Below are 115,343 nucleotides of genomic sequence, written 5' to 3' on the forward strand. Positions count from 1 at the left end.
CTTACCTGATCGTTCTGGTATTTCAGATTTAGGGCTCATGGAATTATCCTTCACGTCAACTTCCGTCCGATCTTTACCCACTTGTTGCCTAATGTTCTGTATAATACCTTGGGTCTTATCATCAAGGCCAACGGTGGACAGCATAGCTTGCGATGCGCTCTTAGCAACTTGACCAACACTGCCAGCAACCCCAAAACCAGAGCTGAATAGTGCTTGTGCCATAGCTTCCGATATAGAAACAAAAGCTTCCATTGCACAGGCAATAATGATGTATATAAACGCCTGGATTAGGTCTATAGGTAATGCTGCAAAGTGCCCACCAGCTCTTTCTCCGGTACTTAATGCAACATCAACATTAGTGCCAGGACTGTATCCAAGAGGCAGTATTGATTTCATCAGGCATAGATCATACGATAAGAAATTTACGCTAATTAAACATTGATAGCATGCAGAAAAATTTGTGAGATTGTATAGAACTGAATACATCAACTGATTTAAAAGAGATAAAGATGAAAATAAAATAACTGGTTGTACTGCAACGTGAGCCAGCGTTTTTATCCAGTTATCAAACAAGGATTTAGTCTGTTGGAATAGAATAAATACAATAAACAAAGGTGTTAACGACAATAAAAACGCTACTAAAACAGTAGATATTACATATTTAAACGTAGCGCTAATAATGCATTTTAAGAACATAAAAGTAGCGTAGAGTATTGCCAAAAATGCAATAAAGCCAAAAGGACCAGAGAGCATCAATGATAAAAACTTTAACCAAGTTTCTGCTGTGAATAATACTCCTGCTGTCAAGTCTAAGAATGCAAATTTTCTCCCCCCTTCCCCTATATAGCCAGAAAAGCTATCAACTAAATAAGTGCTACCATCTATAAAAAGTCTGGATAAAGTTGTACCAAAAAGTTCCCAGCTTCTATCGCTAAAGGCAAAAGCTATAAATGCTATCTTGAACATTCTTACAATGAAATCAAATTTACTTAGCTGTATTGTTCCAAGCATATAGCCAACGACAGTAAATATAACGTATAGAGTAAGCAAAGCTCTTACCCCTTGAAGAAGACCTCTTGCATATCCTTTGTATGAATCTTTAACGCTGTCCCCAATTACTTCTTCTTTTATAAGTTTAAATACCCCGTTTACATTCGATGAAATAAAATCATTAATTTTTCTTTTAACAAATAAAGTTACTGTGTACTTATTATTTTCATAATATTTGCCATTTTTATCTGTAATGTCATCTCTCTCTACGTTGCTTACATTGATGCCGAAATATATCTTCTTAGATTCTTCGTTCTGAAAGTGTTCTCCGCTTATTACATCTAATATGGTGTACTCATCTTTTCCGTTTACTCTTTCTCTCACTCCTACCACTTTAAAATCATTAGTTCCCACACCATGCAAATCTTTAGGTGGCTCATCACCTAAATATACATATAATTTTTCGCCATTAATATATTCACATGATCTAGTCACTTTAACATGGTACCCTCCTCTATTATAGTAATAATGACCATAATCTGCGATAGCGAGCATCACACTACTACCGGGCGTTACCTCGTCATTTACTGGATAATCATTGTTCAATTCCAGAGAAAAATCCTCGAATTTATTGTTACCGCCAATTTGCGAACACATATTATCCCCTTTTGCACCCTCTTTCTTTGGAAGACATTGAATGCCTTTAGTAGTATCTTGATCATCAGGCTTGCCAATTTTTGCAACAAGCGCTTCAGCCCAAGAGTCATCATCTTTAGTGTTTAATGTAAGATCAATGTTACTCCCTGTGTTTTCTTCAATCTTCTTAAGTTTGTCTTCAACCTCTTTGAGGTGAGAGTAAATGTCACATTTATTTTCTCTTTTGTTTTCTTTATTTTTTTTATCATACTTATCGTATCTTATAGAAGAGACACAGTTCCGTTCTCCTGCTTGACCTGAACCATAGCTCCATATACCTTTTCTAGTATAGCATATATTCTGATAGTAACAATTAAGCTCATAAGAACTGTACTTTTTTTTCTCATCCAAACTACAGTTTTTTCCATCACATAACTCATTCAATCCTATTTTAGCTCGGCGTAAATCGAACAGCGAGCCATGTATCCATGGTTCGTTGTTTTTAACATAACCTTTATTAAAATGTACCTTATTATCATATGGAGTGTACCCATTGCCAACTAGCACTTTGCTTTCCTTTGCTTTTGTTTTATCAAGAGGTAAAAATTTTATTTTATTTCTCTTTCCATCCTTGCCCTCACAAAAAAATTCCTCTCCCTCTTGCTTGCTAACATTCAATATTTCACTTGCTGACACTTTTTCACCTCCTTCTTCAGCTCTATAACAATTGTCATCAAAGCTGATACCTTTCCCTCCTGGATTGTCATAATCAATTGTTATTTTTCTGGGAACTAAGCTGAAGCTTAACTTATCACCAGGATTTACTTTAATTCCAGTATCCACATAACGTCTATTGCTGCCAAATCCTTTACCACCGCACAATTCGTTTTCATTTACGCCTTTTTCCTCAACGCCATAATTATTAGGCACATCGTTAATATTTGCAGCTTTACTATAATTTGGTTCTGAGCCATCAGTACAAAATACAGCAGGCACAAGTACTTCCCTTGGATTTTTGTCTTCTTTAAGAGGGCAAAAATTTACTGATCCATCGAGGGTGAATTTGATTTTCTCACCCTGACTAATTACCTGACCAGAATCAACCCAATGAATTTTATCGGCTTTATGAACTGGAACATCCACATTAACGCTGGTGTTTCTGCTCTGCAACCCAGGTTCGACACAATCCATGTTACAACCAGTGATTGCAAGACACAGTATCAATAATAGTGATCTTTTACTTATCATAATGGGCCTCCTCTAGGCCCTTGAGCTGCTTGCTCAGTCCTTTGCTGCGGTATTTGAGGTCTTCGGCTTGACGTACCTGACTGTTGAGAAACACCTCCTCTTTCTCTGTTTTGAACGCTTTCCTTATCTAACCCTACTGTTCCCATTAAGCTTTGTTGATATTGTCTCCCAGGTTCGTTTTGCACATAAACACCAAACAACGAGTCAGATATTGTCGAAGAAGCTTCAACTAAAGCTTTCATAGCGTGTCCCAAAATAACAAAAGCCATCATAGCGGTAATATTAGGTGTATATTTGGAAGCATAACCATAGAAGATACAAGGGTTAAAAATCTTTAGGTTAATACTAAGTATACACGTAGAGCAGACTTCAAAATCAAATACTGAATATATGATATAATCCATAACCTGACTTATCAGAGATATAAAAATTAAAAGCACTACCGGATGAATCGCAAATCTTGCTAAATTTTTAACCCAGTTGTGAAACATCTGCCTAGTATACGTAAATAAAAGACAAATAATAAAAATAGGTGCTAAAGAAAGTAATAACGCAACTATTGCTATAGATGTAATAAAAGAAAATAAGGCATTAAAAATAGATAAGCTCACTGTGATTAAACCCCAGATCACCAAGCAAAAAGATACAATGCCTAAAGGGCCAGAAAATATAAGAGATACTATTAACAATACTGAATGCGATGACAAGAACCTATTGAGCGGCAAATCAAGGAATTCAAAAACATTTGATGTCGTACCTCTAAAATTTGCTATTTCTATTAGTTGTTTTGGAGTGTTAATAAGCATAGAGAATGCATTGTTATAAAAAAAGTTCCAGCTATTATCCTGCAACAACTGGACGATGATTCCTATCTTTACGCATATAATTAAAAACTCATATATAGAAATATGAGTTAAACCAAAAAAGTAGTAAAGGGTATATAAGGTTATGTATAATACTAACAGCGATATTATCGTGGATCTAATGGTATTTGTTCTGCGTGATTTTATAAAACTTTCGTAAAGAGACTTTACAGGACTAGTATCAGAGTGAATTGCGTTAGAGTCTTTATAACTAGAGCCGAAAAATGCAGTTTTCACTTTCTCATCAAAAAAGTTGTATATCGCACTAAAAGTTCTTGTAGGTGGCTCTTTAGTTGTGAGGTTAATGCTAAACTGACCTTCATTTTTGTAATCGCAGCCATGGTCTCTTATTCCATAATATATGGTACCGCTTTTGTTTTTTAATTTTCCTTTCAAATTTTCCATATATTGGATGTCATGAACTTTGCTGATATCTACAGATATATCCGCTTGGTTTTCACCAGGCTTATGCTCAGGAAGTTTGTCAGAGACGCTTATATACAAGTTATTTTTTAGGCTATGGTTCTTTGTTACTCTTATGTTAAAACCACCTTTGTCATTTCTATTGTAGCAGTGCTCGTCATTTCTACTACATAAACTAAAAGTTAAACTTGGTGTTCGATGGTCATTCTCCATCTTATGATCACAACTAGTACATAAACCACCACCTGGAATGTGTTCAAGAGTTTCATTATCCATATCAACTTTTAGAAATGTAATGTCAGTTTTTACCTGCTTTTTTTTCAGTATGTTTCTAATAGCGTTAACATCAGACCGGGATACCTCACCCTCTATACTATTGTATTCAATATACACGCAATCTTTGTTTCCGCTGCCAGAAGAAAATTTACATATACGTTTACAGAGTAAATTTAAAATGCGCGTATCTATCTTACTTGCACTGTTCTCTGAAAGCTTGCTGCAATCTATATTTTCTCCTTGTTTTATAGAGTTAATAATATTTTCAATTTCCTTTTTTCTTTCATCTTGATCTAACTTTGAAAACCAGTACTCTTTTCCATTCAACCATTGCGCATCGCCTATTATATATTTATTAGGACATATCCCATCCTTGCCACCTTGGCATTTCTCTTGATTTAAAACATGTGCAAAATGTTCCGTTTCTTGCTCACTACACTTTTCGTCGATTTTCACATACCTGATTTTTGTCTCACTCTCTTTATCTTTACACACTTTACTTCCAATCACACTAAAGCTTATCGAATCACCGGCTTCAAGTGCAAATGGTAATGTAACATCATTTCTCCCAGGCCCAATTGCAAAATCTGCATACTGCTTAGGACAAAAATTAACCTTACTAGACACTATGTCAATCTCTGTTACTCTTATTCTATCTGAGATATTAACACCGGAATCAACCCACTTCTGCTCTGTTGACACTATATCTAGTTTTTCACGCAAACCTGATAAATTTTCTGGCTTAATACAGTGATCCTCCCCGCATCCAGACAATAAAAAAAGCACCACAAAACTTATGCATAACTTACCCAAGTTTTGGTTACTTAAACGTTTAAGCATCTGTTATTTACCTTAACTAGCATCACCGCCACCTTAGTTAATCTTTTCGCTGGAACCTTTACCACTATTCCCACCTCCTCCACCAGTACCTCTTGCCTTCTTGACAGCCGCAGCAGCCGCTTGACCAACAGCACCAGTAGCAGCTTTGGCAGCAGATAAAGCTTTACCCACCATTTGTCCAGGTGTATGACCTGAGCCAAGTGCTGCTCTATGGTTACCAGCAAGTTCAGCAGCCATGTTAGGCAGAATGTTTAAAAAGTGGTAAAAGAGGAATAACACTAGACACAATTTTAATAATTCTCCGATGAGAGAGCTGCCAAACTCCATGTATGTAAAGTCGAATAGACCAAGTATGCTGCTCTTTTTAAAGCTATAGTTTTGCATCATACATGCTAGAGTAGTTTCATTGTTATTACATTCTCCATCTTTCAATTTAAACCATTGTTTTTTGCTACCACCCGAGGCTTTTATTTTATCCTCATATTCCTTGTCCGACTTAAAGTTCAAATTTTTAAAATAAATTTTATCACATGCTATGAACATAAAGGACAAAAACGCAAAAAGGATAACCGGGTATAAGCTATAGGTGATTAATTCTCTTACCCAGCCATCAAAATATCCTTTGGTGTGTTGGAATAAAACCATAGGAATGAACAAAGGTGATAAAATGATGATTACACTTAAAGCAACTAGAGATAAAATAAACACATAGCACAGCCACAAAATAACCATCATCATCAGAATGGCCATAAATATACAGACAAGAGCTACTAAAATTTGTCCACCAGCGAAAATAATACCAATTATCGAACCTGCAACTAACAAGACAGGGGCAGCACCAAGCAAGACTGCTAACGTTGCAACACCTCCAGTACCAATTTTGCCACCAATCCCTTCTAAAGGTGCTCCTAAATAGAATATAATCCTACAATCAAGCCTATCCCAAGGAGCAAGGTAGCTATAATTTCTTGTACTATATTTATAATCATTAGCTTCATAATTACATATTCCTTTGCTTTCAGATGAAGCTTTCAGCACTATTTCTGACAAACCATTTGAGAGACGAGTTAATTCTCCATAATAATGAGACATGGTACTGCCTGTTGTGAAGTAAATCACTAAAGCGAATTTAATAATCAACATGTACATTTCTTGTGGGCTGCGCACTCCACCAGACATGGCTTTTATAGAGAACAGTATTAAAGCTAAAACCAAAACAGCAGTGACAGCGTTTTTCAACCTCTTTTGTGCTACAGACAAGAAACTGCCCTTGTTATGTCCATTTTGATCCTTAAGTGGGCTGCCACTTGAATCAATACCTGCAACTAAATTATCTAACGATTCCTTAATGCATTGCACTATCATAGAAGTTACGGGAATAGGAGCTAATGATTTACTCCCTGCCTGATTGTAACAAGCTTCAGAGACATACGAGCTAAAACAGCCTTTATTGTCGTAACCTACAAAAATTTTTCCTTCTTTTTCCCTATTTCTTATATTAGTTTTATAGTCATTATCACTACCAATAGAAACTTCTTCTTTCCCTGTGCCATCTTTATTTTTGAATATCATCACAGATTTTTCACACATAGGAGCAAGTGGGTCAGGTGGCAATTCTGTGCATCCCATATCAACCCCTTGCGGCCAAGGAGTCATTTCGATACCAAGCATGCTAACACTGGCTAACTCCACACATAATCTACCCATTTTTTTCACTGCTTTGAATGTTGATCCATGTATTGTTGCAGGCTCACCCCCAGCTTTGATCGTTTTACACTCTAGCTTACCATCAACTCTTGGTGACCATGACCCATCTACATATCCAGTATCTTTCTCTCTAACATTAAAGTCTATATCACCAAAAAGATTACCAAACGTTAAAGGATTTCTATGGCATACTTCTATATATTCACTGTATTGCACACCATTTTTTGGCCAGTAATAACTACCAGCATTTTGATCAGGTATGGAGTTTAAAATGCCCTTCTCTATTTTTTTACCTACTTCTATTGATCCATTTTCCTTATCAAAACATTTAAAATATTCATCTTCCTTTTGGTAATTCTTATTTATACACTCTGAATATTTTGAGTATTCTGGTTTTGAGAATCCGAAATCTTTATACTTTCCATCATGACCACGTGCAACTGGGTGTTTAACAAAACTATGTTCACAAACAACAAGCCCTCCTATCGCTTTCCAGACTCCAACAATTGCAGCTATCATTCCAATGACAACAAGAACAGTAAATAAACCAGCAGAAGAAACGATCAAAACAATGCCAGTAAATATTGCACCAACAGCAATCGCTATTCCAGCAAGTGCTGCAGCTGTTTTAAACGCTCCACAATCAGGGTTAGAAGCTCGGCTAAAGCTGCTAGTAGAATTAAATCTACTAACAAATTCCGTCTTGTCAGTACCACTTACTCCATCTGCAAGCACTGGATATGAGAGTAAGAAATCTATATTTAGTAAAAATATTGCAATTAATAGCAATGACAGCTTAGTCTTAAACATTTTTTACCTTCTGATAAAATATAGGCAACCATACTTTTGGGTTATCTCCAACTTCTTTTAATATATCATGTAACAGTATGACACTTTCTGCACGTCCAGATAATACGTTGATTATATCATCTAAGTCTTTTAAGTCTATTCTAGCTACCACAGCATTGACTCCTTGTTTCACCAAAAAGAATCTAGTACTTGGATCTGTGTGTTTAATTAATATATATTCACGTTCAGTTAACATAAAAACATCCCGATAGACACTAGTAGCTTTCAGATTTGGTAAAAAAATCTGTGTCGCTGTTTGTTGTACAAGCGTATCGCTAATAGCACTTTTACTTGCATCCTCAACACTCTGAGTAGCAAAAATTACAAAAGCATTTAGTTTTCTCAGTACCTTCAACCAGTCTTTTATCTTGGGTGCAAAAACTGGATTATCTATTAATGCCCATGCCTCATCAAGAACGATAATAGATGGAGTGCCATCAAGAGATATGCTAATTCTATGGAATAAATAAATCAATACTGGTCCAAGGGCAACAGGATCTTTGAGCAAGCTAGCCATCTCAAAACCAAACACTCTTGCTCGTGAAAAATCTAGTAAATCTTCTTTATTGTCAAATATTGCAGCATGAGAACCATTATCATGCCACATAGATATTGCTCCAGCTAGAGTATCAGGACCTGCAAGTCCTAAAAACGGTACAAGGTTTCTCAAGAACCTGTCTTCTTTTCTTAATTTAAAATTTCCTTCAATTGCATCATTAATTCGTGCAATATCTTCTGAAGTAAATTTATCATTATATACCGAAATTAAAGACTTTATCCACTCCATTAAAAATGTTCTATTATCAGAGGTATCATCAAGTTGTAAAGGATTAAAATTTGTTTTAGTTCTTGGTTCTATTACAGTATAGATACCACTAAGTGCTCTTAAGAAAATCTCTGCACCGCGATCTTTATCAAAAAAGAATATCCTTGGAGAAAACTTCATCGCTTGGGCACACAGGAAATTCATTAAAACAGTTTTACCAGCACCAGTTGGGCCAATTATCATAGTGTGTCCAACATCCCTTATATGAAAGTTGAAAAAAAATGGAGTACCAGATGTCGTGTCAAAAACTGTAACAGCGTCTCCCCAGTGGTTATTGAATTTATTGCCAGTAGGATAATTATGTTGAGATGCAAATCCAGCCAAATTAAGACTACTTATTGTAGCTTTTCTCACTATATAATCAAAATTACCAGGAATTTGCGCCCAAAATGCTGGTTCAAGGTTAACTCTCTCACGTATAGGGTAAACACCGCAATTAGAAAGCTCTGATTCTACCAACGACAGAGCGTTATCCAATGATTTAGGACTTTTTTCTATACATAAAATAGTCAGGTGATGTTGACCAAAGGCAATCTTACCACTCATTGCGTCATCAAGCGCTTGAGAAATTTCTGCTATTTGAGAAATAGCTTTATCTGCAGACTGTATCATTCGATTTTGCTGTATCTGCATTTTTCCAATCGCCATTTGCCTGTTTATAAATTGAAAAGATTGCGTAATTATAAACTCGTAAGGAAGTTGTAAAAACGAATCAAGCATTCCTGCAGAAGTATGATTTCCATATTCTTTGATACTAACTATTCCAGCATATTTACTCTCATTATGAGTCACAACCTGTATCATCTTACGGCCAAAGAATAACCTATGTACTGGTAAGTACCTTGATATTTCAGTTCTTAGCGGAAAAAGCGTATTTGTAACGAATCCACAATTTACGATTCTAGATAGAAACTCCATTATTTCGCAGAACAAACCATCTGGAGTTTCTTTTACTTCAAGAATTTTAGGCGAATAATTTCTAAGGCTTGTCACTACACGATTTGTCGTTTCCTCTAAATCTTCATACGTGGCACGTATATCACTTTCCCAAGCATGTTTTGAAGTTACATGTCCGAATTTTTTTAGTAGATGTGACAAAAATTCTACTCCTTTTGTGTCCGCTCTACGGATAATCGTAATGTATAGGTCATTAATAAATGATTGCCTTGTTGCGTGTTTTTCTCTCCATTTTAGATTTACGTGATTAGCGAAAAAATTCGGCAAACCTTGATTTGCAAATTCATCAGAAAAAATATTTTTCTTACGTCTGATAGTATGAAAATACAAACTAAATGCCGGAGACGAAATGCTTCTTAGCATCTGGTTCCTGATATTATTTTGTATTACTAAATCCTCGTCATCGGCGGTTTCAAATGCAAAGCCACTTAATTTTATAACCTTAACCAACCAATTTTCTTTTGTCATCAAGGTTGTGCTATTCCAATAGCAAGAATAAGGAATAAATTCAGCAGCGTGAACTTCCCTGCTCAGAGTAGATTTATTCTTTGATTGAACAGCCCCAAACCTCAGCATCACACAACATTAAGCAATATCATAAGAATTGGCTCCATGATAAAAACGATTTAAACATTTCGAGCACTTCCCTAATTTTACCATAAATAATTCAATAAACAACGGTTCTTTTGCAGAAGCTATATAACCAAGTCCATGTATACCTGGTAACATTAAGAGAATCACTCTCAAATCATTTGAATTAATGAAAATTAGCATGCAAATCAGGACGTTTAATATTGCAAACATATAACTCACACCAAAAAGCATTGCAGGTCTTGTAAGACCTTTGAATAATTGATCTGTTTGTATACTACCTGTGGACATATCTTTAACCTTCTAATAATAACTAATACTATATCATTATATTAAAAATCCATTGAAACTAGTAGCACTTTAAGTTAAGATACATTATTTAATCCAGATAATGACAAGTTGGCCGTTTCAAGAAGCAGAAAAAATATTGCAAGAATTTCCGAATAGAAAAGAAATAATATTTGAAACTGGTTATGGACCCTCTGGTTTACCCCACATAGGAACCTTTGGAGAGGTTTTCCGCACTACAGTTATTGTAAATGCATTAAAAAAAATAGCTCCTGGTATAAAAACCAAAATCATTGCAGTTTCAGATGATATGGATGGTTTGCGAAAAATACCAGATAATGTGCCAAATCAAGAGATGCTAAGAGAGCACTTAAATAAACCACTAACTATGATACCTGATCCATTTGCCACTCATCAGAGTTATGGTCATCATATGAATTCATTGTTGTGTAAATTTCTTGATATGTTTGAATTTGAATACGAGTTCAGGAGTGCAACAGAGTGTTATAAATCTGGCGTTTACGATGAAAAACTTTTACTCTTGCTGAAAAATTATGATAAAGTGATGAACGTAATGCTTCCATCATTTCGGGAAGAAAGACAGCAGACTTATAGTCCATTCTTGCCAATATGCCCAAAAACTTCTCAAGTTTTACAAGTTCCAGTAATTGAAACAAATACAGATAAAGGAACAATCACATATGAAGACCCAAACGGGGGAAAAATAAAAATTTCGGTGACAAAAGGAAAATGTAAATTGCAGTGGAAACCTGATTGGGGAATGAGGTGGGCCGCATTTGGAGTAAATTACGAAGCTCACGGAAAAGATTTAACTCCATCTGCTGTGTTTTCAAGTCAAATATGTGAAATACTTGGAGAAAAGCCACCACTTCTGTTTTGCTACGAGTTTTTCCTTGATAAAGAAGGAAAGAAAATATCAAAATCAAAAGGAAATGGCATTTCAATTGAAGAGTGGCTAACTTACGCACCAACAGAGAGCTTAGCATTGTACATTTTTCAGAGTCCTAAAAAAGCTAAACGTTTATATTTTGATGTGATACCAAAATCAACTGATGAATATTTAGGATTTGTAAAGCGTTATCATGAGAACAAAGAAAAGGATATAAATAATCCTGCTTGGCACATTCACCAGGGCAATGTTCCCAGTATAGAAACTTCAGGCATAAATTTCTCACTACTTTTAAACCTAGCAGCAGCTTGTAATGCTGAAAACAAAGAGATCCTATGGGGTTTTATATCCTCTTATGCACCGAACGTTACACCAGAAAATAATAAAATGCTTGATAGACTTTCAGACTTTGCAGTAAAGTATTATCACGATTTTATCAAGCCAACAAAATCATATAAAACTCCAAATGAAAAAGAGAAAGAAGCGTTACTAGATTTGAAGGACACTTTACATTCTCTATCTATAACTGCTACTGCTGAAGAAATTCAATCTCAGGTATTTTCTATTGGAAAAAAATATGATTACACTAACTTACGTGACTGGTTTCAGCTATTATATGAAACGTTACTTGGCCAAAAAACCGGTCCAAGAATGGGATCTTTCATAAAGCTTTATGGAATGGATAATACGATTTCTCTCATAGAAAGCGCTATTAAATGTATACTTTAAAGTTTACCTTCTTTCATTTGAGCTCTTTAGTTTTAATAAGAATTCCTTGACACCCTCAGCCAGCCCTCTTATCATAAGGATGAAGCTATTTATTTATCTTCGCAATCTGCAGATTAAAACGACAAAGGGAACTTTGTATTTGGCGTAAATCATGCTTAATTTTTTGCACTATGTGCACCTCATGTCTTTATAAAACTTTTAGGTTTCTACCTATACAAGCAGAAACGCGCTTATAAAGCGTTCAAGACATCAAAAGACGTCAAATAGAACAAGGGAGAATTTGAATGCTAGCTACCCTAGGGTTTCTTTGCCTTTTTTTTCCACTCAGTAAATTTCTTAACGTTTATAATTTAGGTTAGTCGCATTTAAAAGCGGCTGAATCGTAGCGTTTAGAATAAAAAACGCCAATATTTTGAAGTACATATAAATAACTAGTTAACCATGGGGCTTCTTTTGCCTTTTTTTCGTTTGGTAAATTTCTTAATGTTTATGGCTAAAGCAATTTAAGAGACCGAAAATGGTGTCATTCCAGTGCCCCTGTGATGTATTCCAGTGCTCCTTTTTTGTCATCCAAGTAGCTTGACACTGGGATCTATTTGCATGTAACTCCAATTGTGTTTTGGTATGAAACGCGACGCGTATTAGACTTATTTGCAAGCAAAGCTTGCTAGATCCGAGTGTCTGGGCACTGGGATGACATCATAGGGGTGCTGGGCATAAGTGTTGAAAGTATCAAAAATAACGTGATATGAGATGATCAACGGCATGTAAATTACCTCCCGACAGTAAAACAATCGAACGTATAAAAGAGTCATTTAGATCCAATGTGAATTGCAGTAATGCTATTTTGAACCCATGTAGATTATTTTTGATTTTATAAACAAGAAATAACAAAGCCGTAATAATAATCATGTAAATATACACCTTCATGCCATTCATAGTATGGCTTAAAAAGTGCTTATATCCAAGATTTTGCTTTATAAATTTAAAGAACACTTCTATATCCATCTGCGCCTATATAGCTCTGTTACTTCATAAGCTGGCATTTCAAACAAGTTTGTCAAAAACCATATTTCATCTCCAATTTTATTTCTGATTTTTATTAGCCGTAGATCATGCTTTTCTGCCACTTTACCTCGTGCACGATAAAGATTAACTATTATATCTTCTAAAATCTCTGATCCATCCGATTTTTGTTCTCTTATAAACGCGAATTCTGGATTAAGGAAGGAAGTATAGGAAATAGAAGGCTTTTTGGATTTGATGGAATAGGAGATGAGAGTAGAAAAGATATGAACCAAGAAATCAACAGGGGATCTATGGCGAGTGTGTTCAATTTCTAGTCTATTTTTTAGGTAACCAAAAACAGTCTCAATGATAGACCTTTTTCTCAGTAAAATCTTCTCATTTAGCGAAATTAATGTATTTTTCATACCTTTTTTCACCTTGGTAACAAGTTTCAAACCTCGGTCAAACAGCTTCTGAAAAAGCTCTTTTGCAATATAACCTTTGTCACCAAACAAAAGGCCGGTTAATTTTTCCGTCAAATTTGGCACAGGTATCCTATCATCAACATTGCCTTTTGTTAGCGTAAGTGCATGAATTTCACCATTTTCATTGATTACCATATGTAATTTGAAACCAAAAAACCAGCCGTAAGTACTCTTGCTTAATTTTGCAATTCCAGCAAAAACTTTGTTTTTGGATATTCTTTTTGCATGACAAACTGCAATGGGAGTTGTGTCTATATATGAAATTCCAGTGTTTTCTGACTGTCCACAAAGCCAATGCAACAACATTGCTAAATGCCACAAAACCCTAGGCTTTAGAGCAACAAACCTGGTATATGAAGGCAACTTTGGAAACTCTGATTTGTAGAGCAACGTTAGGTAATGTAGATAGAAAGTTTTGAAATTTTTACACGGAGATTGTTGATATAGCAGGATTATTGTCATGATTTCAGAGTGCTCAATTTCCGTTGTTCTTGTGGGTTTTTTACCATTTGGCAGTAGTTTGCCTGCAAAATTTTTCTCTATATCTCTGCAAAAATCATCGACCAAACAAAACAGTTTTGTTATGTCTTCCATGGGTAACCTCATCTATTTTTTTATAATTGCTGAGTTTACCCTGTTTTCTGCCTTTTCTATTCTCCTTTAATCCAGAATTCGCGTCTAAAAAATAGACTAGAAATTGAACACACTCGCCATAGATCCCCTGTTGATTTCTTGGTTCATATCTTTTCTACTCTCATCTCCTATTCCATCAAATCCAAAAAGCCTTCTATTTCCTATACTTCCTTCCTTAATCCAGAATTCGCGTTTATAAGAGAACAAAAATCGGATGGATCAGAGATTTTAGAAGATATAATAGTTAATCTTTATCGTGCACGAGGTAAAGTGGCAGAAAAGCATGATCTACGGCTAATAAAAATCAGAAATAAAATTGGAGATGAAATATGGTTTTTGACAAACTTGTTTGAAATGCCAGCTTATGAAGTAACAGAGCTATATAGGCGCAGATGGATATAGAAGTGTTCTTTAAATTTATAAAGCAAAATCTTGGATATAAGCACTTTTTAAGCCATACTATGAATGGCATGAAGGTGTATATTTACATGATTATTATTACGGCTTTGTTATTTCTTGTTTATAAAATCAAAAATAATCTACATGGGTTCAAAATAGCATTACTGCAATTCACATTGGATCTAAATGACTCTTTTATACGTTCGATTGTTTTACTGTCGGGAGGTAATTTACATGCCGTTGATCATCTCATATCACGTTATTTTTGATACTTTCAACACTTATGCCCAGCACCCCTATGATGTCATCCCAGTGCCCAGACACTCGGATCTAGCAAGCTTTGCTTGCAAATAAGTCTAATACGCGTCGCGTTTCATACCAAAACACAATTGGAGTTACATGCAAATAGATCCCAGTGTCAAGCTACTTGGATGACAAAAAAGGAGCACTGGAATACATCACAGGGGCACTGGAATGACACCATTTTCGGTCTCTTAAATTGCTTTAGCCATAAACATTAAGAAATTTACCAAGCGAAAAAAAAGGCAAAAGAAGCCCCGTGGTGGTTGGCTATTTACTATGTACTAAAATATCGGCGTTTTTTTTATTCTAAAACGCTTGATTAAGAGCGATTTAGCTGCTTTTAACTTGCAACTAACCTACACCGCAAGTGTTTAGGAAATTTACTAAGCAGGAAAAAAGGCAAAGAAACCCCGTAGTAGCTAGCATTCAAATTCTCCCTTGTCAATTTGACGTTTTTTGCTGTCTTAAACGCTTTGTAAGCGCGTTTCGGCTTATATAGGTAAAAACCCAGAAATTTTTAAAGACATGCGATGCACGTAGTGCGAAAAATTAAACATGAGACGCCAAATACCCTAAGTTTTTTGTCATTAACCTGCACAGATTGCGAAGATAAATAAATAGCTTCAGTTTCATGATAAGGGGACTGGCGAAGGGTGTCAAGCAAGTTTTTCGTTTCTGTGAACCACCTGCTAACCGACAGCTAACATTAACTACCGATATCGTATCTGAAGAAGCCCCCTGGCCATTCTAAAAAATTTAATACTGAGTACACCTTACTTTTGGCTTCCTCTATAGTGCTCCCTTCTGCTACTATATTTAGCACTCTTCCGCCATCGGAAACTAAGTTACCACTTTCATCCAATTTAGTACCAGCATGAAACACCAACACACCAGGAATGCTTTCAATCTTATCTAATCCTTTAATTACTTCTCCCTTTTGATAATTACCCGGATAGCCTTTACTTGCAACAACTACACAAACTGTAGATTTGTTGTTAAGTTCCACCATTTTGACATTTAACTTTCCTTCTGCAATTGACAACATCAATTTTAACAAATCGCAATTTGAATCAAATCTAGGTAATATAGATTGCGTTTCTGGATCACCGAATCTAACGTTATACTCGAGAAGTTTTGGGCTATCTTTGCAAATCATTAAACCAGCAAAGAGTACTCCTTTATAAGGCGTACCCATGTTAACCAATGCTTGAGCTGTAGGGTATATTATTTTTTGGATAATTTTTTGCTCCATGTCCTTACTTATAATTGAAGGTGATGAGTACGACCCCATACCTCCAGTATTTTGGCCTTCATTATTTTCATTCACTCTCTTATAATCTTTTGCACACCCAAGAGTTACTACTTTCAACCCATCAATAAGAGCAAAAAAACTTACTTCTTCTCCAATTAAAAACTCTTCTATGATTATTTCTTCACCTGATTCACCAAATTTCTTCTCCACTAGCATTGAATTTATTGCTGAAAAAGCTTCGCTTTCTGTATTACATATAACCACCCCTTTTCCTGCTGCAATTCCATTTGCTTTCACTACAAGTGGAAACTTTATTTTATTGCTACGTACAAAATCTTTAGCTAACCCTTCATCAACAAAACACTCATATTTGGCAGTTGGTATACCATATCGTTTACATAGCCCCTTGGTAAAAGACTTCGATCCCTCAAGTTTTGCAGTTGCTTGACTTGGAGCAAAAACATTTATTCCCTCTGCAACTAAATCATCAGCAAGCCCATCAATTATTGGTTGTTCTGGACCAATAACAACCAACTCTATATTTTCTCTCTTGCAAAATTGTGTAACATCCACTGAATTTTGAATATTTACATCCACAAGAGCCCCAAGATCTTTCATAGCTTGGCGACCAGGAGTTACATATAACTCAGTCAAGATAGGAGATTTTTTTAGAGCCCAAAGTAGAGCGTGCTCACGCCCACCAGAACCTATAACCAGAACCTTCATCTTTATTTCCTCGCTTTTCTATATGTCAAAATTATTATTTGCTTATAACAGTATCATTACTCATGTATTTTTGCAACACGTTTGGTATTGCAATCGACCCGTCAGAATTTTGATAATTCTCCATTATGGCAATAATCGTTCTTCCTATAGCTAAAGCTGAGCCGTTTAAAGTGTGAACATATTTTTTTATCTTTTTATCAGTTTCTGAAGAGTATTTAGCGTTCATCCTTCTTGCTTGAAATGCACCACAATTTGAGCAGCTTGATATTTCTCTATATTTATTTTGCCCAGGTAACCATACCTCTATGTCATAAGTCCTTTGTGCAGCAAAACCCATATCGCCACTGCACAGCAGCATTACTCTATACGGTAACTCCAGTTTTTTTAATATCTCTTCAGCAACATTCGTCATGCGCTCAAGTTCATCATTTGATTGGTCTTCAGTTGTAATACTCACCAATTCCACTTTACCAAATTGGTGTTGCCTTATCATGCCTCTCGTGTCTCGTCCTGCGCTGCCTGCTTCTTTACGAAAACACTCTGAATACGCAGTAAAACGAATAGGCAGTTCTTTTTCCTCTACTATTTTATCAGCAACCAAATTTGTTAAAAACACTTCACTTGTGGGAATCAACCTCAATTCGTCGGTAGTTAAATACGAATCGTCAGAAAATTTCGGTAGCTGACCAACATTATACATAGCTTCGTTTTTCACCAAAGCCGGGTGGTACACCTCAGTATAGCCAAATTCATTAACATGCATTTCAAGCATAAAATTTATTAGCGCTCGTCCAAGCTTAGCTAACTGTCCTTTTAATATCGCAAATCTTGATCCGGAAATTCTCGCCGCTTGTTCGAAGTCCATTAAACCTAACTTTTCTCCGAGTTCATAATGAGATTTTGCTGTAAAATCAAATTGCCTTTTTTCTCCGTATTTTCTAACTTCTAAGTTAGAACTCTCATCTGCACCTATTGGCACATCTTGCGCAGAAATATTCGGCAAGTTAGATAAAACATTCACTAACTTATCCTTTTCTGCTTGTTCTTTTAAGCTAATTGCCTCTATCTCATTTGTGATGTTTTTTGATGATTTTATTTGCTCTTCACAGGGGTTCTTGCTCATTTTTAGCTTTTTTATTTCCTCTGTGATTTCATTGCGCTGCCTATTTAAATCTTGCAATTTAGTGGTTAATGACCTTTTCCCGTGATCAATTTCTAATATCTCTTTTGCAGTAAACTCTCTTATCCCCCTGCTTTTCATTGCCTTTTCAAATCCTTCAGGGTTTTTGCGTATATATTCTATATCGTGCATATATTGTGCTATTACTAACATTGTTACTGTACTTTAAAAGCTCTTAATATTCAATATTTTCTCATACTACTAAAATTATTATGGTTGATTTTTTTGTTAGAATTTGTTAAAATTTAATTAACTTAGCATTCATAGGATGTAGCATGTTGAACATCACAAAAAAATATAATCAATTTAAAAAGAGCACTTACTTTGCTGGTGGGAAATTCGTTATCTACGCTACTTGTGTATGCCTAGCAGCCACATTTGCTGTTGGCTGTTTGGAGTTGATAATAGGATTCCTCTATTGACCTTTCCACTTGCTATGCTCATCTCTAACCCCGTGGTTTGGGTCTTAATGGGAATAATTCTTACAGTAGCATACAAATTAGCAAAGAACTATATTAATGGAAAAAGAGCAAGTCAAGGTGAGCAAAAAACTCAAGATGGAGATAGTGGTATTGTACCAGGAAGTGAACCCAATTCAAGGAACAGTAGTCGTAGAAGCTCTTTGGATAGTGGTTTGGGTGGTAAAGAGTTTCACGAAGATTTGGACACTCTTGTGCATCAGACAAACAGAAAAAACTATAGTTACTGGTTAGATGATAATGACATTACACATATTGCAAGAGTTGTATATGGGTACTCACAAAGTGAATATAGTAATAATAATGTCTATTTTCTTGCCCCTAGCTATTCTAATGGTTGGGACGAACTCACAAAAGAATTTCTTCAGAATTATAGAGGTGAATTCAAACAAAATTCTAAATTGATATTTACTTCTGTTCTTCATATTAACAATAATCATTGGGTAACTTTAGTTATTAAACCTGATGCAGGTGATAAAAAATTTAGAGCTTATTACTGTGACTCATTTGGTAATCAATTGCCAGATAATGTGCTAAATATTGTTAAAAGAGAACTGCAAAAAGAGGAATGGGTATTAGACATAAGAATTTCCCCAACTAAGCAGCAAAGTGACGGGTATAACTGTGGAATATTTGCGTTAGAAAATGCTCATAAAATTACACAAATGCTTAACGAAGACAAATCATTTGACGGAATTGACAAAAAGTTATCAGAATATAAATTTGATTTGAATGAGAAAAGAGAAGAATTTACAAGAGCGCTTATGGAAGATGAGAAATGTAAGAAAGATCTAAGAAATCGTAAGCGTCCGCCAAGGACGGAAACATCTCAGTCTTCTATTTCAAGGGAGAATGCAAGTTTGTGTTGCATTATGTAATCAATGAAAAATTACCATTGACCTTATGCCCCTCCAAATAGGAAATTTGACGATTGATTCTCCGGTAATTTTAGCGCCAATGTCTGGGGTGACTGATTATCCGTTTAGAAGTATTGTGAAGAAACTTGGTGCAAGTTTGTTAGTTTCAGAAATGATTGCAAGCAGAGCTATGATTATGCAAACTCGTCAGAGTCTGCAAAAAGCAAAAGTCGATGCATTAACTGCTGTGCAGCTTGCTGGGTGTGAGCCAGATGTTATGGCGGAGGCTGCAAAATTAAACGAGGACATGGGAGCAAAAATTATAGACATAAACTTTGGTTGCCCTGTTAAAAAAGTCGTAAACGGTTATGCAGGATCAGCGCTAATGCGTGATGAGAAAAAAGCCGCTGAGATAATTGAAGCTGTGGTCAAGGCAGTGAATGTGCCAGTTACAGTGAAAATGCGCACCGGGTGGAACGATGAAAATCGCAATGCACCAAGACTTGCGAAAATTGCCGAAGACTTAGGAGCAAAGATGATTACTGTACATGGAAGAACAAGGGCACAGCTTTATAACGGTCAAGCAGATTGGAAATTCGTTAGAAATGTTAAAGAGCAAGTAAAAATCCCAGTTATAGTAAATGGCGATATTAAAAATTTAAATGATATTCAGAATGCTCTCAAAGAATCTGGAGCAGACGGAGTGATGATAGGTCGTGGTGCCTACGGTAAACCTTGGCTGATTAATCAAGCAATGAACTTTCTCAGTGGAAGTGAAACTTCTGAGCCAACAGCTTCAGAGAGATTAAGCATCATACTCGAGCATTACGACAATATTCTTGAGTACTATGGAAATGACACAGGAATAAAGATGGCCCGCAAACACATAGGTTGGTACAGTAGCGGGCTTCAAGGCTCATCTGAATTTCGTGTGAGAGTAAATAACATGACAGATAGCACAGAAGTGAAAGAAAATATTATTGGCTTTTTTGGTCAAGAGACACACTAGCTGTACTCAATTCGACTGATCGTATGCCACTACGCTCTCTTCCTCACCAGAGTGTAAATGACAACCATTATCCATCAACCATTCCTCGTCATAAGTTTCAATATCAAAATATTTTTCATATTTATCCACATTATCACAAAGTGAAAGTGCTCTGATCTTATTCATAATCAAACCTGTACCAGCAGGAATTAATCTTCCTACTATAACATTTTCTTTTAATCCACTTAAAGGATCACTCTTCCCGCAGAATGCTGCTTCTGTAAGTACTTTTGTTGTCTCTTGGAAAGAGGCAGCAGAAATAAAGGAGCTAGTTTCAAGACTTGCCCTAGTAATCCCCTGCAGAATAGGAAGATAATGAGTAGGCCGTTTGCCAGAGTTACTCATAGCATCATTTTCCCTATCAACTTCCAGCTTGTCAATGCTTTCACCAACCAAGTACATAGTATCACCAGGATCAGTAATTTCCACTTTTTGTAGCATTTGTTTTAAGATCACCTCTAAATGCTTATTGTCTATACGAACACCCTGCAATCTATAAACTTGCTGTATTTCAGAAATCATATAGTGCGCTAAAGCTTCTAACCCAAGCACACGTAAAATATCATGGAGATCAGGGTCACCATCCATCAATAGATCACCTTTACGTACAAAATCACCTTCATTGACTATTACATGCTTACTTCTTGATACCAAATATTCAACTGGAGAAATTTGTTCATCTACAGGTTTAATTAATATACTGCGTTTTCCTCTACGGTCTTTTTCAGAAAACGCTACATAGCCATCTATCTCACTAACAATAGCATGCTCTTTAGGACGACGTGCTTCAAATAACTCTATAACCCTCGGTAAACCACCAGTAATATCACGAGTTTTAACTGACTCTCTTGGTGTTCTTGTAATAACATCACCTGCATGAACCTTCTGGCCATCTTGTACATTGAGCACTGCACCGATTGGTATAAAATAACATGCTTCAACGCCACTTGCGAGTGTCATTACTTTACCATTATCGTCAAGCAGCACAATACGAGGACGTAAATTAGCTCCACCAGAATGCAATTTCCAGTCTTTTACTACTTTGCTTGATATTCCTGTAGATTCATCCATCACTTCAGTGATCGAAATTCCATCTTTTAAGTCCTGATAAGACACTGTACCAGTCTTCTCCGTGATAATAGGCAATGTATAAGGATCCCATTCCGCAACTTTATCGCCAATTTTTACTGACCCACTCTCATCTACATAAAGCTTAGCGCCGTAAGGTACACTGTGCTTCAATTTCTCACTACCAAGGCTATCAATCAACACGACTTCACAGGAACGGCTTATCACAATTTTATTTCCGTTTCTATCTATAATTATATTACTATTGTTTAACTTTATTTTAGCATTAATAGAAGCTATAATATTCGAGGATTCAACGCCTCTAGTCATTACTCCACCTATATGAAAAGTACGCATCGTTAACTGAGTACCTGGCTCTCCAACAGATTGAGCAGCTATAACACCAACCGCTTCACCTATTGAAACAATTTTACCAGTTGCAAGGTCTCTTCCATAACATAAAGAACATACACCAGGACTTATTTCACAAGTTAAAGGCGATCTAATTTTTACAACATCAAGACCTGCAATGCTGATTTGCTTTACTTTATCCTCATCAATTAATTCCCCTGCTTTTACTAATAATTCTTTTGTCACTGGGTTATATATATCATTTGCAGCTGTTCTACCCAGCACAACACTCTCTAGAGATGCAACTATAGTACTTCCTTCAACTGTAGCTCTCACAACAAGACCATTTTTTGTTTTACAGTCATGCTTTGTAACTATGCAATTTTGAGATACATCAACTAAACGACGAGTTAAGTATCCAGAGTTTGCAGTTTTAAGTGCAGTGTCAGCTAAACCTTTACGCGCACCGTGAGTAGAATTAAAGTATTCAAATACGTTCAATCCTTCACGGAAATTAGAAATTATAGGTGTTTCTATAATCTCACCAGAAGGTTTGGTCATGAGCCCTCGCATTCCTGCTAGCTGTTTCATCTGTGAAGTAGAACCCCTTGCACCAGAGTTAACCATCATATACACTGAGTTGTACTTACTATTTCCATCATATATAGATATTGCTTTTAACATATCATTAGCTATCATATCCGTACACTTAGACCATTCATCTATAACCTTGTTATACCTCTCACTTCTAGTTATTAGCCCATCTTGATATTGCATAGAGAATTTCTTAATTTCACCCCTCGCGTGATCAACATGTGTAGCTTTAGTTTCAGGTATAACCATATCACAACGACCAAAAGAGACACCAGAAAATGTGGCATACTCAAAGCCAAGTACCATTAATTTATCAGAAAATGCCACTGTAGCACTTTGACCACAGTTACGATATACCAAATCAACTATACCAGTTATTTCCTTGACTGTTAATATCTGATTTATTAGATCGAAGCCTAGATTCTCATGCTTAGGAAAAATTTGCCATAATATTAAACGACCAAGAGTTGTACAAACAGTTTTATAGTGAGTTTCACCGCTGCTATTAATATACTCCATCCTATACTTTATACTAGAATGAATATGTAAAGTACCATCACTCAAGGAATGCTCAACTTCACAAAAAGCACCAAAAGATGGTAAATTATCTTCCTTAGGTTCTTGTAAAGTCAGATAATATATACCAAGTACTATATCTTTACTAGGAACTATAATCGGTCTGCCATTAGAAGGACTTAAAACGTTATTAGTGGACATCATCAACACCCTAGCTTCAAGCTGAGCTTCCAATGAAATTGGCACATGCACTGCCATTTGATCACCATCAAAATCAGCATTAAACGCCGTACAGACAAGCGGATGAAGCTGTATTGCTTTGCCTTCAATAAGGATTGGCTCAAAAGCCTGAATACCAAGTCTATGTAGCGTAGGCGCTCTATTCAACAAAACAGGATGCTCTTTTATTACCTCTTCAAGCATATCCCAAACTTCTGGTTTTTCTGCTCTTATCAACTTACTAGCAAACTTAATAGTTGGAGCCATACCATACATCTTAAGCTTTGAGTAAACAAAAGGTTTGAATAGTTCAAGAGCCATTCTTTTTGGTAATCCACACTGATTTAGTTTCAAAGTTGGACCAACAACTATTACAGAACGTCCAGAGTAGTCTACCCTTTTTCCTAAGAGGTTCTGGCGAAAACGACCCTGTTTTCCTTTTAACATATCACTAATGGACTTTTTATATCCAACAGCACCAGCTTTATTTACCAAAGTATTACGACGACTATTATCAAAAAGAGAATCAACTGCTTCTTGTAACATCCTTTTTTCATTACGAATCATAATCTCAGGAGGATTTAAGCTCAACAATTTCCTCAACCTGTTATTTCTATTAATAATAGTCCTATAATGATGATTCAGATCAGAAACTGCAGGACGACCACTCTCAAGCGATACCAAAGGACGCAAATCAGGTGGTAAAATAGGTATAGTTGTAAGTATCATCCACTCAGGCCTATTTCCAGATTTAATGAAGTTTTCAACAATACGCAATCTCTTTATAATTTTCTTTCTTCTTATCTCAGAAGCAACAGATTCTAATTCTAGTCTTAAATCCTTCCTAATTTCATGTAAATCAAGGCGCGTTAGCAACTCTCTTATAGCTTCAACACCTTGCATAGCTACAAAACTATCGATCCCATGGCTATCTTTAGCTTCATTATAAGCTTTTTCACTAATAATCTCATCTTTTTCAAAAGGCGAAACAAGAGGATCTATTACGATATAATTATCGCTATATAAAATATTCTCAATATCTCTGAGAGACATATCCAATAATGCTCCAATTCTTGAAGGAAGCGATTTCAAAAACCATATATGAGCAACAGAAGATGCAAGCTCTATATGACCCATCCTTTCTCTTCTTACTTTAGAAGATGTAACTTCTACTCCGCATTTTTCGCATATGCGACCTCTGTGTCTTCTTTTTTTGTATTTTCCACATAAACATTCATCGTCATTGACAGGGCCAAAAACCTTAGGACAAAATAATCCACCTTTCTCAACTTTGAACGTACGATAATTTGCAGTTGAAACATCTTCTATCTCACCACAAGATATACGCTTAATACTTTCAGGGCTAGCAATCGATATGCTAACCTCATTAAAAGGTTGTGCAATGTTAGTGTGAGATATATCTTCAATCACTACATCATTTTGCTTTAAATCTACATTTAAACATAAAGAACGTAGTTCTTTTATCATCACATTAAAGGATTCAGGAATTCCACATTCAAAATTACTGTCACCTTTTATTATCGATTCATAAATCTTAACTCTACCATTAATATCATCAGACTTCACAGTTAACATTTCCTGCAAAGTATAAGCAGCACCATAGGCTTGTAATGCCCAACATTCCATTTCACCAAAACGCTGACCACCAAAATGAGATTTTCCTCCAAGAGGTTGTTGAGTAACCAAACTATAAGGCCCTACTGAACGCGCATGAATTTTACCATCAACCAAGTGGTGCAACTTAAGTATGTACATGTAACCAACTGTAACCTTGCGGTCGAATTTTTCACCACTGCAACCGTCATATAATACAGCTTGTCCAGAGTTATCTAAACCAGCAAGTTCAAATAATTTTGCTATTTGTTCATCTTTTGGACCCTCAAATACAGGTGCAGCAACAGGAACGCCATCACGTAATTTGCGTGCAAATTCAATGAGATTATTATCACTAATATTACGAATATCATTACAGATAGATACGTTACTGCCATAGCTATAAACCTCAATCAGGAAGTTACGTAAATTGCTGTATGAACTTTTACAAGAGTTCAAATAGTTCTCTACTAACTCATTCAACTCGTCATTTAGTGCATTCTTATTAGGTGTATTTAAAACAGAAGCAGTTATTTCATCATCATCAATATTTTCAATTTTTTTATTATCAAGGTATGCTACTGCAAATTGTGTAAAATTATCATCGTTAAGGGACCTAATTCCCTTGCAAAAAGCACTTTTGATCTTATTGATCTCATCGAGAATATTACTTACCTTTTCCCCTAATTTTCTACAAGCCCAACCTACATGCGTTTCCAGTATTTGCCCTACATTCATTCGTGAAGGAACACCAAGAGGGTTAAGAATAATATCAACAGGAGTACCATCTTCCAGATAAGGCATATCTTCCACTGGCACAACTCGAGAAATCACACCTTTATTTCCATGTCTACCAGCCATTTTATCCCCTGGTTGCAGACTATGTTTCACAGCAATGAAAACTTTTACTGACATCGACACACCTTGAGGCAAGTCATAACCTTCATGTAATTTTTCTACTTTTCGCTTAAACTGTGCTATTGCATGTGATACTTTTTCATCAAAATCTTTTTTTAAGCTCTTAACTTGCTCAGAAATGGATTGGTTTTTTAATCCTATACCCCACCATTGCTCACGTTCAATAGAGTCAAATTTTTCTCGATCTTGAGAACCAGAATTAATAAGAAGTTTCTTCAGTTCATCATAGAAATATTCACTAGTAACATTGATTATATAATCTCGCTCTTCCTCAAAGTCATTTATCTCTTTTTGTTTGATGAGTAATGCCCTTTCATTTTCTTCAACCCCCCTGCGTGTAAAGACTTGTACATCAATTACTGTCCCTTCAACATCTGGAGATGTATATAAAGAGGAATCCGCACAATCGAATGACTTTTCACCAAAAATTGTCATTAATAACTTCGTTTCAGGAGGCAATGAAAGAGAAGGTTTAGGTGTAACTTTACCTACCAGAATATAGCCTGGACCAACTCTTGTACCAATTTTCACTATACCACTATCATCCAAGTGATATAGATTTTCTTCATTAACACCAGGTATAGCACGAGTTATTTTTTCTGATCCTAAAGGGGTATCATGTACAACACAGTCAAATTCTTCTATATGAATAGAAGTAAAGAGATCTTTTTTAACAACTTCACTAGAAATAATAATAGAGTCTTCAAAATTATAACCTTGCCAAGACATAAAAGCGACTAGCAAATTTTTACCAAGCGCCAACTCACCACTGTTAATTGCAGGACCATCAGCTATTACATCACCCTTTTTAACATAATCACCTACGCACACTAGCGGTCTTTGATTAATACAAGTATTATGGTTAGAACGCTGAAATTTCCTTAGATGATAAATATCTACGTCCAAGTAGTTAACCCTTTCTTTATCAAAAGCACGTATAACTATAGAGTTACTATCAGAACTATCAACTATGCCATCGCGTTTTGCTAAAACTACAGCACCAGAGCCAGAAGCTACAAAAGACTCCATACCAGTAGCAACCAGAGGAGCGGTAGGCTTCAATAAAGGTACGGCCTGACGTTGCATATTTGAGCCCATTAATGCTCTATTAGCATCATCATTTTCTAAAAATGGAATCAAGGAAGCTGCAACTGATATTACCTGCTTAGGAGATACGTCAATGTAACTAACTTGGTCGCTACTTACCATGACGAAGCTACCAGCATATCTACAGTATAGCATATCATCAACAAAGCAATTATTTTCATCAAGCTTTACGCTAGTGTCAGCTATATGATGTGAACCTTCGTCTATAGCAGAAAGATACTCAATTTGATCAGTAACAACCCTATTGACTACTTTTCTATAAGGGCTTTCAATGAAACCATATTTATTAATACGCGCGTATATAGCTAAGCTGTTGATTAACCCTATATTTTGCCCTTCAGGAGTCTCAATAGGGCAAATTCTTCCATAATGAGTTGGATGAACATCACGCACCTCAAATCCTGCCCGTTCTCTTGTTAAACCACCAGGACCTAACGCGGATAACCTTCTTTTATGTGTTATTTCAGATAACGGATTAGTCTGATCCATAAATTGAGATAATTGAGAAGAATTGAAGAAATCTCTTAAGACATTAGTTAACACTTTTGGATTAATAAAATCAGATGGAGAAACTTTATCTAAACTAGAAGTGGACATAGAATCAACTATTGCGCGTTCCAATTTCAACAACCCAGTTCTAAATTGATTTTCTATAAACTCTCCAACTGATCTTACTCTTCTGTTTCCTAAATGATCAATATCATCTACAGATCCTTGACTGTCACGTAACAATACTATTTTTTTCACAATTTCAATAATATCTTCATGCGTTAAAACAGTTAAATCCTCATCATAATTTAATCCAAGGTAAGAGTTAAGCTTCAACCTACCAATGTTAGACAAATCATAATATTCCGGACTGAAGAAAAGATTACGGAAAAACTCTTCTACTATCTCTAAAACAGGAACTTCACCAGGACGCAAAACTCTATATATTTCATATAGTGCATCCTGATAAGACATGTTTTCATCTAAGAAAAGCGTATTTAATATATAAGGTCCAACAAACAAATTATCTATGTTCAACACTGATATTTCATCTACAGATAATAACTCAAGCTTCTTTATGTCTTCCAGCTTTATAGATTCACCAGCAGATAAAATTTTCGTAGAGCTAGCACTATCCATTAAATCTTCTGCGAGGAATAAACCACATATAGAATTAAAAGGAACCAGATACTCTTTCAATTCATTATCATATAGCTTTTTAGCTAGTCTTGAGGTAATACGAACGTTAGCTTTAAGCAGCACATTACCTTCAATATCCATTAAGTCGAAAGGCAGCCTCACTCCTTTAAATTTATCAGGAACAAAAGGCACCTTCCAACCATCTTTATGTTTTACATACTTTATTTTCTCATAAAATCTATCGAGTATATCATTATTTGATAGACCCAACGCCTTTAATAAAACTGAAATTGGCAATTTTCTTTTTCTATCAACACGAAAATACAAATGGTCTTTAACATCAAATTCAATATCAAGCCAAGAACCCCTATAAGGAATAATTCTAGCAGAATAGATCAATTTACCAGAATTGTAAGTTTTTCCCTTATCGCTATCAAAAAATACACCAGGAGACCTATGCATTTGTGAGACGATAACTTTTTCCACACCATTAATGATGAAAGTGCCCTTATCAGTCATCATAGGCAACCCACAAAAGTGGACTTTCTGCTCTTCTATAGATTTTACAACGGTTGCAAGTTTAGAATGACCTCCACTCTCTTTAATCGATTTATATTCATCAAGAGAAATACCATCCTGCATAACAACAAGACGTATAGAAGCAATAACCTGAGCAGAAAAAGTTACACCACGCTTTATACACTCAGATTCATCATACTTAGGATCATCTACCCTACAACTTATAAACTCAATAGTAGCCCTACGCAAAGGATCATTTATTGGAAAGATTGTATGAAAGATAACTTCAAGTCTTTCATTACCCTTATTCTTAGGAGTAAAAGAATCATATGATTCTTTTTGAACCTTAACCAAATCCAATAAAGAATCTTTTAAATCAATCGACCTAGAATAAGAAACTCTAGGAACAAAAGCACCAGAAGCGTACATATAAGAAGAATCAACCATTAAAATACCCCAAACTGATTAAAAGAGCTATATCAATATAAAATTAATACATTAAATATTATTCAAGCTCCACTTTAGTTGCTCCTGCTTCAATAAGTTTTTGCTTGATTTTTTCTGCTTCGTCTTTAGGAACATTAGCAGTCAAATCTTTAGGTAAAGATTCAACCAACTCTTTTGCTTCTTTTAAACCCAATGTAGAATTAACCTCTCTCACAGCTTTAATAACTCCTATTTTTTTACTCGCATCAATTTCTTTAATCACAACTTTATACTCAGCTTTTTCTTGAGCAGCAGGAGCAGCAGCATTATCACCAATAGGCGCCCCAGCACCAACAGCTCCACCAAGAAAAGAACCAGCAGGCAACCCTATTTTCTCTTCTAAAACTTTTACAAGTTCAGAAGCCTCTAATAGGTTTAAAGATAATATTTTATCAACCAAATCACTTGTTACATTACTCATAATTACCACCTTACTTAACAACAAATTTATTTTTTAGAACTATAATAATCCAAAACTCTCATAAGCCTCATAGAAGATGAATTAATAGACAACGCTAACCGAGCAGGAATATCATAAGATATTAAACGCATAATTTTAACACGCAATTCATCCAGAGAAGGCAACTTAGCCAGTTTATTAACATCTTCCACTGTTAACAATTCATTTAAATGAGCTGCGCAAATCACAGACATTTTTTCTTTGTTAGCATTAGTAAAATCAACTATTAATTTTGCAGCTTCTACTATGCCACTAGAGTATATAATAGCAACAGGACCGGAAAATTTGCCTGATAAATAAGAGAATTTACCAGTCCTTTCCAAAGCCAAGCGCGCTAGAGTGTTTTTAACTACTAATACCCCACCTGCTATAGACTTCAGACTATTCCTCAGAGTTAATGAATCATTAGCATTTATAGATTTAAAATTTACTAATATCAAGAAATCATTATTTACAAATACGTTTATTGTGCTCTGTATAAATTCATCCTTATCTTTACGCTTCACGGTATCACTCCCTTAAATTATATCTTCCACTTTGCCTATCTTATAAGCTTTACCCATAGTTGAATTAAAAAAAACACCCTTAAAGTAAATTCCTTTCGCAGAAATAGGTTTATTATCTTTAATTACTTTAAGAAAGGCTTTTAAATTTTCTAGCAAGTCATCAATATCAAATTTAATATTTCCTAATTTACCATGAATAACACCATTTTTATCTGTTCTAAATTTTACCTGACCAGACTTAATGGTTTTAATAGCTTCTGCAATGTTAGAAGTCACAGTACCAAATTTAGGGTTAGGCATCAGCCCTTTAGCACCCAATACTTTTGCAATAGGAGTGATTTTTGCCATAAAATCAGGAGTAGTAATGCACCAATCAACATCTAACTTTCTACCTTTTTTTATTTCTTCAACTAAATCCTCTCCTCCTGCAATATCAGCACCAGCTTTTTCAGCTTCTAATAAATGTTTATCTTGAGCGAAAACAGCTACTTTAATATTCTTCCCGATACCTTTAGGCAAAACTACTGTACCACGCACCTGCTCTTCAGATTTACGTGAATCTACGCCTAAATTGACCGCAATATCAACTGATTCATTAAATTTTGCTGAAGCAGACTCAACCATCTTCTTCAAACACTGCTTAGGATTATCATTATATGTATTCATTTACCTAACCTTCCACAACTTCTATACCCATAGATTTTGCAGTGCCTACAACCATTTTCACTGCTGAATCTTCATTATCCACTTTCATATCAACCATCTTGCACTTTGCTACTTTAATTATAGCAGACATAGGTAATTTAGCCACTAATTCTTTACCAGGATTACCAGAACTTTTACTTAATTTAGCCTCCTGCTTAAGTAAATAAGCCACAGGCGGACCGCTGACAGTAAAATCATGAGAGCGATCATCCTTTATGGAAATTCGCACTGTTACTAAATCGCCTACTTTATAATTAGCGTTAGCAGCACTAGTAACTTTATTAAAAGCTTCACAAAACTTAGGAACAGGTATACCACGTGGACCAAGTACTGAAGCAATTTTCGGTCCTGGAACTGCTTTCCCAGCTTCCATAAGTAAGTTAATCTTAGCAATTATAACACTCATAATTAATCCTCTATTTTCTCTACTTGAGCCAGATCAAGCTCTATTATTGTCGGCTTACCTAAAATCGATACTTCCACATTAATAATTTTTTTCTCATCGTTTACCATATTTACCTTACCAGTAAAATTTTGAAAAAGACCATCATTAATTTTCACTTTTTCACCTTTTTCATAACCATAACCTAACTTCTTTGTCTCTTGAGCATTATAAAGTGCATTACACATTGAGTGAATCTCATCATCCAAAATCACCTTTGGAATATTACCGTTTTTCAAAAATCCATAAACCTTAAGAGATTTTGGTATATTATTGATAAAATTCAATACTTCATCGCATAAATTCACGTATAAAAAGACATAACCAGGAAAGCATTTCCTTCGTGTAGCAATTTTCTTAGATTTCAACTCTACTTCACTTAGCTCTTCATATGGAATAAAAACTTCCTTAAAGTAATCATTAACACCCAATCTCATAGAATTTTCCAATATATGTTGGCGCACTTTCTCTTCACAATTGGAAGCAACTCTCAAGATATACCATTTATATCTATTAAATTCTTTACACTTTAAACTTATCTCATCATCTGAAATCATCTCAAAATCACCAGATTCGCCACTGCAGAATCCAGGCGTTTGATTCAAAATATTTTTGCTTTCATCACACAGATGCATATATACATACACTTCACATAATTCTTTTATATCAGACTTTGAATTACATACCGTTTGATAAGGAATAAACACTTCCTTAAAATAAACAGCATTACTTACCAATTCGCGTATGTTTTGCTCATATCCATAATCAACTTTAATGATATACCATTTATATTCACATTCCATAAATAATTCCAAATAAAGCCTTAATTACGTAAAGAGACATAAAATCCACAAAACAGAAGAAAATCGAAAAGCATAATATAACAATCATTACAACAAATAGAGATGACAACACCTCCTGTTTCTTTACCCAAGCAATTCTTCGTATTTCTTGCTTTATATCACAGAAAAAACCACACAAACTTTTTAACATTTCCACCACAACATTAATGCAGGAGCGATAGGAATTGAACCTACAACCTCTGGTTTTGGAGACCAGCGCTCTACCAATTGAGCTACACTCCTATAACTCAAACTCTCACTCCAAAATTTCAGAAACAACACCAGAACCAACAGTTCTACCGCCTTCTCTTATCGCAAAACGCAATCCCTTATCCATTGCTATCGGTACTTGCAATTCTACTTCTACACTCACATTATCTCCTGGCATTACCATCTCCTTCCCATCTAGCAATTTTATGCTCCCAGTTACATCCGTTGTCCTTAAATAAAACTGTGGCTGGTAATTCGCAAAAAATGGTGTATGCCTTCCTCCTTCCTCTTTCTTTAATATATAAACCTCCGCCTTAAACTTTCTATGCGGCGTTATCGTCCCCGGTTTTGCCAATACTTGCCCTCTCTCTACTTCTTCTCTTTTTGTTCCTCTTAACAATATTCCTACATTGAGTCCTGCACTCCCCTTATCCAGCAATTTCTTAAACATTTCTACACCTGTGCATATCGTCTTTTGCGTTCCCTTCAGACCTATTATCTCTATCTCTTCTCCCGTCTTTATCTCTCCCTTCTCTATCCTTCCTGTTACCACCGTTCCTCGCCCCGATATCGAAAACACATCTTCAATTGGCAATAAAAATGGTAAATCCACAGGCCTTGGTGGAACCGCCACATATTCATCTAACTTTTCCATCAATTTATCTATTGATTTCTTTCCATATTCGCTGCTGTCATCCTCCAGCGCCTTGAGTGCTGAACCAACTACCACAGGCACTTCATCCCCTGGAAATCCGTATTTATTCAGCAATTCCCTCACTTCCATTTCTACTAAATCTATCATATCAGCATCAGCAACATCAGCTTTATTTATATACACCACGATATATCCAACACCCACCTGCTTCGCCAGCAATATATGCTCTCTCGTTTGTGGCATTGGCCCATCAACCCCTGACACTACCAATATCGCCGCATCCATCTGTGCTGCACCTACTATCATGTTCTTTACATAGTCAGCGTGTCCAGGACAATCAACGTGTGCATAATGCCTTTTCTCTGTCTGATACTCAACATGCGCTGTTGCTATCGTTATCCCCCTCTTCCTTTCTTCTGGCGCTTTATCTATCTGATCGTACGCTACAAAATTTCCATAATGCTTTGTTATCGCCGCTGTTAACGTTGTCTTCCCATGATCCACATGTCCTATTGTTCCCACATTTACATGCGGCTTTCCAAATGCTTCCACTATTGCTGTCATAATTATTACCCTTAATTATACTTTAACTTTAACTCATCAACCACATATTGTGGCACTTGCTCATAACAAGAAAAATGCATACTATACTGCGCCCTTCCCTGAGACATAGAACGCAAAACGTTGATATAACCAAACATATTTGCAAGAGGTACCGAAGCAGTAATTATTTTACTATTATTACCTAAATCGAGCATATCAGCAACATTTCCTCTTCTACTATTTATATCACCCATAACATCACCCATATATTCTTCAGGAGTAATGATTTCAACTTTCATTATAGGCTCCAGCATTTTTGGACCAGCTTTATTTGCCATCTCTTTAAAAGCACCTTTAGCAGCAAGTTCAAAAGCTAAAGGACTAGAATCAACCTCATGAAAAGCACCATCAAGAAGGGTAGCCTTAAAATCAATCAACGGAAATCCCGAAATTATACCACCTTCTTTTATCAACTCCAAACCATTTTCTACCCCAGGAATATACTCTTTTGGAATAGCACCACCTACAATTTTACTTTCAAATTGAAACCCAGAACCAGGCTCAAGAGGTTCAAATTTTATTTTAACCTTAGCAAACTGACCAGCTCCACCAGATTGTTTTTTATGAGTGTAATCAATTTCAACAGATTTAGTGATAGTTTCACGATATGCAACCTGAGGAGCACCGACATTAGCCTCAACGTTAAACTCGCGCTTCATTCTATCAACAATAATCTCAAGATGGAGCTCACCCATGCCTTTCAATATAGTCTGGCCGCTTTCCGCATTTACTGACATTCTCAAAGAAGGATCTTCTGCAACCAACCTATTTAGAGCAATACCTAATTTTTCCTGATCTGAAGTGGTTTTAGGTTCCACAGCAATTTCAATAACGGGCTCAGGAAATTCCATACGCTCCAATAATATAGGAAAATCAACAGAACATAAAGTATCTCCGGTGGTTGTTTTCTTTAGCCCAACTAAAGCAACTATATCTCCAGCCCTAGCCTCAGTTATATCTTCTCGGTTATTTGCATGCATAAGTAACATTCTGCCAATCCCTTCAGTTTCGTTTTTTAACGCATTTGAAACGGTAGATTTAGACTTTAATTTACCAGAATAAATACGGATAAACGTCAAGCTGCCTACAAATTTATCCGTCATCACTTTAAATGCAAGAGCAACAAATTTCTCTTTTTCTGAAGGTTTGACCTCAATTTTCTTTTCTGAATCTTTAGGATCAATTCCAACAATTACATCAACATCAATAGGAGAAGGTAAAAAGTCAACCACACCATCTAAAAGTGGTTGTACGCCTTTATTTTTAAAAGCTGATCCACATAACACAGGAACAAATTTTCCTTTAATGGTCCCATTTCTCACGCATTTTTTCAGTAAATCCACTGGCAGATCATTAGACTCAAAGTAAGTATTCATCGCTTCATCATCCATCTCAGCTGCAGCATCTAATAAAAGATTTCGATATTCTTGAGCCTTATCAAGCAAATCAGAAGGAATATCTTCATAAGAAAATTTAGCGCCCAACGTTTCTTCTTGCCATATAATGGCTTTCATAGAAATAAGGTCAATTATACCTTTGAAATCTTTCTCACTCCCTATTGGTAAATGAATAACTAAAGGTGCTGCACCAAGCTTCGTCTTTATCATATCAACACATCGATAAAAATTTGCCCCTATTCTATCCATCTTATTAACAAAGCAGATACGAGGAACGCTATATTTATCAGCTTGACGCCACACTGTCTCAGATTGAGGTTCAACTCCAGCAACTCCATCAAATACAGCAACTGCACCATCCAAAACCCTTAAAGATCTCTCAACTTCAATAGTGAAATCAACGTGACCAGGAGTGTCTATTATATTGACCCTATGATCATTCCAAAAACATGTTGTTGCAGCAGATGTGATTGTAATACCACGCTCTTTTTCCTGCTCCATCCAATCCATAGAAGCTGCACCATCGTGCACTTCACCAATTCTATTTTGCTTACCAGTATAAAATAAAATACGCTCTGTTGTGGTAGTCTTGCCAGCATCTATGTGAGCCATTATCCCTATATTTCTGTATTTAGATATTCCAATTTCCATATCACAATTAATTAGCTAACATTAAAAACGAAGATGAGAAAATGCCTTATTAGCTTCAGCCATTTTATATTTTTCTTCGCACATCTTAAACGCACCACCGCGTTTATTATAAGCATCCAGTATTTCAGATTGCAAACAATCAACAGTGGTTTTTCCACTCTTTTTTCGAGCAGCAGAAGTTGCTTTAGCAATCCACCTTAACGCTAAAGAAACCGCCCTATCTTGTCGAACTTCAACAGGTACTTGATAAGTTGCACCACCAATGCGTCGAGAACGCACTTCTATAGAAGGAGTAACATTTCCTACTGCTGTCTCAAAAATTGATAACCCACCTTCGCCTATTTTCTTTTCAGCTAAAGACAAAGCGTCATAGATAATCTTTTCTGCAGTAGATTTTTTACCACATTTCATGATTGTATTAATGAAACGCATCAGCAAAACACTGCCGTAACGGGAATCAGGACTTATTTCTCTTTTTTTTGCTTTATTCCGACGAGCCATAAACTTTAACCAGATTTCTTTACACCATATTTTGAACGAGCTTTCTTTCGATTTTGCACACCACGCAGATCAAGGGCACCTCTTATTATGTGATAACGCACACCTGGCAAATCTTTAACCCGCCCACCACGTATCAAAACAACAGAGTGTTCTTGTAAATTATGACCTTCACCAGGTATATAAGCCATCACTTCACCATACCCACTAATTTTTACTCTGGCTACTTTACGGAGTGCTGAGTTAGGCTTTCTAGGAGTTGTAGTATACACCTTAGTGCAAACACCTCTCCTTTGAGGGTTGTTTTCTCCCAAAGCTGGTACCTTTTTCTTATGGGTCAATCCTAATCTACCCTTACGTATTAATTGATTTATCGTAGGCATATGTTATAAACTCAAGCTCATTAAAATAACTAAGTTTTTAGTTATAAAATAATAAACCTCAATAGTCAATATAAAAATAAACATTACTACTCTAATAATTAAACTCAACTGCCTTGAAAGCCATCAGTAGACTTCTTGCACTACCTCCCAAGACACAACTATCATTCAGTAGAAACGAAAAAACTTACTTGACACCCTTTGCCAGCCCTCTTATCATGAAACTGAAGCTATTTATTTATCTTCTCTGTACAGATTAAATGACAAAAAAACTCAACGTATCTGGCGTCTCATGTTTAATTTTTTGCACTATGTGTACCTTATGTCTTTATCAAATTTCTAGGTTTTTACCTACACAAGCTGAAATACGCTTATAAAGCATTTAAAACATTAAAAAACGCCAACTTAAAAAATGGATAGTGAATAATTAGCTACCCTAGGGTTTCTTTTGCCTTTTTTCTGTTTAGTAAATTTCTTAAACATTTATGACTAAAGGTTAGTTGCATTAAAAAGCAGCTAAATCGCGGTTATTAAGCGTTTAGAATAAAAAAACGCCATACTTGAAAGTATAACGTAAGTAATTAGCCAACCATGGGGCTTCTTTTGCCTTTTTTTTATTTGGTAAATTTCTTAAACATTTATAGCTAAACGACAATCGTCATCCCGCTGCTTGTTAGCGGGATCTCTTGTTAGCGCCGCGGCGGCATGACGTAGAAGCTATACTTTTATGCTCACCAACTTAGCTGGATCCAAGTAGTCAAGCTACTTGGATCTGCAAATTGCAATGTTCGTACAGCTGCGTGCTTGACACCGGGATTTAGTGCAGCTACCCTAAACTGGAAGCTCATCTTGCTATTCTTGGCTGAAAGGAACATATTTTTAGAATAATGAAAACAATCAGCACTTTAATTCAAGAAGGATCGGAGTTATTATCGTCACATAAAGTTGAATCACCACATTTAGATTGTGAAATCATCATGCAGCACGTACTTGGAGTGGAAAGATCATTCATAATTATGAACCATGCTGATCAAGTGCCGATGGAGAAAGAACTTTTATTTTGGAAATTAACAAAAAAAAGAGCGGAAAGATATCCAATATCGCAAATAATAGGTAATCGTGAATTCTGGAGTAAAAATTTTATAGTTAACCAGCATGTTTTGGATCCAAGACCAGATAGTGAAACACTAATCTCAACAGTGTTAAAATATTACCCAAATAAAAAGCAGAGACTAAAAATTGCAGATTTTGGTACAGGCACAGGTTGTTTATTGATATCCGTACTTAGTGAGTATGAATATGCCGTTGGTATCGGTTTTGAAAAAAGCTTGGAAGCATACAAAGTTGCCTATCAGAACACAAAGAAACATGATCTTCTCAGCAGAGCCAAAATATTTCCAAGCTCATGGACAGAGTGCAGAGGTTCATTTGATCTGATAATTAGCAATCCTCCATATATTAAAAGAAGCAAATTAAAAGACTTACAAGCCGAAGTGCAAAAAGAGCCAAGAATTGCTCTTGATGGTGGAATTGATGGTTTAAACTGTTACTTGAGTATTTTTCCAATATTGAAAAAGTGCCTTAAAAAAAATGGGTTTGCAATATTGGAGATAGGTGAAGATCAAAATGATATTGACAAAATAATACCCTCATACAAATTAGCTTTTCAGGAATATGTACATGATTTGGCAGGAATGAAGAGGTGCATTGTTATGCAAAAAACATAGCTAATGTTTTCTTCCTTCATCCCATATTATCCTATGTCATCCCAGTACCCTCTAGCTAGTCATCCAAGTAGCGTGACTACTTGGATCTATATTTACTATGGTCAAGGCATAGGATGACAGGAACGGTTTTATGCATTTTTTAAAAGGGCAACATGTTTAAGCTTTGCTGGCAAAGTGGAAAGTAAGGCCAGCCTCTATACCGTGTGTGTAAAACAATGTATTACCTATATTTATATCTTCTTTTGCTGCATTTGCTGGTTTACTCTGATCATCAAGCTTCTTTTTACCCCTGTTATTAGGATCATCTATAATTTCTCCAAGCGCATCCGTTGTAAGTTTAAGACCATCACCAATAACACCAAAACCTCTATATCCGATATGCATATTTACATCTTCGTTTATGTGATAATCAAGGCCAGCTTTTAATTGACCTGCGGGTCTTATTGACGATTTTTCAAACATTGTCATTCTTGTTGCACCGACTCCAACCCCAACATAAGGAGAAAAAGAGAAACGTTCACTCTTCCAATGATGATAAACATTTGCCATTAGAGACATGTTTTCAATTTGGTCATGATTAACTGTAGCACTATAGATATAAGTTTTTTTACCAGCATCCTTACCAATGTCCTTTAGGTATGAAACAGTTATTTGACTACTTGCTAAACCAATATTATCCACTTTTACAGAAGAATACATTCCTTCTAATTCAGCCCTATAGCTGTTGTTACCCAATTCTCCTGTGTAACCAAGTGCTACATTTGCAGCAAAAGGTGGATTGTAATCTCCTTTATACTTACTTAGTAATTGACCTTCTGTATTCTGAACACTCCTGTCATTTATAGACAAATTTTTGATACCTGTAGTGCTTGTTTTTAGTTCACCCGTACTATTAAAAAATTGACCATAATACCCACCACCAAAGTAAAACCCTTCTGTTTCACTTGCAAAAGATTGTTGCGACAACAGCAAAGCAAGCGCTGTAACCGCTAATGTTTTTTTATTAATCATTACTACTCCCCTACTTAAAATAGCTAATCTAATACTAATTAATTAAAAATGGCTTAATATGAAAAACCTAATGATTTGCATAACTTGCACTTTCCTGAGCTAAAAATAGGCAAAGTTAACCTTACTTCTCGTCAATATCCTCATCTTCAAATTCATCCTCCTCTTCTTCGTCATCAAATTCATCCTCCTCTTTTTTGTCATCAAACCCATCATCATCTTCTTCAAACTTATCGTCAATATCTTCATCATCAATATCTTCGTCTGCAAATTCATCTGATTCATCATACACTGCATCTTCGGTTTTAGTTTCAGCAGGATAATCAACTGAATTAGGTCCCTCAAGAGCATTATTCCCCTCGTTATTAACCTTATCTTTGCTCGCAGTGGCAGAAAGAACTTTGTTTGGATCATATGGTTCTTGTGTAGGCACACGAGTTTGCTTGAGCAGTCTTTTTGTGAAGGTGCTATCACTATAGTACAAAATTTTCTTTGATTTAATTGGGTAAGTTGACTCTATTAAAATTATCTGATCGTCGCGTGGCAACATAATAACTTCTTGAGGCAATAGCAATGCCCTCTGTGTTTCAGAGATATGCAACGACCTTGAAGCAGGATTTAAATCTAAAAATTTAGGCTTATTCAACGATTCTTGTTGTACAGTTTTATTTCCTATAAGTTGCGATATTAAATTAGCTGTTTCAATATTATTGGCTGCAAAAGTTATTCTGTAAGTCGAGTTTGACAAAAAGGAGTTCATCCCTGCTTCTTCGTATATTCCTTTGAGCTGCTCAGTATCTTGAACAATTAAGAATAACCTAACTCGATAACCACGAAAATATGCAATACCTGTTTGAAATTGCTCCATTTTTCCAAGTGTAGGAAACTCATCCATTAAAAACAATACGCCATAAGGCTCGTCATCCGATGGCAATTTTCTACATAAAAACTCAGTTGCCTGTTGGTAAAAAACCTGCATTAAAGGCCTGAGCCTAGTCAAGTTGTCAGGAGTTAAACCAACATAAACTGTAGTTTTCTTCTTTTTAAAATCTAAAATATTAAAATCACTTGACGCAGTTGCAGTATCAATCAATGGGTTTGCCCACAATTCAAGCGATGAGTTCATAGTTGATACAACACCCGATCTTTCTTTATCAGCTTTTTGTAAAAAAGCTGCAATATTCATATATGCTACAGGGTGTATTATTTTACCCATTGTATCAAGAGCAACAGCAAGATTATAAACTACGTCATCACTACGCATCGTACGCACAACTTCACCAAAAGATTTAACTTTCTCTGGTGCAGCAAGTAAGTATAATACCACTCCAACAAATAAGCTTCTTGCTTCATTTTGCCAAAAGTCTTGTTCAGGCATGATTAGGTTAGCTATTTTCTGCACATCGTCAACCATCTGCCCAGGTTTTTTACTAATCCATTGTAATGGATTGTAACAGTGACTTATTCCATCTGGCTGCGCTGGATTCCATACGTATACTTTTTGTCCTTGTCGTTCTCGCCAACCACTTGTTATTTCATAGTTTTCTAATTTTATGTCGTGTACAATTACCGAGTCAGTCCAAAATAATAAATTAGGAATTACGAAGCCAACACCCTTACCAGAACCTGTAGGTGCAAATAACAATGCATGCTGAAACCCATCAGCAATAAAGCATCCTCTTTTATCTTTACCAAGCAATAATCCCTTTTTGCTTCTTAATCCTGCTTTTCGTATGTCTTTCTCTGATGCCCACTGCGAGTCTCCATGAAGTGATTCTTTCTTTTTAAATGGTCGCCACTCAATTATCCTTTCTCTTAAATTCCACAAAATAATCATTAAAACAATGATAGGCAGTGCAGAAGATATAATTAATGTGATTTTGAGCTCAAGGCTATATAACTCTGGATGATGCCAACAATATTGTATATGATCAAAGATTGTTGGCCAAAGAGCTTGAGGAAAAGGCGTCAAACTAGGATTAATTGCCTTAAAATCCACAGCATCCGGACCGTCAACTAATAGAAAGAACAGTATACCAGATAGATAGAAGCAAAACTCAAGTATGCTAAAAGCTACTACACCTCCTATGAGAATATTACGTAGGTGATTTCCATTACTCATAAACTACTCTTCCTTAACTTATGTATAAATTTAAGCATTTTCGCTCGCAGATCTAGTAAATAATATCTCAGAAATGCTTCTTTTGCCCCCCCCGGTTCTTTTTAGCTGAATAACAATATCAATCACATTTCTAATGTATGGTATAATTTGGTCTGGAGGAATGCCAAGATTTGCCTGCATAATCATCAATTTTACTTGCTCAAGGACCATTGTTGGACTATCCGCATGAAGGGTTGATATTGATCCAGGGTGACCAGTATTTATCGCCCTGAGAAAACTAAAAGCTTCCGCTCCACGGAGCTCACCAACTATTATTCTGTCTGGCCTTAAACGTAAGCACGCTTCTATCAAATCTTGAGTGGTTACTTTTGCTCTGCCCTGCCCTCCTTTAGAGGCAATTAGATGGACTTTATTGGGATGATCGTTCAAAACGATTTCCCTTGCATCCTCAACAGTAATAATTCTTTCCTCAGCTGGAATAGCACGCAAAGTAGCATTAGTAAAAGTAGTCTTACCAGTCGAAGTTCCACCACTAATTATAATATTTTTCTTACTTATTACAGCGTATTCTAAAAACTCTTTTATTTTTTTTTGCCTTAACAATAAATCCAAATGACGGTCAACTGGATTATCAGTTGCTTCTGTAACAGTTTCAGAAAAAGCCCCCATTTTTTCGTAATCATCGAGTGCTAACTTCATGCTAGAAGGCTTACGAATCGACATGACTACTTTATCAGGTTCACATGCTGGCGGAAATACTATCTGTATACGATAACCATTTGGTAATGTTGCCGAAAGTAACGGCGCTTCTTCGCTAAGTTTTTGTTCTGTAGCTTGAGCAATCAGTCTGCCAAGAGATTTCAAATGGTTAAGATCGAATACTTCTAATTTTTCACACCTTATTTCACCGCGATTTTCAATCCATACTTCCTTTGGCTTATTTATTGATATTTCATTTACGCCTTCTTCTTGAAATATGCCTTGTAATGGCTCCAAATATGTATCAAGTGCAGCATAGTTCATTTCATTGATTTAATATTGCCTGTGGAGGAAATACTATATCTTGGTTAACAAATACTTTCAATGCAGTGCCTTGATCGACATAAATAGTTGGTTTTTTATCTGTATATCTGCCCACTATATCTCGCATGTCTTTAGAAAAATCCTGGATTGATTTCCCGATTGCTTCATCATGAACAGATTTGCTCCCTTGTCTCCGCAATAATTCCTTTATATCTTCCAAAGTTATTTCATCAACCTTACTACTATCAATTGAGACCAAGCTTAGGTCTCCTACTACTCGCTTAAATATCTCAACTAAGCTCTTTTCATTAGACGCATTCTTAATTTTTCTAATAGCTCCAAACCCAAGTTTCCACTTATCATTCTTTGCATTCTTTTCATCTTCCTCAGACATGCTCTTCTTACCAATAATATCCTTAAGGGGAGAGATATCTATTTCAGTTGCAGTGATGGATCTCACCGCATCCATAGGAGTTAGCGTGTCAACAAGATTAGAAGCCTTTTGCCCTATAACAGCTGAACCAATCGAAACACCAGCAAGTGCCACTGAAGAGAATAACGCACTTACTATTTTGTTATCAACTATTCCTGCTATCCCTGCTCTACCAAGCTCGTCAGTACCAAGTGATGAGATTGCAATATCTATTCCATGTGGCAGAATCACTCTATTCCAGTTTATATTTACACGAGATTTAGCAACATTCGAGTCAAATGAATAACTGCCTATCAATCTTGAGCCTTTAGGTATTAAAACTGTATCACCAGTTTCTGCATAAACATCTCTACTCACCATAGCACGCAGCATTCCTTGCAGATCAGAGTTTATTGCAGTTTCAAGAACAGCATCAATAATTTTACCTTGAGTAACCATTAAACCAAACTTTCCTACTCTGGTAGCTTTGCTCGATTGTGCTGAAGTGTCGGATAAAATAGCATCAGCAGCCTTATTCTCTCCACCACCACTTGAAATTGTTAACATTTGTGCACTACGTCTGTCTCTAGGATAAACTACACCCCCTATTGTAGGAAACGAGGTGGGTAAATTGCCCATAACATTACTAGAAGGAAAATTTTGCTTTGGCAAAATAGGTATATTTGACACAGAAGTTTCTTTTGGTTTCTCTTCTTCTTTTTTAATTTGTTTTATTTCTGGTACGATTTGTGGTGTAGGAAGAGGAGGTAAGGGTGGTAAGGAATCGGTTATTATTCTTTCAGGAACCATCACATTATCTGGAACTTGTTCCAACTTTCCTTTCAATTCTTGAACGTTTTGCTTTGTTTCCTCTTTTTTAATAACTTCTGAACCCTCTTTATGAGAAGGACTAAAATAGAGATAATACACTCCACCAACCAGAAGTACTAAAATAATGACCATCAATGCCCTATGACCTTGATTAGAGCCAACTGTTACTACCTTGTTCTCTATTTCCGACTCATCTTCTGAATTGTTACGCCTTTCTTTATTCATATTGCATGTACCACAGCTAAAGTGACCTATTTATAATTTCAACTTCACCATCTTCATAACGCATAAATAGCTTTTTATGTACTCCTTTTATTATAACATAATCATCAAATAACAGCCTTTTACAAGGTTTATCCTCCCCTTCTACAAAAATCTGAGGTATTTTATTATTATCTCTAAATTTTAAATAGGTTAAATAACCATCATCAAATAACTCAATCGGAACTATACCCGCATTACCACCTTCATCAATATATGTATAATTGTACTTCGTATCATTTTCTTGTATTATTTTTTCTAGCTTGTCTGTAGTATATTGCATTTGAGTAGGTAAAGAAACCTCATCTAAATCAACATCAAATTCACCTTCTTCTTGAGGATAATAAAAACGTACTACGTAAGATATATCCTTTTCAGCAGAATAATCGTGATCCACTTTCTTAGCATCAGTATCCGGGTATTTATCGTAGTTTGGCCTTGAGATTAAATCAAAAATGTAATTTCTTTTTTTAGTTGTCGTAATAATCATGTTAGTGCAACTACTAACTTCAAATGGCATGATAAGCAATTTATTGTCATAAGGATTAATTTTCCAACTTGATGCATCACCAACAGCGATATTTTTAACTTTTTCTCCTTCCGCAAATTCAATATAAGAATAGTAACCCTGACTAAAAACCACCGTAAATACTTCATTAGGGCTATACACAAAAGTCTTTATTCTACTATCTACAGAAATAGGCTCATTATAATTAATGGATGCGTTTAAATTGCCACTGACAAGTAAAGCTAAAACTAATAATATCCTATACATATTCATCATCTACTCTATATGAAATAACTTGAAATCCTAATGGGTTAATATATCTTTGCTGATCATCCATTTCAAGCGATGCATACCTATATGACATAATAACTATCTTGTTTTTTCTTGTGGAACTTCCATCTTTTCGTGTAAATTCCACAAAAAATCTCACCTGAAGAGCATCGTTACCCAATTTTTGAATTGAGCGAATTTTAAATTCACTTTTGGTATCTGAATATAAATTAAAAAGATCATCCATATTCTGCGATCCTATATAATTTCTAAATTCATTATACACATTAGGTAAGGAAAACAACCTCACCTTTGTATAATAGTTATAATTATAATGATATGGATCAAAAACCTCCCTTGCTTTTATATACTCTGAAATAAAATAATCGTTTAGCGCTTCATCTGCAGAATACTCTTTTACTGTGACAGGATCAACCAATTGCACTATTCCTGATTTCTTGTCAATTTCTATAACAAATGGCTCAATAGTGCTACTTGTGCTAATTTTAAATATGACCAATATGCTGATAGAGATCGTTGCTAATAATATTAATGCAAATAAAAGTAGAATATTCCTTTGAGCAATAACTGTGCTGTAGCGGTTTGAATTCCAATTTATATCCTTATCTAAGGATTCAGTATTTTTTTCTCGTTTAAAAAATCTTAGCATTTTAGTATTCCTCAAAATCTTAACTTATGTTAAAAAACATAGCAAATTAACAAAGTAGTTACAGCAAAAAAGCTAAAAAAACTCTTAATCTATGGCCTAATTTACCAAATTTTGTCTCCATATATGAATCGTTATATTTATTACGTTCCACAATAAGTGGTAGACACTTTGTAACCTCTATACCACTACTTTCCAATTCTGACAATTTCCTATCATTGTTTGTAAGTAATTGGATTTTGTTAATGTTCAATTTCTTAAGCATTTTAGCTGCAACAACAAAACTCCTTTCATCATCTTCAAAACCCAATATTCTATTTGCATCAACAGTATCAAGATTATGTCCTCTTTGCATACTGTACGCTCTTAACTTATTAGTTAAACCAATACCTCTTCCATCTTGCATCAAATACAATATAATACCACTTCCAGAGTCAGCTATCATTTGAATTGCTTGATGTAACTGACTTCTGCAATCGCATGACAAGCTATCTAACAAGTCACCCGTATAACACGAAGAATGAATTCTTACTAATGGTTCGCCATCTTTATCTGGATTGCCAATGATAATTGCATGATGTTCTCTTCCACCACTTTCGGTTCTATAAGATATGATATTTACTTCTTGAGTCTGTTTTAAAAATAATGATGTTTTGCACACTTCATATACATCCTGATTTTCTTGAAAATTATTTATGAATGACGTGTCCAGTGCAATAACGTCATTTTTCTCGCACCAATTTCGCATTTCATGATTATTCTCAAAAGTCATATCAGCCACTAACGCGTATGGCAATAATTCTGAGAACTTAAGCAAGGCAATAGCACATTCATCTATTGTCTTTGAGCATTGCAACTCTTTTATGCAATCTTCCTTTGAACAGTTTATTAAATGGAGCAGTTCATCAAAATTATTCACCAACAGACGTTTGCTGTTATGTTCTTTATTCTGAGATATGTATTTTACCTTACTTGAAGTTAAAGTAACATATACATTGCTTGATATAAGCTTGTATTGATTAAATAAATCTCTTTCTAAAGCCTCAACAGCAGCAAACAATAGGTAATTACTTTCATCATATATTACAATTGGCCGACCGCGCCTGATTTCGCTGATAGCTCTTTCTACCTTATTGCTACTCTGATTTCCTATAAACATTTTTACCCATATTAAACAGTGATAAAAACTGGTGCGGCCGAGAAGACTTGAACTTCCAAGGCTTTATGAGCCACAGCGACCTCAACGCTGCGTGTCTACCAATTCCACCACGGCCGCACTATATTCTAGTTTTTATATAATTATTTTAAATTACTTAATCATTTTAGAACTTTTCATCTAGAGTGTCAATCTGATACTAGAATAATTTAGAAATTGTTTGTATAATTTGATTATGAATTTTGTGATTATAAATTTTAATCATTTAAGATAACCTTACTACTAATTTTTAACTTAGGTTTTTATACAAATGAATATAGCTAATATCTTTATTTTTTTAGCTCTCTCTCTTATAACTAGCTTTCATTTCGTCCATGCACAAATATTATACACATGGTCTCAAGTTATCCCAGAAAATAAACTAAGCATACGCGCAATTACGGATAATGACATGTGTCCCATTGTTTATGTTGATGGCGAGGAAACAGAAATGCTGAATCGCAGCTCAATTAACAATGGTGATCATAACGAAACAGTTTGTGAACTGACAGTACAAACAAGTGCCAAAAACATTAGTATTGAGGATCTACGGGTTCCTATATTACCAAAAAAGGTTAATAAAATTGCTTTCATTGGTGACACGGGCTGTAGAATAAATATGTTATTTCAGCAGGAATGTAATTCGGTAGATAGCTGGCCTTTAAAAAAAAATTTAGATTCAATCGCCCTTCATAAACCAGATTTAATTATCCATGTTGGTGATTATCATTATAGACAAACAAAATGTAGAAATACAAAAAAGTGTGGCGATATTTATGGATATAATAAAGAAGTTTGGTACGCTGATTGGTTTGAGCCTGCAAAGGATATTTTATCACAATCCCCTTTCCTTTTTGTTCGTGGAAACCATGAGAGTTGTGATAGAGCTTATGAAGGATGGTTCAGGTATCTAGATTCATACCCCTTTTCGTCTGAAAAATGTGGAAACTTCGTTTCTGGTTGGTCCTTAGATGCTGGACCGATGAAATTTTTTATCTTCGACTCTTCATCCGGTGAGGATATTTTTACGACCCAAAGCACAATTGATGCTTTTGAGAGGCAATTTGATAAATTGATACAAAATAGTTCTGACAAGCCCATGTGGTTTTTAACTCATAAACCGCTTTGGAGATCTCCAAAAAAAGAATTTTTGACATTAAAAAGCCATGGTAATCTTACACAAATCGAAGCTTTTGGAGATAAATTTCCAAGCAATGTTACTACCATAGTTTCTGGCCACATTCATATAGCCCAGATTTTATTAATGGATAATGTTCCAGACCAAATTATAGTTGGAAACGGTGGTGCATCATTACACGCTCAAGATCAAGAATCTGTTTATCAAAATGTAGAATTTGACTATTCAAATGGTAAAAACTACTTAGCACACGAGGTTAGAAACTTTTTTGGCTTTGGCTTTGCAATACTAAATTTAGATGATCACGAATTTACCTTCTATAATCAACACAATAAGGAAATGTATTCTGCGAAGCTAACAGAAGATTTTAAACTTAAACGGATTAAAACTATAGTCGATTCATTTTAGGATTTGTTATTAGCTATTTTAAAAACACTACTTAAACATTTTTTTTAATCGATTGATTTCATCAGCAAATTTTGAGTCGGTCTTTATAAAATTTTCTACTTGTTTTACTGCATGTATAACAGTAGCATGGTCTCTGCCACCAAAGTTTCTCCCAATATCTGGTAGGCTTTTTTGCGTAAATTTTTTGGCAAAATACATAGCTATTTGTCTTGGCCTTGCAAGACTGCGAAGCCTTCTATTGGATTGCATATCTGCAACCTTTATATTGAAAAATTCAGCTACTTTCTTTTGTATTTCTTCTATTGTGACTGACCTATGATTTGACCTAAGAAGATCGATTAGGGTTTCACTAGCTGATTCTACCGTCATACTTCTTCCAATTAATGAGGTATGGGTAACCTTATTTAATGCTCCTTCTAATTCTCTTATATTAGATTTTATGTTCCTTGCTAAAAACTCTAGGACATCTTTCGGAACATACATATTCATCTGCTCCACTTTTGCCTGCAATATACCAAGCCTTAATTCAAAAGTTGTTTCATTAATATCTGCCACCAACCCCCAACCGAGTCGTGATTTTATTCTTTCTTCCACTCCATCAAGATCACTAGGAGACCTATCAGCTGATATAACCAATTGTTTATTTTGGTCTATCAATGCATTGAAAGTGTGAAAAAATTCTTCTTGTGTACTATCTTTACCACTGATAAATTGCACATCATCTACCATCAATACATCTACTGATCTAAATTGCTCTTTAAATAACATAATATCTTTGCTTCGCAGCGCTGTAATATATTGGTACATGAATTTCTCTGCTGATAAATACACCACTTTTCTTTTTGCTGATGGGGAATTGACTATGTGCCAAGCTATAGCATGCATTAGATGTGTTTTACCAAGTCCCACTCCACCATATAGAAACAAAGGATTGCTGCCTAATATTGGATCTATAGATTCTGCCACACGCTTTGCCGCCGTAAATGCTAATTCATTTGGCTTTCCCACTACAAAATTATCAAAGGTGAACCTTGGATCCAGCGGCGAACCAAGATTATGATTACTTTCCTCTCTGTTTTTTAGTATAACATTAAAACTTGAATTCCTTTCCTCAATTACTTGAATATCAATAGAACGTATGCTTTTATCTTCGCTTTGCCATAATGATAATATTTTTTTCATGTAATGAACTGTAATCCACTCTTTTATAAACCTTGTTGACACGGATAAAAGAACTTCCCCATTTCTGCTACTGACAAATTTTAGTGAACTCAGCCAGCTATTATATGTTGCTTCTCCATAAAGATTATAAAGACAATTTTGGATTTTTTCCCAAGTAACATTGTGATCCGTTACTGTAATAACCCGATCAAAAAACATAGTAGAAACCTTAGGGCTAGTTAAGTTCATATACCACACCAAGAAAAAAGCAATAATTAGAAAAACATAAGATAATCAATAGCTTACTGCAAAATGAAAAGCTAATACTACTTAATACATACTAAAAATTATGGTGATTTTTTGATGGGTTGTAAAGGGTATAAAAACATTAAAATTGATCATTTTTATTTCAAAAAAATGAAAAATTTGTAAATGTCGCTTGTATCGAGGATTAGAAGCATGCTATTAAAAACAGTAATACATTATGTATAAATAAGATGTTAAATTTACCGGTAAATAAGTAAAGTATTCATATAAATATAGCTAACCTAATATAGATTTACTGAAGCAAATTTATGATTATATTAAGTAATTTGAGTTGTTATGCTGTATTCGGTATTGAACTAGAGTTTTACATTGAAGGAATAGAAAAAGAATACTTATTTCTGAATAGCATCAAAAATAAAATAGCATCTCTTGAATTTTCTTGCGAGAAGGAGAATTCTACACATCAGTATGAAATAAAAAGTGGTTGTTATACGAACTCCGACAATTTAATTAAGCATTTTGAGTTAGCAAAACAATCACTTACTGAAACAGCACAAAAACTAGGTGGGAATATTTCTTTTAAAGCAAAGCCCTATTTGGATAGAGCAGGCAGTGCATTAAATGTGCATGTTAATCTCGTGAATTCAAATAACGATAACTTATTTTATATCAATGAGCAAAAGTACAGTGACTATCTGATTCATAGTATTGGTGGATTATGTGCAATGATGAAAAAACATATGTTGTTTTTTGCTCCAAATGATGATTCATATTTAAGATTTCAGTACCCGGATATTTATACTCCAACTACGATTAGTTGGGGGGTAAATAACAGAACTGCTGCGATAAGAATTCCCTATTTTGGCAACGATTCCAAAAGATGCCGCCTAGAGCACCGTGTTCCTGGAACAGATTGTAACCTTGAAAAAGTACTCACAGCAATAATTGAAGGTATAGTTTTTGGTATAGAGAACAAAATTGCTCCGCCAAATAGAGTGTATGGCATTGCATCTGATCCTCAATATAAGATGGAGAGTTTGATATAGTAACTACATCTAAAACCCTAACCCGTTAAATGGCTGTTGGATAATTGGCTGTTTTAGCACTTCCATCACATCATTATTTACATTCCCGCACTGTAATAGCCACTCTGCAGGAGATAGTTTTCTCTCAGGTTTAGATTCTATACTAATATTTGCACTTGGTCTTTCAGGAAGTGGATTACCAAGCGCATCCATGTGTTTAGGTAAAGGTTCCATAACAATATTTGTAGCACTAGAAACGGAATGACTATCTTTAGTATCAGCGCTTTTAGAAAGTGAATTACCTTTGAAATCCATATGTTTAGGTAGTCCATTTTTCATTTCTTCTTCTGCTCTTTTATTTTTTAATTCTTCTTCTAGATCAGTTTCAGTTCTTTTTGGTTCTTTTACGGTATCTTTTTCTTCACCTTCATCAACACTGCTATACCCTTCATCTTCTGAAACTTTATCTCCTGAAACACGAGTAATTTCAGCTTTAGTTCTTATTTTATGAATCAGCGAAAGTAATAAGTAAGTAACTGCAGCGGCAGAAACGATAATGGCTATCTTTGCGGCAATGTGGATTGCTGTTAAAAATATTAAAGCTGATAAAGCTCCAGCTAATCCAGACACAATAACTTTATTTTTGCCCTTTGTTACATTTAGAATTGCCACCATAATAACCTCTCAAATACTGTTCTAGAATTATTATACAGGAATTTTCTTATACTTGCAATTTTGTGAAAATTTTAATTATTTGCATAAAGTTTTAAAGCTACACAAGGATTAATTAATATGCAATGTATCTCGACTATAATATTGTACAAACACACATATTCAGCTAACATTCAACATGCAGAGCTTACTCATAGAGCGAAACAGGGCGGTGGTATTATTACTTATAGTAATTTTTATCTTCGGTTCATACGTTTATGTAAAAATGCCAAGGGAAAGCAATCCTGATATACAGATTCCTATAATCAGCGTGTTTGTTGGACTTCCTGGGATTTCTGCTCAAGATAGTGAAAAGCTATTAGTGCTTCCTATAGAAAATGAACTAAGATCCATCGAAGGTGTAAGAGAATTGAGAGCTTTTGCAACTAATGATGGTGCTCACATGATACTCGAATTTGGAACAGAGTATGATAATAAAGAAGTGCTCGATAATGTCCGTTCAAAGCTTTCAAACATAAAATCGAAGTTACCTGTTGAAGCGGAATCTCCGATAATCAATGAAATAAACTTGAGCTTATTTCCGATACTCAATGTCGGCTTAATTGGTAATTTGCCAGAAAGAGCCTTAACTGAAATAGCACGCAAGCTAAAGAAAGAAATAGAATCTCTGCCAAATGTTCTCAAAGTTGAAGTGGCAGGTATGCGTAAAGAAACAGTGGAAGTGATAGTTGAGCCCACAGTTCTAACAAAATATAACATTCAATCAAACGAAATATTCCAAGCTATATCAAGCAATAACAGACTAGTGGGAGCTGGGTCACTGGAAAATGATACCGGTAAATATTCGATTAAAATATCAGGGTTATTAAAAGATATAGAAGATATTATGAATATTCCTATTAGATCTCAAGGCGATGCAGTTTTGAGAATCAAAGATATAGCAAAAGTATACCCTAGGTTTGAGGATCACCAAGGATTTGCTCGCATTAATGGATTACCTAGTGTCGTGCTAGAAATTTCAAAACGTAACGGAAAAAACATAATAGACACAGTAAATCAAGTAAAATACTTAATGGATAAGGCAAAAGATCAATTACCTGAAAATTTAAAAGTGGTGTACTTAAACGACCAGTCAAAAAACGTCCGCGATGTGCTTGATGACTTGGAAAACGGCATAATATTTGCTGTGTTGTTAATATTGATCATAATGATGCTTTCTATGGGAACAAGGATTGCTATTCTTGTGGCACTCTCGATACCCGGTTCCTTTCTCATTGGGATAATAGCTCTTTACTTTATGGGTATAACCTTAAATATCGTTGTGCTCTTCAGTTTAATTATGGCTGTTGGCATGCTGGTTGATGATGCAATTGTGATCAGCGAATATGCCGATAGAAAGATGATCTGCGGAATGGACAAAGTAGAAGCTTTTTACACTTCAGTTCGTGATATGTTTTATCCGGTTCTATCATCAACGTTAACTAAATTAGCAGTGTTTTTTCCTCTATTATTCTGGCCTGATACTGTTGGTAAATTCATGCAGTACATACCAATTACAATAATCCTAACTTTGACTGGATCGCTCATTATGGCTTTGGTTTTTATACCAACACTTGGTGCAACATTTGGTAAGCCTTCGATAACTTCAAAAAAAGAAATAAAAAAAATGAGTGCTATAGAAAGTGGTGAAATAAAAAATGCTGGGCCTATAATAAACGCAAATTCTGGATTAAGGAAGGAAGTATAGGAAATAGAAGGCTTTTTGGATTTGATGGAATAGGAGATGAGAGTAGAAAAGATATGAACCAAGAAATCAACAGGGGATCTATGGCGAGTGTGTTCAATTTCTAGTCTATTTTTTAGGTAACATAGACCTTTTTCTCAGTAAAATCTTCTCATTTAGCGAAATTAATGTATTTTTCATACCTTTTTTCACCTTGGTAACAAGTTTCAAACCTCGGTCAAACAGCTTCTGAAAAAGCTCTTTTGCAATATAACCTTTGTCACCAAACAAAAGGCCGGTTAATTTTTCCGTCAAATTTGGCACAGGTATCCTATCATCAACATTGTCTTTTGTTAGCGTAAGTGCATGAATTTCACCATTTTCATTGATTACCATATGTAATTTGAAACCAAAAAACCAGCCGTAAGTACTCTTGCTTAATTTTGCAATTCCAGCAAAAACTTTGTTTTTGGATATTCTTTTTGCATGACAAACTGCAATGGGAGTTGTGTCTATATATGAAATTCCAGTGTTTTCTGACTGTCCACAAAGCCAATGCAACAACATTGCTAAATGCCACAAAACCCTAGGCTTTAGAGCAACAAACCTGGTATATGAAGGCAACTTTGGAAACTCTGATTTGTAGAGCAACGTTAGGTAATGTAGATAGAAAGTTTTGAAATTTTTACACGGAGATTGTTGATATAGCAGGATTATTGTCATGATTTCAGAGTGCTCAATTTCCGTTGTTCTTGTGGGTTTTTTACCATTTGGCAGTAGTTTGCCTGCAAAATTTTTCTCTATATCTCTGCAAAAATCATCGACCAAACAAAACAGTTTTGTTATGTCTTCCATGGGTAACCTCATCTATTTTTTTATAATTGCTGAGTTTACCCTGTTTTCTGCCTTTTCTATTCTCCTTTAATCCAGAATTCGCGTTATCAAATAATAAAATATCCTCTTTTTCAACTTTAGCTTCATTAATTGCTCTCACTAATGCCATATCTTCACTACTTTCTTCTTGTCCTTTACAAAATCTTATACTTGTCGGCAATTGATCCTTTAATCCTACACTCACTTTAACTTGACTGTCGTTACTTTTACCGCCTATTTTTAGCCCATCTTTTATGAGATATCCCGATAAATTTATGATCGTCGAATCAAACTTATGTAAGTTATTTGATGTTTTTTGGGGTAATAGCTTTTTAATCTTGCTCATCAAATCAATATATACTCCCTTAAAATATTCTGGATTTATAACTTTTAACCTTTTTGACAAATCACTGTATGTTACTGTACTTTTATCGCTATTCTTATCCATTATACACCTGTCTATTACCATTTCTAGCGCTCTTAGGCTTGTTTTTTGCCCCATTAATATTAACTTCATTAGACCTTTAAATATAATCTTGCCCAACAATTTAGTATTACATTTATCTACTTCACTTAATTTTCCTAGCCTTTCTAAATCCTCATCTTTTATTAAATTTAGTACTCTTTCTATTTGATCCATTATTGCCTCCATTTTCTTGCAATAATAGTTCTTTATGTCTTTTTTGTGTTACTTTCAACACTTATGGATGACACCCTGACAACCGTCATCCCGCTACTTGTTAGCGAGATCTAGAGATACCGCGAATGAATCGCGGTATGACGTAGATTACTTTCATTCCAGTGTCAGCTACTTGAATGACACCCTCTTGGTATTCGTGTAGTTGCAAGCAGTATAGCTATAAATCACTCACAATCGATATGCTTGAATTACTCTCAGTAAATAAATCAAGCATAATGTTAGGTATTCTACCATCAACTATGTGAACAACTCCAGCACATTCCTCCGCCATTTTAACGTATGCCATAAGCCTTTCAATAAATTTTTCCCCTTTAATTTTCCCACAATCAATCGATGCATTTAAATTTTTAACAGATATCTTCCTGCCACCAATTTTATCTATTTCTTCATCTGTGTCACTCAAGATTATCATTTTAGATGCAGAAACTGCGATTGCGATTGCGCTTGCAGTGCTATCGGCATCAATATGATATGTTTCCCCATCTTTTCCATGACCAATTGGTGCAATAACTGGTATAAAATCTGATTCTTCAATAAAAAATAATATATCAGGATTGATTTCAGTGGATCTACCGATGAACCCCATGTCTAATATCTTTTCGATATTATTTGATCTATCTTCTCTAAGCGTAGCGGTTATTTTTTCGGCTTTAATTAAGTTACCATCTTTTCCACATAATCCAATAGCTGAACCACCAGCAGAATTTATATACTGAACAATTTTTTTATTAACTGAACCACACAGTGCCATTTCAATGATTTTCATAGTGTCTTTGTCTGTAAGTCTGATACCATTCACAAACTTACTGTTCATATCCAGCATTTTTAACACTGAGTTAATTTCATATTCTCCGTCATGAATTATTACCGGATTTATACCAAGCTGCTTCAACAAGACAACGTTATGCACAAAAGTATTAAATAGTGTTTCATCTAAGATTATTGTACCACCGCATTTAATGACAAAAGTCTCGCCTACAAAGCTAGGTATGTTAGATAGCACTTCAAGTAATATTTCTGCTTTTTGTTCAAATGATACCTCACCCTTTAAAAATTCACTACTCTTCATTTTTTTATCTTGTAAACTTGAAAAACTCATCTCTTACCTTGGTTATTTTATGCTTAACACGGATGCTCATTTGATGAATTGACACATTCTCATTATTAATCCATTTTTGAATATCTTCTATAACAGCACCTAAGCTTTTTTGACTTACTTTATCTATTTTTGTTAGCACAATGTTAAAGTTAATGTTATTATATATTAACCAATAAATGAAGTCTTTGTCTATTTCTTTTAATCCTACCTTGCTATCTATCAACACAAACACTCTTCTTAGATTTTCTCTTTGAATTAGATAATACTCAATTAAGTTTAAATATTGTATAATTTCCTCCTTGCCTGCATGAGAGTAGCCATACCCTGGTAGATCAACAAGTCTGAACTTATCATTGTACATAGAGTAAAAATTTATTTGTCTAGTGCATCCAGGTTTAGAGGAAACTCTGGCAGCTTTTTTGCTGTTTATCAGTAAGTTGATCAGACTGGATTTTCCTACATTTGATCTACCAGCAAACGCAATCTCTGGAGCCGACTCATTTGGTAATGATTTTATGTCCGAAGCTCCAAATATGAAATTGCAGTTTGATGTTATCTGTTTTGCCATTATATTCAACTAGAAGGTAGTAGGTATATTATAGTGTTATTGCTTGATATAAGAAATTTTTTATTTCAGTATATATTACTTAGCTAGATCTGTGCTATATGGATATGGAAAATAATTTACAAGACTTAAAGAAAAAATTTAATGATATAGAGAGGAATTTGGAAAATCCTACCAATTTAAATCAAAAAGAATTCATTACCCTTTCAAAGGAATACTCTGAGCTCAGGCCAATAATCAAGATAATTGATGAATATAACACGCTGAAAGAGGAAATTTCAGACTTAGAAGAAATAATGAAAGATGAAAACAGCGAAGGTGATATAAAAGAGTTAGCAAAAGAAGAATTTTTCGAAAAGCACAAGGTATTATTACCAAAAATAAAAGCAAAATTAAAGTTAGCATTATTGCCCAAAGATGAAGATGACTCAAGAAATGCAATATTAGAAATTAGAGCAGGTACAGGCGGAGAAGAAGCAGCATTATTTGCAGCAATGTTATTTCGTATGTATCAAAAATATGCAGAAAGAAGAAATTGGAAGTTCGAGCCAATAAGCATTTCTAATACAGGTATAGGTGGCTATAAGGAAGCTTCTGCACTCATTAATGGAACAGAAGTTTTTGCAAGGTTGAAATTTGAATCAGGGGTGCACAGAGTACAGAGAGTGCCAGAAACTGAATCCTCAGGAAGGTTGCATACCTCTGCCGCTACTGTTGCGATATTACCTGAAGTAGAAGAAGTTGACTTTAAAATAGAAGAAAAAGACTTACGAATAGATGTTTATAGATCCAGTGGTCCTGGAGGGCAATCAGTGAATACAACTGACAGCGCAGTAAGGGTCACCCACTTGCCAACAGGGATAGTTGTGATACAGCAAGATGAAAAATCGCAGCACAAAAATAAAGCTAAAGCGCTCAAAGTATTGAGGGCAAGGCTATACGAAATTGAAAGACAAAAAAAAGAAATGGAAAGGTCAACAATGAGGAAAAGTCAGATTGGCTCTGGGGATCGTTCCGAGCGCATAAGAACATATAACTTTCCGCAATCAAGAATAACAGACCACAGAATTAATCTAACTTCACATCGGCTAGAGCAAATTATAAAAGAAGGCGAACTAGATGAATTTATTGAGGCATTAATTTCACGTAATGAAGCAGAAAGATTGGCAGGGGAAAGTTAGCGGCCTACAATGGAATATCTTTATTAATTACATAGGATCTTTGAAACGCAATAGATAGACAGTAAAAACAAGTTCTAGTAACGCAAATTCTGGATTAAGGAAGGAAGTATAGGAAATAGAAGGCTTTTTGGATTTGATGGAATAGGAGATGAGAGTAGAAAAGATATGAACCAAGAAATCAACAGGGGATCTATGGCGAGTGTGTTCAATTTCTAGTCTATTTTTTAGGTAACCAAAAACAGTCTCAATGATAGACCTTTTTCTCAGTAAAATCTTCTCATTTAGCGAAATTAATGTATTTTTCATACCTTTTTTCACCTTGGTAACAAGTTTCAAACCTCGGTCAAACAGCTTCTGAAAAAGCTCTTTTGCAATATAACCTTTGTCACCAAACAAAAGGCCGGTTAATTTTTCCGTCAAATTTGGCACAGGTATCCTATCATCAACATTGCCTTTTGTTAGCGTAAGTGCATGAATTTCACCATTTTCATTGATTACCATATGTAATTTGAAACCAAAAAACCAGCCGTAAGTACTCTTGCTTAATTTTGCAATTCCAGCAAAAACTTTGTTTTTGGATATTCTTTTTGCATGACAAACTGCAATGGGAGTTGTGTCTATATATGAAATTCCAGTGTTTTCTGACTGTCCACAAAGCCAATGCAACAACATTGCTAAATGCCACAAAACCCTAGGCTTTAGAGCAACAAACCTGGTATATGAAGGCAACTTTGGAAACTCTGATTTGTAGAGCAACGTTAGGTAATGTAGATAGAAAGTTTTGAAATTTTTACACGGAGATTGTTGATATAGCAGGATTATTGTCATGATTTCAGAGTGCTCAATTTCCGTTGTTCTTGTGGGTTTTTTACCATTTGGCAGTAGTTTGCCTGCAAAATTTTTCTCTATATCTCTGCAAAAATCATCGACCAAACAAAACAGTTTTGTTATGTCTTCCATGGGTAACCTCATCTATTTTTTTATAATTGCTGAGTTTACCCTGTTTTCTGCCTTTTCTATTCTCCTTTAATCCAGAATTCGCGTTTATCATGAAACTGAAGGTATTCAGTTATCTTCATCTGTGCAGATTAAACAGCAAGAAAACAACGTAGTTGGCGTCTTATTTTTAATTTTTTGCACTATGTGCACCTTATGTCTTCACAACATTTCTGGGTTTTTACCTATATAAGCTGAAACGCGCTTATAAGTCGTTTAAGACAGTATAGTATGCCAATTTGCAGGATTAGAGAGTGACAACTAGCTAACACGGGATTTCTTTTGCCTTTTTTTCTGCTTAGTAAATTTCTTAAACATTTAAACTAAGGTGAGTTGCATTTAAAAGCAGCTAAATTGCAGTGTTTTAGACTTAAAAACGCCAATACTGAAAATAGACAATGACTAGGGCTTCTTTTGCCTTTTTTCGTTTGGTAAATTTCTTAATGTTTGTAGCTAAAGCAATTTAAGAGACCGAAAATGGTGTCATTCCAGCGCGTGACGCTGGAATCTAGTCTTTATTATGCAGCCACTTATTTAAAGTTAAGTTTTCTGGATCCAAGTAGTCAGGGCACTGGGATGACAGGAAGAGAAGGCTACTTGGATGACACCTTGACGATTTGAAGAATCATCATACCGCTACGTGTTAGCGGCTAAGGGATACCGCGAATGAATCGCGGTATGACGTAGAACTGCTGTCATTCCAGTGCTCCTTTTTTTGTCATCCCAGTGCTTGACACTGGGATGACAGTGCGTCGTAGAAACACGGGAAGTGTTGAAGCTGTGCAGTAGATGAGGGAGGGCCCCTCGGAGCCGGTTTGCAAGAGCAGGCTTCAAACAGCCATAAGCTGCTTTGGTAAAGAGCTAAGGTAGTGAGCGTTATGGAAAAGGCACAATTATGTGTCATGTATGAAATAGAGAGACGAATGCAAATGAACCACTGAAAAAGTGTCGAAAGGAACTAGACGACGTCAAAACCAGGCTAACCTGGTATCGGGAGCTTGTTTACTGGATAGGTGGCGTCCGGCATAGAGGTGGCGTGAATCTATTTTGGGCTATTGCGTGGAACTGCGGGAACCTGTCATTTCGATGATAAGGGAGAAATCCAAGGAGCTAAACTCCAAGGGTGAGAGTACCGATACGGAAAACAGGGGCGCGTAGTAGTGAAGAAATCTCTGTAATGGAGATGGAGCGAAGGGATTTAGTTTGGTTATTTGTCAACCAGAAATGGGATGAGGAATTGATTAAAACAGAGTCCTTGATTATGCTATAATTAGTAGCAAGGGCCGAATAATGGGAGCTGTGTGAGTCGAGAGGTTCATGCACAGTTCTGCGAGAGGCTGGCGGGGAAGGTCCGCCGGTCTACTCTCCCTATATCAATAGCATTGCTTTAAAAAGAGTGCCTATATTTTCAGTCAACCTTAAGAATTCACTAAAGATCCTATTCTTTTGTTCATCACTTGCGCTTTTCATTAAAGCCAGGGTTCTTTCTTTTATGCCAAAAAGATATAAAAATTCTCTTTGAGTTAAAATCTCGCAATCTACGTGTTTTAATGAATCTTTTAATGCTTGAAAATTTACAAGTGCGGTAATATCACTATTACCAACATTCTCAAGAAAATTAGCATACTTATGTTGTTTTATCGATTGCAAAGTGCTCTTATATGCGGGGTATACATAACCGTAATCTATAATCAAAGCAGCTCCTTTATTATTATATATCTTCTTCTCAAGTTTTTTTAATATTTCAACCCCAACTGAACATATTTCTACCACTGCACCATTAAAAAGTTTTCCGTTTGTCGTCTGAGTCGCTAATACTGGAACCCATGATTCTTTCTTTCTGGATTTCAGTGCCACGCACTGGAATGACACTCCATCATCTTGTTTTGTCACCCTATTTTCATACCACCCCTCATCACGATATACAAACTGATCTATCGGAAGAGCGTCAAAGAACTCATTTGCTAAAAAAATGGTTGGTTGTTCTGGTAGGTCGTCAATATTTTTGTGCCAATTAACACCTAAGCCTTTTAATTTTTCCTTTTGTATCTTCCGTAAAGTAGGGCTTATTTCAACTAAGTGGATCAACATTGAATTAAAAAAGCTGCTGTATTTTCTAGTGACTCTTATTATATCGTGAATGAGTGTTCCTTTGCCTGGCCCAAGTTCAACTAGAGAAAATTTTGATGGCTTTCCTAATTTTTCCCATGTATGCATTATCCAAACTGCAATTACTTCACCAAATAATTGGCTGATCTCAGGTGCAGTAGTAAAATCACCATCCTTACCAAGTGGTAATTTACTTGTATAATAGCCGTATTTTTCATGATACAAAACGGCATTCATGAAATCACTGATGGATATTGATCCTTGACTTTTGTCAATTAATTCGTGTATATAAGTGAGCATGTTATTAATAAATGTTTAACTATAGCGTGCCATAATATAAAATAGTAGAGTATTTATATATATAGTATAAACTTAAGTTTGTGAGTAATAGTGCTTCAGTTATGGACGACAAAAACACCGATTATGTTGCCCTTATACCTCAAGATGATAGTATTGAATACAAATTTGAAGAAGCTGTCAATTTTATAGAAAACAAGGTTATAAATGCTGATGGGCTAACTTTAGCGGAAGTGTTTCAAGTGCTAGTTCAAATGCTAGATGGTGATCTAGCATTGGTAAAAAAAGTACTAGCATATGCTAATATTATGGCAAAGCATGGAATGAAGGTAGCAAAAGAGTCGCAATTAAGCAGAGCTGATGTTCGCCGAGCTTTGAAAGGTAAAGAAAGTGTTGTCAATAGACAAGATTTTATAAAGAAACCACCTCTTCCACCTGCTATAAAATCGACCAAAAAGAAAAGTAGAGGTCTTTAAATGGCCGAATCTATAAAAAAATTTACTGTACAATGTGACTTCAAAGGACAAAGTTCACCTTTTGCAATATACATAGGAAATCCAAAAAGTGATGCTCATCCAATTCATCATCAAGATTCCTGGCTTGTAAAAGAACGTGGAGGGAATATTCCTAATAAAGTAAAAGAAAGTCTACAAAAATTATATAAACTATCTCAAGAAAATGGAGTCTCTTTCTCAGAGTTATGCGCGTATGCCATTACTGTGGTTAGTAATAATGATAAAAAAAGTGACGACAAGGAGTAAGATAGTTTAATCCCTCAATATTTCATTTATAGAGATTTTCGATCTCGTCTTTTCATCCACTTTTTTTACTATGACTGCACAATAGGTTGAAATATTATTTTTAGATGGAATAGACCCTGGTACCACTACAGAATAAGGTGGCACTTCGCCGTAAAATACCTTGCTAGTTTCTCTATCAATAATCTTTGTTGATGCCCCAATAAACACGCCTATGCCAAGGACTGATCCTTCTCTCACTACCACACCCTCGGCCACTTCGCTACGTGCTCCAATAAAGCAATTATCTTCTATAATGACAGGTGAAGCTTGAATAGGCTCAAGAACTCCACCTATTCCCACTCCACCGGAAATATGACAGTTTTTTCCTATTTGCGCACAGCTACCAATCGTTGACCAGGTATCTATCATTGTTCCTGAATCAACATATGCACCAACGTTGATAAAACTTGGCATTAGAACAACATTTGTACCTATATAAGCAGATCGGCGAACAAAACACCCAGGAACTGCTCTAATTTTTAACCGGCGAAATTTTTCCTCATTCCATTCACTAAACTTGTTACCGATCTTGTCAAACCAGCAATTGGTATTGTCTATTATTTTGCTTTCTTCAGTGAGAAAATGTAATAATATTGCCTGCTTTATCCACTTATGTACTACCCATTCTCCACTTGATAGCTTTTCTGCTACTCTAATTTTGCCGCTATCAAGGAGCTCAATTACCTCTTTAATTGCTATTCTTGCTGTTTTCTTTAGATTACAGTCATTAAATTTTTCTCTATTTTTCCAAATATCTTTTATCTCACTCTGTGTTTTTTTTAGTTGCAAACCTTCCATTTGTTATATATATATTGATATTAAATTTATAGCTCGTATCATTTGGGCTTGTTACTACTTATATGTAAGTACTATGAAAATACAATGTTATAATTGTACTAAGACTTACTTAGTATCTCACGAGCAAATAGGTGCATCCGGAAGAAAAGTGAAGTGTACGAACTGCAATCACATATGGCATGAATATCTAGAAGAAGTGTCAAACAAACCGCACTTTGCTAATATACAGGAAAAAAAAGTTAGTGGAAGGAATTTTTTACAAAATCTAGCATTTACCACTCTAGCTTTTGCAACAGCTACAGGGTTATGCGTCGTAATAGCTAATGGCATCTTTCCTAGAGAGATGAACAAAGCATACAAAACGATCAGTTCATATAGGGATTCAATAAGCTATAAATTAGGGTACAAAAAAGAACAAACAGAAAGTCCGAATGTAAAAGAACTTGCTGTAAATAAGTTTTATCAAGACTACCTTTTTTTATCTAATTTAAGATCTAGTTAAATAGGCATACCGATATCGGTCTCTAGCTACTCAGATGGTGCTTAGGGTGACAGAGTTTTAAAAATAAGTTATTTTTTAGCAAAAAAGGCAGCTCATGAGTATTAAAATTGCACCTTCTATACTTTCAGCAGATTTTGCAAAATTAGGGGAAGAAGTAAGAAAAATTAGCGATTTAGGTGTGGATTACATACACATAGACGTTATGGATGGGAATTTCGTTCCAAATATTACAATTGGTCCTAGCGTTGTTTCTGCAATACGTAGATATAGCAATCTTCCTTTTGATGTGCATTTAATGGTCAAATCTCCTGGTAACCACATTGAAAGCTTTATAAATGCTGGTGCTGATATTATCACTGTACATGCAGAAGCAGAGACACACCTTGAGAGGTTGATAAGAAAGATAAAGTCATACAAAAATGTAAACGACGAAAAAAAACCGATTCAAGTTGGAGTTTCAATTGTTCCTTCAACTTCTCCAAGTGTGCTTGAATACATAATACATGAGCTAGATATTGTGCTGATTATGACAGTCAACCCTGGCTTTGGAGGACAGGAATTCATTCATTCACAGTTGAACAAGATATCTACTATAAAAAAAATGATACAAGAGCGTAACCTTAAAACACAAATTTCAGTAGATGGTGGAATTAACTTTTCTAACGCAGCTGATATAATAAAAGCAGGTGCAGATATTTTAGTTGCGGGATCGGCGATATTCAAGGCTGAAGATATTAAGAAGGCCGTAAACGATCTTAAAAATCTATTGTTGTGACCCTATATAGCTAAAGTGGCTTAGGTTTACCTACAATTTGAAAAACAACAAATTCGTCATTCCGCTACTCGTTAGCGGAATCTATGCTGAGATACCGCGGCGGTATGACGTAGAAAAACCTTTCTTGGGTTGTATCCGTTCAGCTAAGCGGTGTGAGAGATGATAGATAAGAGGTTTTGGAAAGGATTGAGACCCCTTTGTTTCCATGTCAAGTATAATGAAATTATCCGTTCAAGGAATGCATTTCCCCGCTTCGATTGGGTAAAATATGAATTTTTGCGATAAACGACATAATGCCGTATCTGCTGTTCAGCATGGTTGTTTGTCAGCGGAATGTTTTCTGGGTCATCTAAAAAATTCCACATCATTCTTTCGGATTTCAAAATATTTTTTGCAACTCGAGAAGCTCCAATTGCTTCAGGTAAACGGGATATTTCCTTCAAGTAATACCTTGTACGTTTTTGCAATTTTCTGGCACGTCTGGTAAATCTAAAAACATCTATCTCATTTTTTAGCAAGGCCTTTTTTAGTGCAAATAATTCAGTGGCTACGTTTCTTAAGTAACAGCCCAGAACTTTAACTTCAATGTTCCAACTATGCGCTAACCTTTCAAAATCTCTTGATAAATGTGCCCAACAGATTTACCTGTTTTTATCGGCAAAGTAGTTGTATGCTGCGTACCTGTCGGTTACTACTAAGCTATTGCGATTGCAGAACTTACTATTTTGTAAAACCTTCATTCCTCTTGACTCTGTCAATTTTATAAAACTTGCTGTATTACTGGCAAACATCCAGCACCAACCAAGTTTACCTTTGTTATAATGGCTCGTTTCATCGATATGCAGAACTTCACTTTTACTTACTTCTTGCTCGATTTGCTCATATGCTTCTTGGCATTTTTCTGCAACTCTAGCCTCGCTATTTGACGCGCTACCAACACTGATGTCCAGGTTGAAAATATTTTTTATAATATTTGCTACTTCTCTTTTTGAGTTCTTGTAAAATCCGCTCAGTGCCGCGATTGTTGACTTAACTTTTGGACCAAATGTATCCGCAGTAACACCTTCTGGTAGCCTGCTACTTTTTCTTTTTCCACACTTGCAACAGCGGCCATGCTCTAATTGGTATTCCACAACATAAGGCTTAATTTCTGGCAAATCAACTTTTTGATGAATGTATGGCTCTTTCGATATCGCAATTTCTCCTCCGCACTCGCAAGAACTCTATTTTCACCACTTCATCTGCTTCCATTTTAGGGCGATACTTTCCTTCATGCCCAATCTGTGCCCCTATTTTCCTGTCACTTTTTTTTCTTTTTCTTCTTTAGCTTGTATAACTCTTTTGAGCTCGGTATCGATGAATTTTGTGAATTCAGACCTAGTCTTTCTTTCAATTCAGCATTTTCGATTCTTAGCGCCTTATTCTCAGATCTAAAATTTTCGTTTTCTATCTCCAACCTCTTTATCTCTGCTTTTAGTTGCTCTATCTCTATTTTAAAGCTTTCACAGAGCTTGAGAAGACTAGCTAGTAGATCAGACATATTTACCACACATACTACTTGTGATATTATGTTTTTAGCACTCCTTGTCTACTTTTTATTTTACCGCTCCGCTGAACGGATACCTTTTTTTTACTGTTTGAGTATGTAAGGATTATGACGACCTATCCCAAACCTCAACTACATCCTCACTAAACTCTATTACCTTTGCTTTTTTGAACTGATAACAGTTGTTAATAGATTGAATTCCTAAATCTCCTATGAAAGGAGTGGCGTCATTACCTAAAATTTTACCACTACGGCAGATTATTAACCTGTCAATTAAATTACACTTTAATAGTTCTGTGATTAACACTCCTCCACCTTCAACTAATAATCTTGTTATACCAATTTCTGAAACAAGTTTTGATGCCATGTCTTTTAAGCAGACTTTGCCAGCATTGTTTGAATTGACTATCAAATAATTAATGTTTTTTATTTTTTTCTCTATTTCTCTGTTTGTAATCACCCAAGTTGAACCTCCTGTCATCCCAGTGCGTGACACTGGGATCCATTCTTCTTCTTTTTTTCTAGATTCCAGCGTCACGCGCTGGAATGACATCGAGGGGTATGCTGTTGGCTCTTTGCTTAAATCATGGTTATATAAGGTACCTGCAGTCTTTGCAATGTTATGCTCTTCCTTTAATTTCCCTTGGCTATCAATAATTAGTCTTATTGGCGAACTACTTCCGAGTCCTGGTAATCTGCAAGTTAAGAGTGGATCATCATTAATAAGAGTATTGCTGCCAATCATAATTGCATCATATTTTGCTCTAAGCTTCTGTACCCAGTTTCTCGTATCTTCACTTGTTATCCATTTGCTATTGCCTATAAATGTTGCGATTTTTCCATCGAGAGTTGTTGCGATTTTGCAAGCTATAAATGGTCTATGAAATTCTTTAGTGGTGAAAAAACCGACATTCAGTTCTTCTGCCTCTTTTTGCATAATACCTTGCTCAACTTCAATTCCTGCTTCTTCTAGAGCTTTAATGCCTCCACCTGAAACTCTACTATCTGGGTCAATAGTTGCAATTACTACCCTTTTTATTCCAGCTCTTATAATTCCTGCGGTGCAAGGTTCTGTAACTCCAAAGTGGCAACATGGCTCGAGCGTGATATACATAGTTGCATCTTGAGTTGAATCTTTAGCGTTCTGCAAAGCGACTGCCTCCGCATGCGGACGCCCACCAATCCCTGTATATCCCTCACTAATAATTGCACCATCTTTTACAATAACACACCCGACAGCAGGATTTGGTGCAACATTTCCAAGATTTTTTTCTGCAAGCCTTAATGCAATTGACATGAAATGATCATCAGTCATTAGAAAGAAGTCATTTCGTATGAGGTATCAAAAATTCTTCTTTGCTCGTGTATAGCAAATCTATCTGTCATACCTGAGATATAGTCACATATTATTACTGAACGCTGAGATTCACAAGCGAGTTTGCTCCACTCTGTGGGAAGTAATCCTGGGTTTTCATAAAAACATTGAAAGAGTTCCTGTATTATGCGTTTTGCTTTGTTCATCGTTCTACTCAGTTTATAGCTTCTGTATATTTTCTCCATGTTGAATCTTTTCATTTCTTTTGTAGCATTCGCAACTTCTGGTGAAAATGTGACTAGCATTTTATTTAGACTTCTTACGTCTTCTACGCTTTTTATTTTGTGATCTTCAATATTTCTTTCAGTCTGAGAAACAACATCACTTATCATAGTTCCTATAGTTCCACTCAGTGATTCATGTATGAGTTTGCTCTGAGGCAATTCTGAATATCTGCTCCTTATGTCTTTAAACATTTTTTCAATTAAAGGGACATTCAGCAAATCTTCGATGGTTACTAAATTCGCCCTGAGTGCATCATCAAGATCGTGAACACTGTAAGCAATATCATCGGCAATTGAAGCAACTTGCGCTTCAATGCTTGAAAATTCCTCAAGTTTTAGATCATATTTTTCATTATATTCTAATAACAGCTGATTATTTGTAGAAGACTCCGCGTTTTGACCAAGCAAGGGACCATTATGTTTTGCAACCCCTTCAATCACCTCCCAACTTAGATTCATACCATCAAAATCAGCATGTTTTTGTTCAAGATAAGTTAAAATCCTTATAGCTTGAACATTATGATCAAACTCATACTTCTCGTTATCAAGATTCAAATCTTGAACTGATTTCTTTAGAGCATCTTCACCTGCATGACCAAATGGAGGATGACCAAGATCATGTGCGAGCGCTATGCATTCAGTGATATCCTCATTTAAGCCAAGTCTACGCGCAATGGACCTTGCAATTTGTGCAACTTCAAGGCTATGAGTAAGCCGAGTGCGATAGTAGTCGTGCTCATAATTGATAAAAACTTGTGTTTTGTACTCCAACTTTCTAAACGCATTAGAGTGAATGATACGGTCCCTATCACGCTGAAAGCAGCTGCGATTCTCATCTTCTGGCTCTTTGAAGTATCTCCCTTTTGTTTTGCTTGGAAAACATGCATAATTTAATAGAAAATTATTGTTTGACATGTAAAATTTCTACTATAATAAGTTATCAATAATAAACGGTGGTTACTATGTCAACAAATTACAACATCAACTTAACTGATAATGCACTAAAAAAAATCCACTTTCTTGCAGAGCAGGAAGGGGATAAGAGTTCCATTTTACGGGTTGCAGTTTCAGGTGGTGGATGTTCTGGCTTCAAATACAATTTTCTTATGGATCAAATGAATAAAAATCTATCTTTGGATGATGAAGACGATGATTACGATGATGAGTTTGATGACGAAGATGAAGATGATGATTATGAAGAAAGCGAGGACTATAGAAGCCACTCCAGTTTTAGCGAAAAAGGTAAAGATATAGTAATTAATGATGAAAATGGCAATCCTGTATTAATGGTTGATAATTGTTCAGCAAAATTTTTAAATAACTCAGTTATAGATTATACTGAGGATCTCAGTGGTTCTGGTTTTCAAATAAAGAATGCCTTTGCTAAATCCCAGTGTGGTTGTGGCAACAGCTTCTCAGTTTAGTCAAAAATTTGATGTCATTCCAGTGCGTGACACTGGAATCCAGCCTTTTACGAAATCCCATCACAAACGTTGTGTTTTAACATAGGATTAGCTACTTTTATGCTCACCAACTTAGTGTCCAATCAAAATTCCTGGATCCCAGTGTCGGAGCACTGGGATGACACTCTTCTCTGGTGGATGGTGCTCTCAAGTCACAACGTTCATATAGTTGTATACTTGACACTGAGGTTTATTCTTCTATTTCTTTTTTACTGGTCATGCACTATCATTTGCTATGCAAGCACAACATTTGTATGGTTATAGGTCTTTTAAACATGGGTGGTAATGTAGCACTAGAACTAACTTCTGTAGATAAAAGCTTCAAGGACAATTCTGCTGTTGTAAAGGATATCAACTTAAGTGTTACAAGAGGGCAAGTAGTAGCGCTGATTGGCAATTCAGGTGCAGGGAAAACAACTATATTGCAAATCGCAGGCTTGTTGGACAAGCCAACTTCAGGTATAGTTACGATAGATGGAATAAATTGCACACAAGCCAGTAATAAGCATAAAACTCATGTAAGAAGAAATTTTCTTAGTTTTGTTTATCAATTTCACTATTTGTTACAAGAGTTATCGGTGTTGGAAAATATTATGCTTCCTCAACTCATTGCAGGAAAAAGCAAAGCTGAAGCAAAAAAAAATTCGCAAGCAATGTTGGAAAAATTTGGTCTGGAAAACAAAGCAAGTAGCATGGTATCTGAAGTTTCGGGTGGGGAAAGGCAGAGAGTTGCAATTGCAAGAAGCATTGTAAATTCTCCAAAGCTTTTACTTGCAGATGAGCCAACAGGAAACTTAGATCCAACAAATTCTTTTAACGTGTTTTTACTGCTACATTCATACGTAAAGGAAAATAACAGCTCTATGCTTATAGTAACACACAATCATCTCCTTGCAGAAAAGGCAGACTGCATTTTCCAATTGAGAGATCGATCATTAGTGAAGTTGTGAATAGGAAAAATAGCACAATTTCTATGCCTTATACTTATCTAACCAATGATCATTAACAGAGTACAACTCGCATGAAATGCTTTCATTGCTTTTTATACACGGACTTTTTAACTTACGCTGTTTACTTAGGGAACACCCCGATAACATAAACACAGCTAAAACAAAAAATAATAGCTTTTTAAACATAACAAAACCTTTTCATTTATATTACTACACTCATTTCTCTTGTTTGTAAAGATTAGGCATATTCTTTTACCCTTACCTCTTTTTTGACCTTTTGAGAAGAAATAGTTGCACTATTCAAGCGCAGTTTTATATAATTGTCCACGATTTGAGTCACTTCCTCTTCTTTATCCTTTAGAAAGTGATTAGTATCATCTATTATATGGTATTTCATGTGATCACTTCTTACTGAATTTATCAACCTTTTTGCTAATTCTGTTACATCGCTTTCTTCTGAGATTGTATCATTACTGCTTTGTATTATAAGCCCAGAAACTGGACAGGGAGAAAGAAAAGAAAAATCGCACTTAGTTACCGGAAGAGAAAGAGCAATAAAACCCACTATCTCAGGGCGGCGCATTGTTAGCTGCATAGCCACCCATGCTCCAAAAGAAAAACCAGCGATCCAAATTGGAACATTGCTAGGATTATGTTCCTGAAGCCAATCAATGGCTACCGCAGCGTCAGTTAATTCTCCTATACCCTTATCAAAAGTTCCGGTAGATTTTCCCACACCACGAAAGTTAATTTTCAATGCAGAAAAATTGTTATCGATAAAAGACGTATATGTACTATGTACAATTTTACTATCCATATTACCACCATATTGAGGATGATGATGTAAAACCAGCACAACCGGCACGTTGGCATCTTTGCTTTGGTGGTATTCACCTTCTATCTTTCTTGTTGCATTATTTAAAAAAACTTCAACCATGATAACTCCTAATAAGAACCCGCTTGACAGGTATTGATGACGTGAGTTATTAATTATGTATTAATCTCGCTGTTTTTGCAATAAATTTTTTATCGTGTTAAAGCTAACGTACATAGTTATGGTTATAGTTGATGGTAAACTTATTTAAGTGACAGATGAGTCCATTTTCTTTAGAAAATAGTGGTTGCGTATATGCTGATTACAATGCAACTGCTCCAATTAGTGAAAATGTAAAAAAAAGTATATTTGAGGTCTTGTTAAAACAAACGCTCAATCCATCATCACTACATAAAAGAGGACAAGAAGCGAGGAAGATTCTTCAGGATGCAAGAGATAACGTACGTGGTGCTATTGGCGTCTCAAGTGATAAAGAAATAGTTTTTACGTCTGGTGCAACTGAAGCGAACAACCTTGTTATGAGAGGAATAGCAGGCTACCTGCATATAATTTCAGCTATAGAGCATCCTTCAATTCTTAATTCTGCATGTAATCCATATATAATACCTGTTAATCAGGAGGGCATTGTTGACTTTTTAGAGCTAGAAAAAATTCTAAGCGAACTTAAAGGAAACAAAGCAATAGTTTCAGTTATGATGGCAAATAACGAAACCGGAGTTATTCAACCTATTGAGGAAATAGCTAAAATAGTACACAAGTTTGGAGCAATTTGCCACACTGACACTGCTCAAAGTGTTGGGAAAATTAAAGTTAATATGGAAGATTTAGGAGTGGATTTACTCACTTTATCCGCCCATAAATTTGGCGGTGTAGCAGGCAGTGGAGTTTTAATATTCAATAAAGAACTTGCGATAGAACCTATTATAATAGGTGGTGGACAAGAGAAGGGATTTCGTGGTGGTACGGAAAATATTGTTGCAATTGCAGGCCTTTCTGCTGCACTGCAAAATATTCCAGATCTTTTATCAAAAATGGATGAAGTAAAGGAGCTACGCGATCAATTAGAGTGTGAATTATTAAATCTTGCCAGTGACATAAGAATCTTCGGTAAAAACTCTAAGAGGCTGCCAAACACAAGTTTTATTTATATGCCAGGAGTAAAGAGTGATGTGCAGCTCATGCATTTTGACTTGAATTATATTGCAGTTAGTAATGGCTCCGCATGTTCTTCTGGAAAAGTTGAGCCTTCCCATGTTTTGCTTGCAATGGGGGCAACAAAAGAGCAAGCAGAGTGTTCAATTAGAATCAGTATAGGTCCAGAAACTAAACCACAAGACATAAAAAAAATAGTGGATTGTTGGTATAATATCTACAAGCAGAACACCTTGGTATAGATAATACGTGGTATCATGCAGGCACTGGCCGAGCATTAGATGTAAAAAATTACTTTACAACCCCGCGGTATCTCTAGATCCCGCTAACAAGCAGTGGGATGACGGTTGTTAGGCTAGCTGTCATCCAAGTAGCTGACACTGGTTCCTTTATGACGGCAGTGCCCCTATGGTGTCATTCCAGTGCCCCTATGATGTCATCCAAGTAGCCTCCTCCCCTGTCATCCCAGTGCCCTGACTACTTGGATCTAGCAAGCTTTGCTTGCAAATAAGTCTAATACGTGTCGCGTTTTATGCCAAAACACAATTGGAGTTACATGCAAAATAGATCCCAGACTGGGATGACAAAAAAAGAGCACTGGAATGACACCATTTGCTGTGCAATTTACCTTCAAAAATGAATGTTCGTACAGCTATGGATTCATTTGCGGTATCTCACCATAGATCCCGCTGACAAGCAGCGGTATGACGGTTATCAGTAAACATGAATTACTTTAGCTATGCAATCAGGCTTCCTAAAAACACTTTGTAGCCAATCAATTCTTGAGTATAAAAAAAATTCCTTTAATAATAAGGTATGCTAATCAGGAATTTAATAAAACAAGCAACGGGAGTAGGAAGTAGTGAAAATGCAATACGGTATGTCAAATATCTCTATCAATTTGAGAAGTTTAGAAACACATTAAACCTCACTTTGTCACTAATAAAGCAAAATAGGCTCTCATTTGAAATATACCAAGAGGGATTAGTGGATATGGAAGAGGGAGTGTGTAAGACAATCAGGTCTTCCGGTGTAAATAGATATGTTATTGTGCTAAGAAGGTCAAACCCATACATTATAGTGCATGAACTTTCACATATGGTTGAAAATGAACTGAACTTAAGTTTAGAACAGGAATTTCTCCATAAAGTTTATCAAGATATTGAGCAGAACTTAAAGCAGTCAAATATTCTTGTACAGAAAATTATCGGCCAAGTCATATTTAAGGAGATACAGGCTTATCAAACTGCAAAATCACGCGCATCTGAATTATTTGCACGCTACTTTGAGCTATTTGCTTGGGTGCAGGAAGTTTACCCTAAAGACAAAGAATACTTAATCCGCACTCAAGATTTAAACAAAGTTTTTCTTGCTACTGACCAATGGAAAAAGAGCTACCTTGATCCACAAATGATGGAGAGAATAGATAAGGAAATCAAGGAATACAGCAATAAAACTGCCACTAAAGACGTAACCAAAGTGCAAAGCAGTTGGACTAATAAATTTTCTCCTGGGGGCAAAAAAATTAGCTCTATATTTGGAGATGATGATTAGCTTATAACGCGAATTCTGGATTAAAGGAGAATAGAAAAGGCAGAAAACAGGGTAAACTCAGCAGTTATAAAAAAATAGATGAGGTTACCCATGGAAGATATAACAAAACTGTTTTGTTTGGTCGATGATTTTTGCAGAGATATAGAGAAAAATTTTGCAGGCAAACTACTGCCAAATGGTAAAAAACCCACAAGAACAACGGAAATTGAGCACTCTGAAATCATGACAATAATCCTGCTATATCAACAATCTCCGTGTAAAAATTTCAAAACTTTCTATCTACATTACCTAACGTTGCTCTACAAATCAGAGTTTCCAAAGTTGCCTTCATATACCAGGTTTGTTGCTCTAAAGCCTAGGGTTTTGTGGCATTTAGCAATGTTGTTGCATTGGCTTTGTGGACAGTCAGAAAACACTGGAATTTCATATATAGACACAACTCCCATTGCAGTTTGTCATGCAAAAAGAATATCCAAAAACAAAGTTTTTGCTGGAATTGCAAAATTAAGCAAGAGTACTTACGGCTGGTTTTTTGGTTTCAAATTACATATGGTAATCAATGAAAATGGTGAAATTCATGCACTTACGCTAACAAAAGGCAATGTTGATGATAGGATACCTGTGCCAAATTTGACGGAAAAATTAACCGGCCTTTTGTTTGGTGACAAAGGTTATATTGCAAAAGAGCTTTTTCAGAAGCTGTTTGACCGAGGTTTGAAACTTGTTACCAAGGTGAAAAAAGGTATGAAAAATACATTAATTTCGCTAAATGAGAAGATTTTACTGAGAAAAAGGTCTATCATTGAGACTGTTTTTGGTTACCTAAAAAATAGACTAGAAATTGAACACACTCGCCATAGATCCCCTGTTGATTTCTTGGTTCATATCTTTTCTACTCTCATCTCCTATTCCATCAAATCCAAAAAGCCTTCTATTTCCTATACTTCCTTCCTTAATCCAGAATTCGCGTTTGTGATACAGAAGTTACCTTTTATTCCACTACAACAAACTTTAAAAGCACTACATTTTATATTACAATAACTCTTTTATTTCTTTAAAGGTTCATGAAATTCACATTATCTTGGTTATTAGAACACTTAGAAACCAATGCTAGTTTAGAAGAAATTACCGATAAATTAACTCACATAGGGTTAGAAGTAGAAGATGTAATCGATAATTCCAGATTAACTGGGTTTATCGTTGCAGAGGTATTAGAAGTCGTACCTCATCCAAATGCCGATAAATTAAAATTATGTAAAGTAAATGATGGGAGTAAAATTCTACAAATAGTTTGCGGAGCAAACAATGTTAGAGAAGGTATGAAAACTGTGCTTGCATCTCTTGGTAGCACATTGCCAGAAAGTGATTTCACAATCAAGCCCACAAAAATACGAGGAGTGCTAAGTGGAGGGATGCTCTGCTCTGCTTCTGAACTTGCACTTACTCAAGAAGAAAGTGAAGGAATAATCGAGCTTTCTGATGATTATAAAGTAGGGGATAAATTTTTCAATTGTGACCCTGTAATTGATATAAATGTTACTCCAAACCGTGGAGATTGCTTAGGCATTTATGGAATAGCTCGCGACCTTGCTGCAACTGGAATTGGAACATTAAAGACTTTAAGCATTCCACAACTTACCAGCTCCATAAATTCACCAATCGATGTTGAAGTTACTGACGGGGAAAGTTTCATTAGTGGAATATACATTGCTAATGTAAAAAATCAAGAAAGCCCAAAATGGTTAAAAGATAGGCTGGAATCGATAGGAATGCGCTCCATTTCCGCAATAGTTGATATCACGAACTATATTATGATATCTTTCAGCCACCCAATGCACGCGTATGATGCAAAAAAAATAGAAGGAGAGCTTGTAGTACGCAAAGCAAACGACGGAGAAAAATTTGCTGGTTTGAACGGTAAAGAATACTTATTAAACAAAGACATAAGCGTTATTGCAGGTGATAAAAATATTCATGGAATTGCTGGAATTATAGGTGGTAAGTGCAGTGAATGTACTTTTGAAACTACCAATATTTTTTTGGAATTAGCTTTGCTCGATCCAATCTCTATTGCTAAATCCTCAAGGGAGCTGAGCATCTCCACAGACGCTAGTTACAGATTTGCACGTTCAGTTGATCCTGGATTTACTTTTGATGGACTTAATCTTGCAGCTAAAATGATTTTGGACTTATGTGGTGGAGAAGCCTCAAGCGTAGTGTCTGCCGGCAGCTTAGATAATGCTGACACCAAGGTGAACTTTGATTATCAGGATGTGAACAAGTTTGGAAGTGTGTCTGTATCGCCTGATGAGGTGCTTGATATCTTAACGAAACTAGGGTTTAGTATTGATAAAAAAACCGAAGGCAATTGGAATGTACAAGTACCAAGCTGGAGACCGGACGTGACTATACCTGCTGACCTAATCGAAGAAGTAACAAGAATATACGGCTATGACAAAATAAAAGAAGAACCACTACCAAATAATGTTGAAGAAGTAGATAGTACATACGACGATTTGCGTATTTTGATGACAAACAGAGGGTTTCATGAAGTGCTAACCTGGTCGTTTATGAGTGAATCAACAGCTGAAAAATTTGGTTACTCGAATAAGTTATTTATCATCGATAATCCGTTTAACAATAACTTTAATATAATGAGACCAAGTATTATGCCAAATTTATTGCAAGTCACTGTTGATAATATTGCCCATGGAGTACCTGATCTTGCAATCTTCGAAATTGGGCCGATTTACGATGGTGAAGCTCAGTCTAAGTATGTTTTAAGTGGAATTAGGTCAGGAAATAATTTACCGCGAAACCATTATAATACTGATAGGAAAGTAGATGTTTTTGACGCAAAGGCTGATTGCATAGCAGCTTTGGAGTTTTTTAACGTTAATTGTGATAATTTAACGATAGAGAAAGCAGAAAAAGAACATTACCACCCAGGAAAGTCAGGCACTCTCTCTTTTAAGAATAAAGTAGCAGGTTATTTTGGAGAGTTGCATCCTAATATATTAGATCTTTTTGATATCAAGCAAAAAGTTGTAGGTTTTGAGGTAATACTAGAAAATATTGAAAATTTACCTGTAAGTAGAAAGAAATTTATCGATTATAAATACCAAAGTGTAAAACGTGATTTTGCATTTATAGTAAATAAGGATGTGGAAGTAGGTAACATAATCAATGTGATAAAAAAAAGCTCAGAGCTCATCACAGAAGTTTTGATATTCGATGTATACCATGGAAATAATATAGAACCGAATAAGATGTCTATAGCGTTGTCAGTTACTTTTTGCTCTCCAATCCACACTTTAACTGAAAAAGAGATCCAAAAAGAATCAAGTGCTATAGTTAATTTAGTATGTGAAAATACCGGAGGAACTTTGAGAACTTATCGTTGAGTCACAATCATAGTTTCCTGCCGTTGCTGTGTCACACTTACTTCATCCAATTTATTTCCAATATTGAATTCAATATCCTTGAAAAATCTATCCCACATTCCATGCAAATACTCTTCTATTTTAGGCCACACATCATTTTTAAATGTTACCCCATCATCAGAAAATAAATTACCTAAAAAGGCTCCAACACCTTCATAATTTGACTGAAAACATTGAAGAAATGTCTCTCCTTCTTTATAAGTATTATGTGCCACATTTAACGCTTTTCTCTCTGTAGTCTCTTTATAAGCATTTGATGCTCCAATCTTTATTGCACCAAACATAACTTTACTCCAGTTCTTAACTTTCTGTATACAACCTTCACTATTTCCTAGTATATTATTTATTATATCTTTTGTCAAATTATCTATCAAAGGAGACAATAAACCTTGATAAAAGTGCTTGATATTATTTTTTGTTTTTATCACAGGACTTTTTATCCATTTTTCTGCCAAATAGTATTCAAGTTCCGCTTCCTCTAACAACTTCTTAACTGCTTCTTCGTTAAAAGTTTCACGCTCGAACTCCTTCAGTAAATCATCCTCTATTATTGCAAACTTTATTTTTTCGCGAGATTCTAGTTCTTCTATATAATCATTTTTTGTTTCTTCATTTATCAACAATCCTTTTTCTTCTAATTCTAACTGTTTTAATGCTTTGAGAATTTCTTGGTTATTTTTCAAATGCTTCTCTATTAATTTTGTACTTGGATGCTGTTCTCCTTTCCTATTTCGCTCACCTTCTAAATATTTGTTTAAATCCTCATTTTCTTCTATTACTTTCCTTAACGATATAGGTTGCTCTAAGCATTCTGCAATTTCCGCTCGGTGCGCATTAATCCTCTGTACTAAATCCGGCTCCTTTTCCTCTAACAGCTTACATGAATCCTCTATACCCTTTGCTTGGCCTTTGAGTACATTTTGTATTTTGCATTTCGTTATTTCTAAATATATCTTTGCTACAAAAGCATTTACTTTATCTGAAGCTTCTTTTAAGTTCTCACTCAAAGAACCTTTTATCTCCTTTTCTAAATCCCAAAACTGGTCTATTAAGCTGAGCATGCCTAATAGGCCTAACTCACCCTTGGCTTTTTTCATTACTGATTTTACTAGCCTTTGCTCAACTTCTTGATCATCATACTCGAACTTAAAAAGACCTTCTAACCTTCTTCTTAAAACATCACCTGCTAAATTATTCTTTTTTACATCTCCATATATTTCTTTCAATTTTTCATGTATCCTAATATATTTTTTTTGTCCTTCTTTTTTTAAAAGATTAATCTCTTCTTTAGCATTACCTAGAGCTGTCTCTGTTTCTCTACTATGTATATATTTATAAACATCAATAATTGTTCTCTTAGCTATCTTCCCTTCTTCTTTAAGCCGCTTCCATTCTGCTTTAAATATAGGAAGCTCACTATCATCTAAAACATCCGGTACTTTTGCTCCTGCTTTTTTCAGATCTCTTATTATCACTTTTTTCTCACCTGGTAATTCCTTACCTTGACTCTCTAATTCCTGTCTCACTAAAGAATTTTTTATCTCATCTTCCAGTGAAAAACCTTCTTTCCGTCTATCCAGCTGAAACCTAATTGCTTGTATAAAGGCAACTTGATAGGCGTTGTATATTAAGTGAGTTGTCAACTTAAAATCTATGCTACTTACCACTTTTAACCTGAATTCGTCCAACAATTCCTTCAATTTATCATATGTAATCTCTTTCTTTTCTAGCTTTATCAGTTCTTCCATAGTCTTCGCAAATTCTTGAATAGAAGTTGCAAGCACATTCTTGATCTCATTACGTAAAGGCTTAAGACCATTTTTTAAGTGGATATTAGCTGATAATTTCAGTATGGTATTATGTTCTGAATCACGTGCAACATTAAACCAACTACCATCTTTATCTTCGCATAAATCTCTAAGTAGTTGTTTAAATTGCGGTGGAAACTTAACTTCCATATTCCACTTAATGTCTGCTTCAATAGCCTCTATCTTATGAAAAGACACCTCAATATTTTGGTGTTCATTTTGACATAACCCATTACTTATTTTAATAGCAGCAATCAAAAAATGAGATAATTTTTTATTTAAAAGATAAAAAGTAGCCAAAGCGAGTGTTGCAGGAATAAGTAATGCTGCAAGCACAGCGATATTAACAAGAATCACTATTGCAGCAAGAACACCATATACCAATCTTTTTGCTGTACTTTCACTTACTTCACTTTCTTTTGTTTTATTCTCCTCTGAACTGATTTGTGTCTTATCATTTGTTTTTAATTTATTATATACGGCTAATCCTAACGCAGTGAAAACTATATAAGGAAACATTAAAACTGATAGAGCTAAATTTAATACTTTCTTCTCCGGGCAAGCTCGATTTACCTCTTTAAATATTCTACTTGATATATTATACCAAGAAGTAAAAAAATCAGAGTTATAATCTTTATAATGAAATATACTGAGTGGAACGTTAAAATTAGCTAACGGCTCTTGTTCTTCCACAGCATCAAAAAATTCTTCTTCCTCTTCTGAAGTAGCAAGACCTAAATCATTCCCTTCTTCTACATTAGAAACAGCTTCCATAGCATCAAAAGACTCTTCCTCTTCCAAAGTAACATTGGAAATAAATTCTACTTTACCTAAATCATCACTGTTGTTATTCAAATTAACAACTTCCTCACAATCTACAACAGCATACATACCACAACCTTACCCCAATTACCCATAAGTGTTGAAAGTATCAAAAATAACGTGATATGAGATGATCAACGGCATGTAAATTACCTCTGTGAATTGCAGTAATGCTATTTTGAACCCATGTAGATTATTTTTGATTTTATAAACAAGAAATAACAAAGCCGTAATAATAATCATGTAAATATACACCTTCATGCCATTCATAGTATGGCTTAAAAAGTGCTTATATCCAAGATTTTGCTTTATAAATTTAAAGAACACTTCTATATCCATCTGCGCCTATATAGCTCTGTTACTTCATAAGCTGGCATTTCAAACAAGTTTGTCAAAAACCATATTTCATCTCCAATTTTATTTCTGATTTTTATTAGCCGTAGATCATGCTTTTCTGCCACTTTACCTCGTGCACGATAAAGATTAACTATTATATCTTCTAAAATCTCTGATCCATCCGATTTTTGTTCTCTTATAACTTTGTTCCTGCTTATAACATCATGTTTTCTTCCTACTTTAACTCTTGTGATAAATTTGTACTCCTTTTCATCAAATTCGGCAAAAGTTCCAACTTTTCTGATTCCTCTATCAAATAATAAAATATCCTCTTTTTCAACTTTAGCTTCATTAATTGCTCTCACTAATGCCATATCTTCACTACTTTCTTCTTGTCCTTTACAAAATCTTATACTTGTCGGCAATTGATCCTTTAATCCTACACTCACTTTAACTTGACTGTCGTTACTTTTACCGCCTATTTTTAGCCCATCTTTTATGAGATATCCCGATAAATTTATGATCGTCGAATCAAACTTATGTAAGTTATTTGATGTTTTTTGGGGTAATAGCTTTTTAATCTTGCTCATCAAATCAATATATACTCCCTTAAAATATTCTGGATTTATAACTTTTAACCTTTTTGACAAACCACTGTATGTTACTGTACTTTTATCGCTATTCTTATCCATTATACACCTGTCTATTACCATTTCTAGCGCTCTTAGGCTTGTTTTTTGCCCCATTAATATTAACTTCATTAGACCTTTAAATATAATCTTGCCCAACAATTTAGTATTACATTTATCTACTTCACTTAATTTTCCTAGCCTTTCTAAATCCTCATCTTTTATTAAATTTAGTACTCTTTCTATTTGATCCATTATTGCCTCCATTTTCTTGCAATAATAGTTCTTTATGTCTTTTTTGTGTTACTTTCAACACTTATGCCCAATTACCCTAAGTATAGCACAAATGCTAACAATTTGCAACTATCAACAATCTAACTTAATACCAACAATTGAATCTTGGTATTCTTTAGAGTAAAAGTTGATTCCAATTTCTATATTAACCTCTAAAGATAAGGCTAGAGTTTGCTCTTTTATATATTCACTCCACGTATTTATTGCTTCCTTAATTTTCTCATCTTCTGTTTTGATTATTACTCTGATTCTATTTGATACATGAAAATCAGCTTGTTTTCTGGTTTCTTGAATAAGCCTCACGGCATCTCTCGCTAGCCCTTCTAGAATTAATTCATCATTTAGTTCAGTATTTAGAATGACAATCCCTTTATTGTTATCAAATACAGAGGAATATTCACTGTTTGCTTTTAACAATAGTTCATATTCGCCTTTTTCTATAATATAGTTCTCTGATTCGTCTCCTAGAAATATCTGCTCATTCTCAACTTGCTTCCATTTTCCCTCCTTGACATATTGAACTAGCTTCTTGATTTTGTCTGGAATTCTTTTCCCAAGCAGTGGGAAATTTAGCTTTAACTCTAGTGATGCAATACCTTCAAGTCTGTTTACTAATTCCAAGCTTTTTACATTCACCTCATCTTTTATCATCTCCTGGTACTCATTTGAATCTGCAGCACACTGGATCCCAGTGTCAGCTACTTGGATAACAGGAGAGAACTCTGAGATGACAGAAAGCGGTTCACCTTCAAGAAAACTACAGGAAGACTGATGATAAATCGTCATACTACTAAGTGGTTGTCTGATACGTATGTTAAAAGTGTTTCTAATAGAGAGCGCAGAGTTGCATATCTCTCTCACTAAATCCATCTTGGCAATGAGCTGACTATCAAACTTCTCTAATTGTGGAAAATTAGCCAAATGAACAGATGTTTCTTCATACTTAAGCCCTTGCCATATATTCTCTGTTATAAGTGGCAACAAAGGAGCTGCAGCTCTTAGTATGTAATAAAAAACTGTATATAGAACATTATAAGCATCAGTTTTATCCTGATCCAAATCACCTTTCCAAAAACGCTCGCGACTGCGACGAATATACCAGTTATTCAGCACTTCAAAAAAATCTATCAGAATTTTGCAAGCCTCTTGGGAGCTATAGCTGTTCATAGAAGCTTGGATACTTTCTACAGCTTCAAAACATTTGGAAATCATGTAGCGATCAATAGTACTTTGATAATCCTTACAAACTTCAGCTTTAATTCTATCTGCATTTGCATACATAGTAAAAAAGTGATAACTGTTCCAAATAGGTTTTATTACGTTTTTCAGAACATCTCGTATTGAGTTTCCTTCTTTATCGAGTAGCAAATTACCACCACAAACAATAGATCCAGAAAGCATAAGAAAACGCAGTGCATCAGAACCGTATCTATCAAAAACCTCCATTGGATCTGCATAGTTATTCAAACGTTTGGACAATTTTTGCCCTTTTACATCCAAAACAACACCGTGGCATATGCAGTTCTTAAATGGTTCCCTATCAAACAAAGCAGTGGACAATACAAAGAGCGTATAAAACCACCCCCTGGTTTGCGCTATGTATTCAGTGATAAAATCCGCAGATTCAAACCACTCCTTATTTTCAAACGGATAGTGGATTTGCGCAAATGGCATCGAGCCAGATTCAAACCAGCAGTCAAACACGTCAGGTACACGGCGCATAACTGATTTTCCTATTGGGTCATCAGGATTTGGTCTTGTTAAAGTATCGATAAATGGTCTGTGCAAGTCGTCTATTTTAACATTAAAATCTCTTTCCAGTTCTTCTATTGAACCATATACATCTACTCTTGGATATCTCGCATCATCTGATTTCCATACAGGGATTGGCGTACCCCAGAATCGATTGCGTGAAATTGACCAGTCGTGTGCCCCTTCAAGCCATTTTCCAAATTGACCATCTCTAATGTGGTTTGGTATCCAATTAACTCTCTTATTTAGCTCTACCATTCTGCTTTTGAATTTTGTAACAGCAACATACCAAGAAGGCATAGTGCGATAGATCAAAGGAGTGTCAGTTCTCCAGCAGTGTGGATAATTGTGAATATATTGCTCAGTTTTAAACCAATTCCCTTGCTCTTTTAATTTTTTTATTACTGTATCATTGGTATCAAAAACATGGACCCCTGCCAAATCTGAAACTTCAGCAGTAAATTTTCCACTGTTATCAATTGGACAAATAACTGGAATATCATGGCTTTGGCAAAGGTAAAAATCTTCCTCACCAAATCCAGGAGCAGTATGCACAACGCCAGTACCATCTTCTTCCGTCACATAATCAGCAATAAAAACGCGAAATGCATTTTTTGTGTCTTTAAAATAGTCAAACAGTGGTTTGTAAGAAAGACCTGCAAGATCATTCGCTTTAAGTTTTATATTGCAGTTTTCATATGGAATATTGTTTTGTTCAGAGTAGCTGATAAATTTCTCTAAGTAGCTTTCAGCAAAAATGTATATTTCACCATTCATTGAACTTCCTTCACTACTTCCTGTCATCCCAGTGCCCAGACACTGGGATCCAGAAATAGATTCCAGCGTCACGCGCTGGAATGACACCAAAGAGTGGACTGACACTGCACAATACTCAATATCCTTTCCTATTGCCAATGCCAGATTGCTAGGAAGAGTCCAGGGAGTTGTAGTCCAAGCAAGTAATTTACACTTTCGTTTAACACTTTTAAATTGCTGTGGGTTTTCTAAAAGCTCAAATGCAACAGTTACAGCTTTGCTAACTTTTTCTCTATACGCGTTATCAAGCCTTGTTTCAAAATTGGATAATGGAGTTTCGCATGCCCAGCTATATGGTACAACGCGCACTGATTCATACACCAGACCCTTATCATAAAGCTGCTTGAATGCCCACATGACCGACTCCATGAATGATTTATCCATGGTCTTATAGTCATTGTGAAAATCTACCCATCTTGCTTGTCTATTGACATATTTTTCCCACTCTGATGAAAATTTCATCACAGAAGTACGGCAATGATCGTTAAATTTATCTATACCAAACTTCTCTATCTCAGTTCTACCAGATATTCCAAGTTCTTTTTCTGCACCCATCTCAGCCGGCAATCCATGGCAATCCCAGCCAAATCTACGTTCAACCCTTTTTTGCAGCATAGTTTGATATCTTGCAAATGCGTCTTTGATGAAACCAGTGAGTAAATGTCCATAATGCGGAAGTCCATTTGCAAACGGAGGCCCATCGTAAAAGACAAAACAATTATCCTTGGAACGTTCTTCAACTGACCGCTCAAAAACTTTGTTTTCCTGCCAAAATTTTATGATTTCCTTTTCTAACGATGAAAAATCAGGACTACTTACTGTATCAGGATAATGCTTTGACTTCATGTTCGCTATGTAAAACTAAAGAATATAGGGCTTTCTGAAAAATCACAAATTCAAAAATATTTCCGTAGCTCACACCCCAACAAACTATTCTGCCGAGCTCCCAATACCTTTTTTTAAGTTTTACTTGCAGTTTTTATTGTTTTACTTAACATTAACCCAAGCTTTAGGGGTATTTTATGGATCAGAAGACAGATAAGTTTCCACAATTTTTAAAAATGTTGTGCTTTGTTGAAATGTGGGAACGTTTCTCTTACTATGGAATGAGGGCACTTTTGGTCCTATTTTTGACTTCTCACTTAGGTTTCACTGATGAGAGGGCCTTTACTATTTACTCATTATTTGCTGCAACAGGTTATGCTATACCAATACTTGGAGGTTTTTTAGCTGATAAGTTGATGGGATTCCGCAACATGGTATTGCTTGGAGGGATAGTGATGATAGCAGGTCATGCCTGCATGTCATTGGTTGAGTTTGAACCAGGTTTATTATATTTAGGTTTATCTCTAATAGCCGTAGGTACTGGTATGTTTAAAGGAAACGTAACTAACTTACTTGGTTCATGCTATGGCAAAGACGATCCTGAACGTAGCAGAGGCTTTACTTTATTTTATGTAGGTATAAACCTTGGAGCAATATTGGCTTCTATTTCATGTGGTTATGTAGCCCACTTATTTGGTTGGCACTACGGCTTTGGTTTAGCTGGCATTGGGATGTCTATAGGGCTAATCTTTTTTCTCAAATTTCAGAGTCTTTTAGGAGATAGCGTCCTTTCTCCTTATCCAGAGCTTATGAATAAGCGCATATTAGGGATTAAAATCTTTGGTATAGTATTGATAGGAAGCTTTCTGTCATCATCAATAATTGCTAAAATGCTTATACATAGTGAATTTTTTACTAATATGCTCATATTTGTTGGAATAACAGCTCTAGGCATATTTATTTATATAATATCTAAATTATCAGCAGAACAAAGACGAAAATTAGTGGCATTATCTATTCTTGTGGTATTTTTCTTGTGTTTTTTTGCTTTAGAAATGCAGCTTGGCTCTTTGGTTAACTTATTCACCGAAAGAAACGTTATTAACAATGTATTAGGTATAACAATTCCAGCTTCAGTTTCTCAAGCCATAAATCCTTTGTCAATTATAATACTTGGCTTTCTTTTTGGAACATACATGAAGTTTAAGCAAAAATATGCAACTTCCATGTTTACCCTTGGCCTTCTGACAATGGCTATGTGTTTTTTCACACTGTACATAGGATGTTTAAACTCTAACAGCGAAGGTAAAGTAGAATACTTATATTTAATAATTGCTATCTCCTTTATGGGACTGGGAGAATTATGCATTGCTCCCTTAGTTTTAGAACAATCAACTGCACTAGCTCCCCCAAATTTTAAAGGAGTAGTAATGGGTATAACAACGATGTCGTTAGCATTTTCTAACCTAGCCGGAGTTGCAATATCAAAATTTATGTCAGTTCCTTCAGTAAACGGTAAAATAAATTATTTAGAATCTTTAGAAATATATAAAGAGGGTTTTTTAAAGGTGGGGATATTTAATTTAATGCTCGTTATTGTATTTTTATTCTTCTTCAATTTTATACATAAAGTTATTACTAACTCATCTTGTACAAAAAATTGATATAGGTAAGCTTAAGGTAGATTTACTACTATTCATAAGTCTAAATTCTGTAATCGTTCACGGACTTTCACTGTATTAAGCAGAAGTAGCAACTAAACTTTATAACTTTTGAAAAGGATTATGATGTGCATTTTTTCAATACTCTTTGCTTGGTCTTTGATACTAAACCAAGACTATACTTAGATTAAATATGCTGCTTAAAATCAGTGAAAGGCACACCCAATAGGCTATTTTGCCGAGCTTCCAACACTTTCACGTTTACTATTTTGTCCCTGTATTTATCTTCAGGATCATCAATGCACACTGATTGCATATATGGGCTTTTACCAATAATTTGGTCTTGGTGTTTACCTTTTTTATCGCTAAATAGAACAGGTATAGTTTTGCCTACCATACTCTGGTTAAACTCAAGTTGTTGCTTACTAATTAATTTCTGTAAACGAAGAAGGCGTTCTATTTTAACCTCTTCTGGTACTTGATCTTTTCTTTCCGCTCCCGGTGTGCCTGGTCTTGGGCTGTATTTAAAACTATAAGCCTGAGCATATCTAACTTTTTCTACTAATTTCATAGTTTCTTCAAAATCTTTTTCGGTTTCTCCAGGAAAACCAACGATGAAATCAGAAGAAAATTCGATTTCAGGTTTCAATTTGCGAAATCTGTCTATTATTTCCAAATACTCCTCTGCAGTGTGTTTCCTGTTCATCACGCGCAATATTTTATTCGAACCAGACTGCACAGGCAGGTGAACAAACGGCATGAGTTTTGGCTCTTCCGCATGTACCAAGTAGAGAGATTCATGCATATCTCTTGGATGAGAAGTTGTATAACGAATCCTCTCTAGCTTTTCAATTTTAGCAATATGACTAATTAATTTTCCTAAATCCCACACTTCCCCTTCGCATTCTCCATGGTAAGCATTGACGTTCTGACCAAGCAAATTGATCTCATTTGCCCCATTTGCAACTAATTTCAATGCTTCACGAAATACTTCATTCACTGGCCGTGAATACTCAGCTCCACGAGTATAGGGCACCACACAAAACGTACAAAATTTATCACAACCTTCTTGTATGGCAAGAAACGCAGAGGACCCCTGGCTATTGCCATAGCATTCATCTGGCAATTTATCAAACTTTGCAACTTCAGGAAAATCAGTGTTTATTATGTGACCTTTACTTCTGCTTGCTTTGACTATCAGCTCCGGTAAAGTAGCGATACTCTGCGGACCAACAACAATATCCACAAATGGAGCCCTTCTGAATACTTCTTCTCCCTCTGCTTGCGCTACACACCCAGCCACCACTATAGTCATTTCTTTTCGTAACGAATGAATCTTCCCAAGCTCTGAGTAAAGTTTTTCTGCTGCCTTCTCTCTAATATGGCAAGTGTTCAGTATCACCAAATCAGCTTTTCCTGCATCACTCACAACGTTGAACCCCAAAGGTTTAATTATATTTTCCATTAAAACGGAGTCATAAACGTTCATCTGACAGCCGTAAGTTTTAATATATAGGCCTTTCATATTTGGTATGTCTTTTTCAAAATTTCTTCACCCTACACGTAAATGTCTAACAGACCAGCGCGTGACGCTAGTGAACTTGCTAGCACAATAGATTTTGACAAAATTATACGAAAAACTGGATCCCAGTGTCAAGCACTGGGATGACAAGTTCTCGGCAACCCCTACGTCATACCATCACGGTATCTCTAGATCCCGCTAACAAGTAGCGGGATGACGGTTGTCAGGGTGTCATGCAAGTAGCTAACACTGGCTTCCATCCAAGATGGCAGTGCCCTCTTCTTGTCATCCCAGTGCTTGACACTGGCATCCAGGAAACTTAATTGCAAGTAATGCATTGAGTTTGGTGAGTATGGGTTTTGCGTTATAGAATGAAGCACTTTTGGTGAATTTGTAAAGAAAGCTGGATCCCAGTGTCAAGCACTGGGATGACAAGAAAGGGAGCACTGGAATTTTTATTTCAGTATTGTACATTAGCCATGCATCTGAACAGATACGAGCTTTCTGCTTTTTTTTGGTAAGGTCAGTCAAAAAGGTTTTACAACAACCATAATAACTATAACTATTATCAATACTGTAACTGCTTCATTTAAAACGCGAAAATAAATATGTAACTTCTTATTCGAACCCATTGCAAAATTTTTCCTATATTTTGCAAGTAGCATATGAATAATTAACATCAAAAGTATTGCAAATGCTTTTACATGAAACCACCCTTCACGATATGCTTCCTTAATAACCATTAGTGTAATTCCAAGACCAAGTGAGAAAAGCATTGCAGGGTTTATGATATATCTAAGTAGCCTCTTTTCCATTGTTTGAAGCAAGCTATCATTTTCCGATCCCGGTTTTACAGTTGCATGGTAGACATAAAGCCTGGGTAAATAAAGCATACCTGCCATCCACATGATAACAGAGATAACGTGAAAAGCCTCAAGCCAGTGGTAATAGTTCATTAGCAAAAATTTAAAATTCCTGGTATTGTGTTAGTTTAATGAAAAAGAAATCGATATGAAAGCAGAAAATTTCACTAAAGAACAGATAATTGGATTCTACAGGAAAATGCTACTCATACGCAGATTTGAGGAAAAAGCAGGACAATTATATAGGATGGGATTAATAGGCGGGTTCTGTCACCTATCAATAGGACAAGAAGCAGTTGCAGTTGGAACTCAAGCTGCATCAAAATTAGGTGACGCTTTTATCACAAGTTATAGAGACCATGGCTTAATGCTCGCATGTGATTCTGATCCAAATGTTGTAATGGCAGAGCTTACCGGCAAAGAAACAGGATGCTCGAAAGGTAAAGGTGGTTCGATGCACGTATTTGACGTTGAAAAAAAATTCTTCGGCGGGCATGGAATAGTGGGAGCACAAGTTCCAATTGGCACAGGAATAGCATTTGCTAATAAATATAAGAAAAAAGATAATGTGGTATTTACATATTTTGGCGACGGTGCTGCAAATCAAGGACAAGTATATGAATCGTTTAATATGGCATCTTTGTGGGAGTTACCTGTGGTTTACATCATAGAAAATAATGAATACGCAATGGGAACCTCCGTGCAAAGATCAACTTTAGTAACAGAGTTATATAAAAGAGGAGAAAGTTTTGGTATTCCTGGAAAACAAGTTGATGGAATGGATTTTTTCTCTGTTTATGAGGCTACAAGCGAAGCAGCGGAACACACACGCAGCGGAAAAGGGCCTATCCTGCTTGAAATGAAGACATATCGATATCGCGGTCACTCAATGTCAGATCCTGCTACTTATCGCTTAAAAGAAGAAGTTGAAGATATGAAGCAAAATCATGACCCTATAAGCACTTTAAAGAAATACATGACAGATAATAAAATGGCTTCAGAAGAAGAGTGCAAAGTAATTGATAAGGAAATACGTGATTTAGTAAAAAAGTCGGAAGATTTTGCCAAAAATAGTAAAGAACCAAGCGTTGATGAGCTGTATACTGATGTTTATAAATTTGTTAGCTAATTTTTTTATCCAGAACTGTACAAACATTGTATAGTAAACGATGTCATCCAAATAGCTCCTTCTCCCGTCATCCAAGTGCCCTCCTTTTTTTGTCATCCCAGTGCTCTGACTACTTGGATCCAGCTGAGTTGGTGAGTATAAAAGTATAGCTAACGCAAGCTCTACGTCATGCCGCCGCGAACCGTCATACCGCGATTCATTCGCGGTATCTCTAGATCCCGCTAACAAGCAGCGGGATGACGGTTGTCAGGCTAGCTGTCATCTCAGTAGTCTCCTTCTCCTGTCATCCGAGTAGCTGACACTGGTTCCTTTATGACGGCAGTAGCCCCTTCGGTGTCATTCCAGTGCTTGACACTGGAATGACACCAATAATTGACATTTCACTAGATATTCATTATAAATAATGGAATGCTACAAAGTATAAAAACCATATTAATAGAAGACGATAACGTTAGGCTGGATAGGTACATCAGAAGAATCTTTCCTGATTTAAAGCAATCTGTAATTGAAAAATCTTTAAGGAAAGGATTAATCAAAGTTGATGATTGCAAAGCAAAGTCCAGTGATAGAGTAAATTCTGGGCAAACTATAACGCTGAAGCACTTGAATTATATTGAAAACGCTAATTCTGATCGCAAATATAATGAAAAGTTAGTGAATCTACTAAGAGAGAACATATTATATGAAGACGAATATATACTAGCTATAAACAAACCCGCAGGGGTCATCGTTCAAGGTGGCGTAAAAGTAAAGATTAGCATGAGTGATTTGCTTGACCAAATAAGAGAGGGAGAAACATTTAAAATTGTCCATAGGCTAGATAGAGATACGAGTGGAGTGATAATATTCGCACGCAACGCTAATGTTGCCAGATACCTTATGGAAGAATTTAAAGGACGAAGAGTAAAAAAAACTTATTTAGCATTAACTTCTGGCATACCGAGCAAGGATAGTGGAACAATAGACTATCCATTGGTGAAAAAATATGTTTCAGGTCAAGAAAAAGTGGTCGTTGATGAAAATTCACCTCAGAATGCCACTACGCATTTTTCAATTATAGCAAAATCCAAACACAATGTTGCTTATTTAAAATTACAACCAATTACCGGCAGAACCCATCAGTTACGTGCACATTTAGCTCATATAAATTGCCCTATTCTTGGTGACGGTAAATATGGTGGTAAAAAAGCTTTTATTGATGGGATAGCAAATAAAATTCACCTTCATTCGCATTCTTTATCTTTAAAACTGCCAAACAATAAAGAAATCACTATCACCGCTCCTATCACTAAACACATCGAAAAATCCATTGAAGCGCTATTTTTCGACTGAAACGATTTCACCAATCAACTTTTCTGTCTTTGGCTTTAATTTGAAGCACAGATATTAGGCTAATTAATGCGCAGGCAGTAAGATAAATGCCTGCTGCAAGTTTTGTTTCGGTTTTTTCTATAAGCCACATGCATATGGATGGAGAAAGGCCACCAAATATTCCTGCAGATATGTTATGTGCGAGGCTAAAGCCCGTGCACCTAACTTTCGTTGGAAATAACTCGCAAGCAAGAGAATTATATATTCCAAAAGATGCACTTATTGGTATGGTTATTAGCCAATAAGTGGGCGTTATAACATAGTGGTTATCATAGGACAGTAGCGAAAATGCCGCTAAGCTAGCGCAAGCTAATACTATTAGCACAGGAACCATCACGTTTTTCTTCCCAACTTTATCAGATAACGTTGCGAACAACACTGCAGATGTTCCAAATATAATTTCGCTTATAATTCTTACTACATTTTTAATATCGATGCCTGACAGGGTAAATTCTTTTACAGATATGTTGTAAAACATGATTGCTGAATAAACGATTGCATTTTGAGCAATACCAAGTCCAATTGCTATCACAAATGCTTTTTTATAGTCCCTGATTAACTCTAAAAATGGAGAATTAGATAAGCTTTTATTTTGATCGTGCACTTTATATGCTAAGCTCTCTTCCATTATATATCTTGTTAAAAAGCCTATTATGCCCATAATGAAGCAGAAATAGAAGGGCAACCTCCAGCCCCAAATTTCATAATTTTCACCTGTAAACTTTTTGCAAACAGCTATCATTACAAAGCATGTAATAGAACCAAGAGCACCACTAAAAGCTTTCATGCTACCTAAAAAGCCTAGATTTTTTTTATCGCTTGAATGCTCTATTAAAAAAGCTGAATTGATACTTGTTTCTCCACCTGCTGCCATTCCTTGTGTTATTCTACAAAGCAGAAGCAGTATAGGAGAAAATATTCCTATTTCTTTAAAGCTTGGTATAATCGCAATTGCAGTAGATGATATCGAAGCTAATATTACGGAAGTCAGCAAAATTTTCCTTCTGCCGTATTTATCTCCAATGTAACCAAAAATAAATGCACCAAGTGGTCTAAATCCAAATCCAATTGCAAAACTACCAAGAAATTTGATTGTGCTTAAATAATCGCTTTCTGAAGGAAAAAAAACATTGCTTATTATATGTGTTAAAACTCCAAATAGAGTTAATTCATACCATATAATCATGTTGCAGATTATGCCCGATAGTATTGCCTTTTGGATATTAGTCATAATCTTTCGATTTAACATAACCTAATATATCATTAACCGGTGCTCCTTGCTATAAGATTTTTCACTCAATGATCTGCAAAGACAACTCACGTAAATGCTTATCCTCCACCTTGGAAGGAGCACCCATTAGAACATCTTCACCTTGCTGGTTCATAGGAAAACAGATTACTTCACGAATATTTGGCTCATCAGCAAGCAGCATAACTATTCTATCAACTCCTGGTGCTATTCCACCATGAGGAGGAACACCAAATCTGAATGCACGTACAAGTGCACCGAATCTTGTATCAACTTCTCCCCGGCTATAACCTGCAATGGCAAAGGCCTTATACATGATATCCAGTTTGTTATTACGAATCGCCCCGCTTGACAGTTCTATTCCATTGCAAACGAGATCATATTGGTAAGCAAGGATATCCAGTGGATTCTTTTCCTCTAAATCTTTCAAGCCGCCATGTGGCATGGAGAATGGGTTATGAAAGAAATCGATTTTTTTACTTTTATCGTCATATACAAAATAGGGAAAATCAATGATCCAACAAAACTTGAAGATATTGTCATCTATAAGACTGAGTTCTGACCCTAAAAGAGTGCGCACTTTCCCTGCAATTGTTGCTGCCTCATTCTCTTTGTCAGAAGCAAAAAACACACTATCTCCAGGCCCTACATTCGTTACTTCTCTTATGTAGTTTAGCCTATTGTCATCGAGGAATTTAGCAATCGGGCCTTTCGCAGTACCATCTTTATCAAACGTTATATATCCAAGACCCTTAGCACCGAATTCTCTTTGCGCATGTTCTATCCTTTTATCAAAGAAGCTGCGTGGTTCCTCTGCTGTTTTAGGTGCAGGGATCGCTCTGACTACCATACCACGCTCGATATTGCTCTTGAAAATATTGAACTCTGAATCACGGAAAATTTCTGTAACATCGCTGATTAATAATGGATTACGCAGATCTGGCTTATCAGAACCATATTTGAGCATTGCCTCTTTATATGTAATACGTGGAAAATCTTTATCAACAGACTTACGAGAAAATTTAGCAAACACTTTATATAAGGTAGACTCAATAATCTGAAAGATGTCTTCTTGAGTTATAAAAGACATTTCAAGATCTAGCTGATAAAACTCTCCCGGAGAACGGTCAGCCCTTGCGTCTTCGTCACGGAAACACGGTGCAATTTGAAAATATTTATCAAACCCTGAAACCATGAGCAATTGCTTAAAAATCTGTGGAGCTTGCGGCAATGCATAGAATTTACCAGGATTTAGTCTGCTTGGCACCAAATAATCACGTGCACCTTCAGGGGACGAAGCAGTAAGTATTGGAGTTTGAATTTCCAACAACCCTTGCTCTATCATGAGCTTGCGGAGTTCTGCAATAATTTGTGAGCGCAGAATAATATTGTTGCGGGCTTTTTCACGCCTTAAATCAAGAAAACGATATTTAAATCTCATATTTTCCGGATATTCTTGTTCGCCAGCAATGCTCGCTAATATACTTCTTTCTTCTTTCGCTATTTCTTCATCACGGTGGAACTCGACTTCCGATTCAACGTGCAAATTGCTAACTACAACCTCAATTCCCCCGGTTGCGATAGAGGTGTTTACCGTATCTTCAGTTCTAGCTTCAACTATTCCTGTAACAGTAATTACACTTTCCAATTTTAAATTTGATATCTCATCAAAAAAGTCTTTGTCATTATTAAATACTAGTTGAGTGATTCCATAGAAGTCTCTTAAATCAACAAAGATTAGGTTGCCGTGATCACGCTTACGGTATAACCATCCAGAAAGGGTAACTTCCTTTTCTACGTCGTTCTTCCTTAATTCTTCACACGTGTGAGTCTTGTAGCAGTTCATGTTTGTTTCACTTCTAAATTCTTTAAAAAGTATAGAAATAAACCTTACTACATACAAGCCCATTCGTCGGATATTTGTGCAATTTACGAAATAGAGCAGTATTACTTTTATACTGTCTTTACTCACACAAAAATTGCACAATTTCTATAATTATGGTATAATAGTAAGGGTATTTTTAATGAATTAGATACAGGAAATGCCACTTACACAGATCATAATATATAGCATAACGTTACTTGCTGTCGCTGCAGTATTTCTCTTTTTGAGAAAAATATACAAAAATCACATTAGAAAAATCATATTTCCTAGAAAAGTTTTTAAAGAAGAGTGGGAAGAAGACAGAAAATTCAATGAATTGTATCAAAAAAACAAGCAAAAAGAGTTGCTGAAACAACAAGAAACGCTACGCGAGAAACAAAAAGATGTGCAAATTTATAAAGAAGATCCAGAAATAGTTGACATAGCAAAACCGGTAGGTAAATGGACAAAGATGGTTATGATGGGTAATGGTTTAATGCAGCGTTTTGCACAATTGATACATAGAGAAGGCGGACAGAAAGGATTTTGGGAGCTGTTTGTAAAAGCTCAGGCTTCAACTCAAGGTAAACATAAGGGGAAAGGCAGATAATCCATGCTTGAATGTGAAAATTTATCCTGCGCTCGTAATAACAAAGTATTATTTAAAAATCTCAGTTTTAAAGCTGAGCTAAAATCAAAGATTCTAATCACTGGTCCAAATGGTAGTGGTAAAACCAGCTTAATTAGAAGTTTATCTGGACTTTTACCGCCGGTATCAGGCAATATAAGGCACTGCGGAAAAGATATATATGATGATCCAAAATCCTATATACCTTCTATGGTCTATATAGGCCATAAGAATGCCTGTAAAGATAGCTTAACTGTTGCTCAAAACGTAGAATTCTGGGCAGGAATACGAAATACTAGAGAATTGATTGTGGCAGCTATTTATTGCTTGCAGTTGCAACCTGTACTTAATATTAGATATGGCGAACTTTCTGCAGGCTGGAAAAGGAGAGTTGCGCTTGCTCGCCTCTTGATTTCTAATGCAAACGTTTGGCTGATAGATGAACCATTTTGTAATCTTGATAGTGCAACGTGTGAATTAGTGCTGAACCTAATCTCAATACGCTCTGAGCAAAATGGTATAGTAATTATTACAGGGCATAGCTCTACAGAGCAATTGTGTGATTTTACAACGATCGATATACGCGATTTCAATAGACTTCTTGCATAGTTTTTGGCAACACGTTAACAACCGTTAGAAACGAAAAATTTACATGACATCCTTCGCCAGCCCCCTTATCATGAAACTGAAGCTATTTATTTATCTTCAGTCTGTGCAGATAAAACGACAAAAAAAACTTAGTATATCTGGCGTGTCATGTTTAATTTTTTGCACTATGTGCACCTTATGTCTTTATAAAACTTCTAGGTTTTTACCTATACAAGCTGAAACGCGCTGTTCAAGACATCACCCAACGTCAAATTTTAAAATAGAGAGTGGATAACTAGCACGGGTTTTCTTTGCCTTTTTTTCATTTGGTAAATTTCTTAAGTATTTATGGCTAAACGACAACCGTCATCCCGCTACTTGTTAGCGGGATCTAGAGATACCGCGAATGAATCGTGGTATGAAGGTTCGCAACGGCATGACGATAAGCTCGTCATCCCGCTGCTTGTTAGCGGCTAAGGGATACTGCGAATGAATCGCGGTATGACGTAGAGCTCGCGTTAGCTATACTTTTATACTCACCAACTCAGTATCCAATCTGGATCCAAGTAGTCAGCTACTCGGATGACATCTTTGTGTTTGAGGCAAAACCAGCTATAACATTTCTTCGCAAACAAATGTTCGTACAGTTGTGCGCGTGATGCTGGAATCTAGACAACAATTAGATCCTATTGTCAAGCAATAAGCTACATGTGCTATTTATTTAGTAGATTAAATATGAAGTTTAAAACTCTGCTATTGACTTCCTGTAGAACTAGTGAAAACCAAACTTGCTTAAAACCACTTAATTAGTTATAGTTATAAGTTTAGGTACAGTAAAATGACAGCTTTTGTCCCCTTGATTATTTTTTTAATCTTGTATCTTGGAAGTGGTGCTTATTTTTCTTTTATCGGAACTGATAATCCACTTCATCAGGTTTCACCAGTAATCTGCTTATTGCCAGCACTATTTTTTGCTGTCTCACGTGGTACAAATAAAATTCAGCATAACATCGATACTGTTATCAAGGGCATGGGTGACAAAAACACCCTTACTATGTGTTTAATTTTTTATTTTCTGGAGCATTTTCTGCGGTGACTCAATCAATCGGTAGCGCAGACACTGTTGCTAATTTAATTCTTAATTTCCTTCCAGCAAGATTACTGCTGCCTGGAGTATTTTTGGCTTCTGCTTTTATTTCAACTGCAATTGGCACATCTATGGGAGTTGTTGCGCTGATGGTACCTATAGCTGTTAATCTGGCAAAAAGTGGAGCTTTTGGTCTCGAAATAGGAACTGCAACTGTAGTAGGTGGTGCCGTGTTTGGCGATAACCTTTCGATGATATCTGATACCACCATTGCATCTGTTTCTTCACAGGAAGCTTCAGCAAAAGATAAACTTAAAATGAACTCTAAAGTTGCACTTATTGCCAGCATTATAACACTCATCTACCTAGCAATTGCCTCAAATAGTACAAAAATTATTTCTATATCAAATTTAGATTATTATTCTATAATAAAAATTATTCCTTACATTTCTTTAATAATCATGGGGCTGCTTGAAGTCGCCACTTTAGTAACAATAACTATAAACATAATTATTGCTGGTGTGCTAGGAATAACTTTTTTTGACTATGCTATCATTCAATTTCCTCATGACGTGTATGACGGTTTCAAAAAAGTAAACGAAATAGTGATATTTGCTCTATTTATCGGTGGATTGAGCCATATAATGTACAAGCAAGGCCAAAAAGCGTTGCATAAACTCATCGATGAAAGCAATATCACAAAAACTAAAGCTGAATTTGTGATAGCAGGAATTGCGTCTATGTTTACTACCTTAGTTGCCAATAATACCATTGCTATTTTACTAAGTGGTGGCATTGCAAAAAGGCTTGCACAAAAACACAGTATTGCGCCACATCGCAGCGCATACTTATTAGATGTTTTTGCTTGTGCTACAAAAGGTATCTTACCTTATGGTTCCCAACTATTGCTAGCAGGTAGCATCGCCTCTGTATCACCTATTTCTTATTAACACAGGTATATTATTGCTTTATTCTAGCGGCAGTTACAATAGGCGAAATAATCATCAACAGCAGAAAAGAGAAACGTTGTGCGGCTGCAACTTAGAGTTTCTCTTTTTTTACCCACAAGGAACGGAATTACTTGACACCCTTCGCCAACCCCCTTATCATGACGTGTATAACAATGTTACAAAAAATAATATCATAGAATTGAATAGGATAATCCCTAGAGAATTACTCATCTACAAAAAGCCAAATCGTGTTAATTCTGTTTATACCAATTCCCATTACAGGGCAAACAGATGGACAATGATGGAAGAAAAGCCATACTGAAGCAAGTAAAATAGCGAGGTTTAAATGGCATTAAGATCAAAATTATTGGATGAAAAAGTAGTAGAATCAGCAAAAGAAATGCTGAAGAAAGTAAGGAATAATGCATATGTTTCAAAAAAACTAAATGCTGTAATTGCAGCAAAAAAGTACAGTATAACACGCGAATTCTGGATTAAAGGAGAATAGAAAAGGCAGAAAACAGGGTAAACTCAGCAATTATAAAAAAATAGATGAGGTTACCCATGGAAGATATAACAAAACTGTTTTGTTTGGTCGATGATTTTTGCAGAGATATAGAGAAAAATTTTGCAGGCAAACTACTGCCAAATGGTAAAAAACCCACAAGAACAACGGAAATTGAGCACTTTGAAATCATGACAATAATCCTGCTATATCAACAATCTCCGTGTAAAAATTTCAAAACTTTCTATCTACATTACCTAACGTTGCTCTACAAATCAGAGTTTCCAAAGTTGCCTTCATATAGCAGGTTTGTTGCTCTAAAGCCTAGGGTTTTGTGGCATTTAGCAATGTTGTTGCATTGGCTTTGTGGACAGTCAGAAAACACTGGAATCTCATATATAGACACAACTCCCATTGCAGTTTGTCATGCAAAAAGAATATCCAAAAACAAAGTTTTTGCTGGAATTGCAAAATTAAGCAAGAGTACTTACGGCTGGTTTTTTGGTTTCAAATTACATATGGTAATCAATGAAAATGGTGAAATTCATGCACTTACGCTAACAAAAGGCAATGTTGATGATAGGATACCTGTGCCAAATTTGACGGAAAAATTAACCGGCCTTTTGTTTGGTGACAAAGGTTATATTGCAAAAGAGCTTTTTCAGAAGCTGTTTGACCGAGGTTTGAAACTTGTTACCAAGGTGAAAAAAGGTATGAAAAATACATTAATTTCGCTAAATGAGAAGATTTTACTGAGAAAAAGGTCTATCATTGAGACTGTTTTTGGTTACCTAAAAAATAGACTAGAAATTGAACACACTCGCCATAGATCCCCTGTTGATTTCTTGGTTCATATCTTTTCTACTCTCATCTCCTATTCCATCAAATCCAAAAAGCCTTCTATTTCCTATACTTCCTTCCTTAATCCAGAATTCGCGTTTTGAGGGTACATGTCAATGGCTCCATAAGTTCACATTCTATTCCCAAACTTTTTTTAACTAACTTTAAAATCATAGAAAATACTGTCGAAAAAGCTTGTTCGTGTAAAACTCAACACAATGGATTTTCTGAAAAGTTTTCGAGTATATTGCATTTTTAATTTGTAGAATAAGGTTTTTTCCTTTTTGCATGTTTCACCTAAAAAAGACACATTTTAAACTTTTTTGTTGCAATAAAATAGAAACAAAAGTGCTGTCCCTTGCACTCTTTGGATAATTTAATGATAAAAAATTTAGAGAGAAATTTTATACACTATCGCTGATATTTTTCCTTAAGTTGACGCCATTGCCTGAACGGATACATGACAAATCTGTCGTTTATCAAATCGTCGGTAAGCCTAAAGCTATAGCCATTAAGCACGATAAAGAAAATCATTCATAATCGCTATAGCAACTAGTGTAGACACTTGACGTTCCTTGTGATTTGATAAATAGAGGTTTTTATTTGACTTCACAACAAGGGCTTCTGGATGACTTTGAAAGTGAACATTACCATGCTTATCTTCAATAGCCTCTATTACCCCCTCACTGGAAAATGCTGCAACTTTATATCCAAGTGACTCCAATTTTCTTCTATTTTCTGGTGTATTACTTACTGCTCCTGAATGAGCATCTGGAAAATATGTTGAAAACCAACCATTTTCATCAGGTATTAGGAATTTGGCTACTACTTCTGCTAAACGACTATTTGGAACAATCTTTATCTGTTGTAAAGGCACATCTTCCTGCTTTGGATTAAGCGCTGACATTAAATGGGTCTTTTGCTGTCTTTCATAACCCGCTACTTCAATTCCTTTTGCACGCATAATGTCTTGTAATCCACCACATATGCCAAGTAAATGAATTGCAGGATTGTCATCTACTATTTTTACAATTGCTTTAGTAGCAAGATCGTTGTAAAAATCAGCAATGCGAGTTTTTGGCTGATGAAGATCATTTAGAATAAATATTCTATTTATCTTTTGCTCTTTAATGAATCGTGCAACTTCAATTTTTATTCGGTCTAGTGCTAGCGCCAACACTTCATCTTGTTTTGCAAAGATAAGCAACTTTTCTTGGATTCCTGTTAGGTTGATTATTTTATTGTAATCAATGAGTACGGTTTTAACTTCAAAATTATTGAATATCTCATAAATTTGAGATACCTCACGCCCAAATGCTCCTTCCTTTTTCAATAAACCAACAACTATGTCATTATTTACTGTATTTTCTGCCGTCAAGACAGTTGACGCTGGTTCTTCTTTTCTGGTTACATGTTGAGATGCCGGTTTTTCACTAACGCCAGCATAAGTAATATTGCTTAATAATAGAACTATAATTAATAGGATATTAAATATTCTGCTATAATATTTATACATATAATTTACCCTCTCAACACTTATATCAATATCATAACATATTATAGAACGTTTTACAACAAAAAGGTAAATTTAGTAAGAAAGGAAAGTGGCCTGAGCAGGAATCGAACCAGCGACACAAGGATTTTCAGTCCTTTGCTCTACCAACTGAGCTATCAGGCCAACTGTATACTTTTATTTTTAGATAAAAAATGTTATTATGTCTATCAAAAGTTTTTAAAGTAGTTTATATAAAAATAAAGGATGAACATTAATAACAGAACAGGAATCTACCCTGGCACATTTGACCCTATAACTTTTGGGCATCTTGACATAATCAAAAGAGCGTGTAAACTAGTCGATAAATTAATAATAGGAGTTGCAGAAAACGTTAATAAGCATACTGCCTTTGACACAAAGCTACGCACAAGCATGGCTGAAAATGAAATTAAAGGACTAGGAATTGATGCAGATGTTATATCCTTTAATGGGTTGCTAGTGAAGTTTGCCAAAGAGCAGAATGCTTCTGTTATTATTAGAGGATTAAGAGCAGTATCGGATTTTGATTACGAGTTTCAAATGAGTTGGGTAAATTATAAACTTCTTCCTGAAGTCGAAACTATATTTCTTCCCGCTTCTGAAGATACTCAATTTATTTCATCAAGTTTTGTAAAGGAAATAGCAAGATTAGGAGAAGATGTTAGCAAATTTGTATCAAAAGGCGTTCAAAACGAATTGATTAACCTGAATAGGATAAAAAATGGAGAATAGTGCTTGTTGTTTTTTATTTCTGAATGGGTATATTCAATATATAAAATGTTATAAGCTAAAGGAGCAGCATGTCAAAAGTTAGGGTTAATAATAGAAAAGTTTGTTGTCATGGTGATGAAAATGATGAGGGTTCCGGCCATCCATTAATATATTTAGATATGGGAGAAGAAGAGGAAACAGCCTGCCCTTATTGTGAAAAGACGTTTGTCCATGACTGTACTGTGGAAGCGGTTGGGGAGCTGACTAGGGATGATCTCTAATGGCACTTCTGCAGACTTAGCTTATGTAAATAGCAATAAGAGGGGCAGTAAAAATGAAACTGTCCATACGGTCGAGCACTCCCCCATGGCCAGGTATCATATTTCCACTATCTTTAACACCGTAAGCTCTTTTAACAAGCGACTCAGTGAAATCGCCAAGTTGCGCTAGAATAGCAATTGCAAGGCCAATGATTGGAGAATAAAAAATTGAAAATAGACCAAAAAATATTGATCCAAAAATTGTGCACACTACTCCAGCTAAAATCGCACCAAGAAGTCCTGTCCAAGTTTTTCCAGGGCTAAGAATTGGGCAAATTTTAGCTCCACCAAAATTCTTACCAAATAGGTAGGCAGTAACGTCAATTCCCCAAATGGTTAAAACGAACCATACTAATGCGTATTTTCCCTGTGGTAGATTATATAAATATATTAATGAGGCGCTTGGTAGTGCAATCAATAATAATGCAAAAACGTATAAAATTTTATTTCCTTGGGTTAGATTATACCATTCAAAAGAAGATAAAACTGCTATTGAAAAAATCAATAGGTAAAACGATAAATCACTGAAATATGTAGCAAAGGAAAATATGAATAATATTACTATTGAGGACAACATTCTAATTATAAAATCATTATCTACCATATTTTTTCTCTCTTTTTGTATAATCTTCTAATGCTTTACTCAAATCTTGACAAGAAAAATCAGGCCATAAAGTATCACAGAAATACAATTCAGCATAAGCTGCTTGCCATAATAAAAAGTTGCTTAACCTTTTTTCGCCGCCAGTGCGAATTAATAAATCCAATTTTGGCAAATCTTTAGTATACAGAAATTTTTCAAATTCCTCTTCTGATACATAAGCAATATTTTCTTTTATAATATTGCTTATAGCTTGTGTAATTTCTTGCTTTGCTCCGTAACTGACTGCCACAGTGAGTAATAAACCATCGTTCTTATGTGTCATTTCTTCTGCTTTTTTAATTTGATCCAATATTTTACTGGATAACAGACTTAAATTGCCAATAAAATTCAACTTAATGTTACAGTTGCAAATGAAATTGACTTTATCTTCATTAGTTAAAACGGAGTAAAATAAATCAAATAGACAGTCAGTTTCGTTTTTGGGTCTAAGCCAATTCTCCATAGAGAATGCATACAAAGTTAAGTAGGGTATGGTTAGGCCCGTACAATACTTGGCAATATCGTATGCAACTTCACTGCCCTTTTTATAACCATCAATTTTTACCTTTCCTTGATTGTTCGCCCATCTACCATTACCATCCATAATAATTGCTAAATGTTTCGGTAAAGATTCTTGATTCAACATTTAAATTTAACCTAATTTTGACTTGAGTGAAATTTTTTGGATTTCAATGGACACCTGGAAGGTGTCAGCTACTTGCATGACAGGAAGAGAGTTACTGTAGTGACACCAATAGTTGATACTTGAATGCAAAATTGGTGTCATCCCAGTGCTCCGACACTGGGATCCAGGAAATTTGATTTCAAACAAGTGCATCAGATAGTTGTATAGTAAAGACTGGATTCCAGTGTCAAACACTGGAATGACATCATTTGCTATGTAAGCTTTCTCCATATCATTTAGTGATTCAGTATATCCTTTTCTTTGATGGACAATTCACCATCAATCTTTTTTATGTTATCATCAGTAATATTTTGTATTTCCTTTTTAGTGCCATGAAAATCATCTTCTGAGATTTCTTTATTTTCCTTCATTTTTTCTATTTCTTCTATAATATCTCTACGTATATTTCTAATGGCAATCCGTGCATTTTCAGCAAACTGATGCAACAATTTCACTAATTTTTCACGGGTTTCTTGTGTTAAGTCTGGAAGAGCTATACGTATGGTATTGCCCTCAACAACAGGATTTAAATTCAAGTTGGCATTTAATATAGCATTTTTTACTTCACCTATAACACCGATATCCCAAACTTTAATTGATAGAGTTTTGTTATCTATAACTGAAACGCCTGCAACCTGATTTAACTTTTGATGTCCACCATAGATATTTACAACTATACCATCAAGCAACGATGCGCTAGCTCTACCAGTGCGTACACCTTTAATATCATCATGAAAGGACTGAATAGTTTTTAGCATCCTGTCCTTTGTTTTAGTTTTTATTTCATTTAACATAAATTACCTAATGTTTACAATCTGAAACTATAGTATAAGTACCTTGACCCTTAATAATATTGACTATTTTTTCTCCCTTCAAAGAAAAAACTATAATGGGAATAGAATTCTCACGAGCAAGTGAAATTGCTGATGCATCCATAACTTTTAAATCACGAGTCAACAAATCCGTGTAAGAAAGCTTATCATACATTACAGCATCCTCATTTTTTTTCGGATCAGCGGAGTATATACCACTTACTTGCGTACCCTTTAGAATAACATCACAATTCATTTCAACAGCACGTAAAGCCGCAGCTGTATCTGTAGTAAAAAATGGGTTGCCTGTGCCTGCTGCAAAAATTACCACTCTACCTTTTTCTAAATGACGAATAGCTTTCCTTCTTATGTAAGGCTCACATACAGTGGCCATGGGTATTGCAGATAATACCCTCGAAGCTACTAAATTTTTTTCTAAAAAGTTTTGTAAAATTAAAGCATTGATTATAGTTGCAAGCATTCCAATATAATCACTGCTTGCTCTTTCACAACCACTTAAAGACGCAGATGTGCCACGAAAGATATTACCACCACCAACAACAATACATACCTGAACTCCAAGATTACAAACTTCAACTATGCCTTTAGATAACTCACCTATAGTCTCCATATCGTGACCAAATTGCTTTGATCTCATCAAAGCCTCACCAGAGATTTTAAATAACACTCTGGAATATTTTATTTCGCTTTTTTCATTTGTTGAGGGAAACATTTTTTACCATTTAGTTTGCACCACCCAAAACAAGTAACTTGTAATTAGAGAGTTTAACAGCACTCAACTCGCTTGATTTTATAAAATCAGAAATCTTCATCTTATCATCCTTTATAAATTTTTGCTCCAGTAAAACAACTTCTTCATAGTACTTAACCATTCGTCCATCTACTATTTTTTTTGCTACTTCTTCAGGTTTATTTAAGCTCCTCACTTGCTCTTCAATTATAGAACGTTCATTTTTCAACTTCATTTGATCTAAATCATCTATAGACAAAGCTTCAGGCTTCATAGCAACTACGTGCATAGCTATTTGTTTTCCAATTTCTTGTAGCTTCGCCTTATCACCAGATGATTGCAATGCAATTAAAGCACCAATCTTACCTAAGCCACACACATCACCATGTACGTAGCCAGCAATAACTCCATCCTTAGCTTCTAAGTAACAAAGCTTGCTTAACTCTAGCTTCTCACCAAGAACTGATGTACCATTCATAATAGCTTCCTGCACTGTGCCAATGCTTTCATACTTGGCATTTTTTAACTCATCAACGCTAGTACAGCGTTCTTGATGAGCAATTGATGCTAAATTTGAAACTAACTCTATAAATTTCTCATTCCTTGCAACAAAATCTGTTTCGCAATTGAGTTCAACCAATGCACCATAATTTTCAGTCAAACACATAGCAACGAGCCCATCTGAAGCTATTCTATCAGATTTTTTGTCAGCTTTAGCAAGACCTATTGTACGTAACTTATCAACGGCTTTCTTGATGTCACCATCACATTCTTCCAATGCTTTTTTACAGTCACTTAAGCCAAGCCCTGTTCTATCACGTAATTCTCTTATATCATCTGGATTCATCTTCATTTGTTACTACCTCCCTTTCTTCTTCTTTGTAAACTTTACTACGTCTCCTTTTAGTTTGCACAATACCATCTTCTTTTTCTTGAATAAACTCATCACCCCTTATATCATCAATCTTAACTCCAGATTTTGCTAGACTAGACTCTATTCCAGCTAATATAGAGTCGGTAGCTAATTTACAATAGAGCTCTATTGATTTTCTTGAGTCATCATTTCCAGGTATTAGATAAGTAATACCATCTGGATCAGAATTAGTATCAAGTATTGCAACTATTGGAATTCCTAACTTCTTAGCCTCCTTAACCGCTATATGCTCTTTATTAGTATCAATGATGAATAAGATATCAGGAATTGCTCCCATTTCTCTAATACCGCCAAGCGCCTTATCAAGCTTTTGCTTTTTCTTTTCAATGTTTCCCAATTCTTTCTTTGTTAAAATGCTATCCTCGTCATTTAATATTTTCTCATATTGCATCAAGGTTTTTATCGAAGAAGAAACAGTGCCCCAATTAGTAAGCATACCACCAAGCCAACGATGATTCACATAATATTGACCACAACGAATCGCTTCACTTGCAATAATATCAAAAGCTTGAAACTTTGTACCAACAAATAGAATGCGACCACCTTGAAATGCAACGTCATATAAAGCCTTCATGGCCACCTGTAGCAATGGTAGTGTTTTTCGCAAATCAATTATATGTATACGATTTTCTTGATGCACTCCATATATGTATGGAGCCATTTTTGCGTTCCAGCGACTAATTTTGTGACCAAAATGTACACCAGATTCAGCTAAATCACGCACAGTGACTTTAGGCAAATTTGTCATATATCATTCCTCCAAATAGTTTATCTTCCATGGCATAACCCTAATGGGACTACTTGTACAAGCCATGTGTGAAATTAAATTATTTACATAGTAATAGAAAAGACAGCAAAGCGCAAACAAAAAATATTGACAAAGGGCAACATGTTTATTAGCTTTAAAGTTGAAGCCCGAAAACGCTAAAAAGAAATTAGGGGGGTGTAGCTCAGTTGGTTAGAGCGCATGCCTGTCACGCATGAGGTCGTGAGTTCAAGTCTCATCACTCCCGCCATATTAGTTTTAGCATAACTTAGAATTCGCAACCGGTATTGAGAAATGCTTTCACCAAACTTGACATGCTATGGTATTGCAATTAATACTTAAATAGGTTTATTTTTATCGTTAACAATTAGGATTAAATATGTTCATTTCTGAAGTTTTTGCAGCAGATGCAACTAGCAATACATTGAATATCAATGCATCTTTTACTAGTTTTATTCCATTGATTTTAATACTTGTGGTATTTTATTTTCTCATTATTCGCCCACAACAAAAAAAACTAAAAGAACATAGAAGGATGATAGATCAAATAAAACGTGGTGATACAGTCATTACTTCTGGTGGAATAATAGGTGAAGTTAATAAAGTTGATGAAGTAAATGCACAATTTATAATAGAAATAGCACCAAAAGTTGAGATAAAAGTCCTAAGGTCCGCTATATCTGAGGTTTTAAGCAAAGAAACTCAAAAAGTAGCAGCTAAACCAATTAAAAAGGTAAAATCGAAAGAATGATAAAAAGAATATAAATCAACCAGTAATAAAGGCAAAAATGCTTAACATGTTTAGAAAAAAGTTTGTTTGGTGATCCATTTGTGTGCGGAATATTTGGTGTAGTAAGTAGCGGTGATTCAGTAGTACCAACTTTACTAACTGGGTTGCAAAAATTGGAATATAGGGGATATGACTCTTCAGGTATAGCAATCATAAATAACGAAGGTAAGATAGAAGTCAAAAAATCAGAAGGTAAAGTCGAAAGGTTATGTGAAGTTGTTGATGATAGCAAGATGTCTCACAGTACAGTTGGTATAGCACATACTCGCTGGGCTACACATGGAGTCCCAGGCCTTAAAAATGCTCACCCCATTCGTACAAATAATGTTGTTGTTGCTCATAACGGCATAATTGAGAATTACAATCTGCTAAAAAAGGGTCTAGAAGAAAGGGGTATGTCATTCCATACTGACACTGACACAGAGATCATACCAAACATGCTAACCTTATATCTTGATGAAGGATTGTCGCCAATTGATTCTCTATTTAAGTGTTTAAACAACTTACATGGCTCATTTGCCTTGGTCTTATTATTTGCAGAATATCCAGACGCCTTATTTGTTGCGAAGAGAAATTTGCCTTTAGCAATAGGCTATAACTGTAACACAGTGTTTGCTGCATCTGACTCTAATGCTTTAAGTGCATTTGTGGAAAAAATATCGCATTTGGAAGATGATGACATTGCAGTGATAAAATCTAGTGGAGTTAGTATATACAACAATGGTACACAAGTTAAACGCAGTATAGAAAATAGTAGTCCAAGTGATTTTCTAATTAGCAAAAATGGTTACCCTAGCTTCATGTTAAAAGAGATTTTTGAGCAACCGCGTGCATTAAACAAAACAATAAATCAATTTTACAAGCAATATAAAGAGGTAATATTTGCTAACAAAAAATTGTTTTCTGAGCTGAGTTACATTACTATAGTTGGATGCGGGTCATCTTATTTTGCTGGACTAATAGCAAAGTATTGGCTGGAAAGTATTGCTCAAGTTCGAGTATATCTAGAAATCTCATCAGAATTTAGGTATAGCAACGTCAAGCTGGAAGAAGACAGTATTGGGTTATTCATCTCTCAATCTGGTGAAACTGCAGATACCATAGAAGCGCTGCGTTATGCAAAATCACAGAAGCAAACAATCATTAGTATAACTAATACATTTAGCAGCAGCATTGAAAAGATCTCAGATATTGTGTTACATACTCTTGCTGGGCCAGAAATTGGTGTTGCTTCAACAAAAACCTTTTCTGCGCAACTTGCAACTTTAGCATGCTTTGCCGTGGAGCTTGGAAAAATAAAAGGTATACTGGGTGGAGAGAGAATAAAACAGCTAAGCAGTGCTATCAATTCTATTCCCGAGTATGTTGAGCACGTTTTGAATGTGATGAAAATACAACATATATCGGGCAGTATATTAGAACACAATAACGTTATTTTAATCGGCAGAGGAAGTTCATACGGAGTTGCAATGGAAGGCGCATTGAAAATAAAAGAGCTTTCATATATCAATACAACTGGTATTGCAGCGGGAGAAATGAAGCATGGTTCTATTGCTTTAATAGACTCTACTGTGCTTGTTATAGCAATTATCCCTTATGATGATTTATTCTTTAAAACGCTATCTAATATACAAGAGATTATTGCAAGAAAAGGCAAAGTAATTGCCTTCAGTGATAAACAAGGAGCGCCATTCCTAAGGGGAGTTTGCGCAGATGTGGTGCAACTTCCAGACACTGATAATTTTATCTCTCCAATCATCTACAGTGTTGCTATACAATTCCTTGCTTACTTTACTGCAGCAAAAAAAGGGTTAGATGCAGATTTTCCAAGAAATTTAGCTAAGTCTGTCACGGTTGAGTAGTCCATTTAAAGTTAAAGCTAAACTTCTAATAAGGTAACCAGACTGCATTCTGTAATTTTTAGCAAAACACGATACACAATCGTCATTCCGCTACTAATTAGCGGAATCTATGCCGAGATACCGCGAATGAATCGCGGTATGACGGTTAAGTAATTCGTCATACCGCTACCTGTTAGCGCCGCGGCGGCATAGCTATCTTCAAAAATATGGTTGAATAATTGTTAATAATAGTGTATAATTATTAATATTTTTAAGCACTTTGGCTATGGCTTTATCTAAGTTTCTCGACCCTAAGCTGGATTTAACCTTCAAAAAAATATTTGGCACTGAAAAAAATAAGAATATTCTCATACATTTTTTGAATGATATTTTAGGGTTTACTGAGATAAATACTATACAAGAAGTGGAATTCCTCAGTACTATAATGGATCCTGAAATTGCATCTGATAAACAAAGTATAGTTGATGTTCTTTGCAGGGATTCTAGTGGGGCCAGGTATGTGATTGAAATGCAGCTTACTCGCGATAAAGGCTTCGAAAAACGAGCTCAATTATATGCTGCTAAGGCTTACTCAAGGCAAGCTGATAAATCTGGTAAGTACATTGATTTAAAGAAGGTTTTCTTTATTGCTATCTCTAATTGTAATTTATTTCCTGATAAGCTTGATTATATATCCAGCCACACTATAAGAGATGAGAAAACCAATGAGCATGACTTAAAAGATTTTCAATTTGTATTTATTGAACTACCTAAATTTCCTAAGAATAAGGAAGAACAGCTAGAAAGCATAGTGGATCGTTGGTTATTTTTCTTCAAATATGCAGATGAAACTACGGAAGAAGACTTAAGGAAAATAGCAGAAAAAGCACCAGTAATAAAGTTAGCCTACGATGAATTAGACAGGTTTAGCTGGAATGAAAAAGATTTAGTAGCTTATGAAGAAAGAATAATGGATCTACGGAAAGAAGAAGCCATTCTTGAATACAGACTTGACCTTGCTACTGAAAAGGGCATCCAAATTGGCGAAGAAAGAGGCATCAAAATCGGTAAAGAGGAAGGGAAAATCGAAGGAAAAATCGAAGTCGCAAAAGCAATGCTGGCTAACAATGTTGATGTCAACACTATTGTCAAGTTTACTGGCCTTTCTATTAGTGAGATTGAAGAATTAAGTGTGAACGGTTACTAATTAAGAACTTTAATTATCAATCATAAGTCACTGAATTTCCTTAGTAAATTTGTTGCCATTATCCATATTGCACAATTGTATATAAGATATAGTATAACAATAGTGTCCGTTCAGCTAATACCAATTCCCACTGCACAACAAACGGATAGGCAATAATGGAAAAAAAAGCCATACTATTGCCTTTCTTTCTCACTCCACAATTAAATAACTCTACAATATCGCTTATTTGATTCACTAATAATGAGAATTGGTATAACTTTGCTATTTTTCTCTCTAGATTCTTGCAAAGTTCTACAAGATTAACCACATTACCTCACGGTTTCTCTATGATTATTTTTTTAGATTACTTGTTTACCTTATTTGCCGTTCTCCTGAACGAATATACAGAAGCTATAAAAACTATCTAATAGCTACCCAAAACCCTTATTTCCCACTCAAGTTCAACATTAAATTTATCCTTTACTGCATCTTTTACTCTGTTGCCAAGGTTTTCCAAGTCAGATGCAGTTGCATTATCGTAATTGAGTAAGAAGTTACAATGTTTCTTAGAGATTCTAGCTCCACCAATATTTAACCCTAGGCAGCCAGATTTATCAATTAACTCCCATGCTCGGTAGTTTTTTGGATTTTTGAATATGCACCCAGCAGTTTTTCCTCTTGTTGGCTGGCTTTTATTTTTTCTCTCAACAATTTCCTTTAACCTTTGCAGTATAAGCTCATACTCTGAGTTTACTCCTTTAAACTCAGCTTCAACAAAAATCCAATTTCCTTTTAGGCTATGTCCACGGTAAAAATACCCCATTTCTTCGCTGGAGAACTCATATAGGTTTCCATCCTCTAGATTCACTGCTTTTATGGATTGTACAACGCTTGCGATGTCACTACCATACGCACCTGCATTCATTTCTATTCCGCCACCAACTGTTCCTGGAATTCCAACTAGAAACTCGAGTCCACTAATTTGTTGCTCTCCTGCAAAGTAAGCAAGGTTCCTGAGCAGCGCAGCACCACCTGCAACAATAGAGTTGTTACCTTTACTTTTTATATATGAAAATTCCTTACCCAATTTTACTGTTATTCCTCGAATGCCACTATCTCGCACTATTATGTTGGATGTTGCACCGATAACGTTAATTGGCAACTCAGTGTTTTTAATCAAGCATGTTAAATCTTCAATATCACGTGGTTTAAATAATATATCAGCTCGTCCACCGACGTTTAACCACGTCGCTTTAGACATTAAGACGTCATAACGATAGATTCCACGTACTTTAGGTAAGGCTATAAGCATTTTGATTTCAACTCTAATCCTGCATCCATACCCATTTCTTCTGCATCTTCTATAAATGAAGTGCGCTCAGTAAAGTATATATCTTTTTCATTTGCTAACATACAACGAAGATGTAGCATATTTTCGCTCACATATTCAGCCAAAGCTGCAAGTGGTGTGAAACACGAACCATTCACTGTTTTCATAAAACTGCGCTCTGATTTCACTCTTATAAAAGACATATTATTATTAATTTTCTCTAAAAGATCGATAATTTTTACATCATTCCTTCTACATTGAATACAAACCGCCCCCTGCCCCACTGCACTTAACATAACTTTTGGTGGCAATACCTCTGTAATCAAGTGATGTTTTTCTAATCTTATGAGTCCTGCTTCAGCTAGAATTATTCCATCAAAACTTTGATTTTGCAATCTGGTTGTTACATTTCCACGTAGCGGTACTATATTTAAATCTGGTCTAACATTTAACAACTGAACTTTTCTTCTTATTGAAGAAGTGGCAATAGTAGCCTGCTGTGGCAAAGACTCAAGGCTATTGTGTTTATGAGAAATAAACGCATCGCATGAACTTAGCCTTTCTAAAACACAAGGAATTGTTAAACCCCCTGAGAAAAACGCAGGCATATCTTTTAGCGAATGAACTGCCATGTCTATATTATTTTCGAGCAATTCAGTCTCAATTTCTTTAATGAATAATCCTTTGCCTCCTATTTCAGCAAGATTTGCGTTTGCATACTTATCTCCAGAAGTTTTTATTTTAACAATTTCAATAGATAAGTTAGGAAAAGAATCCAGCAACTTTTGTTTTGCTTCCAAAGCCTGGGCAACTGCAAGCTTGCTTCCTCTGGTACCTATTTTGACTAGCATGTGTACGATTGTTTGTCTGATGTCATTCAAGTAGCTGACTACTTGGATCCAGTTTAATTCATTATATAAACCTTTGCATTTATTGTACTTTAACTTAAAACCAAAAGCAACTTTGACTTTACAAAATAATAACCTTTTATATGCATAAATAAGCTTACTGGATTCTAGTGCCTAAACACTGGTTTCCATCCAAGACGGTGTCATTCCAGTCTGGAATCCAGAAAAAAGAATGGTGTCATCCCAGTGCCCAGACACTGGGATCCAGGAATTTTATTAAGTTGGTAAGCATAAAAATAGATGTTTTACGTTAAAATACAATGTTTTCGATGAGATTATATGGAAAACTGGATCCCAGTGTCAAGCACTGGGATGACACCCCATAAACGCGAATTCTGGATTAAAGGAGAATAGAAAAGGCAGAAAACAGGGTAAACTCAGCAATTATAAAAAAATAGATGAGGTTACCCATGGAAGATATAACAAAACTGTTTTGTTTGGTCGATGATTTTTGCAGAGATATAGAGAAAAATTTTGCAGGCAAACTACTGCCAAATGGTAAAAAACCCACAAGAACAACGGAAATTGAGCACTCTGAAATCATGACAATAATCCTGCTATATCAACAATCTCCGTGTAAAAATTTCAAAACTTTCTATCTACATTACCTAACGTTGCTCTACAAATCAGAGTTTCCAAAGTTGCCTTCATATACCAGGTTTGTTGCTCTAAAGCCTAGGGTTTTGTGGCATTTAGCAATGTTGTTGCATTGGCTTTGTGGACAGTCAGAAAACACTGGAATCTCATATATAGACACAACTCCCATTGCAGTTTGTCATGCAAAAAGAATATCCAAAAACAAAGTTTTTGCTGGAATTGCAAAATTAAGCAAGAGTACTTACGGCTGGTTTTTTGGTTTCAAATTACATATGGTAATCAATGAAAATGGTGAAATTCATGCACTTACGCTAACAAAAGGCAATGTTGATGATAGGATACCTGTGCCAAATTTGACGGAAAAATTAACCGGCCTTTTGTTTGGTGACAAAGGTTATATTGCAAAAGAGCTTTTTCAGAAGCTGTTTGACCGAGGTTTGAAACTTGTTACCAAGGTGAAAAAAGGTATGAAAAATACATTAATTTCGCTAAATGAGAAGATTTTACTGAGAAAAAGGTCTATCATTGAGACTGTTTTTGGTTACCTAAAAAATAGACTAGAAATTGAACACACTCGCCATAGATCCCCTGTTGATTTCTTGGTTCATATCTTTTCTACTCTCATCTCCTATTCCATCAAATCCAAAAAGCCTTCTATTTCCTATACTTCCTTCCTTAATCCAGAATTCGCGTTTAGAGTAGTGTTGTTGAATAAATTTACAAGACAAAATCATACTAGTCCAGTAATAGTAACATGTCCAAAGATAAAGCATTTAAAATACTGGGATTAAATCCACAACTGTAAGAACATTACAATTTGAGCCTACCAGAAGGATGTCATCCCAGTGCCCAGACACTGGGATCCAGGAATTTTGATTGGGCACTAAGTTGGTAAGCATAAAAGTGGCTGATCTTATGTTAAAACACAACGTTCTTGATGAGATTACGGCAAGGCTGGGTTCCAGACTGGAATGACACCATTTGCTGTGCAGTTTACCTTCAAGAATGAATGTTCGTACAGTTGTGGATTAAATCCTGAGGTAAGTCAAAATGAAATCAATAAAGCATATCAAAATTTAATGAAATTAGTTCACCCAGATAAGGGAGGCTCGGAATATTTTGCACAAAAGTTAAACGCAGCACGTGACAGGTTGCTGAAGAGGTAATTAATATTGCTTTAAAGTTTTTATTTGTGCGTAAAGGATAAGTTGCTACAATAAAAAAATAAGATAAAAGTAGCAATGGACATGTGTTCAGAAAGGTTTAAGTTATGCAGGAAGATAACAAAAAAGAAGTAATAAAAGAAGAAAAAGGCATATTAGGGTGGATAGAATATAGACTGCCTATATTTTCTTTTCTAAAACACACCGCTTCTTATCAAGTACCAAAAAACTTAAATTATGCTTGGAACTTTGGCTCTTTGGCTGGTATAGCGCTAATTTTACAAATAATAACAGGTATATTTCTTGCTATGCACTACACTCCGCATGTTGATTATGCGTTTAATAGTGTAGAGCGCATAATGCGGGATGTGAATTACGGGTGGTTAATACGCTACACTCACGCTGTTGGAGCATCACTTTTCTTTATGGTAGTTTATATTCATATAATGCGTGGATTATATTACGGATCTTACAAGAGACCACGAGAGATGGTGTGGTTTGTTGGTATATTTATATTTTTTGCAATGATGGCAACTGCCTTTATGGGATATGTTCTTCCCTGGGGACAAATGAGTTTCTGGGGTGCAACAGTTATAACCAACTTATTTTCTGCTATACCTTTAGTTGGCAATAAAATAGTTATATGGTTATGGGGTGGTTTTTCCGTTGATAATCCAACTCTTAACCGTTTTTTTGCTCTGCATTATCTTCTGCCTTTTGTTATTATTGCTTTAGCTATGCTTCATGTGATAGCTCTGCATAGGTTTGGCTCTGGTAACCCAAGTGGAGTGGAGGTAAAATCAGATAAGGATACCATTCCTCTCTATCCTTATTATATAGTCAAGGATTGCATAACTTTTGGTCTATTTTTTGTAGTTTTGTTCGCATTTGTTTTCTATGCTCCTAATTATCTTGGACATCCAGACAATTATATAGAAGCTGACTCTATGGTCACTCCGGTACATATAGTGCCAGAGTGGTATTTTTTACCTTTTTATGCAATGCTACGTTCAATTCCAGATAAACTTACTGGTGTGCTTACCATGTTTGCATCTATTTTAGTGTGGTTTTTGTTACCTTGGCTTGATAGATCAAAAGTTAAAAGTGGTGCTTATCGCCCGGTATTCAAGAAATTTTTTTGGGTTTTTGCAATAAATTTTGCACTTCTTGCCTGGCTTGGAGGACAAGAGGTGAAAGAGCCTTACATCACTATGAGTAGGCTATCTACTCTTTATTACTTTGCATACTTTGTGATAGTTTTACCACTGCTTAGTAAGTATGAAAAGCCAAAAGAACCACCAAAAACCTTAAGTGATTCTGTGCCGGAGATGAGGTGATGTCAATTCAAAGCAGATCTCTTACAAAATTCTCTGTCATCCCAGAACTCTCTTCTGTCATCCCAGAGCCCTCTTTTGTCATCCCAGTGCTTGACACTGGGATCCAGAAAAAAAATAAATGGATTCCAGCATCATGTACACAACTGTATGAACGTTGTATACAACACACAGTGTCATTCCACTATCTTCCGTTGTCATCCCAGTGCTTGACACTGGGATCCAGATATAAAAATACTTACAAATCATACAATGGACAACAGATTCTAGGAGTGCATGATAACCATAATGTCAGTGATGAAATAAGCTGGATTCCAGTGTCAGCTACTTGCATGACATCAATTCGAAATTTACTAAAACAGTGGTTATGCATGGGATCTAATGTATTTGCAATCTTCTGCATGTTATTTCTATCTAGTCTTATATCTGCAGAAGAATTTAAATCATCACCAAATAAGAAAATAGACTGGAAATTTGATGGAATTGTCGGATCTTTCGATAGAGAGTCAATTCAGCGTGGCTATAAAGTGTATAAAGAAGTCTGTGCTGCTTGTCATTCAATGAATAGGGTAGCATTTCGTAATTTGCAAGATGTTGGTTTTTCTGAAGAAGATGTAAAACAGATTGCAGCTTCTTATCAAGTTAAAGATGGCCCAAATGATTTGGGTGAAATGTTCGATAGACCTGGAATACCTTCGGATTATTTTATTGCACCTTTTGATACAAAAGAAGCAGCTGCAGCAAGCAACAATGGTGCAGTTCCACCAGACTTATCATTAATTATTAAAGCAAGGCATGATGGTGCAAATTATGTCTATTCATTGTTAACAGGCTATCAAAACGGCGAACACGATGAAAATGATTTATATTTTAATTCGTATTTTCCAATAGGCAGATTAGCTATGGCGCCACCACTTTCTGAAGGAATGGTGGAATATGATGGTGCAAGGCAAGCCACAGTTGAAAATATGGCGTATGATGTGATAAATTTTTTACAATGGGCAGCAGAGCCAGAATTAGAGCGCCGGCATAAACTTGGATTAAAAGTAGTGGCGTATTTTATAATTTTAACAGTGTTTTTTGTATTAACTAACAACAAAGTTTGGAGCAAGCTCTATAAAAAGAAGTGATAGTCAATTTTGCCTCAAGCACAATGGTTGTCATCCAAGTAGCTAACACTGGTTCCTTTATGACAGTGTCATCCGAGTAGCTGACACTGGGATGGCTTTGTCGCATCGTACCTTATACGGTAATAATTTACGATAAATTCATGTAGCCATTTCGAATTTAGCCATACCAATGTCAGTAAATTTATTAAGCAAATAGCACTTAATGAGCAGTTCTTTTTCACGATTTATAGCTCTTTTCATAGAAGTCCGGATGTGATAAGGATAGATAATGATAAGGAGGTTGAATGCCAGCAGCATATAGTTATTGATTTAAGAAAAAAAGCAATGGAGGCGCTAGACGAA

At 35.5% G+C, this 115,343-nt stretch carries 87 protein-coding genes, 4 tRNA genes and 12 pseudogenes (2 of these 103 cut by a window edge); 39 read left to right on the forward strand and 64 right to left on the reverse strand.

Annotated features, from left to right (window positions below; translation table 11 throughout):
- The 5 genes in view from OPR17_RS03680 to OPR17_RS03700 are tightly spaced (at most 33 nt apart) and all read right to left on the reverse strand, a layout consistent with a single transcriptional unit that may run on beyond the window.
- Positions 1-2,874: the 5' portion of a TrbL/VirB6 family protein gene (locus tag OPR17_RS03680; RefSeq protein ID WP_265021196.1), read on the reverse strand. It extends 144 nt beyond the left edge of the window; 2,874 of the gene's 3,018 nt are visible here — the first part of the coding sequence; its start codon is at positions 2,872-2,874; the stop codon falls past the left edge of the window.
- Positions 2,871-5,276 carry a TrbL/VirB6 family protein gene (locus tag OPR17_RS03685; RefSeq protein WP_265021197.1) on the reverse strand — a complete coding sequence of 802 codons (2,406 nt, stop codon included), beginning with the start codon at positions 5,274-5,276 and terminating at the stop codon, positions 2,871-2,873. Before OPR17_RS03685 ends, OPR17_RS03680 begins: the two co-directional genes overlap by 4 nt.
- Before the next feature lie 33 nt (positions 5,277-5,309).
- Complete coding sequence (locus OPR17_RS03690) at positions 5,310-7,793, reverse strand: TrbL/VirB6 family protein (RefSeq protein ID WP_265021198.1); 2,484 nt, start codon at positions 7,791-7,793, stop codon at positions 5,310-5,312.
- A complete protein-coding gene (locus tag OPR17_RS03695; protein ID WP_265022162.1) occupies positions 7,786-10,191 on the reverse strand; it encodes a VirB4 family type IV secretion/conjugal transfer ATPase in 2,406 nt (801 codons plus the stop codon). The genes OPR17_RS03690 and OPR17_RS03695 overlap by 8 nt, the downstream gene beginning before the upstream one ends.
- Positions 10,192-10,200: 9 nt before the next feature.
- Positions 10,201-10,497 carry a type IV secretion system protein VirB3 gene (locus OPR17_RS03700; protein WP_007548615.1) on the reverse strand — a complete coding sequence of 99 codons (297 nt, stop codon included), beginning with the start codon at positions 10,495-10,497 and terminating at the stop codon, positions 10,201-10,203.
- Between the two features lie 100 nt (positions 10,498-10,597).
- Between OPR17_RS03700 and OPR17_RS03705 the strand changes: the two genes are divergently transcribed.
- Positions 10,598-12,133 carry a lysine--tRNA ligase gene (locus OPR17_RS03705; protein ID WP_265021199.1) on the forward strand — a complete coding sequence of 512 codons (1,536 nt, stop codon included), beginning with the start codon at positions 10,598-10,600 and terminating at the stop codon, positions 12,131-12,133.
- A gap of 1,223 nt (positions 12,134-13,356) precedes the next feature.
- Here OPR17_RS03705 and OPR17_RS03710 read toward each other — a convergent pair.
- Positions 13,357-14,220, reverse strand: a pseudogene (locus OPR17_RS03710) (IS982 family transposase); the annotation flags it as partial.
- Between the two features lie 84 nt (positions 14,221-14,304).
- Between OPR17_RS03710 and OPR17_RS03715 the strand changes: the two are divergent.
- Positions 14,305-14,436, forward strand: a pseudogene (locus OPR17_RS03715) (IS982 family transposase); the annotation flags it as partial.
- A gap of 1,231 nt (positions 14,437-15,667) precedes the next feature.
- Here the strand turns inward: OPR17_RS03715 and purD are convergent.
- Both purD and serS read right to left on the reverse strand, forming a co-directional pair.
- Entirely contained in the window at positions 15,668-16,939 is a 1,272-nt protein-coding gene (gene purD / locus OPR17_RS03720; RefSeq protein WP_265021200.1) for a phosphoribosylamine--glycine ligase, read from the reverse strand.
- Between the two features lie 34 nt (positions 16,940-16,973).
- Positions 16,974-18,251: a serine--tRNA ligase gene (gene serS, locus OPR17_RS03725; protein WP_265021201.1), complete on the reverse strand. Its 1,278-nt coding sequence runs from the start codon at positions 18,249-18,251 to the stop codon at positions 16,974-16,976.
- Positions 18,252-18,588: 337 nt separating this feature from the next.
- Here serS and OPR17_RS03730 point away from each other — a divergent pair, with 337 nt between their 5' ends.
- Positions 18,589-19,476, forward strand: coding sequence for a C48 family peptidase (locus tag OPR17_RS03730; RefSeq protein ID WP_265021202.1), 888 nt, complete (start codon positions 18,589-18,591; stop codon positions 19,474-19,476).
- Between the two features lie 25 nt (positions 19,477-19,501).
- Positions 19,502-20,464 carry a tRNA dihydrouridine synthase DusB gene (dusB, locus tag OPR17_RS03735; RefSeq protein ID WP_265021203.1) on the forward strand — a complete coding sequence of 321 codons (963 nt, stop codon included), beginning with the start codon at positions 19,502-19,504 and terminating at the stop codon, positions 20,462-20,464.
- Between the two features lie 6 nt (positions 20,465-20,470).
- Here the strand turns inward: dusB and OPR17_RS03740 are convergent, their stop codons facing one another.
- The 12 genes from OPR17_RS03740 to rpsL all read right to left on the reverse strand — a co-directional run bounded on the left by OPR17_RS03740 (position 20,471) and on the right by rpsL (position 36,375).
- Positions 20,471-28,984, reverse strand: coding sequence for a DNA-directed RNA polymerase subunit beta/beta' (locus tag OPR17_RS03740; RefSeq protein WP_265021204.1), 8,514 nt, complete (start codon positions 28,982-28,984; stop codon positions 20,471-20,473).
- A 58-nt stretch (positions 28,985-29,042) separates the two neighbouring features.
- Entirely contained in the window at positions 29,043-29,444 is a 402-nt protein-coding gene (gene rplL / locus OPR17_RS03745) for a 50S ribosomal protein L7/L12 (RefSeq protein WP_007551887.1), read from the reverse strand.
- A gap of 26 nt (positions 29,445-29,470) precedes the next feature.
- On the reverse strand, positions 29,471-29,989 hold the full coding sequence (gene rplJ, locus OPR17_RS03750; RefSeq protein ID WP_006279539.1) for a 50S ribosomal protein L10: 519 nt from the start codon (positions 29,987-29,989) through the stop codon (positions 29,471-29,473).
- A gap of 12 nt (positions 29,990-30,001) precedes the next feature.
- A complete protein-coding gene (gene rplA, locus OPR17_RS03755) occupies positions 30,002-30,655 on the reverse strand; it encodes a 50S ribosomal protein L1 (protein WP_265021205.1) in 654 nt (217 codons plus the stop codon).
- A 4-nt stretch (positions 30,656-30,659) separates the two neighbouring features.
- Positions 30,660-31,100 carry a 50S ribosomal protein L11 gene (locus tag OPR17_RS03760; protein ID WP_265021206.1) on the reverse strand — a complete coding sequence of 147 codons (441 nt, stop codon included), beginning with the start codon at positions 31,098-31,100 and terminating at the stop codon, positions 30,660-30,662.
- A gap of 2 nt (positions 31,101-31,102) precedes the next feature.
- Positions 31,103-31,939: a transcription termination/antitermination protein NusG gene (gene nusG / locus OPR17_RS03765; RefSeq protein ID WP_070356705.1), complete on the reverse strand. Its 837-nt coding sequence runs from the start codon at positions 31,937-31,939 to the stop codon at positions 31,103-31,105.
- Positions 31,929-32,129: a preprotein translocase subunit SecE gene (gene secE / locus OPR17_RS03770; protein ID WP_022626186.1), complete on the reverse strand. Its 201-nt coding sequence runs from the start codon at positions 32,127-32,129 to the stop codon at positions 31,929-31,931. Before secE ends, nusG begins: the two co-directional genes overlap by 11 nt.
- 19 nt (positions 32,130-32,148) lie before the next feature.
- Positions 32,149-32,221 (reverse strand) — tRNA-Trp (locus OPR17_RS03775).
- A 13-nt stretch (positions 32,222-32,234) separates the two neighbouring features.
- Positions 32,235-33,407, reverse strand: a complete 1,173-nt coding sequence (gene tuf, locus OPR17_RS03780; protein ID WP_265021207.1) for an elongation factor Tu — start codon at positions 33,405-33,407, stop codon at positions 32,235-32,237.
- A gap of 11 nt (positions 33,408-33,418) precedes the next feature.
- On the reverse strand, positions 33,419-35,494 hold the full coding sequence (fusA, locus tag OPR17_RS03785; RefSeq protein ID WP_265021208.1) for an elongation factor G: 2,076 nt from the start codon (positions 35,492-35,494) through the stop codon (positions 33,419-33,421).
- Positions 35,495-35,515: 21 nt separating this feature from the next.
- Positions 35,516-35,995, reverse strand: a complete 480-nt coding sequence (gene rpsG, locus OPR17_RS03790) for a 30S ribosomal protein S7 (RefSeq protein WP_007549313.1) — start codon at positions 35,993-35,995, stop codon at positions 35,516-35,518.
- Positions 35,996-36,000: 5 nt separating this feature from the next.
- Positions 36,001-36,375, reverse strand: coding sequence for a 30S ribosomal protein S12 (gene rpsL / locus OPR17_RS03795; protein WP_265021209.1), 375 nt, complete (start codon positions 36,373-36,375; stop codon positions 36,001-36,003).
- Positions 36,376-37,259: 884 nt separating this feature from the next.
- On the opposite strand from rpsL, the gene prmC reads away from it, so the two are divergent.
- Positions 37,260-38,099 (forward strand): peptide chain release factor N(5)-glutamine methyltransferase, encoded by an 840-nt coding sequence (gene prmC, locus OPR17_RS03800; RefSeq protein ID WP_077188468.1) that lies wholly within the window; start codon positions 37,260-37,262, stop codon positions 38,097-38,099.
- 156 nt (positions 38,100-38,255) lie between these two features.
- On the opposite strand, the gene OPR17_RS03805 is transcribed toward prmC, so the two are convergent.
- The 8 genes from OPR17_RS03805 to OPR17_RS03840 all read right to left on the reverse strand — a co-directional run bounded on the left by OPR17_RS03805 (position 38,256) and on the right by OPR17_RS03840 (position 46,477).
- Positions 38,256-39,110: a P44/Msp2 family outer membrane protein gene (locus OPR17_RS03805; protein ID WP_265021210.1), complete on the reverse strand. Its 855-nt coding sequence runs from the start codon at positions 39,108-39,110 to the stop codon at positions 38,256-38,258.
- 121 nt (positions 39,111-39,231) lie between these two features.
- Positions 39,232-41,229, reverse strand: coding sequence for a type IV secretory system conjugative DNA transfer family protein (locus OPR17_RS03810; RefSeq protein ID WP_265021211.1), 1,998 nt, complete (start codon positions 41,227-41,229; stop codon positions 39,232-39,234).
- A gap of 30 nt (positions 41,230-41,259) precedes the next feature.
- Entirely contained in the window at positions 41,260-42,252 is a 993-nt protein-coding gene (gene virB11 / locus OPR17_RS03815) for a P-type DNA transfer ATPase VirB11 (protein WP_265021212.1), read from the reverse strand.
- Position 42,253: 1 nt separating this feature from the next.
- Entirely contained in the window at positions 42,254-43,720 is a 1,467-nt protein-coding gene (locus OPR17_RS03820; RefSeq protein WP_265021213.1) for a TraB/TrbI/VirB10 family type IV secretion system protein, read from the reverse strand.
- Between the two features lie 16 nt (positions 43,721-43,736).
- On the reverse strand, positions 43,737-44,537 hold the full coding sequence (gene virB9 / locus OPR17_RS03825; RefSeq protein ID WP_265021214.1) for a P-type conjugative transfer protein VirB9: 801 nt from the start codon (positions 44,535-44,537) through the stop codon (positions 43,737-43,739).
- Positions 44,524-45,204, reverse strand: coding sequence for a VirB8 family type IV secretion system protein (locus tag OPR17_RS03830; RefSeq protein ID WP_265021215.1), 681 nt, complete (start codon positions 45,202-45,204; stop codon positions 44,524-44,526). The genes virB9 and OPR17_RS03830 overlap by 14 nt, the downstream gene beginning before the upstream one ends.
- Before the next feature lie 58 nt (positions 45,205-45,262).
- Positions 45,263-46,360 carry a GTP cyclohydrolase II gene (locus OPR17_RS03835; protein WP_265021216.1) on the reverse strand — a complete coding sequence of 366 codons (1,098 nt, stop codon included), beginning with the start codon at positions 46,358-46,360 and terminating at the stop codon, positions 45,263-45,265.
- Between the two features lie 29 nt (positions 46,361-46,389).
- Positions 46,390-46,477 (reverse strand) — tRNA-Leu (locus tag OPR17_RS03840).
- A 190-nt stretch (positions 46,478-46,667) separates the two neighbouring features.
- On the opposite strand from OPR17_RS03840, the gene OPR17_RS03845 reads away from it, so the two are divergent.
- A complete protein-coding gene (locus tag OPR17_RS03845) occupies positions 46,668-47,942 on the forward strand; it encodes a metallophosphoesterase (RefSeq protein ID WP_265021217.1) in 1,275 nt (424 codons plus the stop codon).
- 27 nt (positions 47,943-47,969) lie between these two features.
- Here the strand turns inward: OPR17_RS03845 and dnaA are convergent, their stop codons facing one another.
- Positions 47,970-49,352 (reverse strand): chromosomal replication initiator protein DnaA, encoded by a 1,383-nt coding sequence (gene dnaA / locus OPR17_RS03850; protein ID WP_265021218.1) that lies wholly within the window; start codon positions 49,350-49,352, stop codon positions 47,970-47,972.
- A gap of 326 nt (positions 49,353-49,678) precedes the next feature.
- Between dnaA and OPR17_RS03855 the strand changes: the two genes are divergently transcribed.
- A complete protein-coding gene (locus OPR17_RS03855; protein WP_265021219.1) occupies positions 49,679-50,416 on the forward strand; it encodes a type I glutamate--ammonia ligase in 738 nt (245 codons plus the stop codon).
- Positions 50,417-50,425: 9 nt separating this feature from the next.
- Here OPR17_RS03855 and OPR17_RS03860 read toward each other — a convergent pair whose 3' ends face one another.
- Entirely contained in the window at positions 50,426-51,070 is a 645-nt protein-coding gene (locus OPR17_RS03860) for a hypothetical protein (protein WP_265021220.1), read from the reverse strand.
- 175 nt (positions 51,071-51,245) lie between these two features.
- Between OPR17_RS03860 and OPR17_RS03865 the strand changes: the two genes are divergently transcribed.
- Complete coding sequence (locus tag OPR17_RS03865) at positions 51,246-52,814, forward strand: efflux RND transporter permease subunit (protein ID WP_265021221.1); 1,569 nt, start codon at positions 51,246-51,248, stop codon at positions 52,812-52,814.
- Here OPR17_RS03865 and OPR17_RS03870 read toward each other — a convergent pair.
- From OPR17_RS03870 to yihA, 4 genes and pseudogenes are all read right to left on the reverse strand, one after another.
- Positions 52,799-53,645: pseudogene (locus OPR17_RS03870) on the reverse strand (IS982 family transposase); the annotation flags it as partial. The gene OPR17_RS03865 and the pseudogene OPR17_RS03870 overlap by 16 nt on opposite strands.
- The gene (locus OPR17_RS03875) at positions 53,608-54,315 is read right to left on the reverse strand and encodes a hypothetical protein (RefSeq protein ID WP_265021222.1); all 708 of its coding nucleotides are present in this window, start codon (positions 54,313-54,315) and stop codon (positions 53,608-53,610) included. The gene OPR17_RS03875 and the pseudogene OPR17_RS03870, both read right to left, overlap by 38 nt.
- A 205-nt stretch (positions 54,316-54,520) precedes the next feature.
- Positions 54,521-55,432 (reverse strand): acetylglutamate kinase, encoded by a 912-nt coding sequence (argB, locus tag OPR17_RS03880; protein WP_320109877.1) that lies wholly within the window; start codon positions 55,430-55,432, stop codon positions 54,521-54,523.
- Between the two features lie 4 nt (positions 55,433-55,436).
- Positions 55,437-56,030, reverse strand: a complete 594-nt coding sequence (gene yihA, locus OPR17_RS03885) for a ribosome biogenesis GTP-binding protein YihA/YsxC (protein WP_265021224.1) — start codon at positions 56,028-56,030, stop codon at positions 55,437-55,439.
- Between the two features lie 98 nt (positions 56,031-56,128).
- Here yihA and prfA point away from each other — a divergent pair, with 98 nt between their 5' ends.
- The gene (gene prfA, locus OPR17_RS03890) at positions 56,129-57,208 is read left to right on the forward strand and encodes a peptide chain release factor 1 (protein WP_265021225.1); all 1,080 of its coding nucleotides are present in this window, start codon (positions 56,129-56,131) and stop codon (positions 57,206-57,208) included.
- Positions 57,209-57,235: 27 nt separating this feature from the next.
- Here prfA and OPR17_RS03895 read toward each other — a convergent pair whose 3' ends face one another.
- The 3 genes from OPR17_RS03895 to OPR17_RS03905 form a co-directional block, all read right to left on the reverse strand.
- Positions 57,236-58,168, reverse strand: a complete 933-nt coding sequence (locus tag OPR17_RS03895; RefSeq protein ID WP_458694328.1) for an IS982 family transposase — start codon at positions 58,166-58,168, stop codon at positions 57,236-57,238.
- The gene (locus OPR17_RS03900) at positions 58,131-58,259 is read right to left on the reverse strand and encodes a hypothetical protein (RefSeq protein ID WP_265021226.1); all 129 of its coding nucleotides are present in this window, start codon (positions 58,257-58,259) and stop codon (positions 58,131-58,133) included. Before OPR17_RS03900 ends, OPR17_RS03895 begins: the two co-directional genes overlap by 38 nt.
- A gap of 1,313 nt (positions 58,260-59,572) precedes the next feature.
- A complete protein-coding gene (locus OPR17_RS03905) occupies positions 59,573-60,613 on the reverse strand; it encodes a class I SAM-dependent methyltransferase (RefSeq protein ID WP_265021227.1) in 1,041 nt (346 codons plus the stop codon).
- Between the two features lie 101 nt (positions 60,614-60,714).
- Here OPR17_RS03905 and OPR17_RS03910 point away from each other — a divergent pair, with 101 nt between their 5' ends.
- Together OPR17_RS03910 and OPR17_RS03915 are read left to right on the forward strand one after the other, a co-directional pair.
- On the forward strand, positions 60,715-61,086 hold the full coding sequence (locus OPR17_RS03910; RefSeq protein ID WP_406828681.1) for a hypothetical protein: 372 nt from the start codon (positions 60,715-60,717) through the stop codon (positions 61,084-61,086).
- Positions 61,087-61,371: a DUF2610 domain-containing protein gene (locus tag OPR17_RS03915; RefSeq protein WP_010962783.1), complete on the forward strand. Its 285-nt coding sequence runs from the start codon at positions 61,087-61,089 to the stop codon at positions 61,369-61,371.
- Positions 61,372-61,377: 6 nt separating this feature from the next.
- Here OPR17_RS03915 and dapD read toward each other — a convergent pair whose 3' ends face one another.
- On the reverse strand, positions 61,378-62,208 hold the full coding sequence (dapD, locus tag OPR17_RS03920; RefSeq protein WP_264339475.1) for a 2,3,4,5-tetrahydropyridine-2,6-dicarboxylate N-succinyltransferase: 831 nt from the start codon (positions 62,206-62,208) through the stop codon (positions 61,378-61,380).
- Positions 62,209-62,281: 73 nt separating this feature from the next.
- Here dapD and OPR17_RS03925 point away from each other — a divergent pair.
- From OPR17_RS03925 to rpe, 3 genes and pseudogenes are all read left to right on the forward strand, one after another.
- Positions 62,282-62,338: pseudogene (locus OPR17_RS03925) on the forward strand (zinc-ribbon domain-containing protein); the annotation flags it as partial.
- Positions 62,339-62,404: 66 nt separating this feature from the next.
- Positions 62,405-62,710: a hypothetical protein gene (locus OPR17_RS03930; protein WP_265022194.1), complete on the forward strand. Its 306-nt coding sequence runs from the start codon at positions 62,405-62,407 to the stop codon at positions 62,708-62,710.
- Positions 62,711-62,804: 94 nt separating this feature from the next.
- On the forward strand, positions 62,805-63,485 hold the full coding sequence (gene rpe, locus OPR17_RS03935; protein ID WP_265021229.1) for a ribulose-phosphate 3-epimerase: 681 nt from the start codon (positions 62,805-62,807) through the stop codon (positions 63,483-63,485).
- Between the two features lie 143 nt (positions 63,486-63,628).
- Here the strand turns inward: rpe and tnpC are convergent.
- The 3 genes and pseudogenes from tnpC to OPR17_RS03950 all read right to left on the reverse strand — a co-directional run bounded on the left by tnpC (position 63,629) and on the right by OPR17_RS03950 (position 67,545).
- Positions 63,629-65,025, reverse strand: a pseudogene (gene tnpC, locus OPR17_RS03940) (IS66 family transposase).
- A 112-nt stretch (positions 65,026-65,137) separates the two neighbouring features.
- Positions 65,138-66,346, reverse strand: a complete 1,209-nt coding sequence (gene ribD, locus OPR17_RS03945) for a bifunctional diaminohydroxyphosphoribosylaminopyrimidine deaminase/5-amino-6-(5-phosphoribosylamino)uracil reductase RibD (protein ID WP_265021230.1) — start codon at positions 66,344-66,346, stop codon at positions 65,138-65,140.
- The gene (locus tag OPR17_RS03950; RefSeq protein WP_265021231.1) at positions 66,346-67,545 is read right to left on the reverse strand and encodes a deoxyguanosinetriphosphate triphosphohydrolase; all 1,200 of its coding nucleotides are present in this window, start codon (positions 67,543-67,545) and stop codon (positions 66,346-66,348) included. Before OPR17_RS03950 ends, ribD begins: the two co-directional genes overlap by 1 nt.
- Before the next feature lie 47 nt (positions 67,546-67,592).
- On the opposite strand from OPR17_RS03950, the gene OPR17_RS03955 reads away from it, so the two are divergent.
- Entirely contained in the window at positions 67,593-68,054 is a 462-nt protein-coding gene (locus tag OPR17_RS03955) for a HesB/IscA family protein (RefSeq protein WP_265021232.1), read from the forward strand.
- A 314-nt stretch (positions 68,055-68,368) separates the two neighbouring features.
- Positions 68,369-69,043: an ABC transporter ATP-binding protein gene (locus OPR17_RS03960; protein ID WP_065106727.1), complete on the forward strand. Its 675-nt coding sequence runs from the start codon at positions 68,369-68,371 to the stop codon at positions 69,041-69,043.
- Positions 69,044-69,281: 238 nt separating this feature from the next.
- On the opposite strand, the gene OPR17_RS03965 is transcribed toward OPR17_RS03960, so the two are convergent.
- Positions 69,282-69,980, reverse strand: coding sequence for an alpha/beta hydrolase (locus OPR17_RS03965; protein WP_265021233.1), 699 nt, complete (start codon positions 69,978-69,980; stop codon positions 69,282-69,284).
- A gap of 155 nt (positions 69,981-70,135) precedes the next feature.
- On the opposite strand from OPR17_RS03965, the gene OPR17_RS03970 reads away from it, so the two are divergent.
- The 4 genes and pseudogenes from OPR17_RS03970 to pheT all read left to right on the forward strand — a co-directional run bounded on the left by OPR17_RS03970 (position 70,136) and on the right by pheT (position 75,988).
- Positions 70,136-71,272, forward strand: coding sequence for a cysteine desulfurase family protein (locus OPR17_RS03970; protein ID WP_264702595.1), 1,137 nt, complete (start codon positions 70,136-70,138; stop codon positions 71,270-71,272).
- Positions 71,273-71,846: 574 nt separating this feature from the next.
- Positions 71,847-72,584 carry a WD_0702 family putative metalloprotease gene (locus OPR17_RS03975; protein ID WP_458694329.1) on the forward strand — a complete coding sequence of 246 codons (738 nt, stop codon included), beginning with the start codon at positions 71,847-71,849 and terminating at the stop codon, positions 72,582-72,584.
- 90 nt (positions 72,585-72,674) lie between these two features.
- Positions 72,675-73,538 (forward strand): annotated as a pseudogene (locus tag OPR17_RS03980) (IS982 family transposase); the annotation flags it as partial.
- 110 nt (positions 73,539-73,648) lie between these two features.
- Positions 73,649-75,988, forward strand: a complete 2,340-nt coding sequence (gene pheT, locus OPR17_RS03985; RefSeq protein WP_265021235.1) for a phenylalanine--tRNA ligase subunit beta — start codon at positions 73,649-73,651, stop codon at positions 75,986-75,988.
- Here the strand turns inward: pheT and OPR17_RS03990 are convergent.
- From OPR17_RS03990 to ileS, 3 genes are all read right to left on the reverse strand, one after another.
- Positions 75,979-78,726: a hypothetical protein gene (locus tag OPR17_RS03990; protein WP_265021236.1), complete on the reverse strand. Its 2,748-nt coding sequence runs from the start codon at positions 78,724-78,726 to the stop codon at positions 75,979-75,981. The genes pheT and OPR17_RS03990 overlap by 10 nt on opposite strands.
- A gap of 260 nt (positions 78,727-78,986) precedes the next feature.
- Positions 78,987-79,889, reverse strand: coding sequence for a transposase (locus tag OPR17_RS03995; protein ID WP_265021237.1), 903 nt, complete (start codon positions 79,887-79,889; stop codon positions 78,987-78,989).
- Between the two features lie 99 nt (positions 79,890-79,988).
- Positions 79,989-83,330, reverse strand: a complete 3,342-nt coding sequence (gene ileS, locus OPR17_RS04000) for an isoleucine--tRNA ligase (RefSeq protein WP_265021238.1) — start codon at positions 83,328-83,330, stop codon at positions 79,989-79,991.
- Positions 83,331-83,506: 176 nt separating this feature from the next.
- On the opposite strand from ileS, the gene OPR17_RS04005 reads away from it, so the two are divergent.
- Positions 83,507-84,973 carry a peptide MFS transporter gene (locus OPR17_RS04005; RefSeq protein ID WP_265021239.1) on the forward strand — a complete coding sequence of 489 codons (1,467 nt, stop codon included), beginning with the start codon at positions 83,507-83,509 and terminating at the stop codon, positions 84,971-84,973.
- A gap of 184 nt (positions 84,974-85,157) precedes the next feature.
- On the opposite strand, the gene miaB is transcribed toward OPR17_RS04005, so the two are convergent.
- The 3 genes from miaB to hemJ all read right to left on the reverse strand — a co-directional run bounded on the left by miaB (position 85,158) and on the right by hemJ (position 87,448).
- A complete protein-coding gene (gene miaB / locus OPR17_RS04010; RefSeq protein ID WP_265021240.1) occupies positions 85,158-86,495 on the reverse strand; it encodes a tRNA (N6-isopentenyl adenosine(37)-C2)-methylthiotransferase MiaB in 1,338 nt (445 codons plus the stop codon).
- Positions 86,496-86,777: 282 nt separating this feature from the next.
- Positions 86,778-86,966, reverse strand: a complete 189-nt coding sequence (locus OPR17_RS04015) for a hypothetical protein (protein WP_265021241.1) — start codon at positions 86,964-86,966, stop codon at positions 86,778-86,780.
- A gap of 53 nt (positions 86,967-87,019) precedes the next feature.
- On the reverse strand, positions 87,020-87,448 hold the full coding sequence (hemJ, locus tag OPR17_RS04020; protein WP_265021242.1) for a protoporphyrinogen oxidase HemJ: 429 nt from the start codon (positions 87,446-87,448) through the stop codon (positions 87,020-87,022).
- A 55-nt stretch (positions 87,449-87,503) separates the two neighbouring features.
- Here hemJ and pdhA point away from each other — a divergent pair, with 55 nt between their 5' ends.
- Positions 87,504-88,484 carry a pyruvate dehydrogenase (acetyl-transferring) E1 component subunit alpha gene (gene pdhA, locus OPR17_RS04025; protein WP_265021243.1) on the forward strand — a complete coding sequence of 327 codons (981 nt, stop codon included), beginning with the start codon at positions 87,504-87,506 and terminating at the stop codon, positions 88,482-88,484.
- 408 nt (positions 88,485-88,892) lie between these two features.
- Positions 88,893-89,816: an RluA family pseudouridine synthase gene (locus OPR17_RS04030; RefSeq protein WP_006279888.1), complete on the forward strand. Its 924-nt coding sequence runs from the start codon at positions 88,893-88,895 to the stop codon at positions 89,814-89,816.
- Positions 89,817-89,823: 7 nt separating this feature from the next.
- Here the strand turns inward: OPR17_RS04030 and OPR17_RS04035 are convergent, their stop codons facing one another.
- Positions 89,824-91,086, reverse strand: coding sequence for an MFS transporter (locus OPR17_RS04035; RefSeq protein ID WP_265021244.1), 1,263 nt, complete (start codon positions 91,084-91,086; stop codon positions 89,824-89,826).
- 61 nt (positions 91,087-91,147) lie between these two features.
- Positions 91,148-92,950 (reverse strand): aspartate--tRNA ligase, encoded by a 1,803-nt coding sequence (aspS, locus tag OPR17_RS04040; RefSeq protein ID WP_265022163.1) that lies wholly within the window; start codon positions 92,948-92,950, stop codon positions 91,148-91,150.
- A 196-nt stretch (positions 92,951-93,146) separates the two neighbouring features.
- Here aspS and OPR17_RS04045 point away from each other — a divergent pair, with 196 nt between their 5' ends.
- The 5 genes and pseudogenes from OPR17_RS04045 to OPR17_RS04065 all read left to right on the forward strand — a co-directional run bounded on the left by OPR17_RS04045 (position 93,147) and on the right by OPR17_RS04065 (position 97,670).
- Entirely contained in the window at positions 93,147-93,578 is a 432-nt protein-coding gene (locus OPR17_RS04045) for a hypothetical protein (RefSeq protein WP_265021245.1), read from the forward strand.
- Between the two features lie 3 nt (positions 93,579-93,581).
- Positions 93,582-94,205 carry a heme ABC exporter ATP-binding protein CcmA gene (gene ccmA, locus OPR17_RS04050; protein WP_265021246.1) on the forward strand — a complete coding sequence of 208 codons (624 nt, stop codon included), beginning with the start codon at positions 93,582-93,584 and terminating at the stop codon, positions 94,203-94,205.
- A gap of 817 nt (positions 94,206-95,022) precedes the next feature.
- Positions 95,023-96,316 (forward strand): annotated as a pseudogene (locus OPR17_RS04055) (Na+/H+ antiporter NhaC family protein).
- A gap of 251 nt (positions 96,317-96,567) precedes the next feature.
- A pseudogene (locus OPR17_RS04060) lies at positions 96,568-96,702 on the forward strand (IS630-like element ISWpi10 family transposase); the annotation flags it as partial.
- An 83-nt stretch (positions 96,703-96,785) separates the two neighbouring features.
- Complete coding sequence (locus OPR17_RS04065) at positions 96,786-97,670, forward strand: IS982 family transposase (protein ID WP_265021247.1); 885 nt, start codon at positions 96,786-96,788, stop codon at positions 97,668-97,670.
- Positions 97,671-97,674: 4 nt separating this feature from the next.
- On the opposite strand, the pseudogene OPR17_RS04070 reads toward OPR17_RS04065, so the two are convergent.
- The 3 genes and pseudogenes from OPR17_RS04070 to OPR17_RS04080 all read right to left on the reverse strand — a co-directional run.
- Positions 97,675-97,856: pseudogene (locus OPR17_RS04070) on the reverse strand (IS4-like element ISWosp8 family transposase); the annotation flags it as partial.
- A gap of 221 nt (positions 97,857-98,077) precedes the next feature.
- A complete protein-coding gene (locus OPR17_RS04075) occupies positions 98,078-99,082 on the reverse strand; it encodes a gamma-glutamyl-gamma-aminobutyrate hydrolase family protein (RefSeq protein WP_265021248.1) in 1,005 nt (334 codons plus the stop codon).
- 89 nt (positions 99,083-99,171) lie between these two features.
- Positions 99,172-99,244: transfer RNA gene (locus tag OPR17_RS04080), tRNA-Phe, on the reverse strand.
- A gap of 81 nt (positions 99,245-99,325) precedes the next feature.
- Between OPR17_RS04080 and coaD the strand changes: the two genes are divergently transcribed.
- The gene (gene coaD, locus OPR17_RS04085) at positions 99,326-99,832 is read left to right on the forward strand and encodes a pantetheine-phosphate adenylyltransferase (protein WP_265021249.1); all 507 of its coding nucleotides are present in this window, start codon (positions 99,326-99,328) and stop codon (positions 99,830-99,832) included.
- Positions 99,833-99,900: 68 nt separating this feature from the next.
- Entirely contained in the window at positions 99,901-100,092 is a 192-nt protein-coding gene (locus OPR17_RS04090) for a zinc-finger domain-containing protein (RefSeq protein WP_265021250.1), read from the forward strand.
- A 16-nt stretch (positions 100,093-100,108) separates the two neighbouring features.
- On the opposite strand, the gene OPR17_RS04095 is transcribed toward OPR17_RS04090, so the two are convergent.
- Genes OPR17_RS04095 through rpsB form a run of 7 tightly spaced genes read right to left on the reverse strand, consistent with a single transcriptional unit; the run spans position 100,109 to position 104,704 of the window.
- Positions 100,109-100,735, reverse strand: a complete 627-nt coding sequence (locus OPR17_RS04095; RefSeq protein WP_265021251.1) for a phosphatidate cytidylyltransferase — start codon at positions 100,733-100,735, stop codon at positions 100,109-100,111.
- Positions 100,725-101,420: a polyprenyl diphosphate synthase gene (gene uppS / locus OPR17_RS04100; RefSeq protein ID WP_265021252.1), complete on the reverse strand. Its 696-nt coding sequence runs from the start codon at positions 101,418-101,420 to the stop codon at positions 100,725-100,727. The genes OPR17_RS04095 and uppS overlap by 11 nt, the downstream gene beginning before the upstream one ends.
- A 6-nt stretch (positions 101,421-101,426) precedes the next feature.
- Positions 101,427-101,690 (reverse strand): hypothetical protein, encoded by a 264-nt coding sequence (locus tag OPR17_RS07555; protein ID WP_010962657.1) that lies wholly within the window; start codon positions 101,688-101,690, stop codon positions 101,427-101,429.
- A 5-nt stretch (positions 101,691-101,695) separates the two neighbouring features.
- Positions 101,696-102,253, reverse strand: a complete 558-nt coding sequence (gene frr, locus OPR17_RS04110) for a ribosome recycling factor (protein WP_265021253.1) — start codon at positions 102,251-102,253, stop codon at positions 101,696-101,698.
- 7 nt (positions 102,254-102,260) lie between these two features.
- Positions 102,261-103,004: a UMP kinase gene (pyrH, locus tag OPR17_RS04115; RefSeq protein ID WP_265021254.1), complete on the reverse strand. Its 744-nt coding sequence runs from the start codon at positions 103,002-103,004 to the stop codon at positions 102,261-102,263.
- A 10-nt stretch (positions 103,005-103,014) separates the two neighbouring features.
- Positions 103,015-103,875, reverse strand: a complete 861-nt coding sequence (gene tsf, locus OPR17_RS04120) for a translation elongation factor Ts (protein ID WP_265021255.1) — start codon at positions 103,873-103,875, stop codon at positions 103,015-103,017.
- On the reverse strand, positions 103,856-104,704 hold the full coding sequence (gene rpsB, locus OPR17_RS04125) for a 30S ribosomal protein S2 (protein WP_010962661.1): 849 nt from the start codon (positions 104,702-104,704) through the stop codon (positions 103,856-103,858). The genes tsf and rpsB overlap by 20 nt, the downstream gene beginning before the upstream one ends.
- Positions 104,705-104,895: 191 nt before the next feature.
- Between rpsB and OPR17_RS04130 the strand changes: the two genes are divergently transcribed.
- The 4 genes from OPR17_RS04130 to OPR17_RS04145 all read left to right on the forward strand — a co-directional run bounded on the left by OPR17_RS04130 (position 104,896) and on the right by OPR17_RS04145 (position 108,560).
- Positions 104,896-104,972: transfer RNA gene (locus tag OPR17_RS04130), tRNA-Asp, on the forward strand.
- Between the two features lie 129 nt (positions 104,973-105,101).
- Positions 105,102-105,473, forward strand: coding sequence for a preprotein translocase subunit YajC (yajC, locus tag OPR17_RS04135; protein WP_265021256.1), 372 nt, complete (start codon positions 105,102-105,104; stop codon positions 105,471-105,473).
- Between the two features lie 80 nt (positions 105,474-105,553).
- A complete protein-coding gene (gene glmS / locus OPR17_RS04140) occupies positions 105,554-107,374 on the forward strand; it encodes a glutamine--fructose-6-phosphate transaminase (isomerizing) (RefSeq protein ID WP_265022164.1) in 1,821 nt (606 codons plus the stop codon).
- A gap of 265 nt (positions 107,375-107,639) precedes the next feature.
- Complete coding sequence (locus OPR17_RS04145) at positions 107,640-108,560, forward strand: Rpn family recombination-promoting nuclease/putative transposase (RefSeq protein ID WP_265021257.1); 921 nt, start codon at positions 107,640-107,642, stop codon at positions 108,558-108,560.
- 58 nt (positions 108,561-108,618) lie between these two features.
- Here OPR17_RS04145 and OPR17_RS04150 read toward each other — a convergent pair whose 3' ends face one another.
- The 3 genes from OPR17_RS04150 to hemC form a co-directional block, all read right to left on the reverse strand.
- Positions 108,619-108,867 (reverse strand): hypothetical protein, encoded by a 249-nt coding sequence (locus OPR17_RS04150; RefSeq protein ID WP_265021258.1) that lies wholly within the window; start codon positions 108,865-108,867, stop codon positions 108,619-108,621.
- A 96-nt stretch (positions 108,868-108,963) separates the two neighbouring features.
- The gene (murB, locus tag OPR17_RS04155) at positions 108,964-109,851 is read right to left on the reverse strand and encodes a UDP-N-acetylmuramate dehydrogenase (protein ID WP_265021259.1); all 888 of its coding nucleotides are present in this window, start codon (positions 109,849-109,851) and stop codon (positions 108,964-108,966) included.
- Positions 109,842-110,720 (reverse strand): hydroxymethylbilane synthase, encoded by an 879-nt coding sequence (gene hemC / locus OPR17_RS04160; protein ID WP_265022165.1) that lies wholly within the window; start codon positions 110,718-110,720, stop codon positions 109,842-109,844. Before hemC ends, murB begins: the two co-directional genes overlap by 10 nt.
- 467 nt (positions 110,721-111,187) lie before the next feature.
- On the opposite strand from hemC, the pseudogene OPR17_RS04165 reads away from it, so the two are divergent.
- From OPR17_RS04165 to OPR17_RS04180, 4 genes and pseudogenes are all read left to right on the forward strand, one after another.
- A pseudogene (locus OPR17_RS04165) lies at positions 111,188-112,051 on the forward strand (IS982 family transposase); the annotation flags it as partial.
- Positions 112,052-112,345: 294 nt separating this feature from the next.
- Positions 112,346-112,540: a J domain-containing protein gene (locus OPR17_RS04170; protein ID WP_265021260.1), complete on the forward strand. Its 195-nt coding sequence runs from the start codon at positions 112,346-112,348 to the stop codon at positions 112,538-112,540.
- 104 nt (positions 112,541-112,644) lie between these two features.
- Positions 112,645-113,874 (forward strand): cytochrome b, encoded by a 1,230-nt coding sequence (locus OPR17_RS04175; protein ID WP_264723950.1) that lies wholly within the window; start codon positions 112,645-112,647, stop codon positions 113,872-113,874.
- A gap of 368 nt (positions 113,875-114,242) precedes the next feature.
- Positions 114,243-115,001 carry a cytochrome c1 gene (locus tag OPR17_RS04180; protein WP_265022166.1) on the forward strand — a complete coding sequence of 253 codons (759 nt, stop codon included), beginning with the start codon at positions 114,243-114,245 and terminating at the stop codon, positions 114,999-115,001.
- A 138-nt stretch (positions 115,002-115,139) separates the two neighbouring features.
- Here the strand turns inward: OPR17_RS04180 and OPR17_RS07635 are convergent.
- Positions 115,140-115,238 (reverse strand): annotated as a pseudogene (locus OPR17_RS07635) (IS5 family transposase); the annotation flags it as partial.
- A 47-nt stretch (positions 115,239-115,285) separates the two neighbouring features.
- Between OPR17_RS07635 and OPR17_RS04185 the strand changes: the two are divergent.
- A pseudogene (locus OPR17_RS04185) lies at positions 115,286-115,343 on the forward strand (IS630 transposase-related protein) (its annotated part continues 66 nt past the right edge of the window); the annotation flags it as partial.

The organism is Wolbachia endosymbiont (group A) of Icerya purchasi (assembly GCF_947251635.1).
In the GTDB taxonomy this organism is placed as follows: Bacteria; Pseudomonadota; Alphaproteobacteria; order Rickettsiales; family Anaplasmataceae; genus Wolbachia; species Wolbachia pipientis.

What these genes read in the sequence shown, in the direction of transcription:
- OPR17_RS03685 (WP_265021197.1), bottom strand. Translation starts at nt 5,276, where the DNA reads ATGCTTAAACGTTTAAGTAACCAAAACTTGGGTAAGTTATGCATAAGT.
- OPR17_RS03690 (WP_265021198.1), bottom strand. Translation starts at nt 7,793, where the DNA reads ATGTTTAAGACTAAGCTGTCATTGCTATTAATTGCAATATTTTTACTA.
- OPR17_RS03695 (WP_265022162.1), bottom strand. Translation starts at nt 10,191, where the DNA reads ATGCTGAGGTTTGGGGCTGTTCAATCAAAGAATAAATCTACTCTGAGC.
- OPR17_RS03700 (WP_007548615.1), bottom strand. Translation starts at nt 10,497, where the DNA reads ATGTCCACAGGTAGTATACAAACAGATCAATTATTCAAAGGTCTTACA.
- OPR17_RS03705 (WP_265021199.1), top strand. Translation starts at nt 10,598, where the DNA reads ATGACAAGTTGGCCGTTTCAAGAAGCAGAAAAAATATTGCAAGAATTT.
- purD (WP_265021200.1), bottom strand. Translation starts at nt 16,939, where the DNA reads ATGAAGGTTCTGGTTATAGGTTCTGGTGGGCGTGAGCACGCTCTACTT.
- serS (WP_265021201.1), bottom strand. Translation starts at nt 18,251, where the DNA reads ATGCACGATATAGAATATATACGCAAAAACCCTGAAGGATTTGAAAAG.
- OPR17_RS03730 (WP_265021202.1), top strand. Translation starts at nt 18,589, where the DNA reads ATGGGAATAATTCTTACAGTAGCATACAAATTAGCAAAGAACTATATT.
- dusB (WP_265021203.1), top strand. Translation starts at nt 19,502, where the DNA reads ATGCCCCTCCAAATAGGAAATTTGACGATTGATTCTCCGGTAATTTTA.
- OPR17_RS03740 (WP_265021204.1), bottom strand. Translation starts at nt 28,984, where the DNA reads ATGGTTGATTCTTCTTATATGTACGCTTCTGGTGCTTTTGTTCCTAGA.
- rplL (WP_007551887.1), bottom strand. Translation starts at nt 29,444, where the DNA reads ATGAGTAATGTAACAAGTGATTTGGTTGATAAAATATTATCTTTAAAC.
- rplA (WP_265021205.1), bottom strand. Translation starts at nt 30,655, where the DNA reads ATGAATACATATAATGATAATCCTAAGCAGTGTTTGAAGAAGATGGTT.
- OPR17_RS03760 (WP_265021206.1), bottom strand. Translation starts at nt 31,100, where the DNA reads ATGAGTGTTATAATTGCTAAGATTAACTTACTTATGGAAGCTGGGAAA.
- nusG (WP_070356705.1), bottom strand. Translation starts at nt 31,939, where the DNA reads ATGGAATGTGAATATAAATGGTATATCATTAAAGTTGATTATGGATAT.
- secE (WP_022626186.1), bottom strand. Translation starts at nt 32,129, where the DNA reads ATGTTAAAAAGTTTGTGTGGTTTTTTCTGTGATATAAAGCAAGAAATA.
- tuf (WP_265021207.1), bottom strand. Translation starts at nt 33,407, where the DNA reads ATGACAGCAATAGTGGAAGCATTTGGAAAGCCGCATGTAAATGTGGGA.
- fusA (WP_265021208.1), bottom strand. Translation starts at nt 35,494, where the DNA reads ATGGAAATTGGAATATCTAAATACAGAAATATAGGGATAATGGCTCAC.
- rpsG (WP_007549313.1), bottom strand. Translation starts at nt 35,995, where the DNA reads ATGGCTCGTCGGAATAAAGCAAAAAAAAGAGAAATAAGTCCTGATTCC.
- rpsL (WP_265021209.1), bottom strand. Translation starts at nt 36,375, where the DNA reads ATGCCTACGATAAATCAATTAATACGTAAGGGTAGATTAGGATTGACC.
- prmC (WP_077188468.1), top strand. Translation starts at nt 37,260, where the DNA reads ATGAAAACAATCAGCACTTTAATTCAAGAAGGATCGGAGTTATTATCG.
- OPR17_RS03805 (WP_265021210.1), bottom strand. Translation starts at nt 39,110, where the DNA reads ATGATTAATAAAAAAACATTAGCGGTTACAGCGCTTGCTTTGCTGTTG.
- OPR17_RS03810 (WP_265021211.1), bottom strand. Translation starts at nt 41,229, where the DNA reads ATGAGTAATGGAAATCACCTACGTAATATTCTCATAGGAGGTGTAGTA.
- virB11 (WP_265021212.1), bottom strand. Translation starts at nt 42,252, where the DNA reads ATGAACTATGCTGCACTTGATACATATTTGGAGCCATTACAAGGCATA.
- OPR17_RS03820 (WP_265021213.1), bottom strand. Translation starts at nt 43,720, where the DNA reads ATGAATAAAGAAAGGCGTAACAATTCAGAAGATGAGTCGGAAATAGAG.
- virB9 (WP_265021214.1), bottom strand. Translation starts at nt 44,537, where the DNA reads ATGAATATGTATAGGATATTATTAGTTTTAGCTTTACTTGTCAGTGGC.
- OPR17_RS03830 (WP_265021215.1), bottom strand. Translation starts at nt 45,204, where the DNA reads ATGCTAAGATTTTTTAAACGAGAAAAAAATACTGAATCCTTAGATAAG.
- OPR17_RS03835 (WP_265021216.1), bottom strand. Translation starts at nt 46,360, where the DNA reads ATGTTTATAGGAAATCAGAGTAGCAATAAGGTAGAAAGAGCTATCAGC.
- OPR17_RS03845 (WP_265021217.1), top strand. Translation starts at nt 46,668, where the DNA reads ATGAATATAGCTAATATCTTTATTTTTTTAGCTCTCTCTCTTATAACT.
- dnaA (WP_265021218.1), bottom strand. Translation starts at nt 49,352, where the DNA reads ATGAACTTAACTAGCCCTAAGGTTTCTACTATGTTTTTTGATCGGGTT.
- OPR17_RS03855 (WP_265021219.1), top strand. Translation starts at nt 49,679, where the DNA reads ATGATTATATTAAGTAATTTGAGTTGTTATGCTGTATTCGGTATTGAA.
- OPR17_RS03860 (WP_265021220.1), bottom strand. Translation starts at nt 51,070, where the DNA reads ATGGTGGCAATTCTAAATGTAACAAAGGGCAAAAATAAAGTTATTGTG.
- OPR17_RS03865 (WP_265021221.1), top strand. Translation starts at nt 51,246, where the DNA reads ATGCAGAGCTTACTCATAGAGCGAAACAGGGCGGTGGTATTATTACTT.
- OPR17_RS03875 (WP_265021222.1), bottom strand. Translation starts at nt 54,315, where the DNA reads ATGGAGGCAATAATGGATCAAATAGAAAGAGTACTAAATTTAATAAAA.
- argB (WP_320109877.1), bottom strand. Translation starts at nt 55,432, where the DNA reads ATGAAGAGTAGTGAATTTTTAAAGGGTGAGGTATCATTTGAACAAAAA.
- yihA (WP_265021224.1), bottom strand. Translation starts at nt 56,030, where the DNA reads ATGGCAAAACAGATAACATCAAACTGCAATTTCATATTTGGAGCTTCG.
- prfA (WP_265021225.1), top strand. Translation starts at nt 56,129, where the DNA reads ATGGATATGGAAAATAATTTACAAGACTTAAAGAAAAAATTTAATGAT.
- OPR17_RS03895 (WP_458694328.1), bottom strand. Translation starts at nt 58,168, where the DNA reads ATGGAAGACATAACAAAACTGTTTTGTTTGGTCGATGATTTTTGCAGA.
- OPR17_RS03900 (WP_265021226.1), bottom strand. Translation starts at nt 58,259, where the DNA reads ATGATAAACGCGAATTCTGGATTAAAGGAGAATAGAAAAGGCAGAAAA.
- OPR17_RS03905 (WP_265021227.1), bottom strand. Translation starts at nt 60,613, where the DNA reads ATGCTCACTTATATACACGAATTAATTGACAAAAGTCAAGGATCAATA.
- OPR17_RS03910 (WP_406828681.1), top strand. Translation starts at nt 60,715, where the DNA reads ATGGACGACAAAAACACCGATTATGTTGCCCTTATACCTCAAGATGAT.
- OPR17_RS03915 (WP_010962783.1), top strand. Translation starts at nt 61,087, where the DNA reads ATGGCCGAATCTATAAAAAAATTTACTGTACAATGTGACTTCAAAGGA.
- dapD (WP_264339475.1), bottom strand. Translation starts at nt 62,208, where the DNA reads ATGGAAGGTTTGCAACTAAAAAAAACACAGAGTGAGATAAAAGATATT.
- rpe (WP_265021229.1), top strand. Translation starts at nt 62,805, where the DNA reads ATGAGTATTAAAATTGCACCTTCTATACTTTCAGCAGATTTTGCAAAA.
- ribD (WP_265021230.1), bottom strand. Translation starts at nt 66,346, where the DNA reads ATGACTGATGATCATTTCATGTCAATTGCATTAAGGCTTGCAGAAAAA.
- OPR17_RS03950 (WP_265021231.1), bottom strand. Translation starts at nt 67,545, where the DNA reads ATGTCAAACAATAATTTTCTATTAAATTATGCATGTTTTCCAAGCAAA.
- OPR17_RS03955 (WP_265021232.1), top strand. Translation starts at nt 67,593, where the DNA reads ATGTCAACAAATTACAACATCAACTTAACTGATAATGCACTAAAAAAA.
- OPR17_RS03960 (WP_065106727.1), top strand. Translation starts at nt 68,369, where the DNA reads ATGGGTGGTAATGTAGCACTAGAACTAACTTCTGTAGATAAAAGCTTC.
- OPR17_RS03965 (WP_265021233.1), bottom strand. Translation starts at nt 69,980, where the DNA reads ATGGTTGAAGTTTTTTTAAATAATGCAACAAGAAAGATAGAAGGTGAA.
- OPR17_RS03970 (WP_264702595.1), top strand. Translation starts at nt 70,136, where the DNA reads ATGAGTCCATTTTCTTTAGAAAATAGTGGTTGCGTATATGCTGATTAC.
- OPR17_RS03975 (WP_458694329.1), top strand. Translation starts at nt 71,847, where the DNA reads ATGCTAATCAGGAATTTAATAAAACAAGCAACGGGAGTAGGAAGTAGT.
- pheT (WP_265021235.1), top strand. Translation starts at nt 73,649, where the DNA reads ATGAAATTCACATTATCTTGGTTATTAGAACACTTAGAAACCAATGCT.
- OPR17_RS03990 (WP_265021236.1), bottom strand. Translation starts at nt 78,726, where the DNA reads ATGTATGCTGTTGTAGATTGTGAGGAAGTTGTTAATTTGAATAACAAC.
- OPR17_RS03995 (WP_265021237.1), bottom strand. Translation starts at nt 79,889, where the DNA reads ATGGAGGCAATAATGGATCAAATAGAAAGAGTACTAAATTTAATAAAA.
- ileS (WP_265021238.1), bottom strand. Translation starts at nt 83,330, where the DNA reads ATGAAGTCAAAGCATTATCCTGATACAGTAAGTAGTCCTGATTTTTCA.
- OPR17_RS04005 (WP_265021239.1), top strand. Translation starts at nt 83,507, where the DNA reads ATGGATCAGAAGACAGATAAGTTTCCACAATTTTTAAAAATGTTGTGC.
- miaB (WP_265021240.1), bottom strand. Translation starts at nt 86,495, where the DNA reads ATGAAAGGCCTATATATTAAAACTTACGGCTGTCAGATGAACGTTTAT.
- OPR17_RS04015 (WP_265021241.1), bottom strand. Translation starts at nt 86,966, where the DNA reads ATGTACAATACTGAAATAAAAATTCCAGTGCTCCCTTTCTTGTCATCC.
- hemJ (WP_265021242.1), bottom strand. Translation starts at nt 87,448, where the DNA reads ATGAACTATTACCACTGGCTTGAGGCTTTTCACGTTATCTCTGTTATC.
- pdhA (WP_265021243.1), top strand. Translation starts at nt 87,504, where the DNA reads ATGAAAGCAGAAAATTTCACTAAAGAACAGATAATTGGATTCTACAGG.
- OPR17_RS04030 (WP_006279888.1), top strand. Translation starts at nt 88,893, where the DNA reads ATGCTACAAAGTATAAAAACCATATTAATAGAAGACGATAACGTTAGG.
- OPR17_RS04035 (WP_265021244.1), bottom strand. Translation starts at nt 91,086, where the DNA reads ATGACTAATATCCAAAAGGCAATACTATCGGGCATAATCTGCAACATG.
- aspS (WP_265022163.1), bottom strand. Translation starts at nt 92,950, where the DNA reads ATGAACTGCTACAAGACTCACACGTGTGAAGAATTAAGGAAGAACGAC.
- OPR17_RS04045 (WP_265021245.1), top strand. Translation starts at nt 93,147, where the DNA reads ATGCCACTTACACAGATCATAATATATAGCATAACGTTACTTGCTGTC.
- ccmA (WP_265021246.1), top strand. Translation starts at nt 93,582, where the DNA reads ATGCTTGAATGTGAAAATTTATCCTGCGCTCGTAATAACAAAGTATTA.
- OPR17_RS04065 (WP_265021247.1), top strand. Translation starts at nt 96,786, where the DNA reads ATGGAAGATATAACAAAACTGTTTTGTTTGGTCGATGATTTTTGCAGA.
- OPR17_RS04075 (WP_265021248.1), bottom strand. Translation starts at nt 99,082, where the DNA reads ATGTATAAATATTATAGCAGAATATTTAATATCCTATTAATTATAGTT.
- coaD (WP_265021249.1), top strand. Translation starts at nt 99,326, where the DNA reads ATGAACATTAATAACAGAACAGGAATCTACCCTGGCACATTTGACCCT.
- OPR17_RS04090 (WP_265021250.1), top strand. Translation starts at nt 99,901, where the DNA reads ATGTCAAAAGTTAGGGTTAATAATAGAAAAGTTTGTTGTCATGGTGAT.
- OPR17_RS04095 (WP_265021251.1), bottom strand. Translation starts at nt 100,735, where the DNA reads ATGGTAGATAATGATTTTATAATTAGAATGTTGTCCTCAATAGTAATA.
- uppS (WP_265021252.1), bottom strand. Translation starts at nt 101,420, where the DNA reads ATGTTGAATCAAGAATCTTTACCGAAACATTTAGCAATTATTATGGAT.
- OPR17_RS07555 (WP_010962657.1), bottom strand. Translation starts at nt 101,690, where the DNA reads ATGGAGAAAGCTTACATAGCAAATGATGTCATTCCAGTGTTTGACACT.
- frr (WP_265021253.1), bottom strand. Translation starts at nt 102,253, where the DNA reads ATGTTAAATGAAATAAAAACTAAAACAAAGGACAGGATGCTAAAAACT.
- pyrH (WP_265021254.1), bottom strand. Translation starts at nt 103,004, where the DNA reads ATGTTTCCCTCAACAAATGAAAAAAGCGAAATAAAATATTCCAGAGTG.
- tsf (WP_265021255.1), bottom strand. Translation starts at nt 103,875, where the DNA reads ATGAAGATGAATCCAGATGATATAAGAGAATTACGTGATAGAACAGGG.
- rpsB (WP_010962661.1), bottom strand. Translation starts at nt 104,704, where the DNA reads ATGACAAATTTGCCTAAAGTCACTGTGCGTGATTTAGCTGAATCTGGT.
- yajC (WP_265021256.1), top strand. Translation starts at nt 105,102, where the DNA reads ATGTTCATTTCTGAAGTTTTTGCAGCAGATGCAACTAGCAATACATTG.
- OPR17_RS04145 (WP_265021257.1), top strand. Translation starts at nt 107,640, where the DNA reads ATGGCTTTATCTAAGTTTCTCGACCCTAAGCTGGATTTAACCTTCAAA.
- murB (WP_265021259.1), bottom strand. Translation starts at nt 109,851, where the DNA reads ATGCTTATAGCCTTACCTAAAGTACGTGGAATCTATCGTTATGACGTC.
- hemC (WP_265022165.1), bottom strand. Translation starts at nt 110,720, where the DNA reads ATGCTAGTCAAAATAGGTACCAGAGGAAGCAAGCTTGCAGTTGCCCAG.
- OPR17_RS04170 (WP_265021260.1), top strand. Translation starts at nt 112,346, where the DNA reads ATGACACCATTTGCTGTGCAGTTTACCTTCAAGAATGAATGTTCGTAC.
- OPR17_RS04175 (WP_264723950.1), top strand. Translation starts at nt 112,645, where the DNA reads ATGCAGGAAGATAACAAAAAAGAAGTAATAAAAGAAGAAAAAGGCATA.
- OPR17_RS04180 (WP_265022166.1), top strand. Translation starts at nt 114,243, where the DNA reads ATGGGATCTAATGTATTTGCAATCTTCTGCATGTTATTTCTATCTAGT.